Annotated in this window: 118 protein-coding genes, 1 pseudogene and 2 riboswitches (2 of these 121 running past the window's edge); of the genes and pseudogenes, 79 read left to right on the top strand and 40 right to left on the bottom strand. The window is 36.6% G+C overall.

The window, feature by feature from the left end; all coding sequences use genetic code 11:
• Both ACF3N8_RS01070 and ACF3N8_RS01065 read right to left on the bottom strand, forming a co-directional pair.
• Positions 1 to 339, bottom strand: partial view of a DUF819 domain-containing protein gene (locus ACF3N8_RS01070; RefSeq protein WP_238101919.1) — the 5' end (the start) only. The gene continues 858 nt to the left of window position 1, outside the view; 339 of the gene's 1,197 nt are visible here — the first part of the coding sequence; the start codon lies at positions 337 to 339; its stop codon lies beyond the left edge, outside the window.
• Between the two features lie 186 nt (positions 340 to 525).
• On the bottom strand, positions 526 to 1,188 hold the full coding sequence (locus ACF3N8_RS01065; protein ID WP_238101920.1) for a deoxynucleoside kinase: 663 nt from the start codon (positions 1,186 to 1,188) through the stop codon (positions 526 to 528).
• A 274-nt stretch (positions 1,189 to 1,462) separates the two neighbouring features.
• Here ACF3N8_RS01065 and tadA point away from each other — a divergent pair, with 274 nt between their 5' ends.
• The 3 genes from tadA to ACF3N8_RS01050 all read left to right on the top strand — a co-directional run bounded on the left by tadA (position 1,463) and on the right by ACF3N8_RS01050 (position 3,504).
• The gene (gene tadA, locus ACF3N8_RS01060) at positions 1,463 to 1,948 is read left to right on the top strand and encodes a tRNA adenosine(34) deaminase TadA (protein ID WP_238093910.1); all 486 of its coding nucleotides are present in this window, start codon (positions 1,463 to 1,465) and stop codon (positions 1,946 to 1,948) included.
• A 94-nt stretch (positions 1,949 to 2,042) separates the two neighbouring features.
• Positions 2,043 to 2,930: a Cof-type HAD-IIB family hydrolase gene (locus ACF3N8_RS01055; RefSeq protein WP_009383863.1), complete on the top strand. Its 888-nt coding sequence runs from the start codon at positions 2,043 to 2,045 to the stop codon at positions 2,928 to 2,930.
• A 4-nt stretch (positions 2,931 to 2,934) separates the two neighbouring features.
• Positions 2,935 to 3,504, top strand: coding sequence for an NADPH-dependent FMN reductase (locus tag ACF3N8_RS01050; RefSeq protein WP_009383864.1), 570 nt, complete (start codon positions 2,935 to 2,937; stop codon positions 3,502 to 3,504).
• Positions 3,505 to 4,109: 605 nt separating this feature from the next.
• On the opposite strand, the gene ACF3N8_RS01045 is transcribed toward ACF3N8_RS01050, so the two are convergent.
• Both ACF3N8_RS01045 and ACF3N8_RS01040 read right to left on the bottom strand, forming a co-directional pair.
• Positions 4,110 to 4,826, bottom strand: a complete 717-nt coding sequence (locus ACF3N8_RS01045; RefSeq protein WP_238101935.1) for an epoxyqueuosine reductase QueH — start codon at positions 4,824 to 4,826, stop codon at positions 4,110 to 4,112.
• Between the two features lie 354 nt (positions 4,827 to 5,180).
• A complete protein-coding gene (locus ACF3N8_RS01040) occupies positions 5,181 to 5,726 on the bottom strand; it encodes a TetR/AcrR family transcriptional regulator (protein ID WP_009383866.1) in 546 nt (181 codons plus the stop codon).
• Positions 5,727 to 5,872: 146 nt separating this feature from the next.
• On the opposite strand from ACF3N8_RS01040, the gene ACF3N8_RS01035 reads away from it, so the two are divergent.
• Positions 5,873 to 8,035, top strand: coding sequence for an MMPL family transporter (locus ACF3N8_RS01035; RefSeq protein ID WP_238101921.1), 2,163 nt, complete (start codon positions 5,873 to 5,875; stop codon positions 8,033 to 8,035).
• A gap of 966 nt (positions 8,036 to 9,001) precedes the next feature.
• On the opposite strand, the gene folE2 is transcribed toward ACF3N8_RS01035, so the two are convergent.
• The 3 genes from folE2 to ACF3N8_RS01020 are packed head-to-tail and all read right to left on the bottom strand — an operon-like array spanning position 9,002 to position 10,948.
• Positions 9,002 to 9,880 (bottom strand): GTP cyclohydrolase FolE2, encoded by an 879-nt coding sequence (gene folE2, locus ACF3N8_RS01030; RefSeq protein WP_009383869.1) that lies wholly within the window; start codon positions 9,878 to 9,880, stop codon positions 9,002 to 9,004.
• Between the two features lie 18 nt (positions 9,881 to 9,898).
• Complete coding sequence (gene bshB2, locus ACF3N8_RS01025; protein ID WP_009383870.1) at positions 9,899 to 10,558, bottom strand: bacillithiol biosynthesis deacetylase BshB2; 660 nt, start codon at positions 10,556 to 10,558, stop codon at positions 9,899 to 9,901.
• 12 nt (positions 10,559 to 10,570) lie between these two features.
• Positions 10,571 to 10,948, bottom strand: a complete 378-nt coding sequence (locus ACF3N8_RS01020) for a YojF family protein (protein WP_392450078.1) — start codon at positions 10,946 to 10,948, stop codon at positions 10,571 to 10,573.
• Between the two features lie 294 nt (positions 10,949 to 11,242).
• Between ACF3N8_RS01020 and nagB the strand changes: the two genes are divergently transcribed.
• Positions 11,243 to 11,977 carry a glucosamine-6-phosphate deaminase gene (gene nagB / locus ACF3N8_RS01015; RefSeq protein ID WP_009383872.1) on the top strand — a complete coding sequence of 245 codons (735 nt, stop codon included), beginning with the start codon at positions 11,243 to 11,245 and terminating at the stop codon, positions 11,975 to 11,977.
• 306 nt (positions 11,978 to 12,283) lie between these two features.
• Here the strand turns inward: nagB and ACF3N8_RS01010 are convergent, their stop codons facing one another.
• The gene (locus tag ACF3N8_RS01010) at positions 12,284 to 13,849 is read right to left on the bottom strand and encodes a hypothetical protein (RefSeq protein ID WP_017176812.1); all 1,566 of its coding nucleotides are present in this window, start codon (positions 13,847 to 13,849) and stop codon (positions 12,284 to 12,286) included.
• A 237-nt stretch (positions 13,850 to 14,086) separates the two neighbouring features.
• Here ACF3N8_RS01010 and ACF3N8_RS01005 point away from each other — a divergent pair, with 237 nt between their 5' ends.
• Genes ACF3N8_RS01005 through lepB form a run of 5 tightly spaced genes read left to right on the top strand, consistent with a single transcriptional unit; the run spans position 14,087 to position 17,771 of the window.
• Positions 14,087 to 15,436 carry an AMP-binding protein gene (locus tag ACF3N8_RS01005; RefSeq protein ID WP_238101923.1) on the top strand — a complete coding sequence of 450 codons (1,350 nt, stop codon included), beginning with the start codon at positions 14,087 to 14,089 and terminating at the stop codon, positions 15,434 to 15,436.
• The gene (locus ACF3N8_RS01000; protein ID WP_238093906.1) at positions 15,433 to 16,578 is read left to right on the top strand and encodes a thiolase family protein; all 1,146 of its coding nucleotides are present in this window, start codon (positions 15,433 to 15,435) and stop codon (positions 16,576 to 16,578) included. The genes ACF3N8_RS01005 and ACF3N8_RS01000 overlap by 4 nt, the downstream gene beginning before the upstream one ends.
• A complete protein-coding gene (locus ACF3N8_RS00995; RefSeq protein WP_238101924.1) occupies positions 16,547 to 16,933 on the top strand; it encodes a hypothetical protein in 387 nt (128 codons plus the stop codon). The genes ACF3N8_RS01000 and ACF3N8_RS00995 overlap by 32 nt, the downstream gene beginning before the upstream one ends.
• Complete coding sequence (locus ACF3N8_RS00990) at positions 16,917 to 17,165, top strand: hypothetical protein (protein ID WP_009383877.1); 249 nt, start codon at positions 16,917 to 16,919, stop codon at positions 17,163 to 17,165. The genes ACF3N8_RS00995 and ACF3N8_RS00990 overlap by 17 nt, the downstream gene beginning before the upstream one ends.
• 15 nt (positions 17,166 to 17,180) lie before the next feature.
• Positions 17,181 to 17,771 (top strand): signal peptidase I, encoded by a 591-nt coding sequence (gene lepB / locus ACF3N8_RS00985; protein ID WP_238093905.1) that lies wholly within the window; start codon positions 17,181 to 17,183, stop codon positions 17,769 to 17,771.
• 227 nt (positions 17,772 to 17,998) lie between these two features.
• Here lepB and ACF3N8_RS00980 read toward each other — a convergent pair whose 3' ends face one another.
• On the bottom strand, positions 17,999 to 18,889 hold the full coding sequence (locus tag ACF3N8_RS00980; protein WP_392450074.1) for a cation diffusion facilitator family transporter: 891 nt from the start codon (positions 18,887 to 18,889) through the stop codon (positions 17,999 to 18,001).
• A gap of 497 nt (positions 18,890 to 19,386) precedes the next feature.
• Here ACF3N8_RS00980 and ACF3N8_RS00975 point away from each other — a divergent pair, with 497 nt between their 5' ends.
• Complete coding sequence (locus ACF3N8_RS00975; protein WP_009383880.1) at positions 19,387 to 20,118, top strand: CPBP family intramembrane glutamic endopeptidase; 732 nt, start codon at positions 19,387 to 19,389, stop codon at positions 20,116 to 20,118.
• A 66-nt stretch (positions 20,119 to 20,184) separates the two neighbouring features.
• Here the strand turns inward: ACF3N8_RS00975 and thiD are convergent, their stop codons facing one another.
• Entirely contained in the window at positions 20,185 to 21,015 is an 831-nt protein-coding gene (gene thiD, locus ACF3N8_RS00970; RefSeq protein ID WP_009383881.1) for a bifunctional hydroxymethylpyrimidine kinase/phosphomethylpyrimidine kinase, read from the bottom strand.
• A gap of 384 nt (positions 21,016 to 21,399) precedes the next feature.
• Here thiD and ACF3N8_RS00965 point away from each other — a divergent pair, with 384 nt between their 5' ends.
• From ACF3N8_RS00965 to ACF3N8_RS00945, 5 genes are all read left to right on the top strand, one after another.
• The gene (locus tag ACF3N8_RS00965; RefSeq protein ID WP_009383882.1) at positions 21,400 to 21,837 is read left to right on the top strand and encodes a GNAT family N-acetyltransferase; all 438 of its coding nucleotides are present in this window, start codon (positions 21,400 to 21,402) and stop codon (positions 21,835 to 21,837) included.
• A 111-nt stretch (positions 21,838 to 21,948) separates the two neighbouring features.
• Complete coding sequence (locus tag ACF3N8_RS00960) at positions 21,949 to 22,599, top strand: uracil-DNA glycosylase (protein WP_009383883.1); 651 nt, start codon at positions 21,949 to 21,951, stop codon at positions 22,597 to 22,599.
• A 10-nt stretch (positions 22,600 to 22,609) separates the two neighbouring features.
• Entirely contained in the window at positions 22,610 to 22,960 is a 351-nt protein-coding gene (locus tag ACF3N8_RS00955; RefSeq protein WP_017176814.1) for a DUF5327 family protein, read from the top strand.
• Between the two features lie 24 nt (positions 22,961 to 22,984).
• Positions 22,985 to 23,347, top strand: coding sequence for a DUF423 domain-containing protein (locus tag ACF3N8_RS00950; RefSeq protein ID WP_009383885.1), 363 nt, complete (start codon positions 22,985 to 22,987; stop codon positions 23,345 to 23,347).
• Between the two features lie 79 nt (positions 23,348 to 23,426).
• A complete protein-coding gene (locus tag ACF3N8_RS00945) occupies positions 23,427 to 24,905 on the top strand; it encodes an APC family permease (protein WP_009383886.1) in 1,479 nt (492 codons plus the stop codon).
• 75 nt (positions 24,906 to 24,980) lie between these two features.
• Here ACF3N8_RS00945 and ACF3N8_RS00940 read toward each other — a convergent pair whose 3' ends face one another.
• Both ACF3N8_RS00940 and ACF3N8_RS00935 read right to left on the bottom strand, forming a co-directional pair.
• Positions 24,981 to 25,442 carry a threonine/serine exporter family protein gene (locus ACF3N8_RS00940; protein ID WP_009384685.1) on the bottom strand — a complete coding sequence of 154 codons (462 nt, stop codon included), beginning with the start codon at positions 25,440 to 25,442 and terminating at the stop codon, positions 24,981 to 24,983.
• 308 nt (positions 25,443 to 25,750) lie between these two features.
• Entirely contained in the window at positions 25,751 to 26,179 is a 429-nt protein-coding gene (locus ACF3N8_RS00935) for a hypothetical protein (protein WP_238101926.1), read from the bottom strand.
• 164 nt (positions 26,180 to 26,343) lie between these two features.
• Here ACF3N8_RS00935 and ACF3N8_RS00930 point away from each other — a divergent pair, with 164 nt between their 5' ends.
• Positions 26,344 to 27,711, top strand: coding sequence for an esterase/lipase family protein (locus ACF3N8_RS00930; protein WP_392450068.1), 1,368 nt, complete (start codon positions 26,344 to 26,346; stop codon positions 27,709 to 27,711).
• A 560-nt stretch (positions 27,712 to 28,271) separates the two neighbouring features.
• On the opposite strand, the gene ACF3N8_RS00925 is transcribed toward ACF3N8_RS00930, so the two are convergent.
• From ACF3N8_RS00925 to hemQ, 3 genes are all read right to left on the bottom strand, one after another.
• The gene (locus ACF3N8_RS00925; protein ID WP_009384682.1) at positions 28,272 to 28,529 is read right to left on the bottom strand and encodes a hypothetical protein; all 258 of its coding nucleotides are present in this window, start codon (positions 28,527 to 28,529) and stop codon (positions 28,272 to 28,274) included.
• A 109-nt stretch (positions 28,530 to 28,638) separates the two neighbouring features.
• Entirely contained in the window at positions 28,639 to 29,979 is a 1,341-nt protein-coding gene (locus ACF3N8_RS00920) for an APC family permease (RefSeq protein ID WP_392450066.1), read from the bottom strand.
• A gap of 346 nt (positions 29,980 to 30,325) precedes the next feature.
• Positions 30,326 to 31,090 carry a hydrogen peroxide-dependent heme synthase gene (gene hemQ, locus ACF3N8_RS00915; protein WP_009384679.1) on the bottom strand — a complete coding sequence of 255 codons (765 nt, stop codon included), beginning with the start codon at positions 31,088 to 31,090 and terminating at the stop codon, positions 30,326 to 30,328.
• 166 nt (positions 31,091 to 31,256) lie between these two features.
• On the opposite strand from hemQ, the gene pta reads away from it, so the two are divergent.
• The 3 genes from pta (at position 31,257) to ACF3N8_RS00900 (ending at position 33,700) form a co-directional block, all read left to right on the top strand.
• On the top strand, positions 31,257 to 32,246 hold the full coding sequence (gene pta / locus ACF3N8_RS00910) for a phosphate acetyltransferase (RefSeq protein ID WP_009384676.1): 990 nt from the start codon (positions 31,257 to 31,259) through the stop codon (positions 32,244 to 32,246).
• Positions 32,246 to 33,085: a biotin/lipoate A/B protein ligase family protein gene (locus ACF3N8_RS00905; protein ID WP_009384674.1), complete on the top strand. Its 840-nt coding sequence runs from the start codon at positions 32,246 to 32,248 to the stop codon at positions 33,083 to 33,085. The genes pta and ACF3N8_RS00905 overlap by 1 nt, the downstream gene beginning before the upstream one ends.
• A 270-nt stretch (positions 33,086 to 33,355) precedes the next feature.
• Positions 33,356 to 33,700 (top strand): DUF1450 domain-containing protein, encoded by a 345-nt coding sequence (locus ACF3N8_RS00900; protein ID WP_009384672.1) that lies wholly within the window; start codon positions 33,356 to 33,358, stop codon positions 33,698 to 33,700.
• Positions 33,701 to 33,753: 53 nt separating this feature from the next.
• Here ACF3N8_RS00900 and ACF3N8_RS00895 read toward each other — a convergent pair whose 3' ends face one another.
• Positions 33,754 to 35,160, bottom strand: a complete 1,407-nt coding sequence (locus tag ACF3N8_RS00895) for a zinc-ribbon domain-containing protein (RefSeq protein ID WP_238101928.1) — start codon at positions 35,158 to 35,160, stop codon at positions 33,754 to 33,756.
• Positions 35,160 to 35,903 (bottom strand): zinc ribbon domain-containing protein, encoded by a 744-nt coding sequence (locus ACF3N8_RS00890; protein ID WP_238093901.1) that lies wholly within the window; start codon positions 35,901 to 35,903, stop codon positions 35,160 to 35,162. Before ACF3N8_RS00890 ends, ACF3N8_RS00895 begins: the two co-directional genes overlap by 1 nt.
• Before the next feature lie 301 nt (positions 35,904 to 36,204).
• On the opposite strand from ACF3N8_RS00890, the gene ACF3N8_RS00885 reads away from it, so the two are divergent.
• The gene (locus ACF3N8_RS00885; protein WP_009384661.1) at positions 36,205 to 36,396 is read left to right on the top strand and encodes a hypothetical protein; all 192 of its coding nucleotides are present in this window, start codon (positions 36,205 to 36,207) and stop codon (positions 36,394 to 36,396) included.
• A 91-nt stretch (positions 36,397 to 36,487) separates the two neighbouring features.
• On the opposite strand, the gene ACF3N8_RS00880 is transcribed toward ACF3N8_RS00885, so the two are convergent.
• Positions 36,488 to 37,276 (bottom strand): threonine/serine exporter family protein, encoded by a 789-nt coding sequence (locus ACF3N8_RS00880; protein WP_017176818.1) that lies wholly within the window; start codon positions 37,274 to 37,276, stop codon positions 36,488 to 36,490.
• 152 nt (positions 37,277 to 37,428) lie between these two features.
• Here ACF3N8_RS00880 and ACF3N8_RS00875 point away from each other — a divergent pair, with 152 nt between their 5' ends.
• From ACF3N8_RS00875 to ACF3N8_RS00815, 13 genes are all read left to right on the top strand, one after another.
• Positions 37,429 to 38,622, top strand: coding sequence for an amidohydrolase (locus ACF3N8_RS00875; RefSeq protein WP_392450064.1), 1,194 nt, complete (start codon positions 37,429 to 37,431; stop codon positions 38,620 to 38,622).
• Between the two features lie 343 nt (positions 38,623 to 38,965).
• Positions 38,966 to 39,442, top strand: a complete 477-nt coding sequence (locus ACF3N8_RS00870) for a GNAT family N-acetyltransferase (RefSeq protein WP_009384652.1) — start codon at positions 38,966 to 38,968, stop codon at positions 39,440 to 39,442.
• A gap of 28 nt (positions 39,443 to 39,470) precedes the next feature.
• Complete coding sequence (locus tag ACF3N8_RS00865) at positions 39,471 to 40,769, top strand: HD domain-containing protein (RefSeq protein ID WP_009384651.1); 1,299 nt, start codon at positions 39,471 to 39,473, stop codon at positions 40,767 to 40,769.
• Positions 40,770 to 40,831: 62 nt separating this feature from the next.
• On the top strand, positions 40,832 to 41,341 hold the full coding sequence (locus ACF3N8_RS00860; RefSeq protein ID WP_009384646.1) for a YwhD family protein: 510 nt from the start codon (positions 40,832 to 40,834) through the stop codon (positions 41,339 to 41,341).
• A gap of 165 nt (positions 41,342 to 41,506) precedes the next feature.
• On the top strand, positions 41,507 to 41,917 hold the full coding sequence (locus ACF3N8_RS00855; RefSeq protein ID WP_238093895.1) for a DUF1934 domain-containing protein: 411 nt from the start codon (positions 41,507 to 41,509) through the stop codon (positions 41,915 to 41,917).
• A 2-nt stretch (positions 41,918 to 41,919) separates the two neighbouring features.
• On the top strand, positions 41,920 to 43,578 hold the full coding sequence (gene argS / locus ACF3N8_RS00850) for an arginine--tRNA ligase (RefSeq protein ID WP_392450061.1): 1,659 nt from the start codon (positions 41,920 to 41,922) through the stop codon (positions 43,576 to 43,578).
• A 170-nt stretch (positions 43,579 to 43,748) separates the two neighbouring features.
• Complete coding sequence (locus ACF3N8_RS00845; RefSeq protein ID WP_009384638.1) at positions 43,749 to 44,627, top strand: ABC transporter substrate-binding protein; 879 nt, start codon at positions 43,749 to 43,751, stop codon at positions 44,625 to 44,627.
• 104 nt (positions 44,628 to 44,731) lie between these two features.
• The gene (locus ACF3N8_RS00840) at positions 44,732 to 45,673 is read left to right on the top strand and encodes an iron ABC transporter permease (protein ID WP_009384636.1); all 942 of its coding nucleotides are present in this window, start codon (positions 44,732 to 44,734) and stop codon (positions 45,671 to 45,673) included.
• 46 nt (positions 45,674 to 45,719) lie between these two features.
• Entirely contained in the window at positions 45,720 to 46,430 is a 711-nt protein-coding gene (locus tag ACF3N8_RS00835) for an HAD family hydrolase (RefSeq protein ID WP_009384635.1), read from the top strand.
• Positions 46,417 to 47,202, top strand: a complete 786-nt coding sequence (locus ACF3N8_RS00830; protein WP_009384634.1) for an alpha/beta fold hydrolase — start codon at positions 46,417 to 46,419, stop codon at positions 47,200 to 47,202. The genes ACF3N8_RS00835 and ACF3N8_RS00830 overlap by 14 nt, the downstream gene beginning before the upstream one ends.
• 107 nt (positions 47,203 to 47,309) lie before the next feature.
• A complete protein-coding gene (locus ACF3N8_RS00825; RefSeq protein WP_009384633.1) occupies positions 47,310 to 47,813 on the top strand; it encodes an SA0570 family protein in 504 nt (167 codons plus the stop codon).
• A 274-nt stretch (positions 47,814 to 48,087) separates the two neighbouring features.
• Positions 48,088 to 48,801 carry a hypothetical protein gene (locus ACF3N8_RS00820; RefSeq protein ID WP_009384632.1) on the top strand — a complete coding sequence of 238 codons (714 nt, stop codon included), beginning with the start codon at positions 48,088 to 48,090 and terminating at the stop codon, positions 48,799 to 48,801.
• Between the two features lie 269 nt (positions 48,802 to 49,070).
• Positions 49,071 to 49,850 carry an alpha/beta fold hydrolase gene (locus ACF3N8_RS00815; protein ID WP_009384630.1) on the top strand — a complete coding sequence of 260 codons (780 nt, stop codon included), beginning with the start codon at positions 49,071 to 49,073 and terminating at the stop codon, positions 49,848 to 49,850.
• Between the two features lie 54 nt (positions 49,851 to 49,904).
• On the opposite strand, the gene sarA is transcribed toward ACF3N8_RS00815, so the two are convergent.
• Positions 49,905 to 50,270, bottom strand: coding sequence for a global transcriptional regulator SarA (gene sarA / locus ACF3N8_RS00810; RefSeq protein WP_009384629.1), 366 nt, complete (start codon positions 50,268 to 50,270; stop codon positions 49,905 to 49,907).
• Positions 50,271 to 51,372: 1,102 nt separating this feature from the next.
• On the opposite strand from sarA, the gene ACF3N8_RS00805 reads away from it, so the two are divergent.
• Positions 51,373 to 51,612, top strand: coding sequence for a hypothetical protein (locus ACF3N8_RS00805; RefSeq protein ID WP_392450057.1), 240 nt, complete (start codon positions 51,373 to 51,375; stop codon positions 51,610 to 51,612).
• Positions 51,613 to 51,766: 154 nt separating this feature from the next.
• Here the strand turns inward: ACF3N8_RS00805 and ACF3N8_RS00800 are convergent, their stop codons facing one another.
• Positions 51,767 to 51,979 (bottom strand): DUF2922 domain-containing protein, encoded by a 213-nt coding sequence (locus ACF3N8_RS00800; RefSeq protein ID WP_009384627.1) that lies wholly within the window; start codon positions 51,977 to 51,979, stop codon positions 51,767 to 51,769.
• A 13-nt stretch (positions 51,980 to 51,992) separates the two neighbouring features.
• On the bottom strand, positions 51,993 to 52,199 hold the full coding sequence (locus ACF3N8_RS00795; RefSeq protein ID WP_009384626.1) for a hypothetical protein: 207 nt from the start codon (positions 52,197 to 52,199) through the stop codon (positions 51,993 to 51,995).
• Positions 52,200 to 52,332: 133 nt separating this feature from the next.
• Between ACF3N8_RS00795 and ACF3N8_RS00790 the strand changes: the two genes are divergently transcribed.
• Positions 52,333 to 52,884: a tyrosine-type recombinase/integrase gene (locus ACF3N8_RS00790; RefSeq protein ID WP_026049006.1), complete on the top strand. Its 552-nt coding sequence runs from the start codon at positions 52,333 to 52,335 to the stop codon at positions 52,882 to 52,884.
• Between the two features lie 126 nt (positions 52,885 to 53,010).
• On the opposite strand, the gene ACF3N8_RS00785 is transcribed toward ACF3N8_RS00790, so the two are convergent.
• Positions 53,011 to 53,496, bottom strand: coding sequence for a GNAT family N-acetyltransferase (locus ACF3N8_RS00785; RefSeq protein ID WP_009384624.1), 486 nt, complete (start codon positions 53,494 to 53,496; stop codon positions 53,011 to 53,013).
• Positions 53,497 to 53,582: 86 nt separating this feature from the next.
• Complete coding sequence (locus ACF3N8_RS00780; protein ID WP_017176819.1) at positions 53,583 to 54,323, bottom strand: M50 family metallopeptidase; 741 nt, start codon at positions 54,321 to 54,323, stop codon at positions 53,583 to 53,585.
• 838 nt (positions 54,324 to 55,161) lie between these two features.
• On the opposite strand from ACF3N8_RS00780, the gene ACF3N8_RS00775 reads away from it, so the two are divergent.
• Together ACF3N8_RS00775 and ACF3N8_RS00770 are read left to right on the top strand one after the other, a co-directional pair.
• Positions 55,162 to 56,232: a CDP-glycerol glycerophosphotransferase family protein gene (locus tag ACF3N8_RS00775; RefSeq protein ID WP_009384622.1), complete on the top strand. Its 1,071-nt coding sequence runs from the start codon at positions 55,162 to 55,164 to the stop codon at positions 56,230 to 56,232.
• Entirely contained in the window at positions 56,229 to 57,281 is a 1,053-nt protein-coding gene (locus ACF3N8_RS00770; protein WP_009384621.1) for a glycosyltransferase family 2 protein, read from the top strand. The genes ACF3N8_RS00775 and ACF3N8_RS00770 overlap by 4 nt, the downstream gene beginning before the upstream one ends.
• 136 nt (positions 57,282 to 57,417) lie before the next feature.
• Here the strand turns inward: ACF3N8_RS00770 and pbp4 are convergent, their stop codons facing one another.
• Complete coding sequence (gene pbp4, locus ACF3N8_RS00765) at positions 57,418 to 58,695, bottom strand: penicillin-binding protein PBP4 (RefSeq protein WP_238093894.1); 1,278 nt, start codon at positions 58,693 to 58,695, stop codon at positions 57,418 to 57,420.
• A gap of 200 nt (positions 58,696 to 58,895) precedes the next feature.
• On the opposite strand from pbp4, the gene ACF3N8_RS00760 reads away from it, so the two are divergent.
• The 9 genes from ACF3N8_RS00760 (at position 58,896) to ACF3N8_RS00720 (ending at position 70,632) form a co-directional block, all read left to right on the top strand.
• Positions 58,896 to 60,614 carry an ABC transporter ATP-binding protein gene (locus ACF3N8_RS00760; protein ID WP_009383202.1) on the top strand — a complete coding sequence of 573 codons (1,719 nt, stop codon included), beginning with the start codon at positions 58,896 to 58,898 and terminating at the stop codon, positions 60,612 to 60,614.
• Positions 60,615 to 61,035: 421 nt separating this feature from the next.
• Entirely contained in the window at positions 61,036 to 62,262 is a 1,227-nt protein-coding gene (locus ACF3N8_RS00755; protein WP_009383201.1) for a NupC/NupG family nucleoside CNT transporter, read from the top strand.
• Between the two features lie 453 nt (positions 62,263 to 62,715).
• Positions 62,716 to 63,549: a YitT family protein gene (locus ACF3N8_RS00750; RefSeq protein WP_009383200.1), complete on the top strand. Its 834-nt coding sequence runs from the start codon at positions 62,716 to 62,718 to the stop codon at positions 63,547 to 63,549.
• Positions 63,550 to 63,788: 239 nt separating this feature from the next.
• A complete protein-coding gene (locus tag ACF3N8_RS00745; RefSeq protein ID WP_009383199.1) occupies positions 63,789 to 64,589 on the top strand; it encodes an ABC transporter ATP-binding protein in 801 nt (266 codons plus the stop codon).
• A gap of 420 nt (positions 64,590 to 65,009) precedes the next feature.
• Positions 65,010 to 65,510 carry a hypothetical protein gene (locus ACF3N8_RS00740; protein WP_009383198.1) on the top strand — a complete coding sequence of 167 codons (501 nt, stop codon included), beginning with the start codon at positions 65,010 to 65,012 and terminating at the stop codon, positions 65,508 to 65,510.
• A gap of 187 nt (positions 65,511 to 65,697) precedes the next feature.
• On the top strand, positions 65,698 to 67,137 hold the full coding sequence (locus ACF3N8_RS00735) for an MDR family MFS transporter (RefSeq protein ID WP_009383197.1): 1,440 nt from the start codon (positions 65,698 to 65,700) through the stop codon (positions 67,135 to 67,137).
• A 320-nt stretch (positions 67,138 to 67,457) separates the two neighbouring features.
• Positions 67,458 to 68,525 carry a branched-chain amino acid transport system II carrier protein gene (locus ACF3N8_RS00730; RefSeq protein WP_238102098.1) on the top strand — a complete coding sequence of 356 codons (1,068 nt, stop codon included), beginning with the start codon at positions 67,458 to 67,460 and terminating at the stop codon, positions 68,523 to 68,525.
• A 45-nt stretch (positions 68,526 to 68,570) separates the two neighbouring features.
• The gene (locus tag ACF3N8_RS00725) at positions 68,571 to 69,569 is read left to right on the top strand and encodes an alpha/beta hydrolase (RefSeq protein ID WP_238102097.1); all 999 of its coding nucleotides are present in this window, start codon (positions 68,571 to 68,573) and stop codon (positions 69,567 to 69,569) included.
• Between the two features lie 232 nt (positions 69,570 to 69,801).
• The gene (locus ACF3N8_RS00720) at positions 69,802 to 70,632 is read left to right on the top strand and encodes a YitT family protein (RefSeq protein WP_009383194.1); all 831 of its coding nucleotides are present in this window, start codon (positions 69,802 to 69,804) and stop codon (positions 70,630 to 70,632) included.
• An 86-nt stretch (positions 70,633 to 70,718) separates the two neighbouring features.
• Here ACF3N8_RS00720 and ACF3N8_RS00715 read toward each other — a convergent pair whose 3' ends face one another.
• A complete protein-coding gene (locus tag ACF3N8_RS00715) occupies positions 70,719 to 71,225 on the bottom strand; it encodes a GNAT family N-acetyltransferase (RefSeq protein WP_009383193.1) in 507 nt (168 codons plus the stop codon).
• Between the two features lie 121 nt (positions 71,226 to 71,346).
• Between ACF3N8_RS00715 and ACF3N8_RS00710 the strand changes: the two genes are divergently transcribed.
• From ACF3N8_RS00710 to ACF3N8_RS00700, 3 genes are all read left to right on the top strand, one after another.
• Entirely contained in the window at positions 71,347 to 72,261 is a 915-nt protein-coding gene (locus ACF3N8_RS00710) for an NAD(P)H-binding protein (RefSeq protein ID WP_392450054.1), read from the top strand.
• A 484-nt stretch (positions 72,262 to 72,745) separates the two neighbouring features.
• The gene (locus ACF3N8_RS00705) at positions 72,746 to 73,363 is read left to right on the top strand and encodes a DUF47 domain-containing protein (protein WP_009383191.1); all 618 of its coding nucleotides are present in this window, start codon (positions 72,746 to 72,748) and stop codon (positions 73,361 to 73,363) included.
• Between the two features lie 13 nt (positions 73,364 to 73,376).
• Entirely contained in the window at positions 73,377 to 74,381 is a 1,005-nt protein-coding gene (locus ACF3N8_RS00700) for an inorganic phosphate transporter (protein ID WP_009383190.1), read from the top strand.
• A 928-nt stretch (positions 74,382 to 75,309) separates the two neighbouring features.
• On the opposite strand, the gene ACF3N8_RS00695 is transcribed toward ACF3N8_RS00700, so the two are convergent.
• Positions 75,310 to 76,185 carry a LysM peptidoglycan-binding domain-containing protein gene (locus tag ACF3N8_RS00695; RefSeq protein ID WP_277876207.1) on the bottom strand — a complete coding sequence of 292 codons (876 nt, stop codon included), beginning with the start codon at positions 76,183 to 76,185 and terminating at the stop codon, positions 75,310 to 75,312.
• Between the two features lie 332 nt (positions 76,186 to 76,517).
• Here ACF3N8_RS00695 and ACF3N8_RS00690 point away from each other — a divergent pair, with 332 nt between their 5' ends.
• The 7 genes from ACF3N8_RS00690 to ACF3N8_RS00660 all read left to right on the top strand — a co-directional run bounded on the left by ACF3N8_RS00690 (position 76,518) and on the right by ACF3N8_RS00660 (position 81,170).
• Positions 76,518 to 77,168 carry a Bax inhibitor-1 family protein gene (locus ACF3N8_RS00690; RefSeq protein WP_009383186.1) on the top strand — a complete coding sequence of 217 codons (651 nt, stop codon included), beginning with the start codon at positions 76,518 to 76,520 and terminating at the stop codon, positions 77,166 to 77,168.
• Between the two features lies 1 nt (position 77,169).
• A riboswitch (TPP riboswitch) is annotated at positions 77,170 to 77,278 on the top strand.
• Positions 77,279 to 77,347: 69 nt separating this feature from the next.
• Positions 77,348 to 77,944, top strand: coding sequence for a thiamine phosphate synthase (locus ACF3N8_RS00685; protein ID WP_238101113.1), 597 nt, complete (start codon positions 77,348 to 77,350; stop codon positions 77,942 to 77,944).
• 2 nt (positions 77,945 to 77,946) lie between these two features.
• Positions 77,947 to 78,147 (top strand): sulfur carrier protein ThiS, encoded by a 201-nt coding sequence (gene thiS / locus ACF3N8_RS00680; protein ID WP_009036520.1) that lies wholly within the window; start codon positions 77,947 to 77,949, stop codon positions 78,145 to 78,147.
• Position 78,148: 1 nt separating this feature from the next.
• On the top strand, positions 78,149 to 78,916 hold the full coding sequence (locus ACF3N8_RS00675) for a thiazole synthase (protein ID WP_009383184.1): 768 nt from the start codon (positions 78,149 to 78,151) through the stop codon (positions 78,914 to 78,916).
• Positions 78,913 to 79,902 (top strand): HesA/MoeB/ThiF family protein, encoded by a 990-nt coding sequence (locus ACF3N8_RS00670; RefSeq protein WP_392450051.1) that lies wholly within the window; start codon positions 78,913 to 78,915, stop codon positions 79,900 to 79,902. Before ACF3N8_RS00675 ends, ACF3N8_RS00670 begins: the two co-directional genes overlap by 4 nt.
• 78 nt (positions 79,903 to 79,980) lie before the next feature.
• Positions 79,981 to 80,697, top strand: coding sequence for a YebC/PmpR family DNA-binding transcriptional regulator (locus tag ACF3N8_RS00665; RefSeq protein WP_238093887.1), 717 nt, complete (start codon positions 79,981 to 79,983; stop codon positions 80,695 to 80,697).
• An 11-nt stretch (positions 80,698 to 80,708) separates the two neighbouring features.
• Entirely contained in the window at positions 80,709 to 81,170 is a 462-nt protein-coding gene (locus tag ACF3N8_RS00660) for a cupin domain-containing protein (RefSeq protein ID WP_009383181.1), read from the top strand.
• Positions 81,171 to 81,523: 353 nt separating this feature from the next.
• Here the strand turns inward: ACF3N8_RS00660 and ACF3N8_RS00655 are convergent, their stop codons facing one another.
• A complete protein-coding gene (locus ACF3N8_RS00655; RefSeq protein WP_009383179.1) occupies positions 81,524 to 82,711 on the bottom strand; it encodes an MFS transporter in 1,188 nt (395 codons plus the stop codon).
• Positions 82,712 to 82,838: 127 nt separating this feature from the next.
• On the opposite strand from ACF3N8_RS00655, the gene ACF3N8_RS00650 reads away from it, so the two are divergent.
• From ACF3N8_RS00650 to ACF3N8_RS00625, 6 genes are all read left to right on the top strand, one after another.
• The gene (locus ACF3N8_RS00650) at positions 82,839 to 83,396 is read left to right on the top strand and encodes a helix-turn-helix domain-containing protein (protein WP_392450049.1); all 558 of its coding nucleotides are present in this window, start codon (positions 82,839 to 82,841) and stop codon (positions 83,394 to 83,396) included.
• Between the two features lie 93 nt (positions 83,397 to 83,489).
• Complete coding sequence (locus tag ACF3N8_RS00645; RefSeq protein ID WP_238093884.1) at positions 83,490 to 84,152, top strand: DUF402 domain-containing protein; 663 nt, start codon at positions 83,490 to 83,492, stop codon at positions 84,150 to 84,152.
• Between the two features lie 128 nt (positions 84,153 to 84,280).
• A complete protein-coding gene (locus ACF3N8_RS00640) occupies positions 84,281 to 85,153 on the top strand; it encodes a LysR family transcriptional regulator (protein ID WP_009383174.1) in 873 nt (290 codons plus the stop codon).
• A gap of 45 nt (positions 85,154 to 85,198) precedes the next feature.
• Positions 85,199 to 86,413, top strand: a complete 1,215-nt coding sequence (locus ACF3N8_RS00635) for a sugar efflux transporter (protein WP_238093883.1) — start codon at positions 85,199 to 85,201, stop codon at positions 86,411 to 86,413.
• Positions 86,410 to 86,898 carry a DUF456 domain-containing protein gene (locus tag ACF3N8_RS00630; RefSeq protein ID WP_238093881.1) on the top strand — a complete coding sequence of 163 codons (489 nt, stop codon included), beginning with the start codon at positions 86,410 to 86,412 and terminating at the stop codon, positions 86,896 to 86,898. Before ACF3N8_RS00635 ends, ACF3N8_RS00630 begins: the two co-directional genes overlap by 4 nt.
• A 328-nt stretch (positions 86,899 to 87,226) precedes the next feature.
• Positions 87,227 to 88,384, top strand: coding sequence for an MFS transporter (locus ACF3N8_RS00625; RefSeq protein ID WP_238093879.1), 1,158 nt, complete (start codon positions 87,227 to 87,229; stop codon positions 88,382 to 88,384).
• A 61-nt stretch (positions 88,385 to 88,445) separates the two neighbouring features.
• On the opposite strand, the gene ACF3N8_RS00620 is transcribed toward ACF3N8_RS00625, so the two are convergent.
• Entirely contained in the window at positions 88,446 to 89,123 is a 678-nt protein-coding gene (locus tag ACF3N8_RS00620) for a DUF1129 family protein (RefSeq protein WP_392450045.1), read from the bottom strand.
• 114 nt (positions 89,124 to 89,237) lie between these two features.
• On the opposite strand from ACF3N8_RS00620, the gene ACF3N8_RS00615 reads away from it, so the two are divergent.
• From ACF3N8_RS00615 to ACF3N8_RS00600, 4 genes are all read left to right on the top strand, one after another.
• Complete coding sequence (locus ACF3N8_RS00615) at positions 89,238 to 89,675, top strand: GNAT family N-acetyltransferase (RefSeq protein ID WP_009383166.1); 438 nt, start codon at positions 89,238 to 89,240, stop codon at positions 89,673 to 89,675.
• A 36-nt stretch (positions 89,676 to 89,711) separates the two neighbouring features.
• A complete protein-coding gene (locus ACF3N8_RS00610; protein WP_238102093.1) occupies positions 89,712 to 90,089 on the top strand; it encodes an SA0632 family lipoprotein in 378 nt (125 codons plus the stop codon).
• Positions 90,090 to 90,242: 153 nt separating this feature from the next.
• Positions 90,243 to 90,539 (top strand): hypothetical protein, encoded by a 297-nt coding sequence (locus tag ACF3N8_RS00605; RefSeq protein WP_009383162.1) that lies wholly within the window; start codon positions 90,243 to 90,245, stop codon positions 90,537 to 90,539.
• 39 nt (positions 90,540 to 90,578) lie between these two features.
• Positions 90,579 to 91,124, top strand: a complete 546-nt coding sequence (locus ACF3N8_RS00600; RefSeq protein ID WP_009383160.1) for a GNAT family N-acetyltransferase — start codon at positions 90,579 to 90,581, stop codon at positions 91,122 to 91,124.
• A 1,384-nt stretch (positions 91,125 to 92,508) separates the two neighbouring features.
• Here ACF3N8_RS00600 and ACF3N8_RS00595 read toward each other — a convergent pair.
• The 5 genes from ACF3N8_RS00595 to ACF3N8_RS00575 all read right to left on the bottom strand — a co-directional run bounded on the left by ACF3N8_RS00595 (position 92,509) and on the right by ACF3N8_RS00575 (position 97,312).
• Positions 92,509 to 93,075, bottom strand: a complete 567-nt coding sequence (locus ACF3N8_RS00595) for a TIGR00730 family Rossman fold protein (RefSeq protein ID WP_009383158.1) — start codon at positions 93,073 to 93,075, stop codon at positions 92,509 to 92,511.
• A gap of 14 nt (positions 93,076 to 93,089) precedes the next feature.
• Entirely contained in the window at positions 93,090 to 93,539 is a 450-nt protein-coding gene (locus ACF3N8_RS00590; protein ID WP_009383157.1) for a YaiI/YqxD family protein, read from the bottom strand.
• Positions 93,539 to 95,203: a hypothetical protein gene (locus ACF3N8_RS00585; protein WP_009383156.1), complete on the bottom strand. Its 1,665-nt coding sequence runs from the start codon at positions 95,201 to 95,203 to the stop codon at positions 93,539 to 93,541. The genes ACF3N8_RS00590 and ACF3N8_RS00585 overlap by 1 nt, the downstream gene beginning before the upstream one ends.
• 395 nt (positions 95,204 to 95,598) lie before the next feature.
• The gene (locus ACF3N8_RS00580) at positions 95,599 to 96,456 is read right to left on the bottom strand and encodes an undecaprenyl-diphosphate phosphatase (RefSeq protein ID WP_009383155.1); all 858 of its coding nucleotides are present in this window, start codon (positions 96,454 to 96,456) and stop codon (positions 95,599 to 95,601) included.
• A 415-nt stretch (positions 96,457 to 96,871) separates the two neighbouring features.
• Positions 96,872 to 97,312 carry a MarR family winged helix-turn-helix transcriptional regulator gene (locus tag ACF3N8_RS00575; protein WP_009383154.1) on the bottom strand — a complete coding sequence of 147 codons (441 nt, stop codon included), beginning with the start codon at positions 97,310 to 97,312 and terminating at the stop codon, positions 96,872 to 96,874.
• A gap of 222 nt (positions 97,313 to 97,534) precedes the next feature.
• Between ACF3N8_RS00575 and ACF3N8_RS00570 the strand changes: the two genes are divergently transcribed.
• The 3 genes from ACF3N8_RS00570 to mdh all read left to right on the top strand — a co-directional run bounded on the left by ACF3N8_RS00570 (position 97,535) and on the right by mdh (position 100,030).
• Positions 97,535 to 98,446 carry a GTP-binding protein gene (locus tag ACF3N8_RS00570; protein WP_009383153.1) on the top strand — a complete coding sequence of 304 codons (912 nt, stop codon included), beginning with the start codon at positions 97,535 to 97,537 and terminating at the stop codon, positions 98,444 to 98,446.
• A gap of 31 nt (positions 98,447 to 98,477) precedes the next feature.
• Positions 98,478 to 98,765: a hypothetical protein gene (locus ACF3N8_RS00565; protein WP_238102089.1), complete on the top strand. Its 288-nt coding sequence runs from the start codon at positions 98,478 to 98,480 to the stop codon at positions 98,763 to 98,765.
• A gap of 323 nt (positions 98,766 to 99,088) precedes the next feature.
• Entirely contained in the window at positions 99,089 to 100,030 is a 942-nt protein-coding gene (mdh, locus tag ACF3N8_RS00560) for a malate dehydrogenase (RefSeq protein WP_009383151.1), read from the top strand.
• Between the two features lie 44 nt (positions 100,031 to 100,074).
• On the opposite strand, the gene ACF3N8_RS00555 is transcribed toward mdh, so the two are convergent.
• From ACF3N8_RS00555 to ACF3N8_RS00540, 4 genes are all read right to left on the bottom strand, one after another.
• Positions 100,075 to 100,350, bottom strand: a complete 276-nt coding sequence (locus ACF3N8_RS00555; RefSeq protein WP_009383150.1) for a hypothetical protein — start codon at positions 100,348 to 100,350, stop codon at positions 100,075 to 100,077.
• The gene (locus ACF3N8_RS00550; protein WP_009383149.1) at positions 100,344 to 100,964 is read right to left on the bottom strand and encodes a DUF1361 domain-containing protein; all 621 of its coding nucleotides are present in this window, start codon (positions 100,962 to 100,964) and stop codon (positions 100,344 to 100,346) included. Before ACF3N8_RS00550 ends, ACF3N8_RS00555 begins: the two co-directional genes overlap by 7 nt.
• 250 nt (positions 100,965 to 101,214) lie before the next feature.
• Complete coding sequence (locus ACF3N8_RS00545) at positions 101,215 to 101,580, bottom strand: rhodanese-like domain-containing protein (protein WP_009383148.1); 366 nt, start codon at positions 101,578 to 101,580, stop codon at positions 101,215 to 101,217.
• Positions 101,577 to 102,104 (bottom strand): MarR family winged helix-turn-helix transcriptional regulator, encoded by a 528-nt coding sequence (locus tag ACF3N8_RS00540; RefSeq protein WP_238093871.1) that lies wholly within the window; start codon positions 102,102 to 102,104, stop codon positions 101,577 to 101,579. Before ACF3N8_RS00540 ends, ACF3N8_RS00545 begins: the two co-directional genes overlap by 4 nt.
• A 761-nt stretch (positions 102,105 to 102,865) precedes the next feature.
• Between ACF3N8_RS00540 and ACF3N8_RS00535 the strand changes: the two genes are divergently transcribed.
• From ACF3N8_RS00535 to ACF3N8_RS00520, 4 genes are all read left to right on the top strand, one after another.
• Positions 102,866 to 103,180 carry a PadR family transcriptional regulator gene (locus ACF3N8_RS00535; RefSeq protein ID WP_392450040.1) on the top strand — a complete coding sequence of 105 codons (315 nt, stop codon included), beginning with the start codon at positions 102,866 to 102,868 and terminating at the stop codon, positions 103,178 to 103,180.
• 413 nt (positions 103,181 to 103,593) lie between these two features.
• The gene (locus ACF3N8_RS00530) at positions 103,594 to 103,869 is read left to right on the top strand and encodes a hypothetical protein (protein WP_238093869.1); all 276 of its coding nucleotides are present in this window, start codon (positions 103,594 to 103,596) and stop codon (positions 103,867 to 103,869) included.
• Positions 103,870 to 103,980: 111 nt separating this feature from the next.
• Complete coding sequence (locus ACF3N8_RS00525; protein ID WP_017176645.1) at positions 103,981 to 104,499, top strand: YceI family protein; 519 nt, start codon at positions 103,981 to 103,983, stop codon at positions 104,497 to 104,499.
• Positions 104,500 to 104,788: 289 nt separating this feature from the next.
• Positions 104,789 to 105,550, top strand: a complete 762-nt coding sequence (locus tag ACF3N8_RS00520) for a MerR family transcriptional regulator (RefSeq protein WP_009383143.1) — start codon at positions 104,789 to 104,791, stop codon at positions 105,548 to 105,550.
• A gap of 280 nt (positions 105,551 to 105,830) precedes the next feature.
• Here the strand turns inward: ACF3N8_RS00520 and thiC are convergent, their stop codons facing one another.
• The gene (thiC, locus tag ACF3N8_RS00515; protein WP_238093867.1) at positions 105,831 to 107,576 is read right to left on the bottom strand and encodes a phosphomethylpyrimidine synthase ThiC; all 1,746 of its coding nucleotides are present in this window, start codon (positions 107,574 to 107,576) and stop codon (positions 105,831 to 105,833) included.
• Between the two features lie 133 nt (positions 107,577 to 107,709).
• A riboswitch (TPP riboswitch) is annotated at positions 107,710 to 107,812 on the bottom strand.
• A 980-nt stretch (positions 107,813 to 108,792) separates the two neighbouring features.
• Positions 108,793 to 109,044 carry a hypothetical protein gene (locus ACF3N8_RS00510; protein ID WP_009383141.1) on the bottom strand — a complete coding sequence of 84 codons (252 nt, stop codon included), beginning with the start codon at positions 109,042 to 109,044 and terminating at the stop codon, positions 108,793 to 108,795.
• Between ACF3N8_RS00510 and ACF3N8_RS00505 the strand changes: the two genes are divergently transcribed.
• Both ACF3N8_RS00505 and ACF3N8_RS00500 read left to right on the top strand, forming a co-directional pair.
• Positions 109,019 to 109,324, top strand: a complete 306-nt coding sequence (locus ACF3N8_RS00505) for an SdpI family protein (RefSeq protein ID WP_081502234.1) — start codon at positions 109,019 to 109,021, stop codon at positions 109,322 to 109,324. The two genes, ACF3N8_RS00510 and ACF3N8_RS00505, sit on opposite strands and share 26 nt — an antisense overlap.
• An 18-nt stretch (positions 109,325 to 109,342) precedes the next feature.
• Positions 109,343 to 110,881 (top strand): bifunctional metallophosphatase/5'-nucleotidase, encoded by a 1,539-nt coding sequence (locus tag ACF3N8_RS00500; RefSeq protein WP_392450037.1) that lies wholly within the window; start codon positions 109,343 to 109,345, stop codon positions 110,879 to 110,881.
• A gap of 172 nt (positions 110,882 to 111,053) precedes the next feature.
• Here ACF3N8_RS00500 and ACF3N8_RS00495 read toward each other — a convergent pair whose 3' ends face one another.
• On the bottom strand, positions 111,054 to 112,613 hold the full coding sequence (locus ACF3N8_RS00495) for a hypothetical protein (RefSeq protein ID WP_009383139.1): 1,560 nt from the start codon (positions 112,611 to 112,613) through the stop codon (positions 111,054 to 111,056).
• 214 nt (positions 112,614 to 112,827) lie between these two features.
• Here ACF3N8_RS00495 and phnD point away from each other — a divergent pair, with 214 nt between their 5' ends.
• The 3 genes and pseudogenes from phnD to phnE all read left to right on the top strand — a co-directional run.
• Complete coding sequence (phnD, locus tag ACF3N8_RS00490; protein ID WP_392450035.1) at positions 112,828 to 113,778, top strand: phosphate/phosphite/phosphonate ABC transporter substrate-binding protein; 951 nt, start codon at positions 112,828 to 112,830, stop codon at positions 113,776 to 113,778.
• A 195-nt stretch (positions 113,779 to 113,973) separates the two neighbouring features.
• Positions 113,974 to 114,748, top strand: a pseudogene (gene phnC / locus ACF3N8_RS00485) (phosphonate ABC transporter ATP-binding protein).
• Between the two features lie 33 nt (positions 114,749 to 114,781).
• Positions 114,782 to 115,343, top strand: partial view of a phosphonate ABC transporter, permease protein PhnE gene (gene phnE / locus ACF3N8_RS00480; RefSeq protein WP_235044500.1) — the 5' portion only. 203 nt of this gene lie beyond the right edge of the window; only the first 562 of its 765 coding nucleotides appear in the window; its start codon is at positions 114,782 to 114,784; its stop codon lies off the right edge, out of view.

The raw sequence follows: 115,343 nt of genomic DNA, 5'->3' as shown, positions 1-115,343 counted from the left end.
TACACCTATTACTGTTCCTAATGCGCTAATCAAAAATATAATAAGTAACCTTCTACTTTGTTTCCAAATTTTTATAATGTTAGCTTGAAATAATAAAAGTGGTATAGCAAGAGGTACTATATATTTCCAAACTGTATCATAAACTGGTGATTCAGTAGGTATGATCTTCAGGTTAGATAATAACATTGCGCTAAGTAAACCTAATATAGCTCCTGATATTAAATTAGCCCATTTATATTTATGTTCTAAAATAATACTTATAGAAGCACAACTAATTATAATTGCCCATAAAGTCCAATAATCATTATCTGCAATTAATGTGCTACCTAAATGTATCATAATACCATCCCCCTTTATAATAAATTAAGTATACCAAAATATTCATTTGTCTGAAAATACTGAAAATTAAACTCTCTAAATTAATATTACAAATATAAAAAGCCTACATTGTCACAACGACAATACAGGCATTTTAAAAGTTGAGTTTATACAATATTCACTGTCACAGTTCACCAAACTAGCATTTCATCGCTTATCGACATTGCGATAGGTCTCAATGACGCGCGCAATTTTCTCAATAATTGGGTCGATACTATCAATCGATTCATTAAGGTCATAATCATTAATATCAACGCGTACAACAGGACACGCATTAAAGCTGTCAATCCAATCTTGATAGCGCTTATATAATCGCTTCCAATAATCTATGTCCGTGTCAAGCTCCATTTGACGCCCTCGAGCTTGAATACGTTCCATAATACCATCGAAGTCACTTTCAAGGTAAATCAATACGTCAGGCTTCGGAAAGTAAGGCGTCAGAACCATCGCGTTAAAGAGCGACTGATACGTTTCGAAATCCTCATTCGTCATCGTACCTTGCTCCTGATGCATACGCGCAAAGATGTCGACATCCTCATAAATCGAACGATCCTGCACGAAACCGCCACCATATTCAAACATTTTCTTCTGCGTTTTAAAGCGTTCTGCCAGGAAGAAGATTTGAAGGTGAAAGCTCCATCTCTCAAAGTCATCATAGAATTTATCTAAGTACGGATTATGATCCACATTTTCAAAGGAAGTCCGAAACGCTAACTTCTCAGCTAACGCACGCGTTAAGGTTGACTTACCAACGCCAACAGTCCCCGCAATCGTAATGACCGCGTCGTTTGGTATTGTAGTTTGATGCATGTTTAAATTCCTCCATTTTCTTGAAAAAGTCCTTATGAACATTAACTCCATTTTTAAGTTAATTTGATACATATATGATTGTATGTTTCTCATATTTGTCGATTACTCATGTGTATCATTATGGATTCATTTGTCAATTACTCATGTGTATCATTTTTCAAATTATTATTCATGCGCATGTTTTTACTATTTTCGAATGAACTTTTCACATGAGTGATATACGTAATGTTAAAATAGAACATAAAGAGTTTAACACATTTGAGGTGTGCGACATATGAGAAGTCATGAATTTTATATGAATATTGCATTAGAAGAAGCTAAAAAGGCAGCTTTAATAGGCGAAGTACCGATTGGGGCAATCGTTGTTCATAAAGGTGAGGTTATCGCGAGAGGGCATAATATGCGTGAATCTGATCAGTTACCTACTGCTCATGCTGAACACATCGCGATTACTGAAGCGTCTAAATATATTGGTTCTTGGCGTTTAGAAGATTGTACGTTATATGTGACGTTAGAACCTTGTGTAATGTGTGCAGGTGCAATTGTAATGAGCCGTGTACCGCATGTGGTGTACGGTGCTAAAGACCCTAAAGGAGGTTGTTGCGGTAGTCTCATGAACCTCTTAGAGGAGTCTCGATTTAACCATCGTGCTACGGTTGAAACAGGGGTTTTAGAAGCGGCATGTAGCGATATTCTAAAGGGCTTTTTCAGAGAATTGAGAGCTAAAAAACGCAAACAAAAAAGCATACAGGAACACTAAAGTTTGTTAAACTAGGTCTATATGAGAATAATTCTTAATCGTAATATTTAGATTTGGTTCTTAAAGCATAGAAGAAAAGAGGTATTTGCGTCACATGATTAAACTCATTGCTACAGATATGGACGGGACTTTATTAAACGCTGCACACGAAATTACAGAGGATAATATCAATGCGATCAAATTCGCTCAGGATAATGGTATTCCAGTTGTTATTGCAACAGGACGTGCATTCTATGAAGCGAATGGACCTGTTCAAGATACAGCGTTAAAGGTACCTTACATTTGTTTAAATGGTGCCGAAGTTAGGGATGAGTCGTTCGATATTCTGCACACTTCTAGTTTGAATCACGAATTACTACAGAAGATTCGTAACGTGCTCAATGCTGAGAACATTTATTATCAGGTATATACGAACTTTGGTATTTATACTGAGGATCCTGAACGTGACCTTGAAATATATATGGATATCGCTCGAAAGGCCGGGCAAAAAGGTGACGAAGCTAAAATTCGCGCCGGTATTCAACAACGTATCGACAATGGTACGTTAAAGGTCGTTGATAATTATGACCAAATCGAATCTGTGCCAGGCGAAATTATCATGAAGCTATTGGCATACGATGCTGATTTAGATAAAATTGACCGTGCGAATCGATTACTGAGCGAAAGTACGAATCTCGCAGTATCATCTTCATCACGTGGCAATTTAGAAATTACGCATTCTGACGCTCAGAAAGGGATTGCGTTAGGTGAAATCGCGGACCAACTCGGTATTGATATGAAACACGTGATGGCTATAGGTGATAACCGCAATGATTTATCAATGTTAAATCGTGTTGGATATCCTGTAGCAATGAATAATGCAGTAGAAGAAGTTAAAGATGCTGCGACATTAGTAACGTTAACTAATGAAGAAAGTGGTGTCGCACATGCCATTTTCAAACTATTAAAAGAAGAAAACGGATTAGATTTTAGAGGTGAATAAATTAATGAAAGGTTTAATGATTATAGGGAGTGCGCAACAGAACTCTCACACAAGAGCGTTAGGCCAATATTTAATTGGGCAATTTAATACACACGATTGCTGTGATTTAGAAATTTTTGATCTTGCTGAAAAGCCAATTCATACACTAGACTTTACTGGCGTTAATGAAGTGCCTGAAGCATATCAACAACATGCAAAAGAACTTCAAGAAAAAGCGCGTGAAGCGGATTTCTTTATCCTTGGTACGCCGAACTACCATGGTACATTCTCAGGTAACTTGAAAAATGCTTTAGACCATTTAACGATGGACGACTTCAAAATGAAGCCAGTAGGTCTTGTATGTAACAGCGGCGGTATTGTAAGTTCAGAGCCATTATCTCACTTACGCGTAGTCGTAAGAACATTACTCGGCATTGCCGTACCAACTCAAATCGCTACACACGACCATGATTACGGTAAAACAGAAGACGGTAAGCGCTATTTAAAAGACGAAGAATTCCAACTTCGCGCGCGATTATTCGTAGACCAAATCGTATCATTCGTCAACAATGCCCCGTATGATCATTTAAAATAATTTCAATAAGGAAGACGTAAGCTTGAGTGCTTCCGTCTTTTTCATTTGAGCGAGGCTGCGGGTAAGGGCACCGGCCTTCGGTTTGAAGGGTATATGGTTTTGAGGTAAGGGCGCCGTTAGCTCTAAGGATTATGTACGTAGTAGGGAGAAGCGCCGTTATGCGAAAGAAATTTGAAACAATCGCATAAGGGCGCCGTTACGCGAAAGAAATTTGAAACAATCGCATAAGGGAGCCGTTACGCGAAAGAAAAATAAAACAATCGCATAAGGGCCCCGTTATGCGAAAGAAAATAAAAACAATCGCATAACGGCCTTTGCACCCTATAGAGATCTAAAATAATTTGTTCACGGACGACTCAACAATCAGGAATTTTCGGTGACGAAAATTTTCCTTGTTACAAAGACTGAATCAAACAATGTAACATGGCACCGAAACTATACATACTGACGCTTTAATTTTTACCCTTAACCTAAAGGCGACTGCTAATCCAACTCTTTTCAACTTACCTCAACACACCTGCTCCTTATCAAACAAAAAAAGCCAGTTCATTCTATTAAAGAATGTACCGGCACCTCTATACTTCAAACAAGACCTATCCGCTAAATTAATCGCCTGTCACATACGCTTTTGCATGAGCATTTACAGCTTTCAAGTCAATACCTTGGGCTTTTGCTGCGAAGACACAACCACAGTAACACTGCCTATAAATCTGATAATCGTTACACATTTCAATTGACCTTTGGTAGCCATTATTTTTCTTAAAGTCGCTCGGAAGATACGATGCCTTAAAGTCCTTTTCCACAGAGAGACCCAACTGATTAATAAGTTCGGCGTTCTTCTTTGGCGACAACGTCAACGCGCTTCCGAAATAATCGTAACCTAAGCGATCACTAGCTTCCGCCACGATTTCCAAGCGCATTTCAAAGCAAGCCGTACAACGTAAACCGCCCTCAGGCTCGTCCATCACACCTTTATCCTTCGCCATCTTCATGAACGACTTAGGGTCGTACGGCGCCTCGTAATACTTCACATCCGTGCCAGTTCGCGCATTAAATGCCTCAATAAACGCCTTCTGAACCTTCGCACGACGCAGATACTCATATTTCGGATGAATATTCGAGTTCGCAAAGTAAATCCCGACGTCCGCATGCGCACACAAATATTCGAGCGTAAACGTACTGCACGGCGCACAACAACTATGCAGCAGGATGGAGGGACGCTGGTCATGCCGCGCCCACGACGCAATCATCTTCTTCAAGACCCTATCGTAATTAATCTTCTGATGCTTCATCTTCGGTAATATATCATTCGCTGTAATCAGTGTCATCGTCTTCTCCCATAAATTTAAATATTTTTTAATATTATATGGTTGTTGTCAATATTTCTACTCCCTTGTGAAAAGCCCTTCACCGATAACTTCATTTATATGTGAAAAGCCCTTATCCAACAACATCACTAATTCAGAAGACCTAAAGTCGGCAGCTACACACAATTTCCGAAGCTCACACGCCTCTTAGCACTATCTCTGTAAAAATCTCTTTGCTAAATCCACGTCTACTTTACCCGTACCAAATCTCCGAACTAAATCATTCCTATCAAGCCATCGTACTCAATCTCCGAACTAAATCATTCCTACCAAGTCATCGTACTCAATCTCCGCTTTAAACCTCTATACTCAATCCTTAACTTCTAAGTTAACAACACGATGGAAGATATCATCGAGTTCAGAAGGGGTTTTGTCAACTTGATATTCATCAACCCATTGTGTCATACCACTTAACAAACCACCGTAGATATAAAAAATCGCATCTTCGGGCACTTTAGGGTCTACAGATATACGGCTCACATTATCCTTAATATCCTTTTTAAATAAATCAATGAAGTGGTTTACAAGTGTTGACCTGAATGCCGCATCGTACATTTGACGGCGTTCGACGTTTTTTGTATTCTCATCCATTAATTTCATAAAAGAGGTAAATGGCGCATTTATACGTGTTTTCAAATCAACCTTAAAATAATCTTCGGTCTTTTCCTTAAATAAATAAAGGAGTAAATCGTATTTATCGTAAAAGTGCTTATAAAACGTTGTCCGATGAACGAGTGCTTCTCTACAAATTTGATTCACAGAAACTGTAGAAAATTCATGTTTCGTCAATAGCTTAAACAAGGCTTCAGACAAAGCTTTCTTAGTTTTAATCACGCGTAAATCTTTGTTGTTCATTCTACACTTCTCCTTTTTTGTAGTTTATCTATACACATATTCGAAAATATACCTATGATATTGTGTTTAAACGCTTTAAAATATGTATAGAGATAATATACAGTGTATGGTTAAACTATAACGTTGAATATAAAAGGGGGCAAATTATGGCTAAGATGTTGTATCGCTTAGGGACATTTCTAGCTAAACATAAGTGGATGACGATTTTAGCGTGGGTTATCATACTCGCTGCAATCATTATTCCATTATCGATAAATAAACCACAGTTTCAAAATGATATTAAGATGACTGGACTTCAGTCGCTTGATACGAATGACAAGATTGAAAAGGCTTTTGATCAAGACAGCGAAAAGGCCAACATAAGACTTGTATTTAAAGATAAGAACGAGAAGGGCATAACAAAGCCTGAAGTTACGAAAGATATTAAAGAACTCTTGAAAGACATTAAAGACAATGACAAACACGTTGAATCTGTTGTGGACCCTTACGAGAAAAAGCAAATCAACGAGAAACAAACAACTGCATTTGCGGATGTAAATTATGACGTTTCAATGACGTCTATTGATAAAAAATCTATTGAAAAAGTAAGAGACGCAGCTGAGAAAGTGGAAAGTGATGATTTACAAATCGAAATGACTGGTAACGCGATGAACTCGCAATCAGAAATGGGCGGTGCCTCAGAAGCTATTGGTATCGGTGTCGCATTCGTGATCTTACTTATCACATTCGCATCACTTATTGCGGCAGGTTTACCTATCATCAGTGCACTTGTCGGTTTAGGTAGTGGTGTCGGCATCATCGCATTACTAACGTATGCATTCGATATTCCGAACGTGACACTATCTCTAGCAGTCATGATTGGTTTAGCACTCGGTATTGATTACGCTTTATTCATTCTATTCCGCTTTAAGAAGGTCAAAGCAACTGAGAAAGATCCAATTAAAGCGACAGGTATCGCACTCGGTACAGCAGGTAGTGCCGTGATCTTCGCAGGTATTACTGTACTAATCGCCGTTTGTGGTCTAGGACTTGTAGGCATCGACTTCTTAAGTATGATGGGTTACATGTCAGCGATTACAGTGTTACTCGCTATTTTAAGTGCGATTACATTAATTCCGGCACTTATTAGCGTCTTCCACAAACACATTAAAGTTAAAGAGAAAGATAAGCATACTGATAATAAAGATAATTTCTGGTCAAAAGTCATTTTAAAACAACCTATTATCGCAGTGTTACTTGGTGTCATCTTACTTGGTGCACTCGCAATTCCTTATTCACACATGCGCTTAGGTATTCCAGACAATGGTATGAAACCGAAAGATTCAACTGAAAAGAAAGCTTACGATATCATTGCAGATGACTTTGGCGAAGGGTTTAACGGCCCAATCGTGATGCTAGCTGACATCTCAGATAAAAAAGATAATCCGCAAGCATTACAAAAAGATTTAGGCGATATTGTAAAACACATTAACGACATGGATAACGTGAAGATGGCGCCTAAACCGCAAATTAGTAAAGATCAAAATCATGCATTAATTACCGTTATTCCTGAAAAGGGACCTAACGCAAAATCTACTGAAAACTTAGTTCACGACTTAAGAGATTATCAAGATGATACGAAAGACAAATACGATATCGATACAGAACTTTCTGGTCAAAGTGTGATTAACATCGATATGTCAGATAAACTTAATCAAGCTATTCCATTATTCGCAGGCGTTATCGTATTACTCGCATTCATCATCTTAATGGTAGTCTTCCGTTCAATCCTTATTCCGTTAAAAGCTGTGCTAGGTTTCGTACTTTCATTACTAGCAACGCTTGGATTTACGACTCTTATCATTCAAGACGGTGTCTTCGCGAACCTCATTGGTATTGATACGACAGGTCCAATACTTGCATTCTTACCGGTAATCACAATTGGGTTATTATTCGGTTTAGCGATGGACTACGAAGTCTTCTTAATGTCTCGTATCCATGAAGCTTATACGTCAACTCAAGATAACGACCGTTCAATCCGTACTGGTATTAAAGAAAGTGGTCCCGTTGTAGTAGCTGCAGCATTAATCATGTTCAGTGTCTTCATCGGCTTCGTATTCCAAAACGATGTCATGATTAAATCAATGGGTATCGCGCTTGCATTTGGTGTCTTATTCGATGCATTCGTAGTCAGAATGACAATCATTCCTGCACTAACAAAACTCTTCGGACGTGCATCATGGTATATGCCTAAATGGTTAAAACGTATTCTACCGCACGTCGATATCGAAGGGCATGCACTTACAAAATCGTTAAAAGACAAGAAATAATATAAGATATAACTTTCGTTAACCTTGCGTAAGGGTTTGGTTGGATTGCTTCAAGTAATCGCCAAGCTCAAGCGCAAGGTTATTTTTATGTATAGGGGTTCGGACTATGTGAAGGGTATTTAAGCCGAGTTAAGAGGGCGAACTTCTAAAATAATAAGGTTAGTTCATGGCATAAATCCTAAACGTGTTTAAGGGGGTCACGACTTCTTTAGGAGTAGGGCGCCCATGCTACATTGTTTGAGAGAGTCTTTGTAACAAGGCGCCCATGCTACATTGTTTGTGTCAGTCTTTGTAACATGGCGCCCATGTTACATTGTTTGAGAGGGTCTTTGTAATAAGAGGTCCATGCTACATTGTTTGTGTCAGTCTTTGTAATAAGGCGCCCATGCTACATTGTTTGAGTAAGTCTCTGTAACAAGGCGTCCATGTTACATTGTTTGAGTCAGTCTTTGTAATAAGGCGCCCATGTTACATTGTTTGAGTAAGTCTCTGTAACAAGGCGCCCATATTACATTGTTTAAGTAAGTCTCTGTAGCAAGGCGCCCATGTTACATTGTTGACGTCAGTCTTTGTAATAAGGAAAATTTTCGTCAACGAAAATTTCTGATTATTGATCCGTTTGTCATACATCTAGCTTTAGATCACTATAGGGTACTTCAGCCGTTATGCGATTGTTTGAAAAATCTTTCGCGTAACAGCTTCCTTATGCGATTGTTTCAAATTTCTATCGCGTAACGGTGTCCTTATGCGATTGTTTAAAATTTCTATCGCATAACGCCCCCCTAAAACAATCGCCTCAAAAATCGATCATCTGACACCTCTCCTTAATAACTCCATTCCGCTCTAATCCTAAAATATCCCAAATTAAAAAAGCCTTCTAAAGTGTTGCACCACTCTAGAAGGCTTTCCTTATATAAAATTTAACGTCCGACCGACGCCAAAACGCACATACGGACCTGAAAAATCCTATTTACGATGTTTCAAACGCGCATAGGCATCATGTTGATGAATAGACTCTTCATTACGGCATTCAATATCAAAGCCATCTAACCATGTTAGCTCAACTAAGTCCGCAGCTACTAAGCGAATTAAATCTTCAACAAATCTTGGATTCTCATAAGCAGTTTCAGTTACATGCTTTTCATCCGGACGCTTTAAGATCGGATACAACAGTGAACTTGCATTCGCTTCCATTGCATCTAAAATAATATCTTTATAGTCATCAATAATTTCTTCTTCTTTATTAATATACGCTTTAACCGTAATGACACCACGTTGATTATGCGCAGAGTACTCACTAATTTCTTTCGAACAAGGGCAAAGCGTCGTTACCATCGCTTTAATTGTAAGTTCTTTACGTGTCACAGTGTCATCTTCAATCGCCATGCCGTACGTTACATCAGCATGCCCAATCGCTTTCATGTTCGTAACAGGGCTAAGGCGGTTAAAGAACCATTTCGCGCTAACATCAAGTCCTGCGTCACGTTGTTCCATTTTGCTTTGTAGACTTTTCAATAATCGATATAAGGTATGAAACTCAAGTTCAATACCATTATCATAATGTTTTTCTACACTCTCTAGAATACGGCTCATGTTAATGCCTTTTTCATCCTGATTTAAACTCGTTGAAAAGCTAAAGTTTCCAGCAGTTTGAAACTGGTCAACTAGCACGGGATAGACAAGGTTCGTAATACCTACTTCCTCGATTTCAAAAAGAAAGTCCTTATGCGTGCTTTGAAGATCAGTCATTTCAGATTTAGTGGTAGGTTTAGTACCTTTAATAGGATCTACAGAGCCAAAATGTTTCCATCTTCCTTCACGTGTAGATAAATCAAATTCAGTCATGCTTTATGCCCCCACCTATCATTCAAAGTTATATGTCCAGTATGTTTCATATTCAAAGAAACCGCGTGTACCTTCAGTAGACGCTTCATCAAGCTGTTTTAATACTGGTTCAGATTGTGATCTATGTGCTTCGAATGCACGAATTTTACGTTCTTTATAGTCTCTAATATCATTTACAACGTCAGGTTCACCAAGAACATCATAGGCATCGTGGCTAAATGCGACTAGTTGAACTTTCGGCCTTTGTGATGCTTCCATACGGCCAATCGTACGTACAACCGCTTCAGCCGTAGCTTCATGGTCAGGGTGAACAGCATGTCCTGGATAGAAAGAAATAACGAGTGATGGATTTACATCATCAATCAATTGTTGAACCATTGCATCTATTTCCTCTTTAGGTTCAAATTCTACAGTTTTATCACGTAATCCCATTTTACGTAAGTCCGTGATACCAATAACATCCATTGCATCTTCAAGTTCTTTTTCGCGAATTTTAGCTAACGATTCGCGTGTAGCAAAAGGTGGGTTACCTAAGTTACGGCCCATTTGACCGAGCGTTAAACATGCATACGTTACAGGCACACCACTGTCTACATATTTAGCTAAAGTTGCAGCAGATGAGAATGTTTCATCATCTGGATGTGGGAAAATTACGAGTACGTGTCGTTCTAAAGACATGTCATCTTCCTCCTATATTCGAAAAGGCTTTTCGCTGATTTGAAGTGAAGCAGCAAGTTTACCTTCATAATTTAAGCCTGAAATTAAAAATTCATCATCTTCGTTAACCTCAAAGTGAGTAAGACCTTGAACATAAACCCATCCATTGTTGTTTAATTTTAAACCAACACGGTACGGATCATTAAGTCCGCCTTTTAATTCAGCATGCGTAAACGTTACTTCAATATTACGTAAGAACGTTCCCGCATTAAAGACACGATCATCGAAATGACTCGCATAAGAGCCATTCGTTGTTTCAACGTGTAGGTAAACAGGTTTATTTTCATAGGATTCTAATAAAGATTGCACTTTATCTTTGTTAATCGGTTCCAACGCTTTCACTCCTTGCATTGTATATCTTACTATTCTACTAAAAAAAGAGAGGGAAATGTACCTCTCTGCTCAATTTTTAAAAAGCAACGTATCTCATTTATTTGCATTCTTATACATTAGCACGATTAAATCATAACATACTATATATTGGTTGAGATATCCCCCATTATAATGAAAATGAGCGACCTCTTCATTGACTGTAAAAAGCTACATGATATATTAAAGATGAAATTGTCACTGCACTTTGATAAGTACGACTATAACCGACTGAACATGCATCGTTTTTGAAATCGGCGAATGGAGGTATCTTTTTTGAAAATAACAAACCTTGGCACAAGAAGTTATGCTTCATTTTATGTCGCTTGTGAAATATATAAAACCATCTTACACTGCCCAACTTGTAAATTAGGACTTGCCACGGGTGGTACAATGGTAGATATCTACAAGTTTTTAGTAGACCTTTTAAAGAGAAATCAATTAGACGTCTCTCAACTCGAAACATTCAATCTAGATGAATATGTTGGTTTAGACGGCACGCATGAAGCAAGTTATCGTTACTACATGAACGATATTTTATTCAAACAATATGATGGCTTTACAGAATCGCTACTTCATATTCCTAACGGCGTTGCGCCTGATCTTGAACAGGAAGCTCATCGCTATGAACAACTTATAAATGAGAAAGGACCAGTCGATGTCCAAATTTTAGGCATCGGTGAGAACGGTCATATCGGCTTTAACGAACCTGGAACAGACATGCATAGCGTGACGCACATCGTAGATCTCACTGAAAGTACAATCGAAGCAAATAGCCGCTTCTTTGAAACACGTGATGACGTTCCTAAACAGGCGATATCCATGGGCCTTTCTTCTATTTTAAAAGCCAAACGTATAATTCTAGTTGCTTTTGGTGAAAAGAAACAAAAAGCTATCGAAGCACTCATTAAAGGGGACGTTACGAAAGACGTACCTGCAACCATTCTTCATGCACACCCGAACGTAGAAGTTTATGTCGATGACGGAGCCATGCCAGATAAAGAAAAATAAGGAGCAATAACCGTGATATTCTTTTTCGATTTACTAACTTACTATAACCCGTTTACCGTGTGCGATAGACGACATTTAAAGAAACTAGGTAAATCTTTGAAACAACAATCTAAAGTGGGGTACACTTTTATTTCAAAAAATGCGAATTTAAGACAACGAAAGTTTATTACAAGACGTATCAAAAAGTGATATATTGAAACTAAAAAATACGTAGCGCATGTGCTACGTATTTTTTTAATTTTATGAATACGCCATAAGTAAAGCTTTAAAACGTTTAGTGCTTGGATAATAACTACTTCCATCCATCTACTCAAACCCTATAAAGGCATATCGGCGTCTACCATCTTTCATCTTACCTTCCGCATCCATAAATGAGTAATTTAATAGTTTGTAACGCTTTCGGTCTAAAATACGCTTACCCATAAACGTTTTCATCGGCTTAACGCCAACTTTAAAATTAAACTTATATTTCGTTTTACCGTCTTCATTAATCTCCTTAATATAGGGTTGTTTACGTTTCTTGTTCACTTTATATACAGCAACAATAATCCCATTATGCGGGTGAACGGCGAGTATATAGTCGATCTTTTTAGCACGTGATTCACTGGTTTCAATCTGACATAGTACATGATTTTGTATACGGCTCGACAAAGGGTTCTTTAAGTGGTGCAATTTTATTTCTTCGCCTGGTTCGACTTTGACCACGAGAACATTATAAATAATATCTCGTGCTTCTAAAGTTTCGTGTTTCATCGTTAGTTGAAGGTCAGCACCGATACCGTAGAAATGATTGTAGCTCGAAGGTACCACATTGCCGTGATGATTCGCGTTGATGCTAAAGAACTTCGTACTCACGTGTGATCTAAGTTCACTAGGCGATATCATTTGATGATGGTTCATAAATGCCTGTTGAATCTTGCTTGCTTCACGTTCTGTTAAATCATTCATAATGATACTTTTCGACAGTTTTAAATGACCTTTCTCTCGAATATCGATTAACTTATTTTGAAGCTTAACACCATAGGCACCAAGCATTTCGCGATGACCATCAAAATCGCTATAATAAAGAGATTGATTCGAATATCCAATATGTAATAAATCATGACGGTCTAAATCATATAGCGCATAAACATAGTACCTACTTAACTCAAGCTTGTCATAATCGATAAGTAGGTCGGTTTTATCATCAATTTCATATTTATGAATCGTTGGTAATACAAGATGTTTCTCTAGATCTCTATGATAATCGTCTACAAAACGACGTTCATAAAGCGACCGGAATTCATCTACAAACCTGAATCCTGTTTTAGATATACGCATCACGTTTTGGCCTTTGATGTGATCGACGAGACCGTATTGTAATAAGATGCGCAGTATTTTAGTGATTTGACCATCGAGTATCAAACTATCTTCAAGAATGCGATTTCTGTAGACCTCTTGCTTAAATTTCATTTCAAAGAATTGAGCTGTGTTGATAAGTTTCGTATCACTGATTCGTATCGCAACCTTATCAGGCGACATTTCGTAAAGTACTCTCAGTAAGAAATAATGCTCATAGTTAAAATTATCTTTATTATGATTATCTAGAAATACACGGATTTCTTGCATTAAATATTCAACGCTATCAAAGGACGTATAGAAAAAGGACTTAATTGGTTTATAAAAGATTTTATTGCGATGATCACTAATACGAAAGGTGATAAAACGTGCTTTTTCGCGTTCCATAATCGTGATGTAGAACGACTGTCTTTTCTTCGAACGGTCCACAGTTATTAAAGTCTCGTCATTCTTAAGATGCTGCTTCATCTCATCTTCTAAAATGTTCAAGAAACGATCTGATTTCGTATTAATTTCCTGCTTTTCATAATACATACCATCACCCTCAACATGCTTTGATATACTATAATGTTATCATATATGCGACATAATTTTGTGATATCAAATAATCGCTAAAATTCAAAAGGGTTCCGTCTAATGAACGTCTAAATTAATGCAATCACACGTTCTTGCACGCAATTACCACTTTACACGCTTTATCCATTTTATTCGCATACTATTTGGGTCTATAATAGACACATTAGTAGAAATTTACGCGTATGGAGGATTAAATTGGGATTACTTACCACTTACTTAAACCACGTCCAATCACAACCGAATAAATGCGCGCTCTTAATAGACGACAAACGTATTAGCTATCGTCAGCTTCATGACGACGTTCTTAAAGTGTTTGAATCACTTCCTCTCTTTGAAAAGGGAAGTCGTATAGGCATCGCCATACATCAACCGGAACGCTTTACCGTATGGTATCTCGCGGTGCTTTTCAAGGGTGGGGTTCCATGTGTTTGTGACGCAATGTGGAAGGCTTCTCGGTTAGAAGACGTTCAAGAAGCATACGGTTTTGCCTATTTAGTGAATCAACACGAAGATATAGTCGCTTGCAAGAATGCTTATACAAAGCATCAACCTGACACCTTACATATCGGCTTTACGTCAGGCACGACAGGCACACCTAAGGCATATGTGCGTTCTCTGGCGTCATGGATTGCTTCATTTAAGGAAAATGACAAACTTTTTGATGACGCACCAGACGTCCTTATCGCGCCAGGACCTCATGCTCACTCGTTAACTTTATATGCGATTGTGTACGCGCTATATAAAGGACTCACTTTTATAGGCCAAACGCAATTTAATGCATCGTTACTCTCAGAAACCGTTCAACTAGTAGACGGGAAGAAGGCCGCTTTCTTAGTGCCAACCATGATTCTATCGATTGTCGCGCAACGTCCAATGCCCGATATTGAAACGCTATTATCATCAGGCGCTAAATTACCACCTTCGTTGTTCGAACGCATTCAACATGAGCGACCTCATACACGCGTGATTGAATTCTTTGGTACCTCTGAAGCAAGTTTCATCAGTTACAATGCGAACCAAGCGGCACCAAGCCATTCCGTGGGGCAATTATTTTCAAATGTTGAGGCACATTTAGACAACCCTGATTCAGATGGTGTGGGACGCCTCCTAGTGAAAGGCCCTATGACGTTTAGTGGCTATCTGAACCAAACTGACGACGATGAGTGGATTGAAACGGGCGATTACGCGTCCATCGACGACCATCAATACCTCTATTTACACGGTCGTTTAAGTGACAGAATGAATATTGGTGGTAAGAATGTTTACCCTGAAGAAATCGAACGTTATGTATTGCAACATGATCACATTCAAGAGGTAGTGTGTTTCAGCATTCCGCACCGTTCGCTAGGTGAAATCATTATTTTACTCTTTACTTCCAATTCAAAAGTCACGCCTCTAGAAATACGTGAGTATTGTAAGAAAGGCTTAGAGCGTTATAAAAGGCCTTTTAAAGTAAAGGAAGTTCAAAACTTAACGCATACGCATAGTGGTAAGATCGCGCGTCACATGCTACGTGCGCAGTATTTGGAAGGAGCGTTAGAATGAATCAACCGATAATTGTCTATGCAAAACGTACGCCGATAGGTAAGTATGGTGGCATGTTAAGCCATATTGAACCGGAATATCTTGTTAAAGCACTGATTGAAGATTTACGTGATACGCATCCAACTGTGGTTGATGAAGTTAATGACGTCATCCTCGGTAACGTGGTTGGAAATGGTGGTAACATTGCGCGGAAGGCCTTACTTGAAGCAGGGTTAAGTGAGACGATTCCTGGCATGACAATCGATCGTCAGTGCGGTTCTGGGCTAGAAGCGATTCATACCGCATGTCGTATGATTCAAGCGGGTGCAGGTGATATGTATATTGCGGGTGGTGTCGAAAGTACGAGTCGTGCACCGTGGAAGATTAAACGACCTCAATCTGTTTATGAAACAGCGATGCCTGAAATATTTGAACGTGCGGCCTTTGCGCCAGACGGCATGGATCCATCGATGATTGAAGCGGCTGAAAATGTCGCAAAGCAGTATGGTATCTGTCGTGAAGACCAAGACCAATTTGCTTATGATAGTCATCAGAAGACATTGAAAGCGGTCGAGGCAGGGTTCTTTGAGCGTGAAATCGTACCACTACGTATCAAAGGTACAATTGTTACACACGATGAAAGTGTGAAGCCGCGATTAACGATGCGTATACTGTCACGGTTCAAACCTTTACTTGCAGGCGGCACTGTTACGGTAGGTAATAGTTGCATGAAGAATGATGGTGCTGGGATTGTTCTTGTAATGCGTGCAGACAAGGCACGTGACTTAGGTATTAAAGAGGGATTACAATTTATAAATGCTAGTGTGAAAGGCGTAGACCCAACGCTACTAGGTATTGGTCCCATTCCAGCAGTAAAAGACCTCCTTAAGAAGGAAGGGCTTGAGATAGAAGATATTGACGCTGTTGAATTTAACGAAGCCTTTAGTTCACAAGTGCTCGCATCTACACGTGCGCTCAATATACCTATGGAAAGGCTTAATCAATACGGGGGTGCGCTCGCGACGGGGCATCCGTATGGTGCGAGTGGTGCGTTACTTGTATGTCGTTTATTTCACATGGCACATTGTCGCTTTGGGCTCGCGACTTTAGGAATTGGAGGCGGTATTGGTCATGCGACATTATTTAGAAGATGGAAAAGTTGAAGTGATTGAAGGGGCCTTTTCAAAAGAGGAAGTTGAAGCATACACGTCCATCTTTGGATTAGATGATCGAGACGGGGTATCACCGTTGTATCTCGCAAGCGTCTGGCCGAAGTTTAAAATGTTTCAACCATTTCATCGAGCTGAAATCCTACTTCTAAAGACGTCAGTCTCGGTCCATGATATATTAGAGGTGCACACATCGTATCGATTCCAATTAACGCACATTAGGACGAAGGTATTGAGAGGTAGCATCTACTACACATTTAAGCTTTCAGTATTTAAGCAATTAACGCTCATCGTTGAAGTCACTCAAACGTTCGTTCAATCGGAGGTGTCTCATGAAATTTTCAGCTGAGGATGTTCAAAGATATCTGAAATGTGTTCATGATGCGAATCCGATTCATCACTCAATTGTACCGGGGCAGTTAATCGTTCAATATATTATTAAGGATTGTCATGATTATTACGAGGTTAAGTACTTACGTCCAGTTGGTGTGAATGAAGACATTCGTGTGGTAAGTCATGATAGTGGGTATGTTTGTCAGAATGCATTTGGGGAAGATGTGATTCGTATCGTCATTAAATAAAGGGGGGAATCTTGAATGTCTAAGACCGTTAAGGATTGGTTAATCGCAATTGTAATCGGCGTAATCATCGCTTTCTTGTTGAATTATTTCGTAATGAAAAAGTACACAGTACAAGGCGATTCAATGGATCCAACCTTTAAAAATGGCGAACAATTAATCATCAATCAATTATCCGTTACCTTTAATCGCGTAGACCGTGGAGATGTTATCGTCTTTCATGCTGATCGTGATCATGATTATATTAAAAGATTAATTGGTAAACCGGGAGATACCGTCTCTTATAAGAACGATCAACTTTACATAAATGGTAAAAAGATACAAGAACCTTATTTAGAGGAGAATAAAAAACATAAGTATACTGATACACTTACAGAAGACTTTACGGTCGAAGATATTAAAGGTGCCAAACAAGGTCAGAAAGAAATACCTAAAGGTAAGTATCTTGTACTAGGAGATAACCGTGCAATCAGTAAGGATAGTCGTGGTCAACACGGAATTGGCTTTGTGTCAAAGGACCAAGTAGTAGGCACAGCGCTAATAAGATTCTATCCGCTTGATCGGTTTGATATAGGCTTTGGCTCTAAGGATTTCGAGAAGGTTAATTAAGGGAAAGCAATGGGGCAACTTAAATATATAAAACGAATATTAAATTGCGCTATAATATATATGTAAAAACGCCGCATGCTGGTATACGTGACGCTTTATAAGCCCGTTTTTGACGGTGGCTTAGGTTATCAATTAACTATCTTTAGCCAAAGTGATTTGCACCCCTAAAGTTGAATTCTACGTTCAACCTTAGGGGTGCATTTCATTGTATAAGTTAGTTATTATTTTTAAATATCCTTTTCACATCGGTGCGCCTCATCATCGGGTTCAGCATGTACATACAATGATACAATCCCTTGTTCATTCATATGACATTCCACGTTATCACAAATACGGTGCGCTTCAGTAATCGTCATATTAGGATCGACCGTAATAACCACATCTAAGAAGACGTTACTACCATGATAGCGTCCTTTAACACTCGGTACAGAGCAAACGCCCTCAACAGAAAGTACTTCATGCTTATATTCATCTAAATCCTTCTCATTAAATCCATCACTTAACGTGAATATCGCGACTCTAAAAATACCATAGCCAGTATACATAATTAATAACCCTAAGATACAGGCAAGAATGGTATCGACAATAGGTAGGCCAAATTGTGTAAAGATAAGTCCTACAGCAGTACCAATACTCACAAGTCCGTCTGATAAGTTGTCTTTAGCTGCTGATGACAGCGAACTACTTTTGGTCTTTTCAGCAAGTTGACGATTATAAAGGTAAATACCAATCATCACTAAACCGCTCGCTAAACTGACGTAAATCGTTAAAGGATTCGGTGTTTCATATTTCTTAGCAAAGACGTTAGCACCATTCGTGATGAGGACTTCAAGACCTACGAACATAATAATAAAAGAAACGAGTAACGCCGAGATGTTCTCGCTTTTTAAATGACCATATGGATGGTTACTATCAGGGGGCTTAATCGAAATCTTTAAACCTACGAGCACAGCAATTGAAACGAGGATGTCAGTAATATTATTAAAGCTATCTGCACGTATGGCAGCGGAACTATAGATGTACCCTACAATATATTTAATAATTGAAAGTATGATGTAAACGACTAAACTTAAGTAAGCGCCTTTTTGCGCCTCTTGTAGGTTATGTTTCGCGTGCATGATAGACACCCCTAACGACTTGATTGAATCAATATTATCTCTATAAATGTCACCGAATTCAACTATTTAACTTAACACTATAATGCTAACATATAAATATTTGTAAAGTATGTATAAGCAGACACATCATGCATGTTTTCCACTTTTTTGAAAAGCCCTTTAAATAAGATACGCTTCAGCGGGTTTAAAAGGACTTTTCCACGAAAAAAAGACCCCTCAATTACGCAATATCCATTGAGAGGGGCCTTTTATTATAAGTATTATTTGGAACAGTTACATGGGTGAAAAGTTAGGGGTAGCTACGTCTTGTGTAGCTACTTTGTATTATAGAGAATTTTTAAAAAATTTACATGCGTCTTTCGTCCCATATTTATATCAGGCTTTAATATGATACGATTTAGAAAACTTAAATTTGCGAAATAGACCTTAATTCTTATAAAATATAATGATGAATAGTATATATTTCAATTACGTTTATTTAGAATCGAGGAACGACAATGAGAAGTGAAAAAGTTTGTTGGCGAGATTTGTGGATCGTGCCACTTTATTTTGTATTAAGTTTCTTACTCCCATTTATATTTGCAATCATTTACACGCTTACGCATCCAGTAGACATCAACCATATTGAACAAGAAATCCCTGAGTCACTATTTATTTATAGTTCTTTAATAAGTTTAGCGTTAGTATTACTTACATACTATCTCATGCATATTAAAGGGTTCTTTACGCGTTCAATTAATGGGATTAAATCCGTTAAGCACTTTGTGCTACTAATCATTATCGGGTACCTTGGCATAATGGCATACAACATGTTCTCAGGGTGGTTTATGGAACTTATGCCTGAACACTTACAAGTTAAAGATTCGCTCAACCAACAATTAATAGAACAATCCTTTGAAGAACGATCTTTATGGCCCGCACTTTTTGTTGATATCGTACTCTTAGCGCCGATCATTGAAGAATTAATCTTCAGACACGTACTGATTGGCGAGCTAGGTAAAAAACTTAACTTTAAAGTCATGAGCGTCGTCTCAGTAATTGGATTTACGGCATTACACGTTATCGGAGGCACGTCGCCTTTAGAATTCATCTTTTACATAGGGATGGCTGCGATTATCGTGTATGTATACAATAAATCAGGCCGTAACCTTGCGATATCCATCGCGTTACACATGTTAAATAACTTTATCTCATATATCATCATTATATTTGAGCAATTGTTAAGTTAATCTCATTAGAAAAAGCCCATTAACCGACGTAAAGCGGTTAGTGGGCTCATTTTTTAAATGAAATGATTAAATTTCAGTAACTTCAACTTCGATTTTTTCAACACGGTTTGAAGCGCCGTGGTCTACAGGACCTACGAAATCATTCATCTTCCAACCATTCTTAATTGCAGAAGCAACAAAGGCTTTTGCATTAATGACAGCGTCTTTAGGTGATTCGCCATTTGCAAGGTTCGCTGTCGTAGCAGCAGCAAACGTACAACCTGCACCGTGGTTATAACTTTGTTGGAACATATCCGTTGTTAATTGATAGAACGTTTCACCATCATAATATAAATCATAAGACTTATCTTGGTCTAATGCTTTACCACCTTTAATCACAACGTGTTTCGCACCTTGTTCATGAATGACTTTAGCCGCTTCTTTCATATCGTCTAAAGATTTCAACGTACCTAAATTAGATAGTTGACCTGCTTCAAATAAGTTAGGTGTTACAACTGTTGCTTTAGGTAGTAAATGGTTAATCATTGCTTCAGTATTTCCTGGATTTAATACTTCGTCTTCGCCTTTACAAACCATTACCGGGTCTACAACGAAGTATTTAGCGCCTGATTCTTCAAAGGCTTCACCAGCACGTTTAATAATTTCTTCAGTACCAAGCATACCTGTTTTTATAGCATCTGGACCGATAGATACCGCAGTTTCGATTTGGCGTTCAATTGTTTCGAATGGAATTGGTGTAACGTGGTGAGACCATGTTTCCTTATCCATTGTAACGATACCGCAAAGTACGACCATGCCGTACGTGTTTAATTCTTGGAATGTTTTTAAATCTGCTTGCATACCAGCGCCAGCACTAGTGTCAGAACCAGCGATTGTTAATACTTTATTTAATGCCATGTTTATTACGCTCCTTTTTAAGGTTTCATATTTAAGGACTTAAGATAAATTACGATATAGTTAATATAATTTCAGATGAATGATGCAATTTCTGTTACAGCATGCTTTCCTGGGGCGTGGCTGGAGCCTGTAGTCTCCAGACTCACGCTACTCCCCTAGGAGTCAGCTGTATGGAAATCGCATCAATACCTTTAAGGTATTATTTAAATATGAGTTCTTATGAGCTAACTTTTAAAATAGACCATAACTCTATCAAGTTCTTAAATTCTTAAACGTATCTTACATCTATAATATCACGTGGTCGATCTATTCTGAAATAAGAAGTTTAAGAAAGCGATATAGGGTATTTGTTATAGTATTACGAATTTATAGGGTGGTGCTACGATGGAAATTAGAAAGCCTACTAACGACGAGATGGAACGACTCTACCAGGCAATGCCGGAAGCTTACTTTGAGTCCGTTACCGTTGATGTTTCAATCTCTAACGAACAAATTATTAATAATGCGCGAAAGGGTCATGACGATACGACCGTATACTTAACCCTTTTTGATGGTTCTGAGATTCTAGGATGGGTCATGATTGGTGATCAACAAGAGAACTATACCAATTCTAAATTTGGCTATATCTATGAGATTTTCATTTTCAAGGGGTATCGTGGGAAAGGCTATGCGCGTAAACTGATGGAGCGTGCGATTCACGACTTGAAGGCTCGCGGTCACCAGGAAATTCGTTTGAATGTCTATGCGGGGAACGAAGCACGAAAGTTGTATGAAGCGTTCGGTTTCAAGGATCGTCAAATCATCATGAGCTTAGATTGTTAAACCTCTGACTTGCCTTATCTTCCCCCACTTTGAAAAGCCATTTCGAACCTCTGATAACAATGATATTACCAAGGAAATGAATGTGTTAAAATAGCGATTGAGGTGAAACGAATGGAATGGTCGACAATATTTCATGAAATTACGACAAAGCATGACTTCAAGGCCATGCATGACTTTTTAGAAAAGGAATACACAACACAAACGGTTTACCCAGACCGAGATAATATTTATCAAGCATTTGATTTAACGCCGTTTCAAGATTTAAAAGTGGTGATATTAGGTCAAGATCCTTATCATGGACCGAATCAAGCACACGGACTAGCATTCTCGGTGCAACCAAATGCGAAATTTCCGCCATCATTACGCAACATGTACAAAGAGCTTGAAGATGACATTGGTTGTAAACGCACAACGCCACATCTCCAAGACTGGGCGCGAGAAGGCGTATTATTATTAAACACAGTGTTAACCGTGCGACAAGGCGAGGCGCACTCGCACCGTAATATTGGATGGGAAACCTTCACAGATGAGATTATTCGAGCGATTTCAGAGTATAAATCTCATGTCGTATTTATCCTTTGGGGGAAACCTGCGCAATCTAAAATTAAACTTATCGATACGAATAAACACCACATCATTAAATCAGTACACCCAAGCCCGTTATCTGCTTACCGAGGCTTCTTTGGTTCTAAACCCTACTCTAAGGCTAACGATTATTTAGCGTCTCAAGGTTTAGAAACGATTTCTTGGTGTGAAAAGTGAGGTCTTATTTATGATTCAAAAGGAACGCATTATTGAACAAATTGAACATGAACTTGTTCAAGCTGAAGCAACGGATTCGAATCAAGCATTTGAAAAACATATGTATACCATTCATACATTGACTGAGCTAGTAGTTGGACAAACGGCGTCTCAGCAGCCCGTTCAAAATTCTAATCCTAAACAATCGGTTACAACATCGAGTCAATCAACTACGTCGTCAAGTAAAGACAGTATTAGTGATCAAGAACTTAAGATGATGGGTGGAAAGGTGAAACAACCATCCTCAGACAGTACTTCAATGAACAACAATATGGTTACAGATGATAACATTGGTAATGGAGATTCGATATTTGATTTTTAATGAAGAAAGAAGGTCATTTATATGATGAAAGCATTTTTAATTCTAGGTGCACTTAACGCATTAATGGCTGTCGGAACGGGTGCCTTTGGGGCACACGGCTTAGAAGGTAAATTATCCGAGAAATATATGTCCGTTTGGGAAAAAGCAACAACGTATCAAATGTATCATGCGTTAGGTTTAATCTTACTCGGCATCATTAGCGGTACAACGCCACTTAATGTTAACTGGGCAGGCTGGTTAATGTTTGGCGGTATCGTGTTATTTAGCGGTTCGCTTTATATTTTAGCTTTAACACAAGTCAAAGTGTTAGGCGCTATTACACCTATTGGTGGTGTGCTATTTATTGTAAGTTGGTTAATGTTAGCAATTGCAGCATTTAAAATTTAGAAGTCTTTACAAAATTTAAATGTTATAACTGTTCCAATATTCTCAAATACGGGTATAATGTCTCATGAGGTGAATATCTATGAGGCATAAAGATAAAAAGGTAAATAGAGGAGACCTCCAACAAACTTTATCAGAGCGTTTTGTATGGGCAATCGCTTATGGTTCATGTATCGGTTGGGGGTCATTTATTTTACCTGGTGATTGGATTAAATCATCAGGCCCCATAGCAACGTCAATTGGGATCATTATTGGTGCTTTACTAATGATATTAATTGCAGTTAGTTATGGCGCACTCGTTGAAAGATTCCCAGTTTCTGGCGGGGCATTTGCTTTTAGTTTCTTAGGATTCGGACGTTACGTCAGTTTCTTTTCAGCTTGGTTTATCACATTTGGGTATGTCTGTGTGGTTGCCTTAAACGCCACCGCATTCAGCTTATTAATTAAATTTATTTTCCCAAGTGTACTTCAAACCGGAAAACTATATAGCATTGCTGGATGGGATGTATACATCACTGAAATCATACTTGCTACAGTGCTATTGCTCGTGTTTATGTTAATTGCAATTAAAGGTGCGAGCGTGTCCGGAACATTACAATATTACTTCTGTATCGCGATGGTTATCGTTGTCATTTTAATGTTCTTAGGTTCATTCTTTGCACCGAATTTCGACGTATCAAGTTTACAACCTTTAAGTAATCCTGATAAAGGTTGGTTCCAGTCAATCATTGCAATTGTTGCAATCGCACCATGGGCATTTGTTGGTTTCGACAACATTCCACAAACTGCTGAAGAATTCGACTTTAAACCAAACAAGACTTTCAAACTTATCGTTTATAGTTTACTTGCTGCCGCATTGACGTATGTATTAATGCTTTTATATACCGGCTGGCTTGAAAATAAGAGCGGTAACTTGAACGGTAATTTATGGTTAACAGGTACAGTTACTAAAGACGCATTTGGTATGGTTGGCCTAGGCATTTTAGCTTTAGCCATCATAATGGGTATCTTCACTGGACTCAATGGATTTTTAATGAGTTCAAGTCGTTTACTCTTTTCAATGGGACGTTCTGGCATTATGCCGACTGTATTTAGTAAACTACACCGTAAATACAAAACACCTTATGTTGCGATTATCTTCTTAGTACTTGTTTCAATGATCGCACCATGGTTAGGCCGTAATGCACTGACATGGATTGTTGATATGTCATCTACAGGTGTTTCAGTCGGTTACTTAATTACGTGTCTTGCTGCAGCTAAACTATTTAGTTACAACAAGGAAAGTAATACGTACGCACCAGTTTATAAGACATTTGCGATAATCGGTTCAATCATGTCATTCATATTTTTATGTTTATTACTCGTGCCGTTCTCACCGGCAGTACTATCAATGCCGTCATTTATCGCACTAGGTGCATGGACGCTACTTGGTCTTATCTTCTTCTTTATTCGTTTACCGAAACTTAAGAAGATGAATAAAGACGAGCTAAGCCGACTCATTTTAAATCGTAAAGAAGAAGACTTAAAGTCACTTGTAGGCGACGATACGTCTCGTAAATAATCTTTTGAAAAAGCGGATTTGAGCCTTGAAGGAGGCTTAAATCCGCTTGTTTTTTTGCTTAAGATTTTACTTAAATTAAACAGGTCGCTTGTCGTGGCTTTTCCGCTTAGGTTTAGAAATTAAAAATTTCGATAACTGGTCGGCAAAGAGTAGACCGACTGCGATCGCACCGGCCACTAAAGTAACCTCGAACATTAAGTTCATGGCTTTTCCATAGTTTAAGATAATTAAATTCTTTGTCGCATCAAAAGCAACCCCACCTGGTACGAGTGGGATGATGCCCGGTACCATGAATATGATAACGGGTTCTTTATGAAAACGTGCCATTAAGTGGCTAACGATGCCTAAAATCAAGCTTCCGAACATAGAAGCGTAAATGGCATTCATACTATAGTGATAATTAAGTACTTCGAAGACCATCCATCCGCAACTGCCAACTATCCCTGCTGACACAAATAAGCGTTTAGGGGCGTCAAAGATAACCGCAAAGAAAAATGACGATAAGAAACTGAATAATAAATGTAGTAACCAGAACATAATATTCCTACCATTCTTTAAGTTGTTCTATATATTATCTAAAACTTTTTGAAAGTTGTCTAGGTAAAAAGTAGGGAAATGTTGGAAGCGGTTGAGTAGTTTTTAAGTTAGTGAAGATGTCAATTTACAACAAAGTGTGAAATAATATAATTTTTAAAAATTTTAGTTTTGATTGTTATTAGTGTGTGATAAAATAAGTATGTCGATTTTTTTCTAGTAGTGGGATTTAAATCTGACATTAAAGTAGCTGTATGAAAGTTTTCCTGAATATGACATGTATAGCCGTCTCGCGAAGACGGCTATATTTTTTATGAATCAAGGCGTTCGAGTTGCTGTCTCACGTCAGATCGTTTATCGAAGTAATGCTCGAATATGAGTAATATCGTGCCTAAAATGATTGGAAAAATGATAAGCCATGCCTTTGATCGAAAGGAAATCAAAATAACGAAAATTGAAGTAATTGATAATTGAGCGACGAAACCATTAAGGTACACGTAACGCAGATCTCCAAGAGGGCTAAAATAGTAAGTACCGCTATCATTTATTTTTGCTTTCTTAGCTTTATAATCCCTGTACGAAGCTATAGCGATATATACGAAAATCACCGTAAGGAATATATACAGCGCGAGTTGAGACCAAAAGTCTGAAACATTATCAAAGAACGCACAGGCTAGTAATAATACTACAAATAAGATGACTTGGCGCCATTCCTTTCTTCGTCTTGATTGTGCAGTCATCTACATCATCTCCTTCTTAAACATAACCTTATTCCATATGTAACATACTTCAAAAATGATATGTCTCATTTCCTAAAAATTTATGGTATTTTATTATAAACTTAATATTAAATCAAACTTAAAGTGATATTTTCATCTCGTAATCAAATTAGAGGAGAAAATATATGTATAAAAAAAGAAAACGTGTATCTCAAACACTCGCCATTAGTTTATCAAGCTTGATAGCCGTAAGCAGTTTCGCAACTATGAATATGAACTACGCTCAAGCAGAAACAACAAGTTCCTTTAACCAACGTACTATTGAAACTTCAGATCAGACGCGTGATGCGTTAGGGCTCCAAGATGCCGATCATCAACATAACACGCAAGGCACTGAATTTAAAAACCAATATCCAATCGTATTTGTACACGGTTATAACAGTTTCGTCGGTGAAAATATCCCTTCAGGTTATCCAGATAATTATTGGGGCGGCAAACGCGTCAATGTTCAAGAAAACTTAACTCAAAAAGGTTATGATGTGCATCAAGCAAGCGTCGGGGCGTATAGTAGTAACCATGAACGTGCGGCTGAATTATATTACTACTTAAAAGGTGGCACGGTTGATTATGGTGCTGCCCATTCAAAAAAGCACGGTCACAAACGTTTTGGTAAAACATACGAAGGTGTCTTAAAGGATTGGAAACCAGGCCAAAAGGTACACTTTGTCGGACATAGTATGGGTGGCCAAACGATGCGACTTCTAGAAGCAACACTGCGCAATGGATCTCAAGAAGAAATTGAATATCACAAGAAGCACGGTGGCGAGATGAGTCCTTTATACGAAGGTGGTCATAATGATATGGTCGCATCTATGCAAACTTTAGTAGCACCGCATAACGGATCACCAGCTTCAGATGTAGCGAATAATTCTGACTTTATCACGCGCATTTTGTACGATCGTGCGAAGAATCAGAACACTACTCAAAACGGTGCTGACTTTGGTTTAGAACATTTTGGATTAGAGCAACGCGAAGGTGAAAGTTATATAGAGTACTCTAACCGAGTTAAAGACAGTGCTATTTGGACATCTAAAGACACTGCTTTATATGACTTAACACGTGAAGGTGCGGCAAAAATTAATCAACAAACGCCAATCAATCCTAACGTCTATTACCGTTCTTTTGCAGGAGAAGCCTCACACGAAGGTCCTTTAGGTAAACATCGTCCAGATATGAGTATGCTTGATTCTTACATTCTGTCTTCAAACATTATTGGTGAGACCGAAGATAAAGCTTGGCGCGAAAACGATGGCATCGTTTCAACTATTTCCGAGCATTACCCAGAAGGTCAGCCTCATGAACAAGCGCAATTCACAGATGCACCTAAACCGGGGGTATGGCAAGCTACACCTACCAAGCACGATTGGGATCATACAGATTTCGTAGGTCGTGATTACAAAGACAAGAACCGTACATCAGAAGAACTCGAAACATTCTATACCAACCTTGCTAAATATACCGTTAAAGTCGAACAAGATATGCAATCTAAGTAATTTAATCATTTCTCCCTTTGAAAATGAAGGTGAATGCCCTGGCCGGCATTCACCTTTTTTATAAACTAAGAATTGTATTGGAACTATAGTTATAAAGATAGAGATAAATAATGTTGATAGGGGTCCTTGTTACAAAGAGTGTAGTAAACAATGTAACAAGGGCGCCATATTACAAAGATTGAGGTAAACAATGTAACAAGGGCGCCATGTTACATAGACTGAGTCAAACAATGTAACAAGGAAGCCATGTTACAAAGACTGAGTCAAACAATGTAACAAGGAATCCATAATACAAAGACTGAAGTAAACAATGTAACAAGGGGCATTTCCCGTTATGCGAAAGAAAATAAAAACAATCGCATAACGGAGCCGTTACGCGAAAGAAAAATAAAACAATCGCATAACGGAGCCGTTACGCGAAAGAAAATAAAAACAATCGCATAACGGAGCTGTTACGCGAAAGAAAATAAAAACAATCGCATAACGGAGCTGTTATGCGAAAGAAAATAAATATAATACCGCTCGAGCCCCTAAAATAGCACTTCCGCTACCATGCACGCTTACTTCCTGTTCTTAACCAATGCAACAATGATGACTACAACACCAGCGATTATCGCAAAGGCCATTGTACCCATTGATTCGAACAATGCTTTACCAATACTTAACCCGTCTACAAGCCAAAAGATTAAAAATTGCCCGAAACAATACAAACAAATGAGTAAAAGTGTCGTACGTAAGGACCAATCTTTTTTCATACCGACTACCATGAGCACTATAAATACAACTGTTAATACGCCGTAAAGCACGTTACTTAGCACTGTACCAACTCCTTTAGAATTAAAGGCGTGACTGAAAGCACATACGCTTTCAATCACACCTTTTCACAAAAAGAAATGTTTTCAATATAAGTCCTACTGACGTTACAAATTAAGAGCGTTTCCTTTGATTGCTTTTCAGAAGGAAGTAATAAATTGGTGCACCGATTGCTAAACCGATTAATGCGAGCACGGCACCTAATAAATCACTGACTAAAGTATTAACGATAATAAATAAGCCACCTAGAATCGCGAGTATCGGTAAGATTGGGTAAAACGGCACCGAGTAGGCACGTTTCTGACCTTTATTCTTCTTACGCATGATAAAGACACCAACGAACGCAGCGATATAGAAGAAATAAATAATAAATATTGTAATTTCTGATAAGAAATCTGCGTCGAAAATATTAGGGAATAACATGCATAATACAAGGATAATGATTGTTAAAATCGTCATTGTAATATGCGCACCAACCGGCGTTTCGAAGCGATCACTAATATATTTAACTTGGTTTGAAGCTGGCAACAAGCGATCATTTGCCATCGCAAATGGAATACGTGGGAAGGTCATCACTTTACCATTTAACGTACCGATGATAGACACGATTAAACCAATGTTGACGATCTTACCGCCAATGTCGCCGAACAACACTTTCGCCGCTTCAGCACTCACGTTATTACCGTGCTCGAGAATCGTAGAAGCAGGGAAGATATGGAATACTGCTATATTAATCAGTAAGTAACAAGCTGTCGTAATCATAAGTCCCGCGAACATGGCTACAGGTAAATCACGTTGCGGTTTCTTCATTTCACCAGACATTGTCGTTAAAAGAATCCAACCGTCATACGCGAATAAACAAGCTAACACCGCACGACTGAAGTTAATCGTACCGTCTTTATTTTCAATGATCTTCGTCGCATCTTCGCCAAAAATTTGCGAATCACCAAAGATTAAGCCGAACACAACAATCGCTAAAATTGGAATCAACTTCGCGAAAGTAGTGAGGTTCTGAACTTGATTCGCATACTTCGTCCCTATAATATTCACGATTAAGAGGAACAAGAAGATGGCACTTCCAATAGGCACAATAAAGAACGAACCTAAATTAAAGAAATTCGAAATCAAGATACCTAAGAACAAGATTAAAGACACAATAATTGCAGGGCCATAAAGCACGGTTAACGCATAGCCCGTCAAGAAGCCCCAGAAAGGCCCATAAATATCTTTAATATATGCATAAAGTCCGCCAGTACGCGTGATTTGAGAACCAAGTTCTGCAATCGTAAGACCTGATGCAAGGGTAATTAATCCCCCGATAACCCATGCAAGAATCGCTAAGTTACTTGTACCGGCATAACTCAGTACTGTAGCTGGTTTCACGAATACACCAGAACCTATAATCGTTCCCACAATGATCATAATTGCCGAGAACAAGCCAATCGAAGGCTTCAACGTTTTGTTGTTAGACTGAGATTCGATACTATGACCTCCTTAGTAATTATTCTTTTTTATATGTACAACAAGATTACTATAACATGCTTTTCACAAGCCGTGTTGTAATTATAAGTTATAAATTATTGCTACATTATAATTGCGTAATTATCTTATCACGTTAGTGCTTTTCATGAGGGAGAAGGGTTAAAGTTAGCAGTTTCCCCACCTTGAAAAGCCCTAAAAAAGAGGCTCGACATTAAAAATGTCAGCCTCCTTAAATCATAATTAGAATAACATTAATGGCATTCGGCTAAAGGACCTTTGCCATAAAAAATAGATTAAGATTCAAAAGATTTAAGCACAATTATTCAGCTTCAGACTCCATCTTGAAGAATTCTTGGAAGTCTTCGTTCGCTAATTTATGACCTACGTAGAAACTACCGAAGTCTCCATAACGTGCAGTAGTTTCATCGAATCTCATTTCGTATACAATTTTCTTGAATTGTACGACATCGTCAGCAAATAATGTTACGCCCCATTCAAAGTCATCAAAGCCTACTGAACCTGTGATGAATTGCTTGATCTTACCAGCGTATTTACGACCAATCATACCGTGTGCATACATTAATTTCTGACGTTCTTCCATTGAAAGCATATACCAGTTGTAAGTTTCATTACGGCGTTTATCCATTGGATAGAAACAAATGTACTCAGCATTTGGTAATTCAGGATATAAACGTGCTTTAATGTGAGGATTTTCGTAAGGATCTTCGTCAGAGTCTTTTGCTAAATAGTTACTTAACTCGATCACTGATACATAAGAATAAGTTGGAATTAAGTAATCAGCGATGCGTAGTTTATTAATGTCGTTCTCAATAGCATTTAATTCTTTCATTTCAGGACGTAAGAACCATAATAATACGTCTGCTTTATGACCTGTAATATTATAAACGACATGGTCACCACGTTTTTCTTCACGTGCAGAATTTAATTTATCTAAAAATGTAGTGAATTCGTTTACCATTTCTTCACGTTCTTCATTTGGAACTAAACGTAATGTTGTATAGTCGATGGCATAGAATAAATGTAAACTATACCAACCTTCTAGAGTTTGTGCTGCTTCACTCATATTATCGCTCCTTTTTGAAAAGTAAATCTCGATACACCCTAAATATTATCATATTGAAAGGATTGAAACAGTACTAAAGATTTAACGATTTAGTGTCATGGCAAAAAAGGTCATTTTGATGTAAAATAATGTTGGAAATAATGTATATAAATATGAGGAGGCCATTATGTCTAGTTTATTAGATGTATTACAAGAAAAATTATCTGGCAAAAACGTTAGAATCGTATTACCTGAAGGTGAAGATAAGCGTGTATTAGAAGCGGCTGCTAAATTAAAAGCAACTGACTATGTAGAACCTATCTTATTAGGTGACATCGCTAAAATTAAATCTTTAGCCGAAGAAATCAACGTTGAAACTGAAGGAATTGAAATTATCCACCCTGAAACAAGCGGCTCAAAAGCTGACTTAGTTGAAAAATTCGTTGAGCGTCGTAAAGGTAAAGCGACTCAAGAACAAGCTGAAGAACAATTAAACAACGTGAACTACTTCGGTACAATGCTTGTTTACGCAGGCGAAGCTGACGGTTTAGTAAGTGGTGCTGCGCACTCTACTGCTGATACTGTACGCCCTGCATTACAAATCATCAAAACAAAGCCTGGTGTTCAAAGAACGTCTGGTATCTTCTTCATGATTAAAGAAGATAAACAATATATCTTTGGTGACTGTGCAATCAACCCTGAATTAGATGCTCAAGGCTTAGCTGAGATCGCTGTTGAAAGTGCTAAATCAGCTCAAAGCTTCGGTATGTCACCACGCGTTGCTATGTTAAGTTTCTCAACTAAAGGTTCAGCGCAATCTGATGACACTGAAAAAGTTGCTGAAGCAGTTAAGATGGCTCAAGAAAAAATCGAATCTGAATCACTATCAGATGTTGTTGTAGATGGTGAATTCCAATTCGACGCAGCTATCGTTCCTGAAGTTGCACAGAAAAAAGCACCGGATGCTAAAATCCAAGGAGACGCAAATGTATTCGTATTCCCTAGCTTAGAAGCAGGTAACATTGGTTATAAAATTGCACAACGTTTAGGCGGTTATGATGCAGTTGGACCTGTATTACAAGGTTTAAATGCACCTGTAAACGATTTATCACGTGGCTGTTCTACAGAAGATGTTTATAACTTAGCAATCATCACAGCTGCTCAATCATTACAATAATGGATTTAATTGAACGTTATTTTAAAGATGTAAACTGGCGATACGTCGATCATACAACAGGTTTACGACCAATGGAGTCATTCGCATATGATGATACATTTTCAGAAAGTGTTGGAAAGGAACAATCTGAGAATGTCGTACGCACTTGGATTCATCAACATACTGTGATACTAGGTATTCACGATTCACGCCTACCTTATTTAACAGATGGTATTAAGTATCTGACTGACGAAGTGGGTTATAACGCTATTGTACGTAATTCAGGTGGACTAGGTGTTGTGCTAGATCAAGGTATCCTTAATATTTCACTCATCTTTAAAGGTAAGACTGAAATTAAAATTGATGACGCGTTTACACTAATGTACATTTTAATCGACGCAATGTTCGAAGATGAAAATGTGCATATCGACACTGTTGAAATCGAACACTCATATTGTCCGGGTAAATTTGACTTAAGTATTGATGGGCAAAAGTTTGCCGGTATCTCTCAACGCCGTGTTAAAGGTGGTATTGCTGTTCAAATTTATCTATGTGTTGAAGGTTCGGGTAGTGAACGTGCTGAAATGATGCGAAAGTTTTATGAGATAGCTTTAAAAGGCGAAACGACAAAGTTTAAATATCCTGAAATTGAACCTGATTGTATGGCATCTTTAGAAAGTTTATTAAATCAACAAATAACCGTTCAAGACGTCATGTTTAAGTTATTACATGCTATAAAAGCTTTAGGTGGTCACTTAACCACACGCGAATTATCAGAAACAGAATTCGAACGTTTCCAATATTATTTTGATCGTATGATTAAACGTAACCAAAAAATAAACGAACAAATCGAATATTAATTGTAGATAAGAGGCTGGGACATAAGTCGTTAAATAGAGCAATTAAGCTTTATTTCCTACAATTCTCAAAACAGCTGACTCCTAGGGGAATAGCATGAGACCGGAGACTACAGGCTCCGGCCATGCCCCAGGAAAGCATGCTGTTTAAGGGAATTGTAGTTTTATGTCCTAGCTTCTTTTAATTTTAAAGTTCACAAATTATGGTATTGAAATTTTTCCTAAAAAGCGTAAAATAGTTGAAGTGAAAATTTTACGAAAGGTGGGTTGAACGTGAAAAATAAATTTCAAGTTTGCGATGATTGTCAGGCCGTAAATTTAAAATCTGTTCTTAGAAAATTAAAGAAATTAGATCCAGATGCAGAAGTTGAGATTGGTTGCATGTCATATTGTGGACCAGGTCGTAGAAAGACTTTTACATTCGTAAACAACCGCCCACTTGCTGCTAAAGATGAGGACGAACTTATGGAGAAAGTACAAAAGCAGCTTCAAAAACCAAGGGATCCTGAAGAGGAAGAGCGTTTAAGAAAACGTAATGAAGAACGTAAACGTCGTAAAGAAGAGCAAGATAGAAAGCTTAAAGAAAAATTAGCGAAACGTAAGAAAACCAATGCGTAACTTAAAAAAAAGGGCTCTAGGACATTCGTAATGTCTAAGAGCCCTTTTTATATTTAAAATGTTTCTTCTCCGTTTTCGTCGTACTTAGTTACAACGCCGTCGTCTGATATTTTATAAGAACCAGCTAAGTTGCCATCTTTATCTGTGAAAGAAAAGCCCCAGCCACCTTCATCTAGTTTTTCTGGCTCTTTGTACGTATAAGTATCCGTATCTAATTGGCTACCTTCGTAGTCTTCTACAATATCAATGACGTTCTCACGCGTAACTGTTTCAGTTGATTCAGAACTACCATCTTCAGACTTAGAAGTATCTTCCTTAGAATCAGAGGAATCTTCCTCAGAATCTGAAGCATTATCGCTATCATCCATTGTTTCTTGAAGTTCTTCATCTAATTTTTTATCTTCGTATGCATCTATGGCTTTATCGTCAAATTTTAATTTAATGTCTTCGAGTTCATCGTCATCGGTTGGTGATTTGACTTCTACAGTATTTGACTTAAAGGTCTTGTCTTCAATTTTACCTTCAGCATAAACACTTACTTTTTCATCAGGTGTAAATGGACCAAATGTCTTGTCATATGTGTCATTTTCATCGTACGCCTTTTTATTGACGTATACTTTGATATCTTCTAATGAGTACCCACCATCAACGCTGACAGTAAAGCGTTTTTGTTTGAAAGATTCCGTAGCTAAATCAGTTTCATCTGTCATGTCGATATCAATGGCGCCATCTAAAGTTTTGTCTCCAATTTTCTTCTTAGCTTTAATATGATAATTACCTAAAGCAAATTCGCCAAGTTCTTTTTCATCTTCTTCTACTAGAGTAACCTGTTTCTTTTTACCGTTAAACTTATATTCTAATTCACCGTCTGTTTCTGGTCTAATATAGTTTGTTTTAGTCGGTATGTCGAACTCATAATTTGGGAATAATAAAAACTTTTTACCGTTTTTATCAATATTCATAATTGTTTCGTTGTCAGCTGATACTGAATTACTCGTAAAAGATTTATCCAATGATTGACTTTTATTTTTAATGTGGTCTGCGACAGTATCACGGTTACTAGCGTGATCAATGTATTCTAAGTATGCTGTAGCTTCAGTTTCAGATAAATCCTCGCTATTTTTAGTAACATGTTGTGATAACGATTTCGCATCATTGTTTCTAATATCTGAAGCAATTTGATCTGCTTGTTTTTCGGGCGAAAGCTGACTTTTAGCGATTAAATAAGCAATTAATAATAAGATAAGTAAGGCAGCGATAGCACCAATGATAATTTTAGTCTTTTTAGACATTGGCTTTTTAGGTGTTTGATTTCGAGACGGTTGGTTTGAAGTTTGTGTTGTATCATTTTGTTGCTTTGATTGAGATGCTTCATGAGACGCTGTAATTTTCGCACCACAGTTCGTACATACTTTGGTGCCTTCGCGTAATTTCGCACCGCATTGTCTACAAAATTTCATTAAAAGCCACCTCCCATAATTTGATTAAGGAAGTTTTCAGCAACTTGATTCATTACTGATTCACCAAGGAAGGCAAGACAAATTAACTCAATTACAATGAAAATAATAATGAGATAAAATGACGAAAAGCGTGTCATTCCATGAGATGTGTATTTCGTGATTAAATAAATAGCTGAAGTGTTAAATAAAATAAGCGATAATAAGACGCCGAATCCAGCTAGACTATAGATACCTAAGATGAAACAGAATACACTTATTACGAAAATAGCTAACGTTATTGTATTAACGAGCATGTAATCTGAGAGTACTTTTTGAAAAGAAATAGGGTGTTTAGATCCTAGCTTTGTTAAACCAAAAATGAGACCAACCAGTATTGCAAGTAAGATCGTAGCAACTAGTATGAGTCTGATAACGATGCTTCCTTTAGAGGTGCTAAAATAGCTAACTTCATTAGGAATCATGATTAAGAATAATAAAGCAATGACGATAACGCCTAAGCCAAATAACGCGCCCAATAATGGGAATGAGAATGGCTTTGCGTCACGAATTGTTTGGTCGTGTGATGTAAAAGCTTGTTTAAAGAAAGATTTACTTTCAGTAACGATATGACTGAAACGGTGACTGACTTGGTTGTTATCATTATTACTGTTGTTTGAGACGTTAGTGTCTTTTAATTTATGACCACATTCGCCGCAAAATGAATCTGATTCGTGGACTTCGCGTCCACACGATGGACATAACATAAGATAACTCCTCCAATAACTAATGAAATAAAAAGAAACTACACGGTGAAATATGTAAAATTATCGTATAATTATATAATAAAATGATGCAGTTTCTAATAATAACTATAATTTGATTATGGCTATCAATTAAATAATACATCAAGTTTTGTTATGTATAAATACTTTTTAAGTAAAATAATAATGTAAAGATTTTGTAAATTTATATTACTTTTAAAGAGGGTTTAAGGATTAATAGAAGAAATTCATAGTCTTGATTTTACGGAACGTATGTTCTATAATATCTTTGAGGTGACAGAATATGGAATTGAAATTAGATTGGTCTGCTGAATTCCAAGAATTTCAAGAAGTATTAAATTCAGGCATTGACCCTAACTGGTTATATGCAGTAAAGCGAAACTTAATTTTAGAACCATGTTACACAGGACAAGGGAAACAATATTTTAGAACAGAAGATATTTTAAAAGCGAGCGAGAGTGTGCCTTTCTTTTAAATCAATATAAACAGGACTGAGTACCCAAACTAATAGGTTTGGATATTCAGTCCTTTTTTTGAAGTAATCAGACGATTGTATACGTATACCATTATGAAAGGATTAAAACGGTGGCAACACCTGCGCCAATAGCAAATGAGGTCGCAAGTGCTTCAAGTGATTTTGTGGCGAACATTAACATGTGGCCACCGAACAAATCTTGAATTGCGTTGGTAATGAGGACACCAGGTACAATCGGCATGACGGCAGCAATAATGATGACTGCTATGGAGCCTTCAGGAAAGAAATAATGACTGATGACCGCACACAATGCGATAACAACGGATCCACAAAACTCAGAAATGAATTGAGTGTCTAAAATTTTAGAGGATGATTCAGTAACGAAGAAACCGAGTGCTCCAGCTATAATAGTCGCTACTAAATCGACCATTGAACCACCTTGTAAGTAGAGAAAACTTAACGCAATTACACCTGAAGCAAGCGTCTTATATAACAAGTTATAGTCTCTCGTATTGTTATAAATATGCTCTAAAGCTTCTTTTGCTTCTTCTAAAGTGATTTTATGTTCAGCGATCTTACGTGAAATAGTATTTGTTTGAGATATTTTAAGTAAATTGGTATCACGTTGTTTAATACGATATACACGTGGATACGTTTTCTTATGTAAATGGAACGTGATTACAGTGTTCGTAACAAAACTATTACTTGATGCATAGCCAAGCGTAGATGCAATGCGAGACATCGTGTCTTCAACTCTAGTACCCTCAGCACCGGATTCAAGTAAAATACGCCCAGCAAGTAGAATGACGTCTTTAATCATTTCTTCATCATGTGATACATACTCACGGACATTATCTATTGTATGTTCATAATTATTCATAGCTTCACCTTAAATTAAATGTATATTGTTATACTATTGTACAATAGTTGAGAATTTTCTGATAGATTAATTTAGGTTAATACCAATTGTTAGAAACTCGTATCTTATTTCTCTATAATTATATATACGAAGCATAAATAGGGGGGTTTTTAATGCGCGAATTAAGAGAAGAACTATTTAAGCGTTTGGACGAAAAAGAAGATAAAATAAAAGAAATTAGACGTCATCTTCATGAGTACCCTGAATTATCTTTTGAAGAAGAAGAAACAAGTGCTTATATCAAGGACTTTTACAAAGATAAAGACGTTAAGATTTATGATGAATTAAATGGTCAACATGGCCTTGTAGTTGAAATTAAAGGGGACAAACCAGGTAAGACGATTGGTTTACGTGCTGATTTCGACGCTTTACCTATCAAAGAAGCATCAGACGTTCCGTTCAAGTCTAAAAATGATGGCGTGATGCATGCATGTGGTCATGACGCACATACAGCCTATTTAATGGTTGTGGCAGAAACGTTAATTGAAATGAAATCACAACTTCCAGGTACGGTAAAAATCATTCACCAACATGCTGAAGAGGTACCACCTGGTGGTGCACGAGATATCATCGCGTCAGGTGCTATCGATGATTTAGATGAAATATATGGTATTCATTACTTCCCTCAAATTGAAACAGGGAAATTATTTATCCATTCAGGACCAACATTTGCTGGTCGATCTAATTTCGATTTAACGATCAAAGGTAAAGGTGGTCATGCGGCCTTACCACAAGAGGCGAAGGATGCTTTAGTTGCAGGCGCTTATTTCGTTACGGAAGCACAAACAGTAGTTTCAAGACGTATTGATCCATTAGAAACTATGGTTGTAACAGTTAGTGCCTTCGATGCACCAGGCGGTTATAACGTGATTCAAGATGAGGTAACACTTCGTGGTACGGTGCGTTACATGAATGAAGATCTTAAAGAAACAGCTTACAACGAAATTAAACGCATTGTAGAAGGTATTGAAACGTCATTTGGCGTTACAGCTGATCTTGATTATAAATATGATTATCCGGTTCTTCATAATAGTGAACAAGAAATGAAAGAAATTATTGAAACGCTAAATGAATCTGCAGGCACATACTTTAAAGAAATTGTGGATTTAGGTGAAATTACTGGTTCTGAAGACTTTAGTTATTATCTCACTCAATTTAAAGGTAATTTCTTTGTCGTAGGTGCTATGCCTGAAAATAGTGATGAAATGTATTCGCTTCATCACCCTAAAATGAAACTAAATGAAGATGCATTTATTATAGCGGCTAAATCAGTGACAGATGTATTATTAAGTCGTCTTACTAAATAAAGGGCAAGTGTCTTGGGTTTGGGACATAATACTACAATTCTCTTAAACAGCATGCTTTCCTGGGGCATGGCCGGAGCCTGTAGTCTCCGGTCTCATGCTATTCCCCTAGGAGTCAGCTGTTTTGAGAATTGAATAAAATAAAACTTAAATGCTCTATTTCACGACTTATGTCCCGGACCCGCACACCTTTATTCATACATATTCATACTGCTTTTAAACATTTAGTTTAAATATAAAATCAAATTGATTCATGTTGTGCCATATAAATGTTTGAGACTAAAAGACTATGATATAATGGGAAGCGTTATATCAGTTAAATTAATGATAGTGAGGAGAGAAATCCATGATTGAAGTTAGAGTAGCTACGAAAAATGATGTAGTAGGAATTAGAGATGTTGCAACAAAAGCGTGGTATAACACGTATCTTAATATTTATGCTGCAAAGACAGTAAATGAATTGCTCGCAGCTTCATATAATGAAACTCACTTAACGAAACGCTTAGATGATCAATTATTTTTAGTTGCAGAAGATGAAGAAGATATCATAGGCTTTGCTAATTTTATCCACGGTAAAGAACTTTATTTATCTGCGCACTACGTGAGACCTGCTAAACAACATAAGGGTACAGGTACTAAGTTACTCGAAGAAGGTCTTAAGCATTTTAAAGACCAATATGACACGGTTTATCTTGAAGTAGATATAATGAACGATGAAGCTGTTCAATATTATGAGCGTAAAGGCTTTGAACTTATACGTAAATATGAACATGTGATGTATGGCGAGAAGATGAACCTAGGTTTATTTAAAAAGGAACTATAGAATGTTGAATGAAAAAGGAGGCGCACCATTGTCTCAAAATACGTATGCCTTTAAGAAACTCTCAGAAGAAAAAGTATTTAAAGATCCCATTCATCGTTACGTTCACGTTAACGATCAATTAATATGGGATCTATTAAAAACGAAAGAATTTCAACGTTTACGTCGTATTAAGCAACTGGGGACGTTATATCTTTCGTTCCATACTGCTGAACATAGCCGTTTTGGTCATTCCTTAGGCGTATATGAAATTGTGAGACGAATGATAGATGAGTCGTTTGTAGGGCATGACACTTGGGACAATCGCGATCGCCCGTTAGCTTTATGCGCTGCGCTTTTACACGACTTAGGACATGGTCCTTTTTCGCACTGCTTTGAAAAGATATTTAATACGGATCACGAAATTTTCACGCAAGAAATCATTACTGGAGATACAGAAATCAACGCTGTGTTAAGTCGTGTGTCAGAATCTTTTCCTAAAGAAGTCGCAGAGGTGATAAATAAAACACACGAAAATAAACTTGTCATTTCGATGATCTCTTCTCAAATAGACGCTGACCGTATGGATTACCTTCAAAGAGATGCATACTTTACAGGTGTGTCGTACGGTACGTTTGATATGGAACGTATTTTACGTTTAATGCGTCCATCTAAAGACGAAGTTCTGATTAAAGAAAGCGGTATGCATGCGGTCGAAAACTTTATCATGAGCCGTTATCAAATGTATTGGCAAATTTACTTTCATCCCGTAAGTCGCGGTGGAGAGGTTCTACTTAATAATTGTTTAAAACGTGCCAAGGAACTTTACTTAGATGGTTATGAGTTCAAATTGTTTCCTAAAGATTTTATTCCATTCTTTGAAGAGTCTATTACAATCGAACAATACGTGAATTTAGATGAAACAGTTGTGATGTATTATATACAACAGTGGATTCATGAAGAAGACGACATCTTAAGTGACTTATCCAGACGATTCGTAAATCGTGATTTATTTAAATACCTACCGTTCGATGGTTCAATTATCACCATCTCAGAACTTAAGGAATTATTTGAAGCGGGTGGTATTGACTCAAATTACTATTTCGTAAGTGATGCGTTCTCAGATTTACCTTATGATTATGATCGACCAGGTTCTAACCGTCAACCGATTCATCTACTTAAACGTAATGGAAATATAAGAGAAATTAGTCATGAATCGTTAATTATATCCAGTATTACGGGTATCAATCGTGAGGATTACAAACTTTACTATCCAAAAGAGATGATATTAAATATAGAAGATCCAAATATTAAAGGCTCGATTATCAATTTATTAAATGAGTTGAATTAAGTTTTGAAGTCATTATTGGTATGCTAAAATTGTGATACACATGAATTCGTGGAGGTGTAGAGATGGCTGAACAAAAAGGTTTTAAATTTAATATTATTAAAAATGACCCATTAGATGGTCATAAAGGTACGAATATCGGTTCTATTAGTTTAGATAACGTAGCGCCTGTATTTATAGATATGCAATCTAAAGAAGCTTTTATCGACATTGGTGCGATGCACGCTAGAGCAGAAGTCGAGAAAGGTGTTAAATGGATTAAAGATAAAGAAACAGTTGAAGGCGATGAAGCTAAAGCGTATTGGCTTTGTTGGGTAACAACTGAACGTGGTGCTAATGGCCCTTACTACGCAGGTTTAACAGCTTGTTATTTACTTGTTAATAAGAAAATTAGACGTGGATACAAGAGTATGCCTGAACACGTTAATATGATGGATAAATCTATGAAGCATAAAATCGTGATAGACCATATTGGTGATGAAAATAAAGCGATTATTCGCGACTTCTTAATGAATCACAATAAAGAGATGTGGGAGAATTCTGAGCAAGAACTTAAAGATGCCTTAAATGTATAATATAGAGAAGAGTCTGAGACATTTTTGAATGAAGTCTTAGGCTCTTATTTCTTCTTGAAAGGGCTTTTCAAAGGGAGAAATGAACAAGGTCGTAAACCTATATTATGTAACTTGATGTATATGTTATAATGGTGAGTATTATTTTAAAGTTAAGGATGACAGAAATTGGATAATAATGTAATTATACACACACATCAAATTGTTGAACAAGGTAATGACACGGATCGTTTCGACACGACAACGAAAGGTGTTTGGAAGCAAAAGCAAGCGGAATTTATTCGCTACGTCGAAACAGTGGAACAAAATCGTGTGAATGTTACTGTTAAAGTTGAAGATAATGGTGTTAAAATTATACGTAAAGGTGACATTAATATGCGTCTTCATTTTGTTGAAGGTGAAGATACGATTACATTTTATGAGTTACCAACTGGACGCATTCCATTAACAGTGCATACGAAGAGTATTATTACTTTTCAAGAGGCACACGGCGGTCAAGTTAAAGTGAACTATGACCTATATCAAGATGATGAAATCATGGGTAGCTATCAATACGAAATTAAATATAAGGAGATATAACTATGAATTTAATCGATCAAGTTAAACAAACGTTGATAGAAGAGATTAAAGCGAGTATTCAAAAAGCTGAATTAGCATCAGATATTCCAGAAATTAAAGTTGAAATTCCTAAAGATACGAAAAATGGTGACTATGCTACGAACACTGCGATGGTCTTAACGAAGATTGCAAAGCGTAATCCACGCGAGATTGCCCAAGCAATCGTAGATAACCTTGATACGTCAAAAGCGAACGTTAAAGATGTTGATATTGCGGGACCTGGTTTTATTAACTTCTATATGGATAACCAATATCTCACTCAAATCATACCTGAAGCGCTTGAAAAAGGGGACGACTTCGGTCATGTTGAAACACCTAAGAATCATTCTATCTTATTAGAATATGTTTCAGCGAACCCAACAGGTGATCTACACATTGGTCATGCGCGTAATGCTGCAGTAGGTGACACGTTAGCTAACGTGTTAATTGCGGCTGGTTATGACGTAACACGTGAATTTTATATCAATGATGCTGGTAATCAAATTACGAATTTAGCTCGCTCTATCGAAGCGCGTTTCTATAAAAGTTTAGGCGAAGATAAAGCGCTACCTGAAGATGGCTACCATGGTAAAGATATTGTTGAAATTGGTAAGGATCTTGCCGAAAAGCGCCCTGAGATCAAAGATTTATCTGAAGATGAACGTCTTAAAACGTTTAGACAACTTGGTGTTGAATATGAAATGCATAAGCTTAAGCAAGATTTAGCCGACTTCAACACACACTTTGATTCATGGTTTAGTGAGACGTCACTTTATGAAAAGGACGATATTACTCAAGTATTCAATAAAATGAAAGAACTTGGTTATACGTACGAAGAAGATGGTGCGACATGGTTAAGAACTTCAGACTTTAAAGATGATAAAGACCGTGTATTAATTAAGAAAGATGGCAATTATACGTACTTCCTTCCAGATATTGCCTATCACTATGACAAGATCGAAAGAGGTAATGATACGTTAATCGACTTATTCGGTGCGGATCATCACGGTTATATTAATCGCTTAAAAGCTTCTATGGAAACATTCGGTGTCGATAGTGATCGTTTAGAAATTCAAATTATGCAACTTGTTCGTTTAATGAAAGATGGCGAAGAAGTTAAGATGAGTAAACGTACAGGCAATGCGATTACGCTTAGAGAAATTATGGACGAAGTTGGTATCGACGCTGCACGTTATTTCTTAGCAATGCGTAGTGCGGATACACACTTTGATTTCGATATGCAGTTAGCGAAGGAACAATCACAAGATAACCCAGTTTACTATGCACAATACGGTCATGCGCGTATTTGTTCAATCTTAAAGCAAGCTAAAGAAAAGGACATTACACCTTCAAGTGATGTAGACTTTAGCCTTATTACGAATGAAAAAGCGATCGATTTACTGAAAAAAGTAGCTGAGTTTGAACCGATGATTGAAGGTGCTGCAGAAATGCGTGCGCCTCATCGTGTCGCGAACTACATTCAAGATTTAGCTTCTCATTTCCATAAATTTTATAATGCTGAGAAGGTTCTAACTGACGATCTAGAAAAAACGAAAGCACATGTTGCTTTAGTTGAAGCGGTTCGAATTACGTTACGTAATGCATTACATTTAATGGGTGTTACAGCGCCAGAAACAATGTAATACACGAAATCGAGCGCTTTGTTAACAAAGTAACTTAAGATTTAAGCGTAAGGACGGAACACAGTTATGTAAATGGCTTGTTTCGTCCTTCTTTTTTATGAGGTGTTTGAGGTATAATATGAGATAAATTCACAGGTTAATTTGAAAGTACTTTTAAAGAGGGGATAAGTATGAAACTAAAAGCATTCTACGTCATCATCATGATCATATGCATCACTTTGGCAGGGTGTAGCGAGTCAAATGAAAAGGGCAACGACAACGCGACAGCGCATCAACAACGCATTATCTCACTAATGCCAAGTAATACTGAAATCTTGTATGAATTAGGACTCGACAAACAAATTGTAGGGGTTTCATCAGCAGACGACTATCCGAAAGACGTCAAACAAAAAAAGCAATTTGATGCGTTTAATTTGGACAAAGAAGCTTTATTAAAGGCAAAGCCGGACTTAATTTTAGCGCATGAATCACAAAGAGGTACGAGTTCTAAAGTACTTGATGCGCTAGATAAAAAAGGGGTTAAAGTCGTTTACATCAAAGATGCGACATCGATCAACGAGATGTATGATACGTTCTCAGACATTGGTCGTCTCACGCATAAAGAAAAAGCGGCGAACCAACTTATTGACGAAACAAAGCGTAACATTAAGAAAGTCATTCAATCCGTGCCAAAGGATGAAAAGCGCAAAAACGTATTTATCGAAGTATCATCTAAACCTGATATCTATACGGCAGGGCATCAAACATTTTTCGACGATATGCTACAAAAGTTGAATGCTAAAAATAGTTTCCACGATAAAAAAGGTTGGGTTAAAACGGATAAGGAAGCGATTATTAAACGTAATCCTGACATTATCATTAATACATCAGGCAGCTCTAATCAAGCCTTTCAAAAGTTAATCAATAGTCGCAGTGGTTTCGACAAAGTTGAAGCGGTTAAGAACAAGGAAATTAAATCAATTAATGGCGATGAAATTTCAAGACCGGGTCCACGTATTGATGATGGCTTGAAAACATTACGTGACGCTATCTACAAACAAAGTAAATAAAGTCGTAATGATATTAATCGGGCTTGTGGCAAAGTTGATTGTCATAAGTCCTTTTTATTTTTACAATAGATATAACGACGATAATTGATAAAGGATTTACATTTATGCGATTTAAAACATTTATATTATGGGGTGCAATGCTACTCATTCTTATCGGATTAACGCTTTTTTACCAGCTCGGTGACTTACATGAACCGATTTCAAAGACCATTTTATTAGAAGTACGTTTACCTAGATTACTACTTGCGATGTTAAGCGGAATGGGTCTTACCCTTGCAGGACATTTATTTCAATTGATACTTCGAAACCCGCTAGCTGATAGTTTTACACTAGGTTTAGCGAGCGGCGCGACGTTTGGCTCAGGCCTCGCAGTCATTCTAGGGGCGAGTTATATTTTGATATCCTTATTCTCGATTGTATTTAGCTTGCTTAGCCTAGCGTTAGTCTTAAGTATGTCATTACTCATCAGTCGATATCGTCGAACTGAAACATTAATTATAACGGGTGTCATGATCGGCGCCTTGTTTAACGCATTTTTGTATGTACTCATTCAATTTAATCAAAATAAATTAAACAGTTTAATGAATTATATGTTTGGTAGCTTTGGTTCGGCGGAATATAAAGAAGTGTTGTATGTCTGTATCATGCTCATTGTGACGCTTTTCATCGTTGTCATGTTATTACCAAATCTAAAGTTGCTACAAGTCGACACGCTTAAGCAAACATCGCTAGGCATGAAGGTCTCATACATAACGCACGGTACACTATTGATTGCGTCAATTTTATCAAGTGTCATCATTGCACAAGTCGGTATTATCGGATTCATTGGTATGATCGTGCCTCAACTTGTACGATATCTATACCGTGTACCACTCGGCGTTCAAATAGCGCTCAACGTGCTTATAGGTGGCGTTATCATGCTAATAGCCGACTTTATAGGTGGATATGTATTCGGTGATATCAATATCCCAGCAAGCATTATACTATCACTAATCGGTATACCTGTATTATTCTATTTATTACTACAACAAAAGCCCTTGAGATAAAGAAGCGCTTAATTATGATTTATGTCCAGATAAAGAGGTTGATGATGTGAATTTAGAAAATATAAAAGCCGTCATATTTGATTTAGAAGGAACCCTTTTAGATCGTAAAAAATCACGAGAGAAGTTTATTGAAGAACAATATGAACGATTTCATGACTATCTCGTTCACGTTCAAGCTAAAGACTTTAAAAACTACTTCATTGAGTTAGATGACGATGAAGACCATGATAAACCCGAATTATATAAAGAAATGTTACGACGTTTTAATGTAGACCGATTAACTTGGAAAGACTTATTTAACGATTTTGAAATGCACTTTTACCGTTACGTCTTCCCGTACTATGATACAGCATATACGCTCGACAAACTGAGAAAGCATCATTATTTCACAGGTGTCATTGCTAATGGTAAACGTCAGATTAAACATTATCGTTTATATGCTTTAGGTATTGAAGACTATATCAATTATTTATCAACCTCAGAAGTTGTAGGTTACCGTAAACCACATCCGAAAATTTTTGAGGACATTCTTGATAAATTAGATGTAGCACCTGATGAAGTGATGTATGTAGGTGATGACCCACTAAATGATGTTGCACCAGCACGCGCAATGGGAATGGTAAGTGTGTGGTTTGATGACGAAGAGTCAGAAATAGAACCGTTACCAGAAGAAATGGATTTTAGAATTACAACGCTTGAAGAATTACTCGATATACTATCAATTAAAAGAGAAGGTGATCGAAATGGATCTTTATAGAACACAAGATAATACAGCTCTAAAAATTAAATCTATGGGCGAAGGTAAACCAATCGTATTCATTCATTCAATTTTTTCAAATTCAACAGTATTTGATGAGTTAGCGTATCGATTATCATATCGTTATCAAGTGATTCAAATTGATTTAAGAGGTCATGGCTTTTCAGATAAACCAATGAAAATCGATTTCCATGACTACGCAGATGATATTATTCAAATCATGGATAGTCTTTATATTAATCAAACTACAATCATTGCGCATGAATTGGGTAGTTTTATGGCTGTAGAGCTAGCGACGAAATATCCAGATCGTATTAAGGATTTAGTACTTATTAATCCGACTGATACGCATGATATCCTGCCACAAGAGCGCTTATTTAGAAAATATGCTGAGAAAATACGTACTTGGGATACAACGGAACAAACAAAGTTCTTAGAAAAACATTTATACTATGCGAGACGCAAAGTAAGAAAGTTCATGAAATCAGTTAGCGATTCTGCAACGCTTTTAACAGATTATGAAAGACAAGCTGTTGAGCATTCATTCTTAAATCATCATAATTCAGAGTATTATGCTAAAGTACAGGCCCCAACGTTAATCATTTCTGGTAAATACAATGAACGTATTTCAAGTGTGGACTCACAAAAAGTTAAAGATTTAATGCCAAATGCGTCGATGGAGATCTTCAATAAATCAGGTGTATTTCCATTTGTTGAGGAGAAAGATCGCTTCTTTAAAATTGTTCGTAAATTCATTCAAAACAATTCGTAACTTTTAGATTTGTAATTTATATGTAATATTTCTGTTATTTCAGTAATATTTATTGTACAATGAAACTATAGAAAGATTACAGATAATTTCGTTAGGAGAGAGTACTTATGAAAAAGCTAATTGGCGCAGTTATGGTAACTGGATTAATGATGACAGGTATGAACTATGGTACTGCTGAAGCAAGTTCAAATGACTTAAGTACAATCGAACAGTTAGATAAAGGCACTCAAACACTAGAAGACGTTAAATTAGGTGAACCTATTCAAAACGTAATTAAACAATATGGCACACCTGTTTATTCATATCAACCAAACGGTAAGAAACATTTCTATGAATTTAACACTAAAGAAGGCTTATTAATCGTGACAGCTGACGGTGTTAAGAATAAAGGTAACGTACAAGCAATCTCAATGAGCTATAACAATATGGATGGTGCTACGATCGACCAAGTTACAGAGGAACTAGGGCCACTTGCTTTTAAACAAGAGTTCTTTAATAACCAAACAGGTAACTTTGGCTACGTTAAAAAAGGTAACATGAACTTACAATTCACAACACCTTCACCTGATGATAAAGAGTTAAAGTTATACAGAATTGATATTAGTAAGTAATTCTAATTTGATACGTCATTACCTTAAGAGAGTAGGACACGTAGATGTCTTACTCTTTTGTGCTTAAAAGCGTTATTTAGCATACAAGGTTTAAATTTAAGAAGTAACCGATTTAGGTTGACTTAATAGCTAAATCAGGAGGCTATCTCCTGGCAATCTTAATTTTGAGCAAGGAAGTCTCACTTATTTCTTCGTTCAACTTATGTATTAAATTCGAGTTGAACATCATACATAGGTCGTGCGCCTAAATAGTCGTTTGTAAAGGAGGTAGGGTATGCGACCAAATGATAAAGTCCTTTTAGAAAATGTAGAAGATTATTTAAATCATAAAGAATATGCACCAAATCTCATAGATGATGTTAAAACTCAACTTAAAAAGGACTTTAAACGTTCCGAACGCCATGATGTTGATTATATTGATTATCGTAAGCAAACCGTTGCTGAAATCATTGTGAACATTACGCGTAACCTAAACGTTCTACAGTTTAGTCATATTGCATATCTCATATTTAATTTAATTCTCATCTCGTATGTTTATGACAAGCATCTCGTGTTGTTCGGCGCGACAAACGGTTTAACATTGATATACATATTCCTGATTTTTCCGTTATCGACAATGGTGTATTATCGTATATTAATTAAAAATTATTTATATCGGAATCGCTTAGAAGCCCAAATCGGTACTGCACTCTCCGTATTAGCAATCGTCATCATCGCTTTAAGTGCTTTTAATATCAATTTAGGTGTCTTTACCGTTACGCCGTTCTTTCACCAAGCCCTATTTGTACTTGGTTTGATCATGACACTCGTGAGTTTGTATCGCATTCGTTTGGAGTACGCTTGTATCGGCTTGCTCCTTTGTCAAAAGACACTTGATATATTTATTCACAATCAATTCTTAGCACAACTTGCATCTCTAATTATCTGGATTTTACTACTCGTAATTATCATTTACTATACAATTCAATTATCTAGAAGGCATCGATAAGCCTTAAAAGACGTTAGCAATCACTCTAAAAAGGGTAAAACAAAATACCCCTAAGACTGCATTGCTAACTTTTTTATTATCTTGAAATTAATTTGGCTTCATATCAATTCGACTTTTATAATATATGCACATCACTTATGACACTTTTTATTATTTCCTTATTTTAACATTTTATATATTATAAAAATTATACGTGATTAAAAAATTAATTTTCGAGCTTAAGGCCGACATTCCAAGGGTAAATTTGGAATGTAAAAGGAGGTGCCATGATGAATAAGATGACTACGAGTGATCAACACTCAATTGCTTTTGAATCAACTGGCAAAGGTATACCTCTAATCATGATACATGATCTAGGTGGTAATATGGCAGCTATGAATGACACGAAACAACAGCTTAGCAAATACTTCCAAGTTATAACGTATGACGTTAGGGGCCATGGAAAATCTTCAAAACCACGTGATTATGATTTCCAAGATCATGTTCGAGACTTAAAAGAATTAATGGATCAATTAGATATAAAAACAGCTCATATTATTGGTCATGACATGGGTGGATTAATTGGTTTAGAATTTGCGAACCAATATAGTAATCAGGTGATTACACTAACATTAATTTCGAGCAAGATTAACGAGCAGGTTGAAAGTTTCTGCAAATTGATTAGTCAGCATAGAGAGGAAATCGCAGGATTTAGTAAATTAGAAGCAAAAATAATTCTTTTTCCATATATATATAAGAATTTAGAAAAAACAAAAACTTGGTACCAAGAACAAAAAATTTATTTTCAACAAAGAGAAGATGATAATGCGATTGCGATGAGAGCATTGCTTAACTACAAGCCTAACTTCGAAGCATTATCTACGGTTCCAATTTTTATGATTAATGGTAGGCATGACCCTTATATAGGTGATCATAACTTTGATAATCTCAAAACGTTATTACCTAATGCAAGATGTCAGACGTTTGAACTATCAGGACATGCGCCACATATTGAAGAACAAGACAACTTCATAAATGTGTATAAGAATTTCACAAGTATCTTAGCATAGAAAAGACGCAAAAAGGGAGATACGACGTCATGTCGTATCTCCCTTATTTATCTATTATTTCATTTCAGTTTCTTTAATGCTTTTATTAATGCGTCCAAGTAACTCATCAATTTTTTCGCGTTGTTTTTTGTTAACTAAAATTAAAACTGTACGTTCATCTTGCTCGTTACGACGTTTATCGAAATAACCGTCAGCTGAAAGATTTTTAACAGCTTTAACTACTTGAGGTTGTTTGTAGTTTAAGTGATTAATAATATCTTTTAAGTAATACTCTTCATCATTACGTTCACTAATATGTGTTAATACAGCAAATTCCTCAAAACTAATAGAATAATCTTTCTTGATAACGCTTTTTAAGCGATCTGCATACGTTACCATGGCCAATAATTCGAAACAATCATTGATTTTTTTAATAGCCATTTATGCTCCTCCTTGTTATCCCCATACATTAATATTTCAAAATTTAAAATTTGAATTCGTAACTTTAAAGCAATACGATAACACTTTTATCAAGTAAAAGCGCCATCAATAATTGGATGTGATTTTATTTGAGAGAAATATATTAACATCACAATTATTTTCTTAAGTATAACTAAATAATTTTGGAATGTAAACTAAAAAGTGTTATAAAAACAAAATAATGTTAAACAAAATTGTTTATATGAACAAAACCACAATATGGATTTAATTATGTTATAAAACAGGAATTTGTATGTACGTTTAATCAATTCCAAAATTTCGTATAACCTTTAAATATAGTGGCTTTATTACACTAAAGCTAAGCTAAATGAATACATATCACGAGGTTAAGCTTTTATAGGGTGAAGTGCTCCATATAGCGCTTTAATTATAATATGACGTTTTGTTCTTGTCTATACATGATTGTTGATTTTAAAATGATATTAATGAATTGAAATATTATAGAAAAGTTGTGTAAAATAACACTATTCATAAATAGCAATAAATTAGTACACGATTTAAACAATAAAAAAACCCCCTAAAAATGAATTAAAATCGGGGGTTAAAGGATATTTTATAATTAAAATCGTTATGTTTTAATGATGTCTAATCACTATAAAATAGCTAAAATAAGTTCTTTTATTTTACAATTAAGTTACAATTGTAAAAAAGATATAGTAATTCAAAATTTTAGTATATTTTTCAATTAGTAAATAATGGAAATAACGAAGTTATTTGCTGGGCTAAATTGCAGATTTAGAATTAGAGAACGCGAATTATATTTATTATTTATAATGAATTTCGCAACTAATTATCTAAAAAGAGTAGTAATGTGCGTAATAGTGTTTGTTTTCAGTTTATTTGTGTATAAATATTAAAGTTTTGTAAAAATTGATGAAAAGTCAATTAAATCATGATAAGGTAATACATAGTTCAAAATAGATGTATTAAAACAACTTTCCACATAGAAATTCTTAAAAATATATAATAGTAATTTTGTTGAGTGTTGAAATGTTTAATGGACGAATATAATTAGATTGAGTGGTGGAATTGATTGACGAATATGAAGATTATACGAGTCCTAGACGATGAGAAATTTTTTATTGGTGCAGGACGTTCATCACGTTTACAACAACTACAATTTGTCGAAGTACTAAGTTCAAATCGTTCTAGTAAAAATTTAGGACAGATCATTGAAATTTTTGATCAATATGCAATATGTAAGAGAATTGGAGAAGAGAAGGTTTATTTTGGGGACACTGTGGTTCCTAGAACCGTTGATTATCAAGCTGTAAATATATAAAATTCTTGTATAATTGTAGATATTGAAGGGTTAATGTCGTTAGACGTAACTCTTTTTACATATAAATAGATAGAATAAGTAGTAAATGATCGTTAAACATACTTAAGCGCGTATCAAAAGTCACTAAAGACTTTTGATACGCGCTTTTTAATAATTAGAATAAAACATGAATGTTTTTGTCTACGATTTGAGCTGAAGAAACTTGTGTAGGTTTACCACTCTTAGGTTCTAAAATGTTCAATTGAATAAAAGCTTCCATTGCGCTTTTCGCTTGTTCTTTAGTGACAGTAGCGTTAAGTTTTGTTATTTGGAACTTAACAGGTTTTTCTAATTGATTCTTGAAGATGAATTCTAAAGTTTGTGACATAGGGTTACCTCCTTTATAAAATAGTTTCAGATTTGATGACTTCGACTTGATCATACTTTTCTTGAGTTAGATCTGAAATGATTGCTACGAATGCTTTAATATCTTCGTTTGTAGCTTTAGTGCTAAGGTTCGCGAAACGACGTTGTGCTTTTGATGTTTTACCATCTTCAGTAACGGTAAATTGAGTGAGGACTAATGTTAATGATTTGATATTGTTCATGTTTTAACCTCCTTTCACGTTATATATCGTTGAAAGCGTCAAAAAAGTGCAAAGCCATCTATATCTTTTTGTTTTGAAGTTTTCATCACATCGATTATGATTAATAAGAATGGTAAAGAAAGGGATGAATGGTTTGAAGCAACTAGAACCTATCCGTAAGCAAGAAGATATTTTAAAAATGTATGAAGTTCTGAAGCGCATATCAACTAGAGATTACTTGTTCTTTAAATTTGCGATACATACAGGATTAAAGCTTACGCATCTATTAAACTTAACTGTAGCTGATATATTAGATTCAAATGATGAGGTAGTGCCAGAATGGTACGAATCACATGCATCACATATTCGTATTCAATTACCTCAAACGTTAAGACATGAACTTAAAGCGTTTGTTGAGGATCATCACATGACAGAAGCGTCATTGCTATTTCAATCCAAACGTACAAAGAAAGGACTTTCGAGACAACAGGCATACCGAATCATTTCTAAACCAGCAAAAGAGCTCGGCCTAGAACGTGTAGGCATCACGACTTTGCGTAAAACTTTCGCTTATCATGCTTATAAATCAGGTATATCTATTGCCATTATCCAAAAATATTTAGGACATCAGACACCTAATGAAACAATTAAGTTTATATGTATTAATCCATTTAAAAAGACCACGACAATTGCTTTAAATTTATAATAAAAGACCAAAGCACTCGGATACAGAGGCCTTGGTCTTTTTAGATATGTTTTGATATGCACTCTAATAGTGAACTTTAAGCGTTCATGCACTCAGTAGTCTTAAATGCCTTTTAAAAGAGGGGGGTTATCGCTTAAGTAACCATGTTTCTAAATGTGTGGTAGAGGAATGCGTTCCGTCTAAATCAGGTACAGCTTTTAGTTTCATAAAATTTAACTTTTGAAGCATGTTCTGAGCTGAGTAATTATTGTCTTTAATGCGAACAACTAAGGTTTGGTAGCCAATTCGAAAGGCTTCGTGAATTAATAGATTTAAGGCATCATAACCGATACCCATACCTTTGTAGATATGTTCTAAAAATATTTGAAGTTCACTCAGATCGGGATTATTGCTATTAACGTAAGGTTCGATACACATATAGCCTACTTGAACGTTATCCAATAGAATCATAAACACAGGCGTTTGTTGATTATGGGATAAGAACCATTTTGTTCGATGGTCAATCGAAACTTGTCGTTTAGCGTTCCGAACAATATCGTGCTTAATCGCTTGGTTATAAACTTTAGTCATATAAGGTAAGTCAGAAATTTGCGCACGTCTAATCGTTATCATAAGCCTTTACCTTTCTATGTTTAATACGTTTATATCAAAAAATTATTCGATAAGGCATGATGACATATTTTATTAAAAGTGTCAAATTACCATAAATTTACAAATGTATAATACATTGCAAAACAATTTATTGTCAACCATATAATACTAAAACAAATTGTTGGAATGTGCGTAGCTAATTTAAGCTGGTAGCCATCCCAATTTCCATTTGATCTTGAAAAAGTAAAACGAACGATACGAATTGAGGAAAGTATGACTTCCCCCGCTAGTGTCCCTATTAAATAATGATAGATGATAAACATGACTAATTGAAAATCTTGATAAACATTATATTTAAATGATTGGTAGATCACTATTATTAATAAAATAGTAATACTTAAAGGTACAAGTTTTCGGGATGTAATGACTAAATAATATATAAATATACATAAAAAAGAAATTATATAAACTACGCTATAGTCTTTTATAGCTAAGAATATGCCGAGTATAAGCATCATAGACGGCATGATATAACCGCCAAGTGTTGTAATGACTTGAGTAAGAACATTAGAGGAGGTCGTGACAGCATATCCTTGGCGAGAAGTTAGTCGTCGCTCCTTCGGTCTTACCACGACAACAAGGTCCTTCGGCTTACCAAATGTTATTGAATTCATTAAGACATGCCCAAACTCATGTATGAGAACAGGGATAAAGTTGAGTATGATTTCGATTAAACTGAAAATTCGATGTCCTCGGTAATAATGTATAGCGATATAACCGATTATTATCAGAGTTATCAAGTATGGATTTAATATGATTTTTATAGTTTGTAGATTTTCTAATGTCATAGGCAACCCTCTTTAAAATAATAGCTCAATTATAGTTTAAATATAACGTTTATGAAAGCGACTTCAGATGTATTTAAGCACCAGTTAATACTGACATTTCTTTACAATATTTTAACTAAAATTCTAAATTAATATGTGAAAACGCTTAAATCTCTGTTAGTTTTTATTTAATCAGATATACAATCATGTGTGATTTAAATAGGGTTGAATACTTGTTGCCATGCGTTTAATTGTGCTTAAGATAAAAATTTTAGAGTAATTGATGTAAACGTGTTGTTAATATTATAAATATATTGTAAAGTTAGTATGTTGTAATTTAATGTTTATGATTTCTAGATTAAAATCAATCATTATTTATAACTTATTTTGTAAATAAGCTTGATTATATGACGAAGACTTGCGAAGATAAAGGTGAAGGATTTAAAGAATTCTTTGAACGTCACTCAGGATTGTCGGTGTTCTAAAGTAAGGCTATTTAAAAAGCAAGTCGTTTTATGGACTTCACCTATCAAATATCTAACTTTTAGAATGTGTGGGAATTATCATTCAATAGTTTCAAAGTGCTCATGCAAGGGTAATCATGAGTTAAATGATAATATTTCTAAATGTTATTAACTTTATTTCAGCTTATGTTATGTGTTTGATGTGGGAGTCAAACGTTGGGAGATAACATAGCGAAATCGATGGGTTTTTATTAATTCGGGAATAAACTCACTATTATGAACTACAGTTATTACAAATTGATATTCTATCTTAGCATGGTACAAATGGGGTCCCATGCTTTTTGGTGTGTTTTTTTGAATTTTCAAATATCAATGTAATGGTGGTGAGTATCATTTTGGTAAAGAGTCAAAACTTAAACAATGTATTGATACGTTCTATTAACTTTGTATGGGGTCAAAATCATGTAAGTGCAAATGATATCGTAGTGATGATGACGTATCGAGACGACTTAATGCCTATAATCGAAGCATTTAATAAACGTCGTTTCAACATTACCGTTATCACAGATCCAGCTTACTTCTCACAACTAGAACGTTATGAGCATGTGACATGCATTCCTATTTCTCAGTCCTATTTAATTAAACAAGTTCATGCGTGTTCTAAAGCCAAAGTTATCTTCGTAGACACTTACTACGAACTCATAGGCGCGATTGATAAGAAGAAGGGACAAACAGTCATTCAAACTTGGCATGAAGTTGGCGCGCTTAAAGATTTTGGTAAAGACCATCACAAACTTGATAAGCGTGATCGACATCAAATGAAGCAATATGAGAAGGTTTATCATGCAACTGATAAATATTTAGTTGGCGGTTGTAAGATGGGGATATGTTTCGCTAACGCATTTGATGCAACATATAGCCATATTCTAGATTTCGGTCTCCCCCGAACAGTTAAATATTATGAAGAAGATGCATCTGAGCGACAAAAGGAACTTAAGTCACAATTAGGTATTACAAATCAAGTAGCCGTTTATCTACCGACTGAGCGTCCACATAAACAAACCAACCAAATCAATTTATCACACTTTGAAAGCCAACTTCCCGATTACACGCTGATTTATCCTGATCAAACAGAAGCAACAAGCGCTTTAAGTCAATACGAACTAATCCAGTTGGCAGATTTAATTATTACAGACTATGATTCTGTAGCGATAGAAGCAAGTATTATTGATAAACCTGTATTATTCTATGTTTATGATGAAAAGGAATATGAGAAAGAGCATGGACTTAACGTATTCTATTATCACGACATCCCTGATGACTATAAAGTGACGTCTGAAGAAGCATTATTAGCGCGTATTAAAAAAGGCAATATTAAACCGTTATTTAAAGAATGGCACCGATACAATACTAAGGAAAGCTTAAATCAGTTAGTTAATTACACTGAGAAGTTGGTGAAAGTATGAAAATTTCAGTAATCTTACCCATATATAATTCGTTTAAATCCATCGCTTCAGCTATTCATTCTGTAGATACCAAGCACGACGTCGAAATTATTTGTGTGAATGATGGCTCTACAGACCAATCGATTCAACTCTTGCATCAGCTTGCTAAAAACGATGCACGTCTCAAAATCTTCTCAACAGAACATAGAGGCATATCTGCTGCACGTAACTATGGGTTATCCCAAATGACTGGGGATATGTTTATGTTCTTACGTCCTGAAGATCGATTTTTCGAAGGGCAAATCGATAAGATGGTAGAGATTATGGAAGCAGATCAAGATGTCGATATTGTTATTGGGCAAGTCGGACGCCAAGAAGCGACACGAGAGTGGGAATTCATAGATGAACATGATGTGATTCGTAAAAACGATGTTGTGACGCTATCAACTTGCAAAGACATCATGCAATCGATGGGACCAGGCGCAAAACTATATCGCGCTCATCTTGCTTCTGCCAAGTTTGATGAAGATATTTCGTTTACGGATGACCACGGTTTTACCATTCGCACTTATGTTAAAGCGCGTAAAATACGTTTATACGACCAGATGGTTTACGGTTCTAACATTCGTTTGTGTTCGAATATTACAACCGAACAAGCGAAGTTATTTGATATTTATATGAAAGATATCATGCGTTCCAGACAACGTATTATGACACTTCTAGGCGAGCGTAACTTATGTGAATATTATAGCTATCGCTTGGATGACATGATTGTAGGGCACATCATTGATGTCAGATTGAAATACGACCCAATGATTACACTTGAAATTCTAGATCGTATCATTGAATATATCCAGGAGATGCAAGCATTCTCGTACAGTGCAGATGCGCTTTATCACATTATTGATATCACTGAGAATGAGAGTATGGATTGGACCAAATCTAACTATGAGAAATGGCATTCTGCTTTAATGAACGTTGGTATTAAGCGTAAATCTTGGTTCAATTTCAAAGCTTCTCAATTTCCGAAAAGACACTTAAGTTGGTTTAAGCGTTTCGTAAAGATTTAATTCATTACCATAAAGATAAACCATCATTAATATACACAAAAACCACGAACTTTGGACGCTTCATTAAATCCTAGTTCGTGGTTTATTTAATATTAAATGTCTACAAATGACACACTCGCTATTTTAGCGATGACATCTATTTACGCACACGCTTGAAAAGCCATTTTAATATAACAGCTAAAACGATTATAATACCTGTTCCTAAAGCAATTGTTAGAATTGGGTGTGACTCCCATAAACTTAAAACACGTGTCTTAGATGCCTTAATAATTGGTTGTTCAAGTTTAACTGTAGGTGGGCCGTATGCATCTGAAATAAAAGTACGCTCGTAATCGATATGTAGACGATCGTCTTCGATGACATATTTAACATCCTTTTTAGTCATGTTAACAGGAAGAATGTCATAAAAATCTTGAGATACATAATATTTTTTGTCGTTAATCGTATGAACGCCTTCTGAGAAGATTTTAATGCGTTTGTATTGATTGAAGGCATTGTTCATTAAGCTATTACCGATTTTATTACGTTCTTTTTCGCCGCCTAGATATTCATAATCGCCAGCACCAAGAATAATTTGATAAATACGTAAGCCGTCACGCTTCGTTGTAATAGCGTGGTTATAATCAGCTACATCGCTTGAACCTGTTTTAAGTCCATCCGTTCCTTCTAAACTCATGTTACCCCCTTCAAGAGAGTGGTTATATGTGTAGTACGTTACACCGTGTTGAGTAGGTGCGACTTGTTTCGTAAAATCAATAATTTTAGGTGTATCTGATACGGCTCTTTGTGCGAGTATTGCATAGTCTTTCGCCGTTGTTGTCGCATATTCTTCATTAATATAGCCTTCAGGTGCATAGTTTTGTAGTAAACGGTTAGACGCACCGGCTGGGTTAACGTAATGCGTATGCTTCATGCCGATTTTCTTTGCTTTAGCATTCATTTTATCTGTAAAATCAGAACGCGTTTCTGAAACTTCGGTAGCTAGTATTAAAGCGGCTGCGTTACTTGAAGCGGATACACAAATTTGTAGTAGTTCCTTAATGGTATATGTTTCACCAGGATAAAGTTTGGTATTACTTAGTTCTGGTAGCGTAGACATACGATAGTGGTCGTCCGTGATTTTAATTGTGTCATTTAAAGACAATTTGCCTTCTTTTTCAGCTTCAAGTACTAAATACATCGTCATGAGCTTAGACATTGAAGCTGGTGGCCATTCGTTGTTGATTTGAAATTCGTAAAGTACTTGGCCTGTATGGCTAATTTGAATAGCGCCTTCTGGCTGGAAGCCTAGTCCTATTTGATATCCAGATTGATTTGCAACTTCAACTGGTGTAGGTGTGTAAGCTTTACTAAAAGGTGTTATAATTAAAGAAGCTATCAAAATGGAAATAAATGAATTAAATATCTTTTTCATAATTAAATCCCTCGTTCAAAAATATAAGTACATCAACATAATAATAATATCATATTAACAATATTTTAAGAATGATTAGTTGTTAATATGTTTTTATTTTTAAGTGGTTGTATGAGACGTGAAGGTTTAATATGAAGTTTGGTTTTTTATAATCGAGTGTTGGTTATAGCTTCAAATTTTATAAAGTAGAGGTATTAGAAATGAATTCAAGCAATCCACTCAATTATTTATTAAAACGTATATCTTGGCCAAAAGGCCTTGTTATCGTAGCTATCCTTTTATCGCTTTTAGGGAGTCTAACCGGATTATTTGTACCTAAATATGCAGGTGATATGGTAGATCAAGCGAATAAAGGTGAACTTAATACAACGATGATCGTTGTCATCATTATCGTGTTCGCATTAAATGCGATTTTAAGCGGTTTGGGACTTTATCTATTAAGTAAAATTGGGGAGAAAATCATCTATTCAATTAGATCGATTTTATGGAAACACATTATTCACTTGAAGATGCCATTCTTTGATCAGAATGAAAGTGGACAATTAATGAGTAGATTGACTGATGATACGAAAGTTATTAATAACTTTATTTCGCAGAAGTTACCGAATTTATTTCCATCAGCACTCACATTGATAGGCTCTTTAGTATTATTATTTATTATCGACTGGCAAATGACATTACTTACATTTATCACAATTCCAGTTTTCATTTTAATCATGATTCCATTAGGAAAAGTGATGCAACGTATTTCTAAAGATACGCAATCTGAAATTGCTAACTTCAGTGGTTTATTAGGCCGTGTACTTACAGAGATGCGTTTAGTTAAAATTTCTAACACAGAACATGTTGAGCTTAATAAAGCTGAATCTAATTTAGTTAAAATTTATCATCTGGGCTTAAGACAAGCTAAAATTACAGCGATTATCCAACCTATTTCAGGTTTAATCATGCTACTTACGATAGGTATTATTTTAGGTTTTGGTAGTTACCGTGTAAGTTCAGGTGCCATTTCGGCAGGTAACCTTGTTACAATGATTTTCTTAGTGGTACAACTTTCAATGCCACTTGTGAACTTATCAACGTTACTAACGGATTATCGTCGCGCTACTGGTGCGAGTAACCGTATTTATGAAATCTTACATGAACCACTTGAACCGATTGCGTTACCATCTGAAAAGCACATTGAAACAGGTAACTTGGCATTTGAAAATGTTAATTTTAGTTATGACGTCAAACCAATCTTAAAGGACGTTTCATTTAATGTGTTAAAAGGCAAGGTAACCGCCTTTGTAGGACCATCTGGTTCTGGTAAAAGTACTATATTCAGTTTAATTGAACGTATGTATGAAATTGAAACAGGCGACATCACGTATAACAATCATTCAATATACGATTTATCGCTTTCTGATTGGCGACGTAAAATCGGTTATGTAATGCAAAGTAATGCGATGATGAATGGTACGATTCGTGACAATATTCTTTACGGTATTGATCGTGAAGTTTCTGATGATGAATTAATTGAGTATACAAAACTCGCAAATTGTCATGACTTTATTTTAGATTTCGACCAAGGTTATGACACTATAGTCGGTGAACGAGGTCTCAAATTATCAGGTGGTCAACGTCAGCGTATTGATATAGCACGTAGCTTTGTTAAAAATCCAGATATTTTATTATTAGATGAAGCAACAGCTAACTTAGATAGTGAAAGTGAACGAAAAATTCAAGATGCGCTTGAAACATTAATGGAAAATCGTACAACGATCGTCATTGCGCATCGTCTTTCAACAATTAAAAAGGCTGACCAAATTATTTTCCTTGATCAAGGTGAAGTTACAGGAAAAGGTGGTCACCATGAATTAATGGCTTCTCACGAGAAATATCAACGTTTTGTTGAAACACAAAATTTATCTAATTAAGCGTTCGAATTTAGCTTATCTGAATATCTTAAATATGGGTGATTGTAACCCACATAATGAGTCTCATTTGATACGTGATGTATCATGTGAGGCTCTTTTTTACTTTCTATTAACTAGCTTCGTCGTAGATATTTCGTGAGTTATAGTTTGAGAATTTAAAGGGCTTTTCAAAAATGGGGCGTATGAATTTGTGCGTTACAACAATTGTAATGAAACATTTATAAAATATTGAGAAACATCGTTAAAAGATAATCGACACATAAATTATAGATTAAAAAAATTAAGCATATTTTTAAACAACTTGTCAATAAATTTGTATTCTCACGATAAAGCACACGTGGTATACTTTAAACAATGCGACATTGTTAGAGACAAACATAATATGGCAAGGCAGAAATATTTTTGAATGGTGGGTGTATCCATGTTTTTGTTGATGAACATAATTGGTATGTTAGCGTTTCTTGGGATAGCGTTCTTATTCTCAAGAGATAAGAAAAATATTCAATGGGGATCTGTCGGGATCTTAGTACTCATGAACTTATTTTTAGCGTGGCTATTCGTTTCATTCCCAGCTGGTACACAGTTTGTAAAAATCTTAGCTGATGGTATTTCCTGGGTAATTAGTGCTGCGTTCGCGGGTGTAGGCTTCGCGTTCAACAGTTTCACGGCTACTAAGCAAATGGATATGGCTGTAGCGGCTTTATTCCCAATCCTACTTGTAGTTCCATTATTTGATATTTTAATGTACTTCAGAATTTTACCGAAAATTATGGGCTTCATTGGTTTTATCTTAGCGAAGATTACAAGACAACCTAAATTTGAATCTTTCTTTGGTATTGAAATGATGTTCTTAGGTAATACTGAAGCAATCGCCGTTTCAAGTGAACAAATGAAACGCATGAACGAAGCACGTGTATTAACGATTGCGATGATGTCAATGAGTTCTGTATCTGGTGCTATCGTTGGTGCTTATGTTCAAATGATTCCAGGTGAACTCGTTTTAACAGCAATTCCGCTTAATATTATTAACGCGATGATTGTGTCGAGTATTTTAAATCCTGTTAAGTTAGAGAAAGATGAAGATGTGATTTACAACTTAGATGATCAAGCAGTACGCCAACCATTCTTCTCGTTCTTAGGTGATTCTGTATTAGCAGCTGGTAAACTGATCTTAATTATCGTAGCTTTTGTTATCAGTTTCGTTGCGCTTTCTGAATTAATTGACCGTTTAATTAATGTCATTACAGGTTCAATTGGTCACTTATTTGGATTAAAAGGTAGCTTTGGCTTAGACCAAATTTTAGGAACATTAATGTTCCCATTTGCATTCTTACTAGGTCTTCCGGTAGATGCGGCTTGGGAAGTAGCGCAACAAATGGCTAAGAAGATTGTAACAAATGAGTTCGTAGTAATGGGTGAAGTAAGTAAACATGTGAATGATTATGATGCGCATAGACGTGCGATTATTTGTACGTTCTTAGTATCGTTTGCGAACTTCTCTACATTAGGTATGATTATTGGTACATTAAAAGGAATTGTTAATGAAAAAACATCAGACTTTGTATCTAAGTACGTACCTATGATGTTATTATCAGGTGTATTAGTTTCATTATTAACAGCAGGTTTTGTTGGCTTATTCGCTTGGTAATATGTAAATAAGTTGAATAATGTTAAGTTAGGGGCATTGGCTTTTGATAAGGTGACATAGCTTTATTGGAATGCGATGTCCCACTTTTTTTGAAAATAAAAACCAAGATAACATCAGGTGAGTATGTCATCTTGGTCCATTCGGGAAAATGAATTCTTATTAGTATCAACAATATGGGTTAGGTATTGTTCATACAATTGAGCAAAAATTGATTGTTTTCATAAACAAAACAAAGGAGATGGCTTCTTGTTATAAAATTAACAAGAAGTAAATTCATTATATCGAACGTCAGTTTAAAAGTAAACCGAAAATTCAGAATTTTAAAAATCTATCGCGAATCGCGTCACTGAGACCTTTTAGTGCGGTATAGGCTTAAAGTGAAGTTGTGCAAAGTGTCAGAACTGTGCTAATATTTCAGTTGTTGAGGGTGAATTTTAGAGAGGGGGCTAAAAGATGAAACGTACAGTAAGAGATTTAATCTTAGTACTTTTAGGATCTTTTGCATTTGCAGCTGGGGTTAATGCCTTTGTCATTTCTGGTAACCTCGGTGAGGGTGGTGTCACTGGTTTAGCAATCGTATTATATTATGCATTCCATCTATCACCAGCAATAACAAACTTTGTAGCTAACGCTGCATTAATTTTAATAGGATATAAATTTTTAAGTAAACGAAGTATGTATTTAACGATTGTCGCGACAGTATTGATTTCGGTATTTTTAGAGCTAACGGAAAGCTGGCACGTTCAAACAGGCAACATTATCGTAAACGCAGTTTTTGGTGGCTTTTCAGTGGGATTAGGTATCGGTATCATTGTACTTGCAGGTGGTACGACGGCCGGGACAACGATTCTCGCTCGTATCGCACATAAATATTTAGATGTAAGTACGCCATATGCATTACTGTTCTTTGATCTGATTATTGTGGCAATCTCTCTAACTGTTATACCGTTAGATAAAGTATTAGTTACAATTCTTTCATTATATATAGGTACAAAAGTTATGGAATTCGTTATTGAAGGTTTAAATACGAAGAAAGCGATGACGATTATTTCTAAGAATCCAGATGATGTAGCTAAAATGATTGATGAAAAAATCGGTCGCGGATGTACGATTTTAAATGGCCGAGGTTATTATTCTAAGAAGGAAACGGATATTTTATATGTCGTAATTAGTAAGACTCAAGTGACGCGTACAAAACGACTCATTCGTAAAATTGATGAAAACGCATTCCTAGTCGTCCATGACGTCCGGGATGTCTATGGTAACGGTTTCTTAGTAGATGATTAGTGTGATAGGCACAGCGAGACTTAAAGTAGTCTCGCTTTTTTTATTTTCATGATGAAAGCGCTTTAGTTTCTACTCGACCATTCGTCGTATATTGTAATTATTTATAGAAAAAATACAGATGAGATGATACAATACATTATGATAATGATTATCAATTAAAGAGATTGATATGATATAGTAGAGAAAATGAATACTTGCAGTATATAAATATATAACTCCGAGTAGAAAGAGGGCAAATTATGAATCGCTTGAAAGGTCAAGAAATAACAATTGGATATGAAGATCATGTTATTTTAGATAATTTAGATGTTGAAATTCCTGATGGAAAAGTAACGTCGATCATCGGACCCAACGGTTGTGGTAAGTCTACCCTCCTTAAAGCACTATCTCGTATACTTGGATGTAAATCAGGAGAAGTCTTACTTGATGGTAAGAACATTCATAAACAATCAACTAAAGACATTGCCAAGAAAATTGCGATACTACCACAATCACCTGAAGTCGCGGACGGCTTAACGGTTGGCGAGTTAGTATCGTATGGACGTTTTCCTCACCAAAAAGGATTTGGACGTTTAAGTGCTGAGGATAAGAAAGAAATTAATTGGGCATTAAAGGTTACTGGTACTGATGACTTTAAACATCGCGCAATTAATGACTTAAGTGGTGGTCAAAGACAACGCGTTTGGATTGCGATGGCGCTTGCACAAAAGACAGATATTATATTCCTTGATGAACCGACAACGTACTTAGACATTTCTCATCAATTAGAAATCTTGGAACTTGTTCAAGAATTAAATCAAGAACAGGGATGTACGATTATTATGGTGCTTCATGATATTAATCAGGCTATACGTTTTTCAGATCACTTAATCGCAATGAAATCTGGAAAAATCGTTTCTCAAGGTGAAACACATGAAGTACTTACAAATGAGATTTTAGAAGAGGTATTTAACATTGACGCAGAATTAAGCACTGACCCAAGAACAGGTAAACCAATGTTAATCACTTACAATTTATTGTGTAAACACTATTCAAAATAAATGATTCTTAAATAACGAAGGCGTATAATTAGAGTAAATTATCTTAGTTATACGCCTTGTTTTATGTTTTAATTTCTTCATTTTAAAGAAAGCGTATGGCGGGCAAGGTAAGAATATCGAGAAAATTATGATTGAAAATAAAGTTGTCTTAAATATCGATGTATATGACCCTAATTATATGATGAATTAAGACTAAAGGATTACAGATTTTTAGACTTATTCATGGTATGCTTATTTTAAATCGATTGGACTATAGTCATTTATTTTCGGTCAACTTAAAGTTTTTAATAAGGTCACATTCGAGTTAGAAAAAATTTGATGACGGGTTTATTTTTACATTTAATTTAAATGAAATTTTATTTTATTTGTGTTATTATATCAATAATGCGCTTAAATTAAGAAAGTGTAGGAGGACGTAACATGCAGGAACTTATTAAAGAACACGTCTTAAACGGCGAATTCCAAGCAGTTAAAAGTCTCCTGTCTCAGCTTGACGTTTTAGAATTTGAAGAAGCATTTATATCTAGTGCCCATGAAGTTGAGAGTACAATGTTTTATACATGTATTGTTGATATGCTAAAACAAGAAGAGACAGCAGAAATTCATGATATTGCATTTTTATTATTGGTTTATCCTCTGAGTGATGTACCAGGCGCTATAGATTCAGCATATTATCATGCGAAAGCATCAATTAGACTAACTGAAGGTAAAGAAGTCAAAAGTTTATTACAAATGTTATTACTTCATGCTTTACCTGAACCAGTTATTACAGATAAACATGCCTTTGATGTAGCGAAAAAGATACTGAAGTTAGATCCAAATAACAAAGTTGCACGTAACGTATTAAAAGAAACGGCGAAGCGTATGGATAACGTCGTTGTTGATTTTAATGAGTTACAATCATACAAAGAAGTTAAATAGTTTGATGAATTCATTTTATGAGTTGAAACATCTTAATGGTTTCAACTCTTTCTTTTTGTGAAAATAGACATGTATGATTTTTCATTAAAACAATTAATATTAAAAAATAGTAAGTCAATTACTTTCTAAATGTTTTACAATTGTGTACAATTGCAAGGCTAATGAATTTTAAGAAAAGGAGGATTTCATGTCTAATAACCGTACAAATACAATGATACTAGCTGTTTTTGTCGTAGGGGCTTTCTTTATGATATTAAATGAAACCCTTTTAAACATTGCTTTAACTGAGCTCATGCACCAATTCCATGTGTCTCGTACGACAGTTCAATGGATGGCGAGTGGCTTTATGATGATTATGGGTATTATTTCGCCATTATCCGCATTGATTATTCAGTGGTTTACAACTCGAAAATTATTCTTCACACTTATTATTACTTTTATAATAGGTTCCTTAATCGCAGGATTTGCATTAAGCTTCCCAATGCTTTTAATTGGTAGAATGGTTCAAGCCATTGGTACCGGATTAATGATACCATTAATCATGAATACGATGCTTTTATTATTCGATGAGAAAAAGCGTGGTAAGATTATGGGAACTATTGGTTTAGTAATTATGTTCGCCCCTGCAATTGGACCTACGTTATCCGGAGTTATAGTGGATTTATTAGGTTGGAGATGGCTATTCTTTATCGTCATTCCATTTATGTTATTTACATTAATCTTCGCTTATAAATATTTAAGCAACGTTGGAGAAGTTACAAAACCTCGTATTGATATTCTATCTATTGTGCTCTCTACAATTGGGGTAACAGGTATTATTTACGGCTTCTCTGAATCAAGCTCAGCAGAAGGTGGTTTCTTAAATCCACTAACGGCTTTACCTATCATAATAGGTTTCCTTTCAATTATTGTTTTCGTATTACGTCAAAGAAAACTAAAAGAACCTATCTTAGACTTTAGTGTTTTAAAATATGCGAACTATCGTCGCGGTATTTTAATATTCCTTATCGTTATGATGAGTATGTTTGCTTCAGAAATTGTAATGCCAATGTATTTACAAGGACCTATGGGCTTCAGTGCTAAAGTGGCTGGTTTTATCTTATTACCAGGTGCAATACTAAATGGTTTGTTATCACCAGCGATGGGTGCTTTATTCGATAAAATTGGTCCGCGTAAATTAATACTTCCAGGCTTATTCGCACTATTTGGCGTGGCTTTATTCTATACGAAAATACACCCTGGTTTATCAATGATTACATTCATTATTGCATATATCGTTTTAATGGTTGCTATTTCAGCGATTATGATGCCAGCGAGCACGAATGGTTTAAATGCTTTACCTAAGGAAAAGTACCCTCACGGTACAGCGATCTTTAACTTACTACAACCTATTGGTGGCGCATTAGGTGTGGCTATCTTCGTAGGTATTTTAACAGCATTACAAAATCATAAATTACAAGAACTAGGCTCTAAGACTAAAGAAGCGGCTAATGAAGCTATGACATTTGGTTTACATGGTTCATTTTTCTTTGCAGCAATACTAATTGCAATTGCAATTGTAATTGCTTCTACCTTAACGACAGCTTCAAATGAAAAAAGTAAGATTAAAGCAAGTAGAAAAGGGTAAAATATAATTACATTATAATATAATCCGACATCTGAGTATTCTTGATGTCGGATTAAATATTGGATTACATATTCTTAAAATTCTGAAAAATAAAGTTTCGCGAAATACTTAATAAAATCTTAATAATAAAAGAATATTCTATGTATATTGTATTTTTATACCTAATTTAGACATTTTATAAAAATAGAACCTCAAATTAATAGAGATATACATAGCATTCTTAATATTTATTCAATTTGTATACAAAATGTTAAGTTGAAATGATTTCATGTATATGATTTAATGTTAAACGTGTTTTGCAATTCGAGGAGGTCAAAACAATGACATTGAACAAAGAAGCGATAAAAATTGGATTCGCTTATGTCGGCGTAGTAGTCGGCGCTGGTTTCTCAACCGGTCAAGAGGTTAAACAATTTTTCGCTGATTATGGCTTATGGTCATACATTGGTGTAATTATTTCAGGTTTAATCTTATCTTTTATTGGCAGACAAGTAGCAAAAATTGGAACAGGCTTAGATGCTGATAACCATCAATCAACTTTAGAATATTTATTTGGTAAAGCATTTGGTCGTATCATCGACTATCTACTTATTATATGTTTACTAGGTATCTCGATTACCATGATAGCAGGTGCCGGTTCAACATTTAAAGAAAGTTATGGCGTTCCAACATGGTTAGGTGCTCTAATCATGTGTATCTTAATTTTCGTTACGTTACTTATGGATTTTAATAAGATTGTACGTGCTTTAGGTTTCGTTACACCATTCTTAATTATTATGGTCGTACTTATCGCTGCAGTATTCTTATTTAAAGGCCAAGTAAGTCTTCCAGAAGTAAATTCAACAGTTAAACATCCAAGCATTTTCAAAGGTATTTTAAATGGCTTTGTTTATGGTGGTTTAGCATTCTCAGTTGGGTTTACAACGTTAATTGCAATCGGTGGTGACGCTTCAAGACGTCGTATCTCTGGTTCAGGTGCTTTATTCGGTGGTATTATTTACACGATCTTATTAGCACTTATTAACTTTGCGTTACAATCAGAGTACCCAAGCATTAAAAGCTCATCGATTCCGACATTAACACTTGCGGATTCAATTCATCCTATAGTTTTGATCGTGTTATCAATCATTATGTTATTAGTAATGTATAACACAATTTTAGGATTATCGTATTCTATCGCGGCACGATTTACAAAACCATATTCTAAAAAGTATTATATCTTTATAACAGTCTTAATGTTATTAAGTTATGGCTTAAGTTTCTTCGGTTTCGAAGACTTAATCAAAGTACTTTACCCAACAATGGGTTGGATTGGTCTAATCGTAATTGTCGGTGTATTAGTTAAATATTTCATGAGAAAGAAAGAGAATAAGAAATTTATTGCTTAATATTATAGATGTGTTACAATCTTTCCGAAAGGGACGATTGACACGATGATTTCTAATAAGAAAAAGATAACTGTAATAATCATTATCGTAGTCGTAATAGCCAGTCTCCTGACTGGCTATTTTTATTTTAAGTGGAAAGAACATCGACTTCATAATGGAGCAGATAAAGTCACGATAAATAACCAGCACATTAAAGCACTAACGGACATCCCTTATGGGAGTAAGTATCCTAAGAGTTACTTAGATATTTTAACACCAGAAGAACTTGATAAAGATGAAAAATTACCGGTCATATTTTGGATGCATGGTGGCGGCTATATCGCAGGGGATAAGCAGTATAAGAATAATCTATTATCTAAAATTGCAGAAAAAGGCTACATTGTCGTGAATATTAACTACGCGCTAGCGCCGGATTACAAATATCCAACTCAACTTCGTCAAATGGATAAGGCTGTTTCATTCATTAAACAAAACACGCATGGTCTACCAATAGATTATGATCGTGTTATATTTGGTGGTGACTCTGCAGGTGCTCAAATGGCAAGTCAGTATACGGCAATGCAAACAAATAAATCTTTACGAGAAGAAATGGATTTTGAGCAACAGTTTGATAAGGATGCGATTAAAGCTGCGATTTTCTTCGGTGGCTTTTACGATATGCAAACGGTTCGAGAAACTGAATTTCCAAGAATTGAACTCTTTATGAAGAGTTATACGGGTAAGGAAGATTGGGAACATAACTTTAAGGATGTTTCTGAAATGTCTACGGTTAAGCAGGCTACAAAAGATTATCCGCCAACTTTCCTATCAGTAGGTGATGTCGATCCATTTGATAGTCAGAATCGTGCATTCTATAGCGCGCTTAAAGAAAAGGATGTACCAGTTGAAGGCTTTTTCTTTGATGGTAGTCATAATCTTCATCATCAATACCAATTTCATTTAGACAAACCGGAATCTAAAGAAAATATTAGACGCGTAAGGGCTTTTCTAAGAGAACACACGGATTCTTCAGGATTTAGAAAGAAACCTGCAGGAGAATTATAAACCAAGTGAATAAGATGTAAAAGAGCATGAGATAGAATGTCTTGTGCTCTTTTATTATGCGTAAATTTCGGATAGGGCTTTTCAAGAAGATGCCGTCCCATTTAATAAATGATTGAGTTGTTGTAAAACGTGTTGTATTTATCGTGTGACGTACTAAAATATAAATGTATCGTTATATTTATGAAAGGTAAATTTATAGCATATAGATAATATTTAAAAGGGAGGTATTTAAATGAAGGAACTTAAAATAATCGCAATTGTAATCTTAGGTAGTCTATTAATTGCACTAGGTATCAATGGCTTTGTCATACCGACGCAACTCGCTGAAGGTGGCGCTATTGGTATATCGTTGATTCTGTTTTATAGTTTTAAATTACCGACCTTTTTAACGTCTTTAATTATTAATATTTTACTGCTCATTGTAGGATGGAAGTATTTAAGCAAGCAGAAAATGCTGTATACACTCGTGTCAGTGATATTTCTATCTGTCTTTTTAAAGGTAACGTTAAATGTCGATTTCCATATTGATTCACCTATTATTGGCGTGATATTTGGCGGTATCATTATCGGATTAGGCACAGGATTAATCATTGCTTATGGCGGCACTTTCGGAAGTACGTCAATATTAGCTAAGATATTCAATGAATATTTCCATGTACCAACATCTAGAGCACTGTTTTTAATCGATTCTGTGATTGTACTCAGTGCGTTACTGGTGTTACCAGTCGAACGTGTTTTATTCACGATTATGTTACTGTTTGTGATTTCTAAAACGATGTCATTCATTCTTGAAGGCTTGAACCCTAAGAAGGGTGTTTATATCATTTCTAAAGAGAATCATGATATAAGCAAATCTATTTATGACACGATTGGTAGAGGTTCAACGGTTATAAGTGCGAAAGGTCAATACTCTCAAGTGAATCGCGATATGTTATTTATTGTTATCTCAAACAGTCAATTACCGAAACTCAAGAAACTCATTAAGCGCTATGACCAAGATGCGTTTGTCGTAGTGAATGATGTACGTGAGATCTTTGGGGAAGGCTTTATTAAAATACCATAACTATTTGAAAAGGAGCTAATGCAAATGACATTTTGTTTTAGCTCCTTTTTTGGTGAAATGATATTATAATAATGAAGGGTAAAGATTTACAGAATTTTAGACATCACTAATTCATTGTGGAAAGTCCCGTTAATTTTTAGAGATTGACGTAATTCACCTTCAACTTCATAACCTGCGCGTTCGTAAAGTTGAATGGCTGGTGTATTTTCTTTTACAACAGTGAGCTCGATGCGAGTAAGGTTGTTTGCCTTGCACCAAGCTTCGCATTCATTAATTAAATGTAATCCAATGCCTTTATTTTGAAAGGCTTTAAGCACACCCATGTAAATTCGCGTGACATGGAGGACACGTTCTAACTTGCGGGTAATTAAAGTGATATAACCAATCAGCTCATTAGACGGTGTTTCAGCGACTAAAATGGTATCGGTCTTAGATGTTATAATATGCTCGAGGTTTGAAATTGCGTCGTTCATAGAAGGCGCATATTCCCCCGGACTATATAACATAAATTCGGATTCGTTATGTAATTTTGAGAGTAAACCTGTGATCTTTTCTACATCGTTAATATTAATTTCTCGTATTTTGTGTGCCATATGGATTACTCCTAACTTTATGTATTTAATATACTTTACACCTTTTGTGTATATAACAAACATTTAGCAACTTATTCACATACTTATATATTTATAAAATTATTAGTAAAGGATGTCAGTTATGAAACCTAAAATTTTACTTGCAGGTGGAACAGGGTTTATCGGTAAAGCGTTAATCGAACATATTAAAGATAATGGCGACGTGTATACGATTTCCAAATATCCTAAAGAGAAATCCGTTCCGAATATTAAATGGTTAAAACGTGATATCTATAAGTTTAAGGATATGCGTGTAGCGATGCGTGATATGGACATTGCGATTTACTATTTAGATCCTACTAAACATTCAGCGAAGATTACGCAAGCTACTGCACGCGTGCTTAATTTAATCGCTGCAGATAATTTCGGTCGCGCTGCAGAATTAAATGGTGTTAAGAAAATTATTTATGTCCGCGGCAGTACATATGATGACGAAACTTTAGAAACGCTAGGTCATTATAAAACGCCGATTGAAGTCACGGACTTAAAGGTTAAACGCCCACATGTTTCAGTAGAATTCCAACCTGGTAAGTACGACGACATGAGAAGTGCTCAAATCATGCCACTTCCCAAAGCGTGGACGATTAATGACTTTGTTAAGTACTATTTCGAGTGGTTAGGCCAAACGAGCGGTACGTTTGTCAGAACGATTGTAACAAATAATTATTATGCGATTTATACGAATCTTGATAAGAAGCCGATTTTCGAGTTTGAAAAGTACTATGACGAAAACAACTTGTTAATTCTTCGTATGGTGGATGGTCGCCTGACTAAGAACAATCGACCTAAAACAGCTAAACTCGAGTTCCGTAAGATACCAGATAAAGATTACGTCATCGTCCACTTAATGGATTACATTCCTAAGATGTCTTGGCCACTCCATTATTTCTTAGAAGCACCTTTATATCAAATTATTATGCGCGGCTTTGAAGTTAAATGTCGTATCAAACGTTTCCAAACAACAACAACGGACGAAGAACGCGTCTATACGAAATAAACTTAATTCATAGGTCTTTTTAAGTTTGAAGCTGTGTCGCTTCCCACTTGAAAAGGCCTTTAAATATGCATGCGTTGCTAGGGTGCAAGTCGTAATGACTTTTAAAGATGCGAGCGCTCATAAGAAGCGAACTGTAATGACCTTTATATATGAAGTGAGTCGTAATGACCTTTAATGACACACACTTATAAGCCACTAGTAGATTTACCTTTATATAAGTATGCGCTTATAAAAAGCGAACTGGTATACATTATAAAGTTTCACAAATATTTGCGATTTAGGTATAAATGTAATTTTTAATAGTTAGTAATTCAAGAAATTTATTGTCGCTTGGTAAAAAATATGCTATTTTCAATTTGTGATATTAATGAAATGTAAATTTCATTAACGAAATATTTAGTTTTTTGAGAAACGATGGTTTAAAATAAGATAGAATAGACAAAATTTTATCTTGAAGTCATATTTATGATACGGAGGCACCTCAATGTTTAGTAAGAAAAAGGATAAGTTTATGTTACGTTTAGAAGAAATGGTTTTAAATTTAGATCAGGCAGCAACCGAGTTTGGTGAATTAAACTTCCAATCTCATCTCGATTTGAAAACTTATTCTGATAAAATCAAATGCCATGAGTCTCAAGGTGACGAATTAATGCATCAAGTCATCTCTGATTTAAATCAAACATTCATCACACCAATTGAACGTGAAGATATCATGTCTTTATGTAACGCAATTGATGATGTGTTAGATGCGATGGAAGAAACTTCAGCGATGTTTGAAATGTATTCTATTGTTGATGTCGACGAGTATATGGTGGAATTCGTTGATAATATTCAAAAGGCGATTAAAGAAATGAAACTCGCGATTGGATTATTAGTTGACCGAAAGCTTTCTCATATGCGCGTTCACTCGATTAATATCAAAGAATTTGAAACTTATTGTGATGGCGTGTTACGTCAGTCGATCAAACACATTTTCAATAGTGAAACAGATCCAATCGAACTCATTAAGATGAAAGATATTTATGAGAGTATGGAAACAATCGCGAATAAATGTCAGACGGTAGCAAATAATTTTGAAACAATCATAATGAAAAATAGCTAAGGGAGTTTAATATATGGATTATCTCATCATTATAACGTTAGCTATTGTATTGTTTGCGCTGATATTTGACTTTATTAATGGCTTCCACGATACAGCAAATGCAGTAGCTACTGCAGTGTCAACACGTGCACTCTCACCAAGGCAAGCAATATTTTTAGCTGCAATAATGAATTTCTTTGGTGCTTTAACGTTTACGGGAGTTGCAAGTACGATTACGAAAGATATTATAAACCCGTTTCAATTACAGAATGGCTTAACAGTAGTGCTCGCAGCCGTTTTAGCAGCGATACTCTGGAACTTGATCACGTGGTATTTCGGTATCCCGAGTTCGTCTTCGCACGCTTTAATCGGTTCGATTGCAGGCGCTGCGATTATGGCTCAAGGTTCGTTCTTTGCGCTACATTACCAAGGTTTCACAAAGATTATTCTAGTACTTATCTTGTCTCCAATTATTGCCTTTGCAGTTGGTTTTACCATGTATTCGCTCGTTAAAGTGATTTTTAGAAATGCGAATTTATCAAAAGCCAATCATAGATTTCGTATCTTTCAGATTTTCACAGCGGCCTTACAGTCCTTTTCACATGGGACAAACGATGCCCAGAAGTCGATGGGTATCATCACAATGGCTTTAATCGTCGCAAACATGCAGCACTCTACTGAGCCGCAACTTTGGGTTAAGATTTCGTGTGCTGTCGCAATGGGCTTAGGAACCGCAGTTGGTGGTTGGCGTATTATTAAAACAGTTGGTGGTAACATCATGAAAATTAGACCTGCGAATGGTGCTGCGGCAGACTTATCATCCGCTTTAACAATTTTCGTGGCTTCATCACTTCATTATCCATTATCTACTACACATGTTGTATCATCGTCAATTCTAGGCGTCGGTTCATCAAACCGAATCAAAGGCGTTAAGTGGGATACAGCTAAACGTATGTTGATTACATGGATTATTACATTACCGATGTCAGGTATACTCGCTGCACTTATTTACGCTCTATTACATATGTTTGGTCTATAAGGTTAGAAGGGTTCAAAACATGTCCGCATGTTTTGGCCCTTTTTTATGTGGTGACTTCGTTGTAATTATTGATATAGGGCGTACGGATGGAATAGGTAAGGTAAGTAGGTTCTTGGAAGCGGTAGGTTTATCAAGAAAGTTGGAACGTGATAAACGGAGGCCCTTGGTTTATCAAGAAAGTAAGAACGTGATAAACGGAGGGCTTTGGTTTATCAAGAAAGTAAGAACGTGATAAACGGAGGGCTTTGGTTTATCAAGAAAGTAAGAACGTGATAGACGGAGGCCCTTGGTTTATCAAGAAAGTTGGAACGTGATAAACGGAAGGCCTTGGTTTATCAAGAAAAGTAGAACGTGATAAACAGAAGTAATACACCTTCAATTACAAGAAATCGAAAACGTGTAAACCAAGGCCGTTCAAATTTACAAGAAATCAGAAACGTGTAAACCAGGGCCGCTCAATTTTACAAGACTCAAGGAACGTGTAAACCAAGGCCGCTCAATTTTACAAGACTCAAGAAACGTGTAAACCAAGGCCGTTCAAATTTACAAGACTCAAGGAACGTGTAAACCAAAGCCGTTCAAATTTACAAGAAATCAGAAACGTGTAAACCAAGGCCGTTCAAATTTACAAGAAATCAGAAACGTGTAAACCAAAGCCGTTCAAATTTACAAGAAATCAGAAACGTGTAAACCAAGGCCGTTCAAATTTACAAGAAATCAGAAACGTGTAAACCAAGGCCATTCAAAATTACAAGACTCAAAAAAACGCGATATCAGATATGTAGTGCACCTAAAAGTTGAATTTTGAGGTTCAACTTTTTGAGTGCACTTCAATGTCTTATAGGGCTTTTCAAGGAGGGGAAACAAGGAAAAACGTATCTGCCTGCTATTAAAAAAGCCCGTACAATCAAGTACGAGCGCGCAGTTATTAATGAATGTAGCTGTTTGAAGCTACTTCTGAAGCTGGAATTGTTCTATAGTCGACTACACCTGGTGGCGTATGATAGTTCATTTCTGAGATTAATAGGCTACCATCAGGATTAACGCGTTCTACGTAAGCAACGTGACCAACTGGGCCTTCGAAGTTTTGCATGATTGAACCAACTTCAGGGTTGTTATCTACTGTGTAACCGTCTTGTTGTGCTGCACCTGCCCAATGATCTGCGTTCCACCAGTATGTACTGATAGGTTTACCAGTTTGAGCACGACGATTGAATACGTGCCAAGTACATTGACCCCAAGTGTAAAGGTTTTGATGATTGAAGATAGGTGTTTCATAACCACCGTTTGTGTGCTCGCTTTCATCACCATTTGAACCTGTTTCATTACCTGGTAATTCTGTATCATTCGTGTCCGTATTTGTGTTTGTATTCGTATTAGTAGAACCTGAACCAGGAATTGTTAATTCTTGACCAGGGTGAATTAAATAACCGTTTAAGTTATTTTCGCTAATGATGTCTTGTGCTGAAACACCATATTGGTTGGCGATGATTTGTAGAGATTCGCCGTTTAATACCGTATGTGTTGATCCACCTTGAGAAGTTGTTTCATTTGTTGTAGTAGTATTACCAGTGCCTTGACTACTTTCTCCACCAACTGTGATTACCTGACCTGGGAATAACATATTACTAGTTAAATTGTTTTCTTGTTTAATACTATCTGCAGTTGTGTTATATTTTTGAGCGATTGTCCATAGTGACTCACCAGATTCAACAGTATGTTGTGTAGACGCATCTGCTTCTTGTTGAGATAACAGTGCAGCAGCTCCGGAAGCCATTGTTACTGAAAATGCTAACTTCTTCAAGGGAAATCCTCCTCATAATAAGAAAATATTTTTTCCGCGTTTTTATATATATCGTTACGATGCAATACTACCAAAAAAAATTCAAAATGTCTTTGTTGTTAAGAGTTTGTAATATTCTAAAGAAAAGTAAAAAATATTAAATGATTCTTTAAAAGTTATGATATCAATCTTTGTAGAGATTAATAATTAATAAATAATTTAGTGTTTTTTAATAAACTGTAATATAATTAAGCCATTTTTTCGACATAATAAACGTCATACAACATAACCTATCCTTACAGTTACGCTTATTCATGTTATATTAGACTAAAAGAGGGATAGGAGCGTTTTATATGCCGAATCAATCTTTAAGTCATCAAAGGCATCATGCGTCGAGTTCCAAGTCAAAAGCACTTGGGAAGGTATGGTTGTTCTTTGTTTACTACTGGATTATCTTTGGAGTAGGCTGTTTCTTCGGTCAGTTTTTACCATTAGAGTGGCGTCGTCCATTATCAATCGGACTTATGGCACTCATACTGATTTCATTATTTATCAATCGTTCACGTAAGTTCGGCTTTATTATTTCCAATATATACGCACTCGGAATTGGATTGTTATCCTATGCATCCTTTACGGTGTATCTACAAAACTTAGGACCCGAGGTCTTTTACAAGAATATTATTCTCGCTGTAAGTGCCTTTATCATATTCGGACTTCTCGGTTACTTTGTAATTGGCGATGCGAAAAGTATGGGGAAATACTTGTTTGTTACGTTGATAGCCCTTATAATCGCAAGTATTATCGGATGGTTTATTCAAAATAGTTTCTTTCATACGATTATCGTTATCGTCGGTTTAATGTTATTCTTATTATATACGCTTTATGATTTCAATCGAATGAAACACGGTCGTTTCTCACCGAGAGAAATGGGCTTTAATCTATTCTTAAACCTTGTTCACATCATTAAAGATATTTTATATCTAGCGAACAAGTACAAAAAATAAATATAACCACTGGAAGTGCCTTTAAAAAGGGCTGAGATCGGAGTGAAACTTCGGGATTCCTGAACCTGATCTAGTTTGTACTAGCGTAGGAAATGTGGCTTTGCAATGCGATGTTGTCGTCGCAATGCTTGTATGCTATTTTCCGCGCGAAAATAGCTTTTTTTATTGGAGTGATATTGTTGTTAATTGTCGTAACACCTTATAAACCGTTAGACCGTCAACTGATGGAAACGATACTTGAGCGACAAACGCTCATCGATTATCTCTTAATTAGAACGCCAAGTTCTCAAGATGAACAGTATCAATGGATCAAAGCGCTTATTGAAGCGGGCTTTTCAAAGGGGAAAGTCATGATTCACACTGATGTTGCATTAGCAGAAAGGCTAAATATACGTAACATTCACTTTCGAGAAGGTGATGTTCATGCGGAAAAGACCAAACGTATGAACCCTTCGTATCACGTTACAATGTCTGTTCATGATGAAGAACATGTGCGTTTAGCTCATAAATGGCAACTGGATTTCGGAATTTATGGACATCTCTTTCCGTCCAATTCAAAAAAAGGGAAAGCGCCTAGAACTGACGCAGAAATTACAAAGGCGCTCGATATCGGCTTTCCTTTAGTTGCGATAGGCGGCATCAACATGAATACCATCCATCAAGTCCCTCAAGCTTTCATCGGTTTTGCATGTATTGAAGCTTTCTTTTCAAAGACGAAACAAGACATGCATAACTTGCATGAAAAATGGGTGATACATAAAGAAAGGAGTGGATAAATGTGAAAGTCCAAGTAAATGGCGAAACGCATGAATTCCAAGAAGGTACTACGATTTCAGATATTATTGACCACTTTAATATCGAATCGAAACGTATGGCCGTTGAACTTAATGAACAGGTCATCAAGCGTTCAGAATGGTCAGAACGTAAAATCGAACCAAACGATAAACTCGAATTACTAGAATTTGTTGGAGGCGGATAATATGTTTAAAATTGGTAAATTTGAATTTAACTCTCGTTTATTCTTAGGAACAGGTAAGTATGATACAGAAGAAATGCAGACGAAAGCCATTAAGGCATCAGAAACTGAAGTATTAACATTTGCGGTGCGTCGTATGAGTCTTTATGACAAAGATCTACCGAACCCATTAGCAAATGTAGATTTAGACAAATTCATCACATTTCCGAATACAGCTGGCGCTAAATCAGCGGATGAAGCGGTACGTATCGCAGAACTTGCGAATGAAGCTGGTTTATGTGACATGATTAAAGTTGAAGTTATTGGTGATGACGATACGTTACTACCAGATCCACTTGAAACGTATCGCGCTTGTGAAATTCTTTTAGAAAAGGGTTATACAGTATGTCCTTACATTTCAAATGATTTAGTATTAGCGAAGCGTTTACAAGATTTAGGTGTGCATGCCATCATGCCACTTGCTTCACCAATTGGCACAGGTCGTGGCATTAACAATCCTCTCAATTTACGTTATATCATTGAGAAAATGGATGTGCCGGTTATTGTTGACGCAGGTATCGGTTCAAGTAAAGACTGTGCTGAAGCAATGGAACTTGGCGCAGATGCAATTTTATTAAATTCTGCGGTTGCGCGTGCAAAAGACCCTGAGAAAATGGCGGAAGCAATGAAGTTAGGTATTCAAGCTGGTCGCTTAAGTTATGAAGCAGGTCGTATTCCGGTTAAATATAATGCTGTTGCTTCAAGTCCAGCTGAAGGTCTCGGTTATTTATGATAGATCGTTACGATCGCCAAAAAACATTTCACGGTTTTGGTGATAAAGGTCAATCAACTATCGAAAATATGACGGTTATGATAGCGGGCGTTGGTGCGCTTGGCAGTGGTATCGCCGAACAACTGACGCGTAGTGGGGTGAAGCGTCTTATTATCGTAGATAAGGATATTGTGACGCTAACAAACTTACAACGCCAAAGTTGTTACACCGAAGCAGATGTTTCGGATATGTTACCTAAAGTGGTTGCACTTAAAAAGCACTTAAACGCTATGAACCGTCATGTTGAAGTGGTAGATTTATATCAAGAAATCGCACCTCATAATATCGTTTCACTTATGAAAGACTATCAAGTTGAAATCGTGTTAGATGGACTTGATAACTACGAGGTGCGCTACCTTTTAAATGAAGCAACACATCAACTTCAAATCCCTTATATTTATGGTGCTGCAATTGGGTCGAAAGTAAGTATTTATCCGATTGCGCATAAAGAGGGTCCTTGTTTAAATTGCATCATGCCTGATAAGCCTGAAACAATGGAAAGTTGCGATATCAATGGTGTTCTAACGCCAACGGTATATCTTGCGAGTAGCTTGATTGTTTCCGAACTCTTCTATTATGTCATGCATGGTGGCTTTTCAAATAAGATGACAACGATTGATATTTATACGCACCGTATGAAGCAGTTTGATATCACTAATTTAAAAGAACCTGACTGTAAAGTTTGTCAGAAGCACCAATACGACCGCTTGATGCATGATACGTTACAATATGTGAAACGCATGTGTGGTGGCGTGTATCAATATCGTACTAAGCGGGCTTTTGACGATGTGCCGAGTGAAATAGAAATTGTTAAGGCTAACCCATACGTTAAGAAGCTCTCGTATGAAAGCTTTGAACTCACGTTCTTCAGAGATGGACGCGTGCTGATTTATGGTGCTGAACATGAACGAGATGCGTCTAAAATCATGAAATTATTTGACGATTAGTCGCTATATCTATGTAAATAGCCTAAAGTCATGTATAATTATGACTATTAAAGATGTACTTGAAAGCGAGATGGAATTATGGGACGTAAGTGGAATAATATTAAGGAAAAGAAAGCACAAAAGGATAAAAATACGAGCCGTATTTACGCTAAATTTGGTAAAGAAATTTATGTTGCGGCTAAATCAGGTGAGCCTGATCCTGAATCTAACCAAACACTTCGTTTAGTGTTAGAGCGTGCGAAGACGTATTCTATTCCAAGAAACATTATTGATCGTGCTATCGAGAAGGCTAAAGGCGGCGGCGAAGAAGATTATGATGAACTTCGCTATGAAGGCTTTGGGCCGAATGGTTCAATGTTAATTGTTGAAACGCTTACGAATAACTTTAACCGTACAGCATCTGATGTACGTGCAGCCTTTGGTAAGAATGGTGGTAACATGGGTGTTAACGGTTCTGTTGCCTATATGTTTGATCACACAGCTACGTTTGCGTTTGAAGGTAAGTCAGCTGACGAAGTATTTGAAGCATTAATGGAAGCGGACTTAGATGCACGTGATGTGATTGAAGAGGGCGACTTAACGATTGTTTACGCTGAACCTGATCAATTCGCACAAGTTCAAAACGCGTTAAGAGGTATTGGTATCGAAGACTTTAAAGTTGCTGAGTTCGAAATGTTACCTCAGAATGATATTCAATTATCTGAGGCGGATCAGGAACAATTTGAAAAGCTCATTGATGCATTAGAAGACCTTGAAGATGTTCAACACGTCTTTCACAATGTAGAACTTGCTTAAGGAGAATGTTCATGTCAGAAACAATTATTCAAAAGCTCGAGTTAGCACCACATCCTGAAGGTGGATATTATCGTGAAGTGATTAAAGGTGCGCATGATAGTGGACGTGCACCGTATTCAAGTATTTACTTCTTGCTAAGAGATCAAGAGGTGTCACATTTTCATCGCATCGATGCCGATGAAATTTGGTATCATCACGAAGGTGCTACGTTATTGATTCATATGATTTACCCTGATGGCTCATATGAATCTGTACAATTAGGTCATCAACTTGAACAAGGTGATGTGTACCAATATGTTGTGCCTAAAGGGACGATATTCGCGTCATCGGTAAAAGACCAAGAAGGCTATGCACTTGTCGGATGTATGTGCCAACCTGCCTTTGAATTTGAGCAATTTGAGTTATTTGATAAAGAAGAATTGATAGAGCAATATCCTGAACACGCGTCAATCATCGAAAAGTATGCGAAATAAGTGACGTATTTTAATGAATATAAAGGAAGCGGGTCTGAGACATAAGTCGTGAAATAGAGCATTTAAGCTTTATTTCATACAATTCTTAAAACAGCTGACTCCTAGGGGAATAGCATGAGACCGGAGACTACAGGCTCCGGCCATGCCCCAGGAAAGCATGCTGTTTGAGGGAATTGTAGCATTATGTCCTGGACCCGTTTTTAATATGGAATCAAGCTCAAGCGCTCGTTTGATATTAGCGTAAAGATTTAAAAAGTGCTTGTAGTTTGATGATAGGCGATGCTTAGTGTATAAGTCGCACGTTTAATTTGGTTAAGGGTGGTTGAATAAGTTTCTGACATCATAGTTGGTTGTTACTTTCTTAATGTTTCTTCAATTGTTTTATTGCGGCCTGCACCTGAAGCAAAAATGGTAATGATAAATGATGTAACTACCATTGTAAGTAGCGCGATATTCCAACTGTTTGTTGCGTCGTGAATCATACCAATTAAGAATGGGCCGAATGCCGCAAAGATATAGCCGATGGATTGCGCCATTCCAGATAATTTTGCTGCAACCATACCTGTTTCGGTACGTAAACTAAAGAATGTATTTACGAGACCGAATGCAAAGCCACCTGCGATACCAAGTAGAATAATAAAGATTAAAATAAATTTAGCATCGAAAACGATCATACCGATTGTACTAATGATAAAGAGAACGCCAGCGAAAAGGGTGATCATAAATTGGGATTTCATTTTCGCAGCGAACACAGGAACGATAAATGTTACGGGTATAATCGCTATTTGCATAATGGTTAGATAAAGGCCTGATATTTCTACAGAAATGCCTGAATCAAGTAACATTTCAGGTAACCAATTGATTAATGAATAAAATATTAAGGATTGGGCACCCATTAAAATGGTAATTTGCCAAGAGAGTGGGGATTTCCACACGTTATATTTGATATCATCAAAAGTACCTGTCTTTTTAGAGCGACCAAATAATTGTCTAAACCAAATTAACAGTGTTATAAATGTAACAACGCCCATTAAACCAAGCGCAATGTTATAGTTGGATGCTTTTGCTATAGGGCCAGTCGCTAGAGAAGAAATCGCACCAAAAATATTCATTAATACGGTGTAAATGCCAGTCATCAGTCCGATCTGAAGCGGGAACGATGACTTAATTAAGCCTGGTGTGAGTACGTTACCAAGCCCAATACCAATCCCGATAAATACGGTACCAATAAATAAGAACGGAACGCCAGCTATTGAGCGTACGATGATACCGATAAAGATACACATTAGCGCAAAGAATAGTGTGCGTTCGAGACCGAAGCGATGGCTTAATTGTGCCGCGATAAGTGATACAATCGCGAATATTAATAAGGGTAAAATACTTAGGATACTGATTGCGGTTGTTGATAGGTGTAACGCTTCTCTTAGAGTCGGTACCACAACCCCAACGGATGTTATCGGTGCACGTAGGTTGGCAGCGATGAACATGATACCCAGTATGAGCCATAAACTCTTGTGATTCAGTTGTTTAATACGTGACATGTTAAACCTCCTTTGTCTATTTAGGTTTGTTCTATAAAAATAACAAAAAGTTCTATATAAGGAACATAATTAGCTTACATGATGTTATAATATTTGTAAATAGTAAAAATTTAGGGAGACAACTTTTATGGAAAAAATTAATCTCATTATTGCAAATAATATTAAAAAGATTCGTCAAAAAGAACAAATGAGTCTTGATAAAGTTTCAAGAGCGACTGGTGTGAGTAAAACGGTGCTCAGTCAGATTGAGAAGGGTACGTCTAACCCAACGATTAGTACACTTTGGAAAATTGCCAATGGTCTACGCGTTCCGTTAACGCTTTTAACTGAAACGGAACATGATCAAATTAGATGTGTCACAAAGGATGATATTGATCCTATTAAAAGCCCTGACGGTTCTAAAGTGATTTATCCCTACTTTCCATATGACGACAGAGAAAAGTTTGAAATGTTTGTGATGACGATTCAAGCTGATAGTGAAATGGTGTCTGAAAGTCATCCTAAAGGGTCTATTGAAAGTATTATTGTAAATCAAGGCGTACTCGAACTTAGTATTAACGATCAAACGTACGTCGTTCAAGAACATGAGGCGATACGTTTTGAATGTGATGTACCGCATACTTATAAAAATGTCGGTCATACAGACGTAAGTTTATCTGCAGTCATCTACTATCCTGAGAGTTAAATGAAGCTTATTTTAAGAAGTCGTTAAGATACTGGGCAAATAAGTGACATATATAGTTCAGTTTTATATAATGATGAAAAGGGAGTTGGTGGCATGAAAGTAAAATATATTGATAAACGTCACTGGCGTCGACTCATCAATCATGATTATACCGAAGTAAAGGTTAATAATAATAAGTTTAAGGGTATCATCGGCTTAATCACGATGAATAAAGTAAGAGAACCTTTAATCGTAAATGTCTTAGACGAAAGCTTCGTTGCGGCAGATGATGGTTATCAATGGCTGCAAGTTCTACCAGATAAGAAGCGGTATAGTATAACAGTGATGTTTGATGATAATGGAAATCCACTTCAATATTATTTTGATATCAACATTAAAAATATTACGCAAAAAGGAAACGCTAGAACGGTTGACTTATGTTTAGACGTACTTGTCCTACCAGATGGACGATATGAACTTGTTGATGAAGATGATTTAGAACGTGTTTTAGAACAAGGTGATATTTCTAAAAAGCAATATCACGAGGCGTATATTATTGCGCATCAATTAATGATTCAAATCCATGAAGATTTCAAAAGTATGGAAGAAAAAATTATGTATTGTTATAAAAAAATCAACAAAAAGTACAATAAAACCAAACATAAGCCTAAAGAAAAACCTAAAAGCAAAGATAAGCCAAGAGATAAACATAAAGAATCTAAAAGACATAAACCTAAACATAAAACGTTTGAAAATTACAAAAACCCAACCTTATAAGTGCTAAGCTATAGGTTGGTCGTAATGATTAAAGGGGCTGAGACACAAGATTGTCTCAGTCCCTATATCAAGTTATGGCATGAAACTTCCATTTATTTTACAATGAAACCAAGTTGAGGGGGGACCATATGAAAATAGATGATTACCGCTTACTGCTCACTCTAGATGAAACGAAGACACTACGTAAAGCAGCTGAAAAACTCTATATCTCACAACCAGCCGTTACACAACGACTTAAAGCAATTGAACAACATTTTGGTGTGGAAATTTTTATACGTACGAAAAAGCAACTTATCACAACTACTGAAGGTACGTTAATTATTGATCACGCAAAAGATGTGTTGAAGCGTGAGCGTTTGTTTCACGACAAGATGCAGGCGTACATCGGTGAAGTCAATGGTACGATATCGATTGGTTGTTCCTCTCTTGTTGGTCAAACTATTTTACCGAAAGTGTTAAACCAATTTACAACGCAGTTCCCTGATGTTGAAATCAAACTTCAAGTTGGTTCAAGTGAACATATTAAACGTCATCAAAATGATTACCATGTCATGATTATTAGAGGTAATAAAATGCTAAACTTTAATAATGATCATTTATTTGATGACAACCACTATTTTATTTATCCTACAGATAAAAAAGATGAAATACATAAACTACCATTTATTGAATTTCAAGCAGATCCTATTTATATTAATCAAATCAAAAATTGGTACAGCATGTACATGGCGCAGGATTACTACGCGATGATTACTGTTGACCAAGTTGCTACGTGTAAAGAACTGTTATTAAGTGGCGTAGGTGTGACGATTTTACCGGAAATCATGCTTAAAGATTTGAGTGATTCTAGATTTTCTTTTGTAAAAGTCGATCTCGAACGCGTGCCCTTAATACGTTCAACGTATATGAGTTATGATCAAAGTATGCGTCAATTACCTCAGGTAGCTTCGTTCATTGACTTATTAAAGAAAAGCGTCCGTCGAGATCCTCAAAATGACTGAGGTCGAGACGATTTCAAGAATTTTAGTTAAAGAAGGCGTTAAGACATGTTCTTAAAATTGTTAGAGATAAAAAATTATAAATTATTCGTCGTTAATATGATGTTATTAGGTATGGCGATTGCCATTACGATTCCTTTCTTCGTATTATTTGCTACGAATGAACTCGGTATGACAAGAGGACAATTTGGTTTGCTTCTTGCGTTAGCTGCCATCAGTCAATTTACCGTGAATAGTATCGTCGCAAGATTTTCAGATACGCGCAACGTTAACCGTAAAGCTTTAATTATTATCGCGTTATTTATGGGTGCAATGAGTTTTGGTATTTATTACTATGTACATTCGATTTGGTTATTCATTGCCATGTATGCGATATTTCAAGGGCTTTTCGCGCCAGCGATGCCACAATTATATGCATCTGCTAGAGAGTCGATTAATGCTTCCACTTCTAGAGACAATGCTATGTTTGCGAATGCGGTATTAAGATCAATGTTTTCATTTGGCTTTTTATTCGGACCGCTTGTCGGAACAGTCTTATTATCTCGCATCGGGTTTGATGGTTTGTTCGGTGGAACCATTGTTATTATCTTGTTGACGTTGTTCTTACAGGTCTTTTTCTTTAAGGATATTAAAACGACGCATCAAGTTTCGAACCATGCGCATGTTGAAAAGAATGCGCCGAATATGTTTAAAGATATGCGTTTATTAATTCCGTTTATCGCCTTTATCCTACTTCACATCGGGCAGTGGATGTACACGTTGAACATGCCGCTCTTCGTAACGAAGTATTTACATGATGAGGATAAATATGTTGGGTATTTAGCGAGTTTATGTGCAGGACTAGAGGTGCCGTTTATGGTGCTGTTAGGTATCTTATCAAGTAATTTACAAACGAAGACGTTACTGATGACAGGTGGTTTATCAGGTAGCTTGTTCTTCTTTAGTATCGGCGTGTTCGATAATGTATATATGATGTTAATCGGGCAAGTATTTCTAGCATTCTTCTTAGCCATATTACTCGGACTTGGTATTAGTTATTTCCAAGATATACTTCCGGATTACCCGGGTTATAGTTCGACGCTATTCGCGAACGCGATGGTTATGGGACAACTCTTAGGTAACCTACTCGGTGGTAAAATGAGTGATTTAGTTGGTTTGGGGAATGTATTCTATGTATCGGCAGCGTCACTATTTTTAGGTTCGCTTCTGATTATGACTACGAAAAATCAAACTTATCCTAAACGAAAGGAGCAATCATCATGACGGCGTTTTTATGGATATTAGTCATTCTATCGTTTATCGTCGCCTTTGTAGGATTGATTAAACCTGTTATTCCATCAGTCGTATTTTTATGGATCGGGTTCTTAATTTATCAATTCGGTATAAATGGCGGCACGTTATCATGGGTCTTCTACGTCTCAATGATTCTGTTAACGATTTTCATGTTCTTCTCAGATTTAATCATGAATCAATTCTTCGTAAATAAATTCGGAGGATCAAAATTAGGTGAGCGCGCTGCGTTTATTGGTGTCATTATCGGTTGTTTTGTATTCCCGCCATTCGGTATCTTAATTGTACCGTTCGTTCTCGTATTTATTGCGGAAATGGTTCAAAGTAATGATGTCGCGCAAGCGCTTAAAGCGAGTACAGGTTCTTTATTTGCCTTCTTATCAAGCACACTCGCACAAGCTATCATTATGTTCTTAATGGTCGTTTGGTTTTTTATCGATGCGTTATTACTCAACTAAATGTGAAATACTTCAATCCCAGGTGTTCATGCCTGGGATTTTTTGATTTGGAAAGCATCTCGTTTTCACCCCGGTCCTTTTTGAAAATGGGGGCAATTACCCGAGATATCTTGGCAGTAAATTTATGTCTAAGCGTAGCATTCCTTTTTTGAAAATGAGGGTCCATACACGATGTCAGCTCGACAGCACAACTATGGCAAACCGTATATTCGTAACCACGATCCCTTTTTGAAAAGAGGGGGCATTTACCTTAAAGCAAAATGTTTGTTTCTCTAAAGAACTTTATTTATACTTTCAATGCAAAAAAGAGATGATAGGAGGATACAACATGAAACGCTATCCCGTGGCAATATGGATGCTTGCGTTAGGGGCTTTTGCTATAGGAATGACAGAGTTTGTAATTATGGGATTACTACCAAATGTAGCACGGGATTTAAATGTTTCGGTGAGTACGGCAGGTCAATTGATCACAGGGTACGCTTTAGGGGTCGCAATAGGCGGACCGATTATCGTCCTGCTGACATACCACTTAAATCGAAAGCATTTATTAATACTGTTAATGGTAATATTTATACTAGGAAACGTGCTGAGTGCAGTAAGTCCAACGTACGGCATCTTAATGGTAAGTCGAATTGTGACGTCACTTGCGCATGGTTCCTTCTTTGGAATCGGGTCTATTTTAGCCGCAAGTTTAGTGAGTCCTAATCGACGTGCTAGTGCGATGGCACTAATGTTTATGGGACTCACGTTAAGTAATATTTTAGGGGTGCCGTTTGGTACGTTAGTTGGTCAGAATTTCGGTTGGCAAATGACCTTCTTAATCATAGCGGTAATCGGCGCATTGTCTTTACTAGGGATTCTAAAATTTGTCCCTTACTCAGACGATAGTCACAAGGCTTCGTTAAAAGAGGAGCTTTCTATTCTCGGGCGACTTCGTCTTTGGCTAACTTTGTGTGTAACGCTGTTTGGATTCAGTAGTGTGTTCGCTTACTTCACGTACATTTCATCGATCTTAACGGATTTATCGCATATACCAGAGTCGTTGATTTCAGCAATCTTAATCTTGTTTGGTGTCGGTGTGACGTTAGGTAATGTAGTTGGCGGTAGACTTGCTGACCGTAACATTAATCGCGCACTAAGTCTGATATTCATCGTCTTTTTATGTTACTTTATGGTACTTTACTTTATTCAATTTAACGCATGGTTAATGGTTATCGGCGTCTTTATATTTGGATTTATTGGATTCAGTATGAGTCCTTCTCTACAATTTAAGAGTACACTCGTGTCACAAGATGCGCCAACGCTCGCGAGTACGTTAAATCAGTCCGCGTTTAATTTAGGAAACGCAATGGGTGCTTTCGTTGGTGGCATGGTGATTACGCATCTGCCGTTAAAGTTCTTAAGCTTAATCGCGCCAATACTGACGTTAATCGGACTAATCTTTCTGATGCTCGTTATCATGGTTGAGCGTAAAGAAGCGGCTTAACCCTTAGAAAAAGACCTAAGCTAACGCGACTGTGTTCGCGTTAACTTAGGTCTTGTTTGTGTTAAGATTTGCTAGCGTTCTCTCGCTTTTGTTCTATGAATATCGCAATCGCAAGTGTGATTGCCGACAATATGATAAATGTCCAATTACCTATTTTGACGTATGGCCCGAAGTAGAGATACGTTTGCGGGATAAAAAATACTTGGAATGTTAAAATTCCTAAGATAATGAGTGAAGCGTATGTCCAAAGGGACGTGAACCGTGACCGTTCGAAACTTTGAAGTTGAATACTTCTAAAGAACGCCCAAATGAATAAGAACACCATAATGAGCCCGAATATAAATAATAACGGAAAGGTAAATAAATATAATCGTTTCACACCTATAAAAAAGCCGGTGAATCCTTCTAAAAAGAAAAAGACACCTAACAATAATAGGAAGTGATTACATATATAGCGAACGATGTTTTGAAATGTTTCGTTTGGCAATGAGCGTATCGTCTTCTTCGCATGTTTCTTCGGGTCATGTTCGAAGAATTCCATCGCATGCATGCCTTTATTTTCAGCTTCGAGTAAATGATCGAGCATATCGCTTAATAATACTTCTGAATCGTGTTGGTTCACACGTAAGTCTGAACGTATATAAGTCATGTAATTTTCGTAGATGTCACGGTCGGTATTATTCAGTCGAAGCAGTTTGACGTTATTTTCTCGTGCAAGTTCCTCGGTAGACTTGTTCAATTTATATATCCCCCTAATACTTTCACGGAATTCAAGACATACTTATTATGCTAAAATTTATTTTAGAAATCAATATTTGTTATACTATTAATGACTGAGAAGGGTGTTGATTGTTTGAAACGCTTAACCTCTGAAATGCATGACATCATTGATGAAGTGGCTCAGATTCATGAACAGTGCTTAAGTGATACGTACCTAGATTATACATATTCACGTTTATCTGTAGCACTTCGTAAGGAAATGATTGAGAAACGTTTGAAACTTAGTGATGATTATATCATTTATAAAGATACACCGCAGTTAAGTTTTATATGGGGACATTTTGATGTTGCGACTAAAACCGTTAAAATCGAAATGCTTTACGTTGCTAAAGCGTGTCGTAGGACGGGACTTGGAAGGGCTTTTAAAGAGGGGCTCGAAAACTATGCAATTGAAAAGGGTGCGAAAGCGATTGAAAGCACCGTGCATCACCTCAACACCCCAATGATTGATTTGAATGAAAAGCTCGGCTACCGAGTTGAAAGCGTCATGATGAAGAAGGATTTAACATAAATACGTGTTACATAAATTAGGATGAAGGAGTTCATTATGAAGAAGATATTTGCATTCGCATTAGCTTCAACGATTGCACTTACAGGGTGTGCGAACGATGAGAAGAAGAGTATCAAAGAAGAAGCGAAAAAGTTAGAGCAAGAGAAGAAGGATCTTGAGAAGAAGAAGAAAAATCTTGAAGATGAAAATAAAAAGCTTGATGACAAGATTAAGGATTTAGAGAAGAAAATTGAAAACGGTAACTTCAAGAAAGAGGATAAAGACGATAAGGATAAAGAAGATAAGTTGGAAGGTGACGATGCATCTAAGGAAGATGGCGAATCTGACGATAGCGCCGAGACTGATGACAAAGGCAAGGTAGAAGTTGACCCAGAAACGAAGGAGAAAGTAGACGAGAAGACTAAAGAGGAATAAGTGATTTGTAAGGTGAGTTGCTGCGTTAATGTGGTATATTAGGGTTGTACGAAACTGTTTGTGATGCCTATAGGTTCTGTTTGAAATACAGTTAAAATGGGTAAAAATACAAAAGTATATGACTAAACTAGATTGAGAAAAGAGGGAATTGTTATGCATGAAAAGGACTTTCACTTATTAGAAGGAGAAACGATTTCACTACCTGAATTAGGTAAGAAAATTGAATCGATCACAGGTTACCAAGTTAAAGAATCTACAGGCGAAATTAAGCGTGTAGTGGCACATTTACCAAACTTTGATTCTGAAACTGATACGTTTGTTGCGACGTACCGTTTAAATCATAATCGCGATCTTGTAGATGCAACGTTTACAGCGAATAAATCAGACCGTAATCGTTTAAAAGAAATTCCAGTCCAAATTGAACTTATTTCGTACGTTTCAAGAGCGTAACAGGATGCTTGTAGAGTAATTAATCGGGGGTGACGATATATGACGACTTATATTGAAACTGAACGATTAAAGCTACGAGACTGGTACGATGAGGATTTAATACATCTACAAAAGATGAATGCGAATCGCCGTGTGAGACAGTATTTTCCGAGCTTACTTAGCTATAACCGTTCCCAAATCGATTTTAATCTTATGCGAGATCAAGTTGAAAAGAACCAAGTGGGGTTATTCGCAGTTGAGTTGAAGGCCACTGGTGAATGGATTGGCTTTATTGGTCTCAATTATTTACCGAAACAAAGTATGTATCAGTTTGATGAATTACCTTTTTATGAAATAGGTTGGCGTCTGGTGCCTGAAGTATGGGGCAATGGTCTTGCGACTGAGGGTGCTGAAGCGGTCATCAAATACATACGTAAATCTACGGAGATAACTAAAATTTATAGTATTGCGTCTGAAAATAATGCGCCATCTATTCGTGTGATGGAGAAGATAGGTATGCGTAAGTACGATGTCTTTCAAAAGGAAGATTTAAGCGAGCATCATCCGCTACGTCATCAAGTGCGTTATTTTAAAAAGGTGCAGTAAGGCTAGAGAGCGAAGTGTTGGAGGAGAACACTTCGCTTTTTTTGTTGGGTGAGCTGGGGGATGTTGCGAGTTGAGGGAACTAGGGGGTACGGATTTATGAGGAGAGGCGTTAGCAACTAGTAGAGTCGCGATAAGTCGTTAAGCGCGCCGTTAGCAACTAGTGGAGTCGCGACAAGTTGGCAAGAGAGGCGTTAGCAACTAGTAGAGTCGCGACAAGTTGTTAAGCGAGCCGTTAGCAACTAGTGGAGTCGCGACAAGTTGGCAAGAGAGGCGTTAGCAACTAGTGAAGTCGCGACAAGTTGGCAAGAGAGGCGTTAGCAACTAGTGGAGTCGTGACAAGTTGTTAAGAGAGGCGTTAGCGACTAGTGAAGTCGCGACAAGTTGTTAAGAGAGCCGTTAGCAACTAGTGAAGTTGTGACAAGTTGGCAAGCGCGCCGTTAACAACTAGTGGAGTTGTGACAAGTTGGCAAGAGAGGCGTTAGCGTCGGAATGAGAGATTGAAACCGACGCAAAAGTAGAATAACGTCGGAATGAGAAATCGAAACCGATGCAAAAACAGAATAGCGTCGGAATGAATGATCGAAACCGACGCAAAAGTAGAATAGCGTCGGAATGAATGATCGAAACCGACGCAAAAGCAGAATAGCGTCGGAATGAGAAATCGAAACCGATGCAAAAGCAGAATAGCGTCGGAATGGAAAGTTGAAACCGACGCAAAAGTCGAATAGCGTCGGAATGGAAGACTGAAACCGATGCAAAAGTCGAATAGCGTCGGAATGAATGATCGAAACCGATACTAAAGTCGATTAACGTCGGAATGAGTGATCGAAAACGACGTAAGAGCCAAGTGAAGCCGCGACATGGCTGTAAAACAGGAATAAGAGCCAAGTGAAGTCACGACATGGCTGTAAAACAGGAATAAGAGCCAAGTGAAGTCATGACATGGCTCTAAAACAGGAATAAGAGCCAAGTGAAGTCGTGACATGGCTGTAAAACAAAAATAAGAGCCAAGTGGATACGCGACATGGCTGTAAAACAGGAATAAGAGCCAAGTGGATACGCGACATGGCTGTAAAACAGGGATAAGAGCCAAGTGGAATCGCGACATGGCTCTAAAGCAGCAATAAGAGCCAAGTGAAGTTGTGACATGGCTGTAAAACAGGGATAAGAGCCAAGTGGAATCGCGACATGGCTCTAAAGCAGCAATAAGAGCCAAATGAAGTCATGACATGGCTGTAAAACAGGAATAAGAGCCAAGTGAGGTCGCGACATGGCTCTTACACGCATCCTCTCAAAACCATGCGAAACCGCCAATTGGCTCGCAACACCCCATAACAAAGAAAAACGATTATTCCATACCAGAATAATCGTTCCTATCTAAACATTAATCGTATGTGCGCATTGAAATTGGTTTCGCAGTCTTCAGACCTTCAATAAGATCTTCTTTGTTGTCGTACAAGCGCGCAAGATTTTGGTATTTCTCATCGATGAACTTCTCACGCATCATATGGTTGATCATATTTTGAAGTGGTTCATAGAACTGATTGATGTTATAGATGCCAATGGGCTTTTGATGAATGCCAATCTGAGCCCAACTATACATTTCGAAGAACTCCTCTAGAGAACCTGCACCGCCTGGAGCCATGATAAACGCGTCTGCTAGGTCGGCCATCTTCATCTTACGTTCATGCATGGAATCAACAAGAATAAGTTCGCTTACTTTCGGACTCGTAATTTCACGATCATCAAGCATCTTCGGCATTACACCGATCGCGTGACCACCGTTGTCTACAACGCCATCTAAAATAGAGCCCATGATACCAACCGAACCTGCACCAAATACAAGTTCATAGCCTTGTTCAGCCATATACTTTCCTAAAGCGTACGCTTCTTCCTCGTAAATCGGTAAGCGACCTTTACTCGCGCCACAATAAACTGCAATACGTTTCATTCATTTCACCTTCATTATCCATATTTCTCTATAATTGATTTAAACTTCGTTTCAAATGCCTTTCGTTGCTCTTTTGTAAAAGCACTTGGGCCACCGTGACGACCGCCACGTTGACGCATTTTCGCATGTTCGTAACGTCTTAATAATAACATATCAATATTTGCTTTCGTGTATATCTTGCCTGAATGATGCATGACGAGTAGGGCTTTTGAAAGAAGCAAACTCGCTAAACCATAGTCTTGGGTGACCACAATAGCTTGAGAATTACACAATTGCATAATCTTATAATCGGCTGATTCAGAACCATTATCAACATATATGGTATTTACATGTTCGGGATACATCTTATGTGAAAAGTGACTAAAACTACGTACTAATAAAACAGAGATGCCCGCCTCAGCCGTCAACTCCACAATTGAATCAACTACCGGGCAAGCATCTCCATCAATGATAATTCTTGTCATTATTTACGGAATTGTTTCTCTAATGATTTACGAGAAACTTCATTTAATTCTTCGATGTTACGTAAAGTTTTAGTGTTCTCAACATGTTGTTCCATTTGCTCATAGTTCTTTTTGAAAAGTGGTGAATGACCGATATGTTCGTTCTTGTCAGATTTAACACCTGCGCGCTTAGCGTCTAATTTATTTGATGAAGCATTTGATGTTTCGTTTAAGCTTTCAACTGAGCGTAATGCTTTAGAGTTCTCGATGTTGTTGTACATGCTGTCGTATTGTTGATTAAATAGTTTACCTTCAGTTTGGTTAGAAGATGAACGATTATTTGAACGTGTACTTACAGCATTACGGCTTTCATCGTTATCGCTCGCGTTGTTGTCGCGGTTGTTACGATTGTTGTCAGCGTTACGATTTGAACCATAATCGTTATTGTTATCTAAACGATATGAATAAGCAGTTGCTTGAGAAGATTTACCTGACTTCTCATTAGCAGCGTTAACTAATTCGCTTGAAGAAATGTTTGAAACTTCATCATAATCTTCTTTAGAAACATCGTTGTCTTCGCGGTAAATACGACGTGCTGACGCAACATTTGCTAATTCACTTGCTGAGATATTTGATGTACGCTCGTAATCTTCTGAAGTAACACGGTTTGAAGCATCTTGATTAACTGATGACATATCTACATCGCTACGTAATTGTTCTTTAGCGTCTTTTTGCTCACTTGCTTCAGCAAGTTTATTAGAACTGATGTTGTTTGTATCTTCATGTTGTTCATTAGACTTCGTATTAGAAGTACTTTGGTCTTTGTTATTTTTCTTTTTAAAAGCCTGTTGCGCAGCTGCAGCTAATGTAATCGCTGATACACCGGCAACTGAAGCGCCAGCAGCAACTTTAGCTTGTTTTTCACGTGATGCTTTACGTGATTGATTAGCTTCATCGTCGTCTGCTTCAACAAAAGTACTATAAGTTTTAACATCTTTTTGTTGTTGTAATTGATCGCCTTCTAAATCAACACGGTTGCCAGTAGCATCATCTTTTTTAGCATTTTTATCTGATTCTTTTTCTAATTTAGCTAGACGCTTTTTCTCTTTCTCTTGCGCTTTAGCAATTTCTTTTTGACGTTTAGCTTCTTCTTTTTGTTGTTTCTTTTCTTCTTTCTTACGTTGTTTTTCTTCTTTTTCAAATTGCTTTTGTTCTTGTTTTGCTAATTTCTTTTGACGTTTTTCTTCTTTTTCGATTAATTTTTGTTGCTCTTTTTCTTGGTTCTTATCAACGCGTTCTTCCATATCTTTTACTTCTTTAGTGTTATTTTCAGTCATCATCTCATCGCTTTCTCTAACGTTTTCTGGACGGTTTTCGTACTCAGGATTAGACTTCTTCATTGCTTTATTATAGTCATAACGACGTTTTTTCTCTTTAACGTAACCTGTTACATTAGATGCTACGTTTGAACTTGATTTCACAACTTGATCTTTAGTACGTGCTGATTGTCTCATCACTGCACCAGTAGCACCTTTTGTTTTATCCATAACTGCTTTAGATGCTTGTGTCGTTTTGTCTGTTGCGTTTTTAACATCTGGGTGATCTTTAATACGTTTACGCTCAAATACAAGCGGCACTAACACGATAGGTAAAACATTTACTGCTGTTTTAATATTTTTATTCATGAACGTTGCCTCCATTTTTGAAAATCCTTAAAACTATTTTACCCTAAATGGTGTTAAAATAAACGACATTTGATACGTACAAAGAATAAATGGCTTCATATATATTGTTTGTCATAAAAAAAGAACAGACTAGGACATCAAAACAATTCCTTTAAACAGCATGCTTTCCTGTAAAGCCCAACTCAAACTTTCAGTTTGTTAGTTGGACTTACAAAGTAGCGATGCTACTTTGTTCATGAGAAAGAGCCCCGGCTTGCATAGCTTGTTAATTTGCTATGCAAATTTCTTTGCCGGGGCCCCGCCCTCTGAGTCAGCTGTTTTGGAATTGTAAAAAATAAAGCGATTTAGCTCATTTCTAAACTTTGACTTAGTCTGTTCTTAATATAATCAATATCTTACAGGCCTTTTCCGATACCGAAACCATAATAGACGATCGCGATAATGATAACTAAAATGATACGGTAGATTGCGAATGGAATTAACTTAACTTTACTAATTAATGATAAGAATAATTTGATTGCAATTAAACCGAAAATAAAGGCACCTAAAAATCCAAGTAAGTAAAATGGAATTTGGTCTGCAGTAATATATTCAAGGTTACTGATTAGTGATTTAGCACTCGCACCAAGCATGATTGGTACTGCCATCATAAAGGTAAAGTCTGAAGCCGCTTTGTGGTTCATCTTCATAAGAACACCTGTTGAAATAGTTGAACCGGAACGACTGAAACCTGGCCACATCGCGATGGCTTGTGATAAACCGATGATTAAAGCTTGGAAGTAAGTGATTTCATCAACAGTTTTAGGGTTTTTAACTTTCTTACTGTAAATGTCTGCAATAATCATGTAAATTGCACCTAAGAATAGGCCGATTAATACGGTAGGTACACTGAATAAATGTTCTTCGATAAAGTCATCGAAGATAAGTCCTAGAATCCCTGCTGGAATCATACCAACAAGAATGTGTGTCAGTTTAAGGCGTCCGCCACGTTTTTCTTTCGCGTTCTTAGGGGCCTTTTCCAGATGAAGCATTTCGAAATAACGATGTCTAAATACCCATGCCGCAGCGAAAACAGAACCTAATTGGATAACGACTTTAAATGTAAATGCAGATTGTGGTCCTAAAAACTCTTTAGATTTAAGCCACATATCATCTATTAAGATCATATGACCTGTGGAAGAAACAGGCGCAAACTCTGTTAAACCTTCTACCATGCCGAGCACGATAGCTTTGATTAATTCTAATATAGCCATGTTTTACCTACTTTCGTCTATCTTCTCTTTTCAAATTCTTATGATAGCATAGTCAATTTGAATTGTGCTACTTTGACACCAAAGATACGGCAAAAGTCCTATGTACCCGTAGTGCTATTGATTTATGGGAATATTTAAAAGACGAATCACATTAATGTTAGAGATATAAAAAAGCACCTCTCACAACGATAAGTGATGAAAGGTGCGCCGTAATATGAAACGTGTATGTAATGTATGTTAGTAAGTGACAAAGACGTTTAAAAATTTAAAAACAGAAGGGGACGTGACACAAGCACGTGCCTATGCCCGTACCCCTGTATATACATCCGGGGGTGGTTATGCAAAACATAACAGCAAATGTATATCTTGTTTATTAAAATTTATGTTACGTGCATTCGTCAATGTGCATAAGAAATTATGACTTTGTTTCAGAAAATGCATCAATGATTTGTTCTAATAAGGTATTAAGTTCTTTAACTTCTTTCTTATTTAATGAAGAAGCTTCTGCAACCTTTTTAGAAGCATCTTGAAGTTCGCTACGCATAGCTTCACTTTTGTCAGTTAAGTGAACAAAAACTTCACGTTGATCGACTTCAGAACGTTGTCTTTTGATTAAATCAACTTGTTCCATACGCTTTAATAAAGGTGATACAGTTCCTGTATCTAATGCTAAGTCTGTAACGACTTTTTTGACATTTACAGGAGATTCTTCCCATAAAATTGATAACACTAAGAATTGTGGGTAAGTCAATTTATACTTTTTGAAAATGTGATTTGAGTAGTATCTATTGACTTGTCTTTGAGCATTGTACAGGCTAAAACAAAGTTGCTCTTTTAAATTAAGATGTTCTGACATAACAGTTCTCCTCCAGACATTCTATCCGTTTTCTCTCTCTAAGCGGATTTTTTCCGTCCTTGATAAGCAATTTATCTCTTATAGACACTTTGATTTCCTGCCACGTTTGAAAACAAAGCATGCATAAATTTTAGAAGATAACTTCAGTTTAATCAAGTTAAAAGATAAGAATGTACTAACATAGTATAGTAAGTGTAGTATATACAGAAAAGAGGTATGACAATGACTGCTAATAAACCAACAATCACAATCATAAACGGCTTTCTGGGAAGCGGTAAGACCACACTTGTTAATCATTATACAACTCAAATATTAAAAGAAAATGAGAAAATCGCGTTCATTGTGAATGAATTTGGAAATTTTGACATAGATAGTACGCTTTTTGACACAAATTATGAAAAAAGGGCATTATTGAACGGATGCATATGCTGCTCGCTTCAAGATGATTTAGTTCAAACGATATTAGAGCTCGTGACACATCACGATATCACACATATTGTCATCGAAGCTTCAGGCGTTTCATCACCGATTGACGTTATTGAAGGTTGTCAACATCCGCTCATTGTAGATAAAGTGAAAGCGCCATTAGTCATCGGTGTTATGGATGGGCCTAATTATTTAAACCGTCATCGCTATACAGATGATACAAAGCGTCTTATGGAGCAACAAATGAAAGCAAGCCATAGCATTATTGTAAACAAGGTCGATCAATTAAGTGAGCCTAGGCTCAAGGCGCTGAAAGATGAATTAGAGACCGATTATCCGAATATCGAGAAACAATTTACGTCCTATAGCAAAGCTGACTTAAGTAACATGCACCCTAAAGACGTGAATCTAAATGGTATCGCACATAAACATCCATCGCTCAGTAGTATGACGTATGCATTTCAAGGTGCCATTAATCGCCAGCTGTTCTATAACTTTATTTTGAAACTGCCTGATTCGATTCTTCGTGTAAAAGGCTTTTTGAAATTTCAAGATGATCCTGAGCATACAATCATTTTCCAATATGCGAACACGCTACCAGACTTTGAAGTCATAGACTACGAGGGTCCATTAAAAATCGTCATAATAGGTTCTGATTTAGATAAAGCTAGAATACGAAATCAATTGGATATGTTACAATTTACATAATTTAAGATGTTAGTTTAAAAGGAGTGTCAACATGTCACAACACAACCAAAAACAATTAAAGACATTTCAACGGAATTTTATTTTATTTCCTTATATTATCTTTGCGTTGTTATTATTAATCGTGTTTTTCGCTATTCCACAACTGACGTTAATGCTATTACTTCTAGGTGGCTTTACGATTTATCACGTCGTATTATTATTTATCTCGTTCATCGTACTTAACTACAAGAAGACGTCTGTTATGTTGCTATTTTATACCTTAGCTATCACATTATTCTTCGCGGTATACCTTATTACGTATTTATTACCGCGTTTATAAAATCTTTCATTTCTTGAAAATCGCTACTCCGTGGAGTAGCGAATTTTTTTATTTAAAGGGCTTTTCAGAGATTGGCAGAAACTGTTTATTAAAAGGGTAATAAGGAAATGATAGAATAGAAAGTTCTTTTTAAAGCAATTTATTCTGCAAACATAGCGCACGGCGCCATATTTAATTACGCACAATTCATTTGTTGCCACGCGGAATCCACACGATTAATAAATGAATGATTATAATAAATTTTTTAAATTGTTTTACACTTTCTTTTCCGAAAAAATGGTATAATTAAGACGTATAAATAAGGTTAGGAGATGACTTTAAACATGAGTAGAAAAAAGGTTTCAATTATCGGTGCAGGTCATACAGGTTCCACTTTAGCTTCAATTGTAGCTCAAAATGAACTTGCAGATGTCGTATTAATCGACCGTCCACAATCAGAGAAATCGGTTAAAGGTAAAGCATTAGATATCCTTGAAAGTGGTCCAGTATTTGGTTTCGACGTGAACGTTACAGGAACTACAGATTACTCAGCTACTGAGAATTCAGACGTAGTTGTAATCACAGCTGGTTCACCACGTAAACCTGGCATGAGTCGTGATGACTTAGTTCAAACGAATGAAGCAATTATGAAAGAAGCGACTGAAAAGATCGTTAAATATTCTCCAAATTGTACAATCATCGTGCTAACTAATCCTGTAGATGCGATGACATATGTGGTACAAAAAGTATCATGTTTCCCTAAATCACGTGTACTTGGTCAATCAGGTGTGTTAGATACAGCTCGTTTTAATACATTCGTTGCAGCATCTTTAGAAATGTCTACAAAAGATGTTACAGGCCTAGTGTTAGGTGGACACGGTGATACAATGGTACCTATCATCAGTCACTGTAACGTAAACGGTGTTCCGTTAGTTGAATTACTAGATGATGAAGCGATTAAATGCATCGTTGAGCGTACGCAACAAGGTGGCGCAGAAATCGTATCATTATTAGAAACAGGTTCTGCATATTACGCGCCAGCAGCTGCTGTATACGAAATGATGGTAGCGATTATTAAAGATCAAAACCGTGTATTACCAGCGATTGCTTACTTAGAAGGTGAATATGGTTACAACGACATTTGTCTAGGCGTACCAACGATTTTAGGTGCTGAAGGCGTTAAACGTGTTGTTGAACTTAAACTTACTGAAGAAGAGCAAAAACAACTTGATGAGTCTGCTGCTTCTGTTGAAAAGGTTAAATCAGCTCTTACTTTAAATTCATAATTTCAAAGTAAAAACCTCGGACATAGCGGATGTCCGAGGCTTTTTTAATGGGCGATAAATAATGAAAATATGAGATAAAGCAAGATGAATTCAAGTAATGTTAATAAGTAGATATACTTTAATCTTATTTTCACTTGAAAAGGCACTTCCCAATTCGGATACTTACGTTCGTAATGAAAGATTTGAAGTAAGAAAACACCAATCCCTAAAGGTAAGAACATAAGTAAGATGCTTAGCTTTAAAGGTATACCATTCTTATGCATTAAGTGGCCTATTGCGAGTTGAATTGCAATGATGAGTACGATAAATAATATTAACATCTGATCTCACGCACACCTTTCACCATAAGAATTAATAAGGATTGTAATCCGATAAGTAAAAGTATAAATAAAACACTTTCAAGATCGAGTGATTTAAAGACTTTAATCGGAATGTATAAAGGTTGTTCAATTAGGTATACCGTATGGAATCTAAGGAAACGTCCTACATAGATGCCTAGCGCATTTAATACAACTAGTAAAATGAAGAAAATGCGGTTCATGGCTTTTGAAGAGGTGAACCTTCTTAACTCCATAAAAATTAAAATATAGCAATATAATGCAAGCATAATTGCTGCAAATAGATATGAGAAGTGCGCCCATTCCATAAGGTTGACGCCGCCTAGGAAATTAAAGGCGAACTGGTTTAAGTGAATTAAGTCTGTGACCATATAAAATGTATTCGGCACGAGTAAGAAAAAGACGATTGAATATATAACGAATAACGGCCACTCGTACTTCTTGTGAGGTTTGAACACGCGAAGTAATAGGCTTAATTCATAAGGTATATATGCAAGAATTAAATTTAATGTCATAAATCCGAAGAAATGTTTAACGAATAAAGATATTAATAGTAATACTAAAAATAATGTACGGGCGATGTACCTCGCTAACATAAGTAACCTTCCTTCTTAAACGCTAGTTTTTGATGACATATATCAAGCGTTACAAACCTATATCTTACATAAAATTAGAGAAAATTCAAAAGATAAATATGCACTGAGATATAATTTTAAAATTTGAAACTTTAGAGAAATGAAGTGAATGTAGAAAGGACTGTAGATTGTAAGTAATCTACAGCCCTTGTTTTATATATGTGAGGCGTGAACCTTATTAATCTAATATTTTCATACAAATTTTCATAATCTACTCAGACGCTACAGGTTCTAAAGGTAAATTCATACCTTTCCATCCTTCAAGAGCGCCAGCTAATTCATATGCCTCGAAACCTTCCCTATAAAGCATTAATAAAGCTTCTTTACCAAGTATTGTTCCACCAGTCCAATCATAGACAACATATATGTTCTCTTTGTTTAAATCTTTTAAATGATGTTTTAAATCTTTAGCAGGAATCTCTAAAGCTGTTTTGATTTTATCTTTTTTGACAAAAGACGGTGCATTACGCACATCAATAATGACATAACGTTCATCGTTGTTTTCAATTTTGTCTAATACAGTGTGATGATCAATATACAAACTTAGATAAGCTTCTAAAAGGTCTACTTTATTCATATATTATCCTCCTCGTTAGATAACGCATTTATCCCTTTACGTATTTTCAAAAGTAAATTCGATAATTTGTCTCTTTCTTCATTACTTAAGTACTTGAATACACGAGCGACGTAATCATAATTGTAAGGTAAAAAAGATAGTAGAATATCTTCACCTTCTTGTGTGAGTTTTACTGATTTAGAACGTTTATCATTTTGTGAAGCAACTTTAGTTATCCAATTTTTTCGTTCTAATCCATCAACGATACCAGTAATCGTAGACTTCTTAGCATTCACCTTTTTAGCTAAATGAGATGGCGATAGCGTATGATTATTTTCACGATATAAAAGCATCATAATTGTGAAGCGTGATTGGGTGAGGTTATATCTTTGTAGCAAAGTGTCATAATGAGATTTCATCTCTTGGTAAGTGTTATGCATATCTAAATAAGTTAAAACAGACGATTGATCAATGTTTTGAACCTCGCTACTTAACTTATTTAAGCTCTTGTGGGTAGGTTGATCAACAATATATAAATCTGACATGAAAAGCTCCTCTGTTAATTTAGTTAGGTTCCTAACTAAATTAAAGGTATCATGTATTCTATCTAATGCCAAACAAAAAAAGCCAAAGTATTAGGGGAAATACTTTGGCTCACGATCATATAACAGGAGGGGGTAAATAGACCAATACTCCAGATTCTGTTATGCAGGATATGATCACTAGGGGGATGATACATATCTTGCGTTATACATACTGCAAATGTGAACGTTAATGACTAGGAGTTAAATATAGTAATAATTATCTCAGTTTAGGGATGATAGAGTTTCAACATATTATACTTACTTTGGATTCGAATTAATCATTATTTTTTCTTCTTTTAGGTGGAGGTTTAATTTAAAGAACTCCTCATAATCATGTTAACTCGTTCACAAATTCATTGTATCATATTGTGAAGAAAATCACTATTTAATTAGCAAAATTATTTTATGAGTTGTGACATATTTGTGAATGCGTGTAAAAAGTTCGGATTGGTGTAAGTGTTGAACTGACTTTTGCCATTTAATGTAAATGCTTGAAGTGTTTTGGAAAAAAAAGGTAGTATGAAAGTGGAAAAATAAATTTGAAGCAATTTATTATTTGAATTTTACATGATTTACTTTTTTAACAACTTTAATTGTAAATAAATGATGTTAGGACTTTGTTAATTGTTACAAATACACTTTACAATTATATTGTCATTATATATAGTTGAACTATATAGTCTGACTTTATAATTGGTAAAAGCATTACGAGAGGTGTAATTATGCGTAATAAACTTTTACCACTTTCCGAAACGATGCATTACATATTGCTTGTACTAAGAGAGCCTTTGCATGGGTATGCTATCATGCAGGTTATTCGAGAAATGAGCGAAAATGATGTGAATATTGCTGCGGGTACTTTGTACGGCGCAATTGAAAACTTAAAAAAGCATCAATATATTCGAAGTCTCAGTGATGCGTTAGATCGTAGAAAGGTATATATCATAACTGAGTTAGGCGAAGAAGTATTAAAAGTTGAAAATGAAAGACTTAAGCATTTAGTAAAGCTCTATGAAGACGGGCCTAAGTCGAATTAATCTTTTGAATACTTAATATGTAAATTACATGGATAAAATTAATTAGTCATAAATCTAAATATATGAAGGGTAATGAGTGAAGAACTTAGTTACCCTTTCAATTTATCATCATATTTTATATAAATTTTCTTAAGTATTATCGTAATACCTTAATTAAGAATTTTATTATCGAATTATAAGTACCATTTAAATATCGTTCAAAGTTTAGAATGAATGCAACATCATAAAATTTCATGTAACACAACACGAAAAGAAAATTGTTACATGGAAGTTTGGGTTTGGAATAATTTAACAACATAGTAAGTGGGTAGAGTAATTATGGAAGGGATTAACACTTTTTATAATATGGTGTTTAAATGGTGTTCTCTTTCGGCTAAGCCCCTTACAAAATTTTGAGTGAGGTGGTTGTTTACATGTGTGATTCAAATAAGCAATTATTTGTGAATCCGGAAGCTATTACATTAGAGTGGACGAATCTAATCACAGATGAACTTGAAATGGTAGCGGAAGGAATTCCAGAAGCACTTGTAGATCAATGGTTGGAAGATGGCACCCTAATTCCTTTCGCTAAAAAAGATGGTTTACGTCACTTCTATACTAAAGATGTATGGCGCGCAACCATCGGTCAGGTTCTTGGTCAAGATACGAAAGCGATTGACCATGATCCTGACGAGGAAGTTATGGACTAAGGATAGTCCATCTTCCTTTATATTTTGATTTTAAGCACGACTTTTTACTTATAGGCTTTATTTTTTTATAATAAAGGTATAAAAATTATACTTAATCCAAGGAGGATTTTTATGACTCAGTTTAAATTTGATCAGGTCCATAGTTCACTTGAATTCGGTATTAAGCATTTAATGGTTTCTAAAGTCAAAGGGACTTTTGAAAAATATGATGTAGACGTTACAGGTGACATCAGTAATTTAAGTACAATCAAAGCAAACGTTAAGATTGACGTCGCTTCAATAAATACGAAGAATGAAGATCGTGATAAACATCTTCAAAACGAAGACTTCTTCAATGTTGAAAAGTATCCAACAATTGAGTTCGAAACAACATCAATTACAGAAACATCTGTGACAGGTCAACTTACAATTGCTGGCGAAACGCACGAAGAAACATTTGAACTTGAATATAACGGTGTAAGTAAGAATCCTATGACAAATGGTTTTGTAACTGGCTTTATCGTAAGCGGTAAAATCGACCGCGAGAAATACGGCATTACATTTAACCAAGCACTTGATACAGGCGGTGTGATGCTAGGTAAAGAAGTTAAATTTGAAGCAGATGCTGAATTTGAAGTAGAAGACGATTAAGATTTCATAAATAGGCTGGGCGTTTAGCGTCCAGCCTTTTTTCATGAGAAATGATTGATTATTGATGTGGGTCTAGGACAAAATACTACAATTCCCTTAAAACAGCATGCTTTCCTGGGGCGTGGCTGGAGCCTGTAGTCTCCAGACTCACGCTACTCCCCTAGGAGTCAGCTGTTTTGAGAATTGTATGAAATAAAGCTTAAATGCTCTATTTCACGATTTATGTCACAGACCCCTTGAAGTTGACGTTGCGTCAACGTGTAAATTAAGTCGTGAAAGGAGGGATATGATGACACAGTACTCAATTAAGGATGTCTCTAAAATGTCACATGTTAGTACGAGAACGCTTAGATACTACGATGAGATAGGGTTGTTAAAACCTGATGAAACAACGTTTAGCGGTGAGCGTTTATACGATGCAGCCTCTTTAGACCGACTGCAATTAATATTGTTTTACCGCAAGCTTGGTGTAAAGTTAACTGAAATTAAACGTATATTAGATGAAGGCGAGCCTTCGATAGATATCTTAAAGGACCAAAAGTCGAGATTTCAAAAACAAGTCTCACAACTTAAAATTTACTTAAGTGAGATTGATAACATGATTGCGTATTATGAAGGAGGGTTTGAAATGAATCAAGCAGATAAATTTAGGGCTTTTAAACATGAAAAAATTAAAGAAAATGAGAAAGAATTTGGCGATGAAGTTCGTGCGAAGTACGACGAAACTACGATTAAACAGGCGAATGAAAAGTGGGAACACTTAACTGAAAGCGCGTACCAAGAGGGGATTGAACAAGAAGAGAAACTGATTCGTTCATTAAATACATTGCTGGAACAATCGTCCTATGATTTAGACGATCCAGTTGCTAAAGATGCATTTGAAGCACATAAACGTTGGCTTGAAATTTATGCGCCATACTACAATGCTGAGTATCATAAATCGCTTGCTGAGATGTATGTCGCTGATGAACGATTCAGTGCGTACTACAATTCTAAGACGGTAAAGCCATCCGTTCATTTATTAAAAGAAATAATCGATTATTATGCATAAGGAAAAAGTCCAGTCATTTGCAATTTCCTTTAACAGCATGCTTTCCTGGGGCGTGGCCTGAGCCTGTAGTCTCAGGACGCACGCTACTCCCCTAGGAGTCAGCTGTCAGGAAATTGATCTATAGAGCTACTTTATTGTAATAAATAATTAATTATTATGCATAAGGAAAAAGGCCAGTCATTTCCGTGACCGGCCTTTTGTGGTGAATTGAATAATGATTATGATTTTCTATTTGTAAGCGTTTAGTTTTATCTATAAAGGGTGTATGTTAAGCGTTCTATTAATGGTAGATTTTGCTACCTTTGTCTACGAATTCTTCTGCTTTTTGGCGAAGACCTTCTTCTTTTTCTTCCTTATCTTTATAAGACTTTCTAAGGTCGTGTGAAATACGCATTGAACAGAACTTAGGTCCACACATACTACAGAAGTGCGCGACTTTAGCTGATTCAGCTGGAAGTGTTTCATCGTGATAACTTCTAGCACGGTCAGGATCTAATGATAAATTGAATTGGTCGTACCATCTGAATTCAAAACGCGCACGACTAATCGCGTCATCACGGTCTTGCGCATTAGGAAGTCCTTTTGCTAAATCGGCCGCATGCGCTGCAATTTTATATGTCACAACACCTTCGCGAACGTCGTTTTTATCAGGTAAACCTAGATGTTCTTTAGGTGTTACATAACATAACATCGCCGTACCGTGGCTTGCGATCTTCGCAGCACCAATTGCTGATGTGATATGGTCGTAAGCTGGCGCAATGTCTGTTGTTAGCGGTCCAAGCGTGTAGAATGGTGCTTCTTTACAATGGAAGTCAGCGAGATCTTGGTTTTCTTTAATCTTTTGAAGTGGTACATGTCCAGGACCTTCAATCATCACTTGAACATCGTGTTCCCAAGCGATGTCTGTAAGTTCACCAAGTGTTTTTAACTCTTCGATTTGGCTTTCGTCGTTCGCATCGTAAATTGAGCCAGGACGTAAACCGTCACCAAGTGAAATCGAGATATCGTATTTATTACAAATTTCACAGATTTCATCGAAGTGTTCATATAAGAAGCTTTCTTTATGATGCGCAAGACACCATTGTGCCATGATTGAACCACCACGAGATACGATACCTGTTAAACGATCGACAGTTAGTGGCACATAGTGTAAGCGAACACCAGCGTGAATTGTAAAGTAGTCTACGCCTTGTTCAGCTTGTTCGATTAATGTATCGCGATAGATTTCCCAAGTTAAGTTTTCAGCAATACCGTCTACTTTTTCAAGTGCTTGGTAAATTGGAACAGTACCAACTGGAACAGGTGAGTTACGTAATAAATATTCACGAGTCGCGTGAATGTTTTTACCTGTAGATAAATCCATGATAGTGTCAGCGCCCCAATGAGTCGCCCATACAAGTTTTTCAATTTCTGCTTCGATTGAAGAACTTACGGCAGAGTTACCGATGTTAGCGTTAATTTTAACTTGGAAGTTTTTACCAATAATCATCGGTTCTGACTCAGGGTGGTTGACGTTGTTTGGAATAATAGCGCGTCCACGTGCAACTTCATCACGCACATATTCCGCTGACATATTTTCACGTGCCGCGATGAATTTCATTTCCTTCGTAATGATACCTTGTTTCGCGTAATGCATTTGCGTTACATTTTGTTCTGATTTCGCACGTTTAGGTTGATATTCGAAAGGTGTTTCAACAAATTTGTCATGACCTTCTTTTTTGAATCCGTTATCTAATGATTGAACTTTACGACCTTCATACGTTTCAATGTCGTCACGGTCGTTAATCCATTGTTCACGTAATTTTGGAATACCACGTTTCACATCGACTTCATAATCGTCATCATGGTAAGGTCCAGCCGTGTCATAAACTACAAACGGTGGGTTTTCGCGTTCGCCTTCATCCGTCACCGTATTAGAAAGCGTAATTTCACGGAAAGGCACCTTGATATCAGGATCCTCACCAGAAATGTAAATCTTCTTACTAGATGGAAACTGTTTCTTTAACTCAATCTCTTCTTGATTCACAAAAAAACCTCCTAAACAATTTTAATTGCTAGGAGGCACAAAGGGCTAAACAACCCCATGAGGTATCTATGTATCATAAAATAATCCTATTGCATCATATATAGTACAACAGGATATCCATTCAATGTTAAAATAGATATGTGTCATGCTTCCCTACGTTGGTACTAACCAAATCAGGTTCAAAGGGTTAAAACAAATCGTTTCTTTCAGCTCAAATGGCACCCCTAGCAACAAATATTTAATTTATAATTATTACTCTATCATTCATTTTTTGAAAAGACAAATAATCAAAAATTTATGAAAGGTTGGATACTGGTATTTCAGTGAGGTTTACAGGTTCGGAAACTTTTTGTAGTCATTGCTTATTGGCAGTCTTAAGTAACGTTGATTTAACTGCAAATTTATCGCTTATTAATAAACGTCGTCTTACGTACCTTTAAACTAGCTATCGAATTTTCACTAATGGCCAAACGCCGTCTTACGTAACTATTCACTAACTGCTAAAGTATCGCTAATTGATAAACGTTGTCTTACATAACGCATACTTGCTTTGTCCCGTCGCCCTGTGAAAAGCCCTTTAAGAAAGTCGGTTTATCACGTTTATTCAAACGTGATAATTGAAGGGCGTTGGTTTATCAAGAAAGTTCAAACGTGATAATTGAAGGGGCTTGGTTTATCAAGAAAAGTAGAACGTGATAAACGAAGGGCGTTGGTTTATCAAGAAAGTAGAAACGTGATAAACGAAGGGCGTTGGTTTATCAAGAAAAGTAGAACGTGATAATTGAAGGGGCTTGGTTTATCAAGAAAAGTAAAACGTGATAAACGAAGGGCGTTGGTTTATCAAGAAAATTGGAACGTGATAAACGGGAGTATTACATCTACAATTACAAGAAATCGGAAACGTGTAAATCAAGCGGGTCTAAATTTACAAGACTTGGAAAACGTGTAAATCAAATGGCTTTTAAATTACAAGACTGCAGAAACGTGTAAATCAAATGGCTTTTAAATTACAAGACTACGAAAACGTGTAAATCAAAGGGCTTTTAAATTACAAGACTGCAGAAACGTGTAAATGAAATGGCTTTTAATTTACTAGACTTGGAAAACGTGTAAACCATAGGGCTTTTAGATTACAAGACTACAAAAACGTGTAAACCAAATGGGTCTAAATTTACAAGACTTAAGAAACGTGTAAATCAAACCCGCCGTAACAGCTCTAAACAATACTAAACCCGACACCGCGTCGTAAACGAGCGCCGACACCACGTTTAAGTACTCCGACGCCAGCCCTAGCACCGCGTCGTAAACGAGCACCGACACCACGTAAACATACACCGACGCCATCACTACGTCTACGTACACCAGCACTATCCGTATTACACAAACCGCCAACCACATACAAAGGAGGGGTTACCATCACACTACTACCGGCAAGCTTATTTATGTTCGCACTCGCTAATCTTTTCAAAGAATTACCGCCGACGAAACCGAATCGATGGGTAGGGTACCGAACCCCGAAAGCACTCAAATCAACTAAAAACTTTATCCGCGCGCAAAAACTATCGGCGCACTTCAGCCTAAGGGTTTTCAAACGACTCAGTATATGCGCGGTTCCCATATTCGTTTTCGACATATGCGCGCTCATCTACTTCTCAGACAACGTACTGATTACAAGCGTCATCATTCAATCCGTACTCATTTTCGCAAGCATCGGTTGGATCATCTATCTCGTCGAGAAATACATTTAACTTAAAGGAGCAGTAAAGATGAAAGAAATTGTGATTTTATCCGTAAGTGACATTCATGGATACATCTTCCCAACAAATTATCAACATAAAGGCCAAGAACTATCGAAAGGGCTTTTAAAGATTCAGACACTCATTGAAAAGGAACGCCAAGCCAACACTAATACCCTGCTCATTGAGAACGGGGATTTCATCCAAGGTTCGCCGTTCTGTTTCTATTTAAATAGTGAGCTGCAATCGAGCGAAATGTTAACGAAGGTCTATAATCAGATAGGATTTGACGTTGGTGTCATCGGTAATCACGAGTTTAATTTCGGCTTACCGTACCTGCATGACACGCTCGACCGCCTGAATTACCCGGTGTTGTCTGCCAATATCACGACTGATGGCAAACCGTTCACTGGTCACGACGTCGTCTACAAGGAAATCGATGGCGTTACAGTTGCCATAATCGGCGTTACAACGCCTTATATTCCGAACTGGGAGAAACCTGAAATCATTGCTGGACTTGAATTTGAAACCACAGTTTCTTATTTAAAAGCCCATATCCAATCTGTTCGCGACAAAGCAGATATCGTCGTAGTGAGCTACCACGGCGGGTTTGAACGTGATCTCGAAACAGGAAACGAAACGGAACAACAAACAGGTGAGAACGAGGGCTATCAAATATTACAAGAAGTAGACGGCATTGACGTATTAATTACAGGTCACCAACACCGTGAAATCGCTACGGTCAAAGAGGGCGTAAGTATCGTTCAGCCTGGTTCAAAGGGCGACTTCCTAGGTAAGATCGTACTTCAATATGACGCACAACAACATACCATTAAGCATCAAACGACTGATCTCATTCCAGTTACCGAAGAGACGGTTTCACAAGAAGCGCCTCAAGCAGTTCGTGACACGCAAGATAAACTTGAAGCATGGCTAGACGCGCCTTTAGTTCATTTAAACGAAGACATGCTTGTTAAAGACGATTTCAAGGCGCGTATCAAGCCGCATCCGATCGTAAATCTTCTCAACCACGCGCAGATGTCCCTTGCAGGCGTAGATATTTCTTGCACGCCGCTGTTTCCGAGCGCACGTGGTTTTTCAAAGACGGTAACGATGCGAGATATTATTGATAACTATCCGTTCCCGAACACGTTCAACGTTCTTGAAGTGACTGGTGCCGAGTTAAAGGCAGCACTTGAGAAGACGGCGACATATTTCGATGTCGAAGATGGCGACATTACGGTCAATCAAGCATTTCTTGAACCGAAACCGCAACATTTCAATTACGATATGTATTCCGGTATCGACTATACGATTCACGCGTCGAATGAAGCGGGTGCTCGCGTTCACGACGTCACGTTCAAAGGGGAACCGGTTACGGACGCTCAAACGTATCAAGTCGTGATGAATAACTACCGCGCTGTCGGTGGTGGGGATTACGCGATGTTTGACGAAAGTAAAATCGTCAAGGACATTCCCGTTGAGGGCGCAGATATGTTGATTCAATACCTGAAACATCAGGGCTCTAACGACATCCCTAACTTGACGACATTCAAAGTCACGCTTTAAACGCATGGTGCCATAGCCGCGAATCTATTCACGATCGCCACAACCATATTTTATCTTCCCACCCATTCAGGAAAATGGGGGCTCAAAACCGCCCCCAAAAATTCATACTCAAAAAGACTTGCTAGGCGTCAATCACACGTCCTAACAAGTCTTTTTACTGTTTTAATTCAATTTATTGAACATTAATTTGTTTCGTTGTAACAGTTTTACTACCTTGCTTTAAGCGAATATTCGCTTCGCCAGTAGCTCCGTCCTTCACTTTAACTGTGTACTTAAGGACCGCATTACCGTTCTCATCAGTTGTAACTGAAGTTGGCGTACTATAACCGTAACTATCTGCTGTTTCGCCATCTTTTGCAATTCGACCAATTTGTTCGCCACCAGCTTTATACATACCAACTTTAAGGTCGCTCACTTTTTGATTCGCAGGATAACCTGATAATTTCACTGTGAACGTTTCAGTATCGCCAGCTGTGAATTGACTAGGTAAGTCGAATGTTGCGTTACCATTTGTTTCAGGCGTATCATTTGGGTCGTCACTCGGACTTTCAGGGTCCTCAGTTGGCGCTTCGCCACTTCCATAACTACCTGGCTTGAACGTAGATGGGTCATACCATTTATAACCATCTTTAGGTTCGCTCCAAGGTTCTTTTTGAGGTTCTGTACTATTCTCAGGCGTTTCGAAATCAAGTAGCGGTGTCTTCTCATCTAATTCGATGCCTTTTTCTTTAAATGATGTGTACGCTTCTTTCTTACCTAACCAAGTCGTTAAGTTTTTAAGTAATTGACCATTATCTTCTTCTTTAAAGCCGTCATACGTACGTTTCGATTCACCGCTATCTTCACGTTTGTACTTAGGAGAACTATCTTCAACCATTGAAGAGTCGCCGATAAACGCCGCTTTACCTTTGCCGACTTTTGATACCGCTACATAAGCGCCTTCTTTCTTACCGCCGCCATTGTAAACACCTTGGTCAACGGCATGAGACCATTTATCAGATTCTGTTAAATTATCCGGCATATATACGATACCTTTAGCAATTTCAGGATTTGTAATTGCTACTGTTGAACCTGCATGCATCGAAACACTATTGACGTTGTCGCCAATGTTTAGGCCATTTTCACCTTGAACAATATTCGTAGCCTTAAGATTGTTTAAGGCATTATAACGAAAACGAACCCCAAAGTTCTCTGATAACCAATCTGAATTCGTTACACCTTTCATTTCATCTGAGTTCTTTTCAGCTTCAGACATGTCTTTCGTAATATCGTTATAAGCACCTCGGCGGTAACCGTTCATAATTTCAGATGAATCAATACGGTTTAAATTACGGTCCGCATTATAGTGATCTGAGATAAACACGACACTGCCACCGTTTTTAGTGAAATTTAAGATGGCTTCTTGTTCACAATCTTTAATCGGAATATTCGCTTCTGGAATGACAAGAATCGAAGCATCCTTTAAGCTTTCTTCAGAAATCGTATTATCTTTACGTAACTCTTTGACTTGATAACCTTGGTCAGCAATAGATTGGCCATAATCAGAAAAAGCCCCGTCGATAACCCAATCCGCTGCACCAGCCGTTTGACCGTGCGTATTATCGACTAAAACAGTACCTTTACCAGTATCTTCACCTAATACAGGTGCATCTTCTGCTTGTGCAACATTAATAGAACTAAATGTAACAGCTGATAGTAAACCTAAAGTGGCTAATTTTTTTATGTATGACATTTACGACTCTCCTCCTTCATTTATCCCTTTATATCATAAAGGCTTTTCAAATGGTTTTAAATCATGCGTAGGCAAACTAAATAATTCTTAAAAGAGCGCCATCAGAAATTTACAATCTTCAAAAAAGCTTTAATCATTTTACAAAATTTAAATAATTTATATAATAAAGTTATGGTACGCTTGGTTTGACACTATTTAAATTGGAGGATTAAATATGGAGTCGTATAAGTTTTTATCAAAAGTGTTTGCGCTCATTTTAACGACAGCTTTAGTACTTGCAGCATGTGGCAACAAATCTAGTCTTGATAAGAAATCAAGTGAAGGAGATAAAGAAGGTGGCGACTATAAACCTAAAGAATTAACAGTTCAATTCGTACCTTCTCAGAACGCTGATACTTTAGAAGCAAAAGCGAAACCACTTGAGAAATTATTATCTAAAGAATTAGATATTCCTGTAAAAGTTTCTGTTTCAACAAACTACAACACAATCGTTGAAGCAATGAAATCTAAGAAAGTTGACGTTGGTTTCTTACCACCAACTGCTTACACATTAGCAAAAGAACAAAAAGCCGCTGACTTATTACTTCAAGCACAACGTTTTGGTGTGAATGAAGAAGACGGTTCACCAACAAAAGACAAAGTTTCAAGTTACAAATCTCAAATCGTAGTTAAGAAAGATTCAAATATCAAATCTTTAAAAGACCTTAAAGGTAAAAAGATTGCGCTTCAAGACGTAACTTCAACTGCAGGTTACACATTCCCTGTAGCTGAGTTAATGAAAGAAGACATCAACCCAGCTAAAGACATGAAAGTAACAACTGTAAAAGGTCATGACCAAGCTATTATCGCTTTATTAAATGGCGATGTTGATGCAGCTGCTACTTTCCAAGATGCACGTAACACAGTTAAGAAAGATGAACCAAACGTATTTAAAGATACAAAAGTTAACCATACAACTGAAGACATTCCTAACGATACAATCTCAGTGCGTTCAGACATGGATAAAGAATGGAAAGACAAAATCTCTAAAGCTTTCAAAGATATCGCGAAAACTAAAGAAGGTCACAAAATCATCAGTGAAGTTTACAGCCACGAAGGTTATGTAGACGGTAAAGATGAAAACTTCGATGTAGTTCGTGAATACAGCAAAAAAGTAAATAAATAAGCTTTTAAAGGGAGGGAGTGGGACGAAGGATCATGATCTTAAAGGATAACTTCGTATCCCACTTTGTCTTGATAACGCGTTCATGGCTTGATAGAGCCTATTTAACAACCGTTATCAATAGCATATTTAAAATTGGACGTGGGATCGCACTTTGTCTCACGTCCTTTTTCTATTTTAATTTGAAAGGTGAATGAAATGAGTCAAATTGAATTTAAAAATGTATCGAAAGTATACGATAACGGCCATAAAGGTTTGAATCAAATAAACTTAAATATCGAGAAAGGGGACTTCGCGGTTATCGTTGGTTTATCAGGTGCTGGTAAGTCGACTTTATTACGTTCAATCAACCGTCTCCACGATATTACTGAAGGTGAAATCTTCATCGAAGGTAAATCTATCACGAAAGCGTCAGGTAAATCTTTACTTGAAATGAGACGTAACATCGGTATGATCTTCCAACATTTTAACTTAGTTAAGCGCTCAAGCGTTATTCGTAACGTGCTCAGCGGACGCGTAGGTTATCACCCTACGTGGAAGATGGTGCTCGGATGGTTCCCGAAAGAAGATAAGCGTAAAGCACTTGAAGCGTTAGACCGTGTGAACATTTTGGAAAAGGCCTACCACCGTTCTGACGAATTGTCAGGTGGTCAACAACAACGTATTTCAATCGCACGTGCCTTATGCCAAGAATCATCTATTTATATTAGCCGATGAACCAGTCGCGTCACTCGACCCACTTACAACAAAGCAAGTTATGGATGACTTAAAACAAATCAACGAGCAACTTGGTATTACAGTCATCATTAACTTACACTTTGTCGATCTAGCGCGACAATATGGTACACGTATCATTGGATTAAGAGCTGGAGAACTTGTATTTGACGGACCAGTTGAAGAAGCTACTGACGAGGCTTTTGCGCAAATTTACGGTCGTTCAATTAAAGCAGACGAAAAAATGGGGGTGGACTAAATGACATCTCGTGACGAACGCGTCGCTAAATATATGAAAACCACACCTCCGATTAAAAGATGGTTAAGTGTCGTTGTCGTTTTAGCCCTTGTAGTATGGAGTTTTATCTTCACAGGGTTTAGCGTCGGTGACTTATTATACGGTGTGCCTCAAATGGTGGCTTTAGTACAAGACATGTTCCCACCAAACTGGGGCTACTTTAGCGAAATATTCGAACCGATGATTGAAACGGTACGTATGGCAGTCGTAGGAACATTTATCGGGGCGATTCTATCAATACCGATTTCGCTACTTTGTGCGACAAATATCACGCAATCATCATTTATTTCAATTCCAGCACGATTTATTTTAAACATCGTGCGTACAATTCCAGATTTACTACTAGCTGCGATATTCGTAGCGATATTCGGTATCGGACAAATTCCTGGTATCTTAGCACTTATCATTTTAACAATTAGCGTCATTTCTAAATTAATGTATGAATCACTTGAAGGTATCGACAATGGTCCGTTAGAAGCCATGAAAGCAGTTGGCGCAAATAAAATTAAGTGGATCGCGTTTGGGGTTGTACCTCAAGCCATCGCATCTTATATGT

It is taken from the genome of Staphylococcus massiliensis (genome assembly GCF_043186315.1).
Lineage (GTDB): Bacteria > Bacillota > Bacilli > Staphylococcales > Staphylococcaceae > Staphylococcus > Staphylococcus massiliensis.
This window is presented reverse-complemented; position numbering and strand designations above follow the sequence as displayed.

Bases quoted from the DNA above. Each gene is read 5' to 3' on its own strand.
- ACF3N8_RS00795 (WP_009384626.1), bottom strand. From the start codon at position 52,199: ATGAACAATATCAAATCATTAACATTAGTCCTCACTCAATTTACCGTT.
- ACF3N8_RS00740 (WP_009383198.1), top strand. From the start codon at position 65,010: ATGCAGGAACTTATTAAAGAACACGTCTTAAACGGCGAATTCCAAGCA.
- ACF3N8_RS00565 (WP_238102089.1), top strand. From the start codon at position 98,478: ATGTCACAACACAACCAAAAACAATTAAAGACATTTCAACGGAATTTT.
- ACF3N8_RS00940 (WP_009384685.1), bottom strand. From the start codon at position 25,442: ATGTTCTGGTTACTACATTTATTATTCAGTTTCTTATCGTCATTTTTC.
- ACF3N8_RS00830 (WP_009384634.1), top strand. From the start codon at position 46,417: ATGGATCTTTATAGAACACAAGATAATACAGCTCTAAAAATTAAATCT.
- ACF3N8_RS00945 (WP_009383886.1), top strand. From the start codon at position 23,427: ATGAGGCATAAAGATAAAAAGGTAAATAGAGGAGACCTCCAACAAACT.
- ACF3N8_RS01040 (WP_009383866.1), bottom strand. From the start codon at position 5,726: ATGAACAACAAAGATTTACGCGTGATTAAAACTAAGAAAGCTTTGTCT.
- ACF3N8_RS00955 (WP_017176814.1), top strand. From the start codon at position 22,610: ATGATTCAAAAGGAACGCATTATTGAACAAATTGAACATGAACTTGTT.
- ACF3N8_RS00760 (WP_009383202.1), top strand. From the start codon at position 58,896: ATGAATTCAAGCAATCCACTCAATTATTTATTAAAACGTATATCTTGG.
- hemQ (WP_009384679.1), bottom strand. From the start codon at position 31,090: ATGAGTGAAGCAGCACAAACTCTAGAAGGTTGGTATAGTTTACATTTA.
- ACF3N8_RS00525 (WP_017176645.1), top strand. From the start codon at position 103,981: ATGACTCAGTTTAAATTTGATCAGGTCCATAGTTCACTTGAATTCGGT.
- ACF3N8_RS00885 (WP_009384661.1), top strand. From the start codon at position 36,205: ATGGAATTGAAATTAGATTGGTCTGCTGAATTCCAAGAATTTCAAGAA.
- ACF3N8_RS00600 (WP_009383160.1), top strand. From the start codon at position 90,579: ATGACGACTTATATTGAAACTGAACGATTAAAGCTACGAGACTGGTAC.
- ACF3N8_RS00990 (WP_009383877.1), top strand. From the start codon at position 16,917: ATGAAATTTTCAGCTGAGGATGTTCAAAGATATCTGAAATGTGTTCAT.
- ACF3N8_RS00500 (WP_392450037.1), top strand. From the start codon at position 109,343: ATGAAAGAAATTGTGATTTTATCCGTAAGTGACATTCATGGATACATC.
- pbp4 (WP_238093894.1), bottom strand. From the start codon at position 58,695: ATGAAAAAGATATTTAATTCATTTATTTCCATTTTGATAGCTTCTTTA.
- ACF3N8_RS00645 (WP_238093884.1), top strand. From the start codon at position 83,490: ATGAAAGTAAAATATATTGATAAACGTCACTGGCGTCGACTCATCAAT.
- ACF3N8_RS01035 (WP_238101921.1), top strand. From the start codon at position 5,873: ATGGCTAAGATGTTGTATCGCTTAGGGACATTTCTAGCTAAACATAAG.
- ACF3N8_RS00700 (WP_009383190.1), top strand. From the start codon at position 73,377: ATGGATTATCTCATCATTATAACGTTAGCTATTGTATTGTTTGCGCTG.
- ACF3N8_RS00495 (WP_009383139.1), bottom strand. From the start codon at position 112,613: ATGTCATACATAAAAAAATTAGCCACTTTAGGTTTACTATCAGCTGTT.
- ACF3N8_RS00930 (WP_392450068.1), top strand. From the start codon at position 26,344: ATGTATAAAAAAAGAAAACGTGTATCTCAAACACTCGCCATTAGTTTA.
- ACF3N8_RS00665 (WP_238093887.1), top strand. From the start codon at position 79,981: ATGGGACGTAAGTGGAATAATATTAAGGAAAAGAAAGCACAAAAGGAT.
- ACF3N8_RS00545 (WP_009383148.1), bottom strand. From the start codon at position 101,580: ATGAATAAAGTAGACCTTTTAGAAGCTTATCTAAGTTTGTATATTGAT.
- ACF3N8_RS00730 (WP_238102098.1), top strand. From the start codon at position 67,458: ATGACATTGAACAAAGAAGCGATAAAAATTGGATTCGCTTATGTCGGC.
- ACF3N8_RS00675 (WP_009383184.1), top strand. From the start codon at position 78,149: ATGTTTAAAATTGGTAAATTTGAATTTAACTCTCGTTTATTCTTAGGA.
- ACF3N8_RS00640 (WP_009383174.1), top strand. From the start codon at position 84,281: ATGAAAATAGATGATTACCGCTTACTGCTCACTCTAGATGAAACGAAG.
- ACF3N8_RS01000 (WP_238093906.1), top strand. From the start codon at position 15,433: ATGAATCAACCGATAATTGTCTATGCAAAACGTACGCCGATAGGTAAG.
- ACF3N8_RS00670 (WP_392450051.1), top strand. From the start codon at position 78,913: ATGATAGATCGTTACGATCGCCAAAAAACATTTCACGGTTTTGGTGAT.
- ACF3N8_RS00845 (WP_009384638.1), top strand. From the start codon at position 43,749: ATGAAACTAAAAGCATTCTACGTCATCATCATGATCATATGCATCACT.
- ACF3N8_RS00660 (WP_009383181.1), top strand. From the start codon at position 80,709: ATGTCAGAAACAATTATTCAAAAGCTCGAGTTAGCACCACATCCTGAA.
- ACF3N8_RS00750 (WP_009383200.1), top strand. From the start codon at position 62,716: ATGAAACGTACAGTAAGAGATTTAATCTTAGTACTTTTAGGATCTTTT.
- ACF3N8_RS00735 (WP_009383197.1), top strand. From the start codon at position 65,698: ATGTCTAATAACCGTACAAATACAATGATACTAGCTGTTTTTGTCGTA.
- ACF3N8_RS00895 (WP_238101928.1), bottom strand. From the start codon at position 35,160: ATGAAATTTTGTAGACAATGCGGTGCGAAATTACGCGAAGGCACCAAA.
- bshB2 (WP_009383870.1), bottom strand. From the start codon at position 10,558: ATGTCTTTAGAACGACACGTACTCGTAATTTTCCCACATCCAGATGAT.
- ACF3N8_RS00520 (WP_009383143.1), top strand. From the start codon at position 104,789: ATGACACAGTACTCAATTAAGGATGTCTCTAAAATGTCACATGTTAGT.
- ACF3N8_RS00975 (WP_009383880.1), top strand. From the start codon at position 19,387: ATGAGAAGTGAAAAAGTTTGTTGGCGAGATTTGTGGATCGTGCCACTT.
- ACF3N8_RS00785 (WP_009384624.1), bottom strand. From the start codon at position 53,496: ATGATAACGATTAGACGTGCGCAAATTTCTGACTTACCTTATATGACT.
- ACF3N8_RS00875 (WP_392450064.1), top strand. From the start codon at position 37,429: ATGCGCGAATTAAGAGAAGAACTATTTAAGCGTTTGGACGAAAAAGAA.
- ACF3N8_RS01010 (WP_017176812.1), bottom strand. From the start codon at position 13,849: ATGTATTATGAAAAGCAGGAAATTAATACGAAATCAGATCGTTTCTTG.
- ACF3N8_RS01050 (WP_009383864.1), top strand. From the start codon at position 2,935: ATGAAAGGTTTAATGATTATAGGGAGTGCGCAACAGAACTCTCACACA.
- ACF3N8_RS00825 (WP_009384633.1), top strand. From the start codon at position 47,310: ATGAAAAAGCTAATTGGCGCAGTTATGGTAACTGGATTAATGATGACA.
- ACF3N8_RS00570 (WP_009383153.1), top strand. From the start codon at position 97,535: ATGACTGCTAATAAACCAACAATCACAATCATAAACGGCTTTCTGGGA.
- ACF3N8_RS00770 (WP_009384621.1), top strand. From the start codon at position 56,229: ATGAAAATTTCAGTAATCTTACCCATATATAATTCGTTTAAATCCATC.
- ACF3N8_RS00530 (WP_238093869.1), top strand. From the start codon at position 103,594: ATGTGTGATTCAAATAAGCAATTATTTGTGAATCCGGAAGCTATTACA.
- ACF3N8_RS01055 (WP_009383863.1), top strand. From the start codon at position 2,043: ATGATTAAACTCATTGCTACAGATATGGACGGGACTTTATTAAACGCT.
- tadA (WP_238093910.1), top strand. From the start codon at position 1,463: ATGAGAAGTCATGAATTTTATATGAATATTGCATTAGAAGAAGCTAAA.
- ACF3N8_RS01065 (WP_238101920.1), bottom strand. From the start codon at position 1,188: ATGCATCAAACTACAATACCAAACGACGCGGTCATTACGATTGCGGGG.
- ACF3N8_RS00720 (WP_009383194.1), top strand. From the start codon at position 69,802: ATGAAGGAACTTAAAATAATCGCAATTGTAATCTTAGGTAGTCTATTA.
- ACF3N8_RS00605 (WP_009383162.1), top strand. From the start codon at position 90,243: ATGCATGAAAAGGACTTTCACTTATTAGAAGGAGAAACGATTTCACTA.
- ACF3N8_RS00710 (WP_392450054.1), top strand. From the start codon at position 71,347: ATGAAACCTAAAATTTTACTTGCAGGTGGAACAGGGTTTATCGGTAAA.
- ACF3N8_RS00960 (WP_009383883.1), top strand. From the start codon at position 21,949: ATGGAATGGTCGACAATATTTCATGAAATTACGACAAAGCATGACTTC.
- ACF3N8_RS00840 (WP_009384636.1), top strand. From the start codon at position 44,732: ATGCGATTTAAAACATTTATATTATGGGGTGCAATGCTACTCATTCTT.
- ACF3N8_RS00755 (WP_009383201.1), top strand. From the start codon at position 61,036: ATGTTTTTGTTGATGAACATAATTGGTATGTTAGCGTTTCTTGGGATA.
- ACF3N8_RS00655 (WP_009383179.1), bottom strand. From the start codon at position 82,711: ATGTCACGTATTAAACAACTGAATCACAAGAGTTTATGGCTCATACTG.
- ACF3N8_RS00745 (WP_009383199.1), top strand. From the start codon at position 63,789: ATGAATCGCTTGAAAGGTCAAGAAATAACAATTGGATATGAAGATCAT.
- ACF3N8_RS00505 (WP_081502234.1), top strand. From the start codon at position 109,019: ATGTTCGCACTCGCTAATCTTTTCAAAGAATTACCGCCGACGAAACCG.
- ACF3N8_RS00705 (WP_009383191.1), top strand. From the start codon at position 72,746: ATGTTTAGTAAGAAAAAGGATAAGTTTATGTTACGTTTAGAAGAAATG.
- ACF3N8_RS00625 (WP_238093879.1), top strand. From the start codon at position 87,227: ATGAAACGCTATCCCGTGGCAATATGGATGCTTGCGTTAGGGGCTTTT.
- ACF3N8_RS00535 (WP_392450040.1), top strand. From the start codon at position 102,866: ATGCGTAATAAACTTTTACCACTTTCCGAAACGATGCATTACATATTG.
- ACF3N8_RS00595 (WP_009383158.1), bottom strand. From the start codon at position 93,075: ATGAAACGTATTGCAGTTTATTGTGGCGCGAGTAAAGGTCGCTTACCG.
- ACF3N8_RS00805 (WP_392450057.1), top strand. From the start codon at position 51,373: ATGAAGATTATACGAGTCCTAGACGATGAGAAATTTTTTATTGGTGCA.
- ACF3N8_RS00995 (WP_238101924.1), top strand. From the start codon at position 16,547: ATGCGACATTATTTAGAAGATGGAAAAGTTGAAGTGATTGAAGGGGCC.
- ACF3N8_RS00860 (WP_009384646.1), top strand. From the start codon at position 40,832: ATGGCTGAACAAAAAGGTTTTAAATTTAATATTATTAAAAATGACCCA.
- ACF3N8_RS00980 (WP_392450074.1), bottom strand. From the start codon at position 18,889: ATGCACGCGAAACATAACCTACAAGAGGCGCAAAAAGGCGCTTACTTA.
- argS (WP_392450061.1), top strand. From the start codon at position 41,920: ATGAATTTAATCGATCAAGTTAAACAAACGTTGATAGAAGAGATTAAA.
- pta (WP_009384676.1), top strand. From the start codon at position 31,257: ATGTCTAGTTTATTAGATGTATTACAAGAAAAATTATCTGGCAAAAAC.
- ACF3N8_RS00715 (WP_009383193.1), bottom strand. From the start codon at position 71,225: ATGGCACACAAAATACGAGAAATTAATATTAACGATGTAGAAAAGATC.
- ACF3N8_RS00870 (WP_009384652.1), top strand. From the start codon at position 38,966: ATGATTGAAGTTAGAGTAGCTACGAAAAATGATGTAGTAGGAATTAGA.
- ACF3N8_RS00550 (WP_009383149.1), bottom strand. From the start codon at position 100,964: ATGTTAGCGAGGTACATCGCCCGTACATTATTTTTAGTATTACTATTA.
- ACF3N8_RS00630 (WP_238093881.1), top strand. From the start codon at position 86,410: ATGACGGCGTTTTTATGGATATTAGTCATTCTATCGTTTATCGTCGCC.
- ACF3N8_RS00815 (WP_009384630.1), top strand. From the start codon at position 49,071: ATGAATAAGATGACTACGAGTGATCAACACTCAATTGCTTTTGAATCA.
- ACF3N8_RS00585 (WP_009383156.1), bottom strand. From the start codon at position 95,203: ATGAATAAAAATATTAAAACAGCAGTAAATGTTTTACCTATCGTGTTA.
- ACF3N8_RS00905 (WP_009384674.1), top strand. From the start codon at position 32,246: ATGGATTTAATTGAACGTTATTTTAAAGATGTAAACTGGCGATACGTC.
- ACF3N8_RS00590 (WP_009383157.1), bottom strand. From the start codon at position 93,539: ATGACAAGAATTATCATTGATGGAGATGCTTGCCCGGTAGTTGATTCA.
- ACF3N8_RS01020 (WP_392450078.1), bottom strand. From the start codon at position 10,948: ATGCAAGGAGTGAAAGCGTTGGAACCGATTAACAAAGATAAAGTGCAA.
- ACF3N8_RS00650 (WP_392450049.1), top strand. From the start codon at position 82,839: ATGGAAAAAATTAATCTCATTATTGCAAATAATATTAAAAAGATTCGT.
- ACF3N8_RS00555 (WP_009383150.1), bottom strand. From the start codon at position 100,350: ATGTTAATATTATTTATCGTACTCATCATTGCAATTCAACTCGCAATA.
- ACF3N8_RS00580 (WP_009383155.1), bottom strand. From the start codon at position 96,456: ATGGCTATATTAGAATTAATCAAAGCTATCGTGCTCGGCATGGTAGAA.
- ACF3N8_RS00690 (WP_009383186.1), top strand. From the start codon at position 76,518: ATGCCGAATCAATCTTTAAGTCATCAAAGGCATCATGCGTCGAGTTCC.
- thiD (WP_009383881.1), bottom strand. From the start codon at position 21,015: ATGGCATTAAATAAAGTATTAACAATCGCTGGTTCTGACACTAGTGCT.
- ACF3N8_RS00725 (WP_238102097.1), top strand. From the start codon at position 68,571: ATGATTTCTAATAAGAAAAAGATAACTGTAATAATCATTATCGTAGTC.
- ACF3N8_RS00635 (WP_238093883.1), top strand. From the start codon at position 85,199: ATGTTCTTAAAATTGTTAGAGATAAAAAATTATAAATTATTCGTCGTT.
- sarA (WP_009384629.1), bottom strand. From the start codon at position 50,270: ATGGCTATTAAAAAAATCAATGATTGTTTCGAATTATTGGCCATGGTA.
- ACF3N8_RS00965 (WP_009383882.1), top strand. From the start codon at position 21,400: ATGGAAATTAGAAAGCCTACTAACGACGAGATGGAACGACTCTACCAG.
- ACF3N8_RS00800 (WP_009384627.1), bottom strand. From the start codon at position 51,979: ATGTCACAAACTTTAGAATTCATCTTCAAGAATCAATTAGAAAAACCT.
- phnD (WP_392450035.1), top strand. From the start codon at position 112,828: ATGGAGTCGTATAAGTTTTTATCAAAAGTGTTTGCGCTCATTTTAACG.
- ACF3N8_RS00780 (WP_017176819.1), bottom strand. From the start codon at position 54,323: ATGACATTAGAAAATCTACAAACTATAAAAATCATATTAAATCCATAC.
- folE2 (WP_009383869.1), bottom strand. From the start codon at position 9,880: ATGACTGAATTTGATTTATCTACACGTGAAGGAAGATGGAAACATTTT.
- ACF3N8_RS00950 (WP_009383885.1), top strand. From the start codon at position 22,985: ATGAAAGCATTTTTAATTCTAGGTGCACTTAACGCATTAATGGCTGTC.
- lepB (WP_238093905.1), top strand. From the start codon at position 17,181: ATGTCTAAGACCGTTAAGGATTGGTTAATCGCAATTGTAATCGGCGTA.
- ACF3N8_RS00575 (WP_009383154.1), bottom strand. From the start codon at position 97,312: ATGTCAGAACATCTTAATTTAAAAGAGCAACTTTGTTTTAGCCTGTAC.
- ACF3N8_RS00890 (WP_238093901.1), bottom strand. From the start codon at position 35,903: ATGTTATGTCCATCGTGTGGACGCGAAGTCCACGAATCAGATTCATTT.
- ACF3N8_RS00540 (WP_238093871.1), bottom strand. From the start codon at position 102,104: ATGTCAGATTTATATATTGTTGATCAACCTACCCACAAGAGCTTAAAT.
- ACF3N8_RS00610 (WP_238102093.1), top strand. From the start codon at position 89,712: ATGAAGAAGATATTTGCATTCGCATTAGCTTCAACGATTGCACTTACA.
- ACF3N8_RS00880 (WP_017176818.1), bottom strand. From the start codon at position 37,276: ATGAATAATTATGAACATACAATAGATAATGTCCGTGAGTATGTATCA.
- ACF3N8_RS00935 (WP_238101926.1), bottom strand. From the start codon at position 26,179: ATGACTGCACAATCAAGACGAAGAAAGGAATGGCGCCAAGTCATCTTA.
- ACF3N8_RS00820 (WP_009384632.1), top strand. From the start codon at position 48,088: ATGCGACCAAATGATAAAGTCCTTTTAGAAAATGTAGAAGATTATTTA.
- mdh (WP_009383151.1), top strand. From the start codon at position 99,089: ATGAGTAGAAAAAAGGTTTCAATTATCGGTGCAGGTCATACAGGTTCC.